This is a genomic window from Phenylobacterium sp. (assembly GCF_004299445.1).
GTDB lineage: Bacteria > Pseudomonadota > Alphaproteobacteria > Caulobacterales > Caulobacteraceae > Phenylobacterium.
Window position 1 is genome coordinate 1 of sequence record NZ_SCTC01000003.1, and the last position, 113,379, is coordinate 113,379.

At 69.0% G+C, this 113,379-nt stretch carries 103 protein-coding genes, 1 other RNA gene and 1 pseudogene; 37 read left to right on the forward strand and 68 right to left on the reverse strand.

Annotated elements, in window-relative coordinates:
- Positions 1-421 precede the first annotated feature (421 nt).
- The 5 genes from EPN98_RS00235 to EPN98_RS00255 all read left to right on the forward strand — a co-directional run bounded on the left by EPN98_RS00235 (position 422) and on the right by EPN98_RS00255 (position 5,900).
- Complete coding sequence (locus tag EPN98_RS00235; protein WP_293358627.1) at positions 422-2,833, forward strand: ATP-dependent helicase; 2,412 nt, start codon at positions 422-424, stop codon at positions 2,831-2,833.
- Positions 2,834-3,036: 203 nt separating this feature from the next.
- Positions 3,037-4,005, forward strand: coding sequence for a magnesium and cobalt transport protein CorA (locus EPN98_RS00240; RefSeq protein ID WP_293358631.1), 969 nt, complete (start codon positions 3,037-3,039; stop codon positions 4,003-4,005).
- 37 nt (positions 4,006-4,042) lie between these two features.
- Positions 4,043-4,507 (forward strand): hypothetical protein, encoded by a 465-nt coding sequence (locus EPN98_RS00245; RefSeq protein ID WP_293358634.1) that lies wholly within the window; start codon positions 4,043-4,045, stop codon positions 4,505-4,507.
- Positions 4,508-4,571: 64 nt separating this feature from the next.
- The gene (locus EPN98_RS00250) at positions 4,572-5,438 is read left to right on the forward strand and encodes a 50S ribosomal protein L11 methyltransferase (protein ID WP_293358636.1); all 867 of its coding nucleotides are present in this window, start codon (positions 4,572-4,574) and stop codon (positions 5,436-5,438) included.
- A gap of 69 nt (positions 5,439-5,507) precedes the next feature.
- Entirely contained in the window at positions 5,508-5,900 is a 393-nt protein-coding gene (locus EPN98_RS00255; RefSeq protein ID WP_293358638.1) for a hypothetical protein, read from the forward strand.
- Here EPN98_RS00255 and EPN98_RS00260 read toward each other — a convergent pair.
- Both EPN98_RS00260 and EPN98_RS00265 read right to left on the reverse strand, forming a co-directional pair.
- Positions 5,897-6,241, reverse strand: coding sequence for a GIY-YIG nuclease family protein (locus tag EPN98_RS00260; RefSeq protein WP_293358640.1), 345 nt, complete (start codon positions 6,239-6,241; stop codon positions 5,897-5,899). The two genes, EPN98_RS00255 and EPN98_RS00260, sit on opposite strands and share 4 nt — an antisense overlap.
- Positions 6,241-6,672 (reverse strand): ABA4-like family protein, encoded by a 432-nt coding sequence (locus EPN98_RS00265; RefSeq protein WP_293358643.1) that lies wholly within the window; start codon positions 6,670-6,672, stop codon positions 6,241-6,243. The genes EPN98_RS00260 and EPN98_RS00265 overlap by 1 nt, the downstream gene beginning before the upstream one ends.
- Positions 6,673-6,796: 124 nt before the next feature.
- Between EPN98_RS00265 and EPN98_RS00270 the strand changes: the two genes are divergently transcribed.
- Together EPN98_RS00270 and EPN98_RS00275 are read left to right on the forward strand one after the other, a co-directional pair.
- Positions 6,797-8,611 carry an aminopeptidase P family protein gene (locus tag EPN98_RS00270; protein ID WP_293358646.1) on the forward strand — a complete coding sequence of 605 codons (1,815 nt, stop codon included), beginning with the start codon at positions 6,797-6,799 and terminating at the stop codon, positions 8,609-8,611.
- The gene (locus EPN98_RS00275) at positions 8,611-9,453 is read left to right on the forward strand and encodes a class I SAM-dependent methyltransferase (RefSeq protein WP_293358649.1); all 843 of its coding nucleotides are present in this window, start codon (positions 8,611-8,613) and stop codon (positions 9,451-9,453) included. The genes EPN98_RS00270 and EPN98_RS00275 overlap by 1 nt, the downstream gene beginning before the upstream one ends.
- Before the next feature lie 10 nt (positions 9,454-9,463).
- Here the strand turns inward: EPN98_RS00275 and EPN98_RS00280 are convergent, their stop codons facing one another.
- The 11 genes from EPN98_RS00280 to EPN98_RS00330 form a co-directional block, all read right to left on the reverse strand.
- Complete coding sequence (locus tag EPN98_RS00280; protein WP_293358652.1) at positions 9,464-10,321, reverse strand: crotonase/enoyl-CoA hydratase family protein; 858 nt, start codon at positions 10,319-10,321, stop codon at positions 9,464-9,466.
- Between the two features lie 82 nt (positions 10,322-10,403).
- A complete protein-coding gene (locus tag EPN98_RS00285; protein WP_293358655.1) occupies positions 10,404-11,579 on the reverse strand; it encodes a class I SAM-dependent methyltransferase in 1,176 nt (391 codons plus the stop codon).
- Positions 11,579-13,903, reverse strand: coding sequence for an NAD-dependent DNA ligase LigA (ligA, locus tag EPN98_RS00290; protein ID WP_293358658.1), 2,325 nt, complete (start codon positions 13,901-13,903; stop codon positions 11,579-11,581). The genes EPN98_RS00285 and ligA overlap by 1 nt, the downstream gene beginning before the upstream one ends.
- 149 nt (positions 13,904-14,052) lie before the next feature.
- A complete protein-coding gene (recN, locus tag EPN98_RS00295; RefSeq protein ID WP_293358661.1) occupies positions 14,053-15,750 on the reverse strand; it encodes a DNA repair protein RecN in 1,698 nt (565 codons plus the stop codon).
- Positions 15,751-15,815: 65 nt separating this feature from the next.
- Complete coding sequence (locus EPN98_RS00300) at positions 15,816-16,811, reverse strand: outer membrane protein assembly factor BamD (protein ID WP_293358664.1); 996 nt, start codon at positions 16,809-16,811, stop codon at positions 15,816-15,818.
- Between the two features lie 116 nt (positions 16,812-16,927).
- Positions 16,928-17,539, reverse strand: a complete 612-nt coding sequence (locus tag EPN98_RS00305; RefSeq protein ID WP_293358667.1) for an MSMEG_1061 family FMN-dependent PPOX-type flavoprotein — start codon at positions 17,537-17,539, stop codon at positions 16,928-16,930.
- Positions 17,540-17,593: 54 nt separating this feature from the next.
- Positions 17,594-18,475 (reverse strand): UDP-3-O-acyl-N-acetylglucosamine deacetylase, encoded by an 882-nt coding sequence (gene lpxC / locus EPN98_RS00310; protein WP_293358670.1) that lies wholly within the window; start codon positions 18,473-18,475, stop codon positions 17,594-17,596.
- A 209-nt stretch (positions 18,476-18,684) separates the two neighbouring features.
- Complete coding sequence (locus tag EPN98_RS00315) at positions 18,685-18,903, reverse strand: hypothetical protein (protein ID WP_293358673.1); 219 nt, start codon at positions 18,901-18,903, stop codon at positions 18,685-18,687.
- Between the two features lie 80 nt (positions 18,904-18,983).
- The gene (gene ftsZ, locus EPN98_RS00320; protein ID WP_293358676.1) at positions 18,984-20,492 is read right to left on the reverse strand and encodes a cell division protein FtsZ; all 1,509 of its coding nucleotides are present in this window, start codon (positions 20,490-20,492) and stop codon (positions 18,984-18,986) included.
- Between the two features lie 367 nt (positions 20,493-20,859).
- Positions 20,860-21,228: a BlaI/MecI/CopY family transcriptional regulator gene (locus tag EPN98_RS00325; protein WP_293358679.1), complete on the reverse strand. Its 369-nt coding sequence runs from the start codon at positions 21,226-21,228 to the stop codon at positions 20,860-20,862.
- A gap of 89 nt (positions 21,229-21,317) precedes the next feature.
- Positions 21,318-22,394, reverse strand: a complete 1,077-nt coding sequence (locus EPN98_RS00330) for a phytase (RefSeq protein ID WP_293358682.1) — start codon at positions 22,392-22,394, stop codon at positions 21,318-21,320.
- 430 nt (positions 22,395-22,824) lie between these two features.
- Here EPN98_RS00330 and EPN98_RS00335 point away from each other — a divergent pair, with 430 nt between their 5' ends.
- A complete protein-coding gene (locus EPN98_RS00335; protein WP_293358685.1) occupies positions 22,825-25,605 on the forward strand; it encodes a TonB-dependent receptor in 2,781 nt (926 codons plus the stop codon).
- An 11-nt stretch (positions 25,606-25,616) separates the two neighbouring features.
- A complete protein-coding gene (locus EPN98_RS00340; RefSeq protein ID WP_293358688.1) occupies positions 25,617-27,125 on the forward strand; it encodes a phosphoesterase in 1,509 nt (502 codons plus the stop codon).
- Between the two features lie 42 nt (positions 27,126-27,167).
- Here EPN98_RS00340 and ftsA read toward each other — a convergent pair whose 3' ends face one another.
- The 4 genes from ftsA to EPN98_RS00360 all read right to left on the reverse strand — a co-directional run bounded on the left by ftsA (position 27,168) and on the right by EPN98_RS00360 (position 32,022).
- Positions 27,168-28,523 (reverse strand): cell division protein FtsA, encoded by a 1,356-nt coding sequence (ftsA, locus tag EPN98_RS00345; RefSeq protein ID WP_293359419.1) that lies wholly within the window; start codon positions 28,521-28,523, stop codon positions 27,168-27,170.
- 19 nt (positions 28,524-28,542) lie between these two features.
- Complete coding sequence (locus tag EPN98_RS00350; protein ID WP_293359422.1) at positions 28,543-29,445, reverse strand: cell division protein FtsQ/DivIB; 903 nt, start codon at positions 29,443-29,445, stop codon at positions 28,543-28,545.
- Complete coding sequence (locus tag EPN98_RS00355) at positions 29,381-30,358, reverse strand: D-alanine--D-alanine ligase (protein WP_293358690.1); 978 nt, start codon at positions 30,356-30,358, stop codon at positions 29,381-29,383. Before EPN98_RS00355 ends, EPN98_RS00350 begins: the two co-directional genes overlap by 65 nt.
- Before the next feature lie 287 nt (positions 30,359-30,645).
- Positions 30,646-32,022 carry a M20/M25/M40 family metallo-hydrolase gene (locus EPN98_RS00360; protein ID WP_293358693.1) on the reverse strand — a complete coding sequence of 459 codons (1,377 nt, stop codon included), beginning with the start codon at positions 32,020-32,022 and terminating at the stop codon, positions 30,646-30,648.
- 135 nt (positions 32,023-32,157) lie between these two features.
- Here EPN98_RS00360 and EPN98_RS00365 point away from each other — a divergent pair, with 135 nt between their 5' ends.
- Entirely contained in the window at positions 32,158-32,583 is a 426-nt protein-coding gene (locus EPN98_RS00365) for a PaaI family thioesterase (protein ID WP_293358696.1), read from the forward strand.
- A 20-nt stretch (positions 32,584-32,603) separates the two neighbouring features.
- Here the strand turns inward: EPN98_RS00365 and EPN98_RS00370 are convergent, their stop codons facing one another.
- From EPN98_RS00370 to EPN98_RS00485, 24 genes and pseudogenes are all read right to left on the reverse strand, one after another.
- The gene (locus EPN98_RS00370; protein ID WP_293358698.1) at positions 32,604-33,158 is read right to left on the reverse strand and encodes a histidine phosphatase family protein; all 555 of its coding nucleotides are present in this window, start codon (positions 33,156-33,158) and stop codon (positions 32,604-32,606) included.
- Position 33,159: 1 nt separating this feature from the next.
- Positions 33,160-34,059, reverse strand: a complete 900-nt coding sequence (gene murB, locus EPN98_RS00375; RefSeq protein ID WP_293358700.1) for a UDP-N-acetylmuramate dehydrogenase — start codon at positions 34,057-34,059, stop codon at positions 33,160-33,162.
- Positions 34,056-34,340, reverse strand: a complete 285-nt coding sequence (locus tag EPN98_RS00380) for a DUF3144 domain-containing protein (protein ID WP_293358702.1) — start codon at positions 34,338-34,340, stop codon at positions 34,056-34,058. The genes murB and EPN98_RS00380 overlap by 4 nt, the downstream gene beginning before the upstream one ends.
- Complete coding sequence (gene murC / locus EPN98_RS00385) at positions 34,337-35,749, reverse strand: UDP-N-acetylmuramate--L-alanine ligase (RefSeq protein WP_293358705.1); 1,413 nt, start codon at positions 35,747-35,749, stop codon at positions 34,337-34,339. Before murC ends, EPN98_RS00380 begins: the two co-directional genes overlap by 4 nt.
- Positions 35,750-35,806: 57 nt before the next feature.
- Positions 35,807-36,901, reverse strand: coding sequence for an undecaprenyldiphospho-muramoylpentapeptide beta-N-acetylglucosaminyltransferase (gene murG, locus EPN98_RS00390; RefSeq protein ID WP_293358708.1), 1,095 nt, complete (start codon positions 36,899-36,901; stop codon positions 35,807-35,809).
- A gap of 27 nt (positions 36,902-36,928) precedes the next feature.
- Positions 36,929-38,116 carry a putative lipid II flippase FtsW gene (gene ftsW, locus EPN98_RS00395; protein WP_293358711.1) on the reverse strand — a complete coding sequence of 396 codons (1,188 nt, stop codon included), beginning with the start codon at positions 38,114-38,116 and terminating at the stop codon, positions 36,929-36,931.
- A 37-nt stretch (positions 38,117-38,153) separates the two neighbouring features.
- Positions 38,154-39,557: a UDP-N-acetylmuramoyl-L-alanine--D-glutamate ligase gene (murD, locus tag EPN98_RS00400; RefSeq protein WP_293358714.1), complete on the reverse strand. Its 1,404-nt coding sequence runs from the start codon at positions 39,555-39,557 to the stop codon at positions 38,154-38,156.
- 18 nt (positions 39,558-39,575) lie between these two features.
- On the reverse strand, positions 39,576-40,685 hold the full coding sequence (mraY, locus tag EPN98_RS00405; protein WP_293358717.1) for a phospho-N-acetylmuramoyl-pentapeptide-transferase: 1,110 nt from the start codon (positions 40,683-40,685) through the stop codon (positions 39,576-39,578).
- Positions 40,685-42,094 (reverse strand): UDP-N-acetylmuramoyl-tripeptide--D-alanyl-D-alanine ligase, encoded by a 1,410-nt coding sequence (gene murF / locus EPN98_RS00410; protein WP_293358720.1) that lies wholly within the window; start codon positions 42,092-42,094, stop codon positions 40,685-40,687. The genes mraY and murF overlap by 1 nt, the downstream gene beginning before the upstream one ends.
- Entirely contained in the window at positions 42,087-43,541 is a 1,455-nt protein-coding gene (locus tag EPN98_RS00415; RefSeq protein ID WP_293358723.1) for a UDP-N-acetylmuramoyl-L-alanyl-D-glutamate--2,6-diaminopimelate ligase, read from the reverse strand. The genes murF and EPN98_RS00415 overlap by 8 nt, the downstream gene beginning before the upstream one ends.
- Positions 43,538-45,292, reverse strand: a complete 1,755-nt coding sequence (locus EPN98_RS00420) for a penicillin-binding protein 2 (protein ID WP_293358726.1) — start codon at positions 45,290-45,292, stop codon at positions 43,538-43,540. The genes EPN98_RS00415 and EPN98_RS00420 overlap by 4 nt, the downstream gene beginning before the upstream one ends.
- The gene (locus EPN98_RS00425) at positions 45,289-45,762 is read right to left on the reverse strand and encodes a cell division protein (protein ID WP_293358729.1); all 474 of its coding nucleotides are present in this window, start codon (positions 45,760-45,762) and stop codon (positions 45,289-45,291) included. The genes EPN98_RS00420 and EPN98_RS00425 overlap by 4 nt, the downstream gene beginning before the upstream one ends.
- Entirely contained in the window at positions 45,759-46,694 is a 936-nt protein-coding gene (gene rsmH, locus EPN98_RS00430) for a 16S rRNA (cytosine(1402)-N(4))-methyltransferase RsmH (RefSeq protein ID WP_293358732.1), read from the reverse strand. Before rsmH ends, EPN98_RS00425 begins: the two co-directional genes overlap by 4 nt.
- Positions 46,691-47,176: a division/cell wall cluster transcriptional repressor MraZ gene (locus EPN98_RS00435; RefSeq protein WP_293358734.1), complete on the reverse strand. Its 486-nt coding sequence runs from the start codon at positions 47,174-47,176 to the stop codon at positions 46,691-46,693. Before EPN98_RS00435 ends, rsmH begins: the two co-directional genes overlap by 4 nt.
- A 457-nt stretch (positions 47,177-47,633) precedes the next feature.
- An RNA gene (rnpB, locus tag EPN98_RS00440) (RNase P RNA component class A) lies at positions 47,634-48,012 on the reverse strand.
- A gap of 30 nt (positions 48,013-48,042) precedes the next feature.
- Entirely contained in the window at positions 48,043-48,765 is a 723-nt protein-coding gene (locus tag EPN98_RS00445) for an N-acetylmuramoyl-L-alanine amidase (protein ID WP_293358736.1), read from the reverse strand.
- Positions 48,762-49,655, reverse strand: a complete 894-nt coding sequence (locus EPN98_RS00450; RefSeq protein WP_293358738.1) for a DMT family transporter — start codon at positions 49,653-49,655, stop codon at positions 48,762-48,764. Before EPN98_RS00450 ends, EPN98_RS00445 begins: the two co-directional genes overlap by 4 nt.
- A gap of 81 nt (positions 49,656-49,736) precedes the next feature.
- Complete coding sequence (locus EPN98_RS00455) at positions 49,737-50,636, reverse strand: alpha/beta hydrolase (RefSeq protein WP_293358740.1); 900 nt, start codon at positions 50,634-50,636, stop codon at positions 49,737-49,739.
- A 115-nt stretch (positions 50,637-50,751) separates the two neighbouring features.
- Positions 50,752-51,363 (reverse strand): DUF3052 domain-containing protein, encoded by a 612-nt coding sequence (locus tag EPN98_RS00460; protein ID WP_293358743.1) that lies wholly within the window; start codon positions 51,361-51,363, stop codon positions 50,752-50,754.
- Positions 51,364-51,597: 234 nt separating this feature from the next.
- Entirely contained in the window at positions 51,598-52,740 is a 1,143-nt protein-coding gene (locus tag EPN98_RS00465) for an acyl-CoA dehydrogenase family protein (protein WP_293358745.1), read from the reverse strand.
- A gap of 3 nt (positions 52,741-52,743) precedes the next feature.
- Positions 52,744-53,103: an endonuclease domain-containing protein gene (locus EPN98_RS00470; protein ID WP_293358748.1), complete on the reverse strand. Its 360-nt coding sequence runs from the start codon at positions 53,101-53,103 to the stop codon at positions 52,744-52,746.
- 120 nt (positions 53,104-53,223) lie between these two features.
- Positions 53,224-54,429, reverse strand: a complete 1,206-nt coding sequence (locus EPN98_RS00475) for an acyl-CoA dehydrogenase family protein (RefSeq protein WP_293358751.1) — start codon at positions 54,427-54,429, stop codon at positions 53,224-53,226.
- Between the two features lie 302 nt (positions 54,430-54,731).
- On the reverse strand, positions 54,732-57,206 hold the full coding sequence (locus tag EPN98_RS00480) for a TonB-dependent receptor (protein WP_293358754.1): 2,475 nt from the start codon (positions 57,204-57,206) through the stop codon (positions 54,732-54,734).
- A 344-nt stretch (positions 57,207-57,550) separates the two neighbouring features.
- Positions 57,551-59,376 (reverse strand): annotated as a pseudogene (locus EPN98_RS00485) (methyl-accepting chemotaxis protein); the annotation flags it as partial.
- Positions 59,377-59,755: 379 nt separating this feature from the next.
- Here EPN98_RS00485 and EPN98_RS00490 point away from each other — a divergent pair.
- Both EPN98_RS00490 and EPN98_RS00495 read left to right on the forward strand, forming a co-directional pair.
- Entirely contained in the window at positions 59,756-60,811 is a 1,056-nt protein-coding gene (locus EPN98_RS00490; protein ID WP_293358757.1) for a DUF2332 family protein, read from the forward strand.
- 229 nt (positions 60,812-61,040) lie between these two features.
- Positions 61,041-61,652 carry a hypothetical protein gene (locus EPN98_RS00495; RefSeq protein ID WP_293358759.1) on the forward strand — a complete coding sequence of 204 codons (612 nt, stop codon included), beginning with the start codon at positions 61,041-61,043 and terminating at the stop codon, positions 61,650-61,652.
- A 187-nt stretch (positions 61,653-61,839) separates the two neighbouring features.
- Here EPN98_RS00495 and EPN98_RS00500 read toward each other — a convergent pair whose 3' ends face one another.
- Positions 61,840-62,217, reverse strand: coding sequence for a TonB family protein (locus EPN98_RS00500; protein ID WP_293358762.1), 378 nt, complete (start codon positions 62,215-62,217; stop codon positions 61,840-61,842).
- A gap of 83 nt (positions 62,218-62,300) precedes the next feature.
- Positions 62,301-62,906, reverse strand: a complete 606-nt coding sequence (locus EPN98_RS00505; RefSeq protein ID WP_293358765.1) for a hypothetical protein — start codon at positions 62,904-62,906, stop codon at positions 62,301-62,303.
- A 110-nt stretch (positions 62,907-63,016) separates the two neighbouring features.
- Here EPN98_RS00505 and EPN98_RS00510 point away from each other — a divergent pair, with 110 nt between their 5' ends.
- Positions 63,017-63,748 carry an endonuclease/exonuclease/phosphatase family protein gene (locus tag EPN98_RS00510; protein ID WP_293358768.1) on the forward strand — a complete coding sequence of 244 codons (732 nt, stop codon included), beginning with the start codon at positions 63,017-63,019 and terminating at the stop codon, positions 63,746-63,748.
- 9 nt (positions 63,749-63,757) lie between these two features.
- Here the strand turns inward: EPN98_RS00510 and EPN98_RS00515 are convergent, their stop codons facing one another.
- Positions 63,758-65,227 (reverse strand): phospholipase D-like domain-containing protein, encoded by a 1,470-nt coding sequence (locus EPN98_RS00515; protein WP_293358771.1) that lies wholly within the window; start codon positions 65,225-65,227, stop codon positions 63,758-63,760.
- Positions 65,228-65,372: 145 nt separating this feature from the next.
- Positions 65,373-65,726, reverse strand: a complete 354-nt coding sequence (locus EPN98_RS00520) for a hypothetical protein (protein WP_293358774.1) — start codon at positions 65,724-65,726, stop codon at positions 65,373-65,375.
- Positions 65,727-65,897: 171 nt separating this feature from the next.
- On the opposite strand from EPN98_RS00520, the gene EPN98_RS00525 reads away from it, so the two are divergent.
- Both EPN98_RS00525 and EPN98_RS00530 read left to right on the forward strand, forming a co-directional pair.
- Complete coding sequence (locus EPN98_RS00525; RefSeq protein ID WP_293358777.1) at positions 65,898-66,326, forward strand: PaaI family thioesterase; 429 nt, start codon at positions 65,898-65,900, stop codon at positions 66,324-66,326.
- A 57-nt stretch (positions 66,327-66,383) separates the two neighbouring features.
- Positions 66,384-66,590: a DUF1289 domain-containing protein gene (locus tag EPN98_RS00530; RefSeq protein WP_293358780.1), complete on the forward strand. Its 207-nt coding sequence runs from the start codon at positions 66,384-66,386 to the stop codon at positions 66,588-66,590.
- 7 nt (positions 66,591-66,597) lie between these two features.
- Here EPN98_RS00530 and EPN98_RS00535 read toward each other — a convergent pair whose 3' ends face one another.
- Complete coding sequence (locus EPN98_RS00535) at positions 66,598-66,819, reverse strand: hypothetical protein (RefSeq protein WP_293358783.1); 222 nt, start codon at positions 66,817-66,819, stop codon at positions 66,598-66,600.
- A 170-nt stretch (positions 66,820-66,989) separates the two neighbouring features.
- Between EPN98_RS00535 and EPN98_RS00540 the strand changes: the two genes are divergently transcribed.
- Complete coding sequence (locus EPN98_RS00540) at positions 66,990-67,520, forward strand: TIGR02281 family clan AA aspartic protease (protein WP_366558442.1); 531 nt, start codon at positions 66,990-66,992, stop codon at positions 67,518-67,520.
- Here EPN98_RS00540 and dusA read toward each other — a convergent pair.
- The 4 genes from dusA to EPN98_RS00560 all read right to left on the reverse strand — a co-directional run bounded on the left by dusA (position 67,464) and on the right by EPN98_RS00560 (position 73,376).
- Positions 67,464-68,489: a tRNA dihydrouridine(20/20a) synthase DusA gene (dusA, locus tag EPN98_RS00545; RefSeq protein WP_293358785.1), complete on the reverse strand. Its 1,026-nt coding sequence runs from the start codon at positions 68,487-68,489 to the stop codon at positions 67,464-67,466. The genes EPN98_RS00540 and dusA overlap by 57 nt on opposite strands.
- A gap of 72 nt (positions 68,490-68,561) precedes the next feature.
- Complete coding sequence (locus EPN98_RS00550; RefSeq protein ID WP_293358788.1) at positions 68,562-70,442, reverse strand: acetyl/propionyl/methylcrotonyl-CoA carboxylase subunit alpha; 1,881 nt, start codon at positions 70,440-70,442, stop codon at positions 68,562-68,564.
- A 178-nt stretch (positions 70,443-70,620) separates the two neighbouring features.
- A complete protein-coding gene (locus EPN98_RS00555) occupies positions 70,621-72,213 on the reverse strand; it encodes a carboxyl transferase domain-containing protein (RefSeq protein WP_293358790.1) in 1,593 nt (530 codons plus the stop codon).
- Complete coding sequence (locus EPN98_RS00560) at positions 72,210-73,376, reverse strand: isovaleryl-CoA dehydrogenase (RefSeq protein WP_293358792.1); 1,167 nt, start codon at positions 73,374-73,376, stop codon at positions 72,210-72,212. Before EPN98_RS00560 ends, EPN98_RS00555 begins: the two co-directional genes overlap by 4 nt.
- A 90-nt stretch (positions 73,377-73,466) precedes the next feature.
- Here EPN98_RS00560 and EPN98_RS00565 point away from each other — a divergent pair, with 90 nt between their 5' ends.
- The 3 genes from EPN98_RS00565 (at position 73,467) to EPN98_RS00575 (ending at position 75,618) form a co-directional block, all read left to right on the forward strand.
- Positions 73,467-74,327 (forward strand): LysR family transcriptional regulator, encoded by an 861-nt coding sequence (locus EPN98_RS00565; RefSeq protein WP_293358794.1) that lies wholly within the window; start codon positions 73,467-73,469, stop codon positions 74,325-74,327.
- Positions 74,328-74,391: 64 nt separating this feature from the next.
- Positions 74,392-74,580 carry a hypothetical protein gene (locus EPN98_RS00570; RefSeq protein ID WP_293358797.1) on the forward strand — a complete coding sequence of 63 codons (189 nt, stop codon included), beginning with the start codon at positions 74,392-74,394 and terminating at the stop codon, positions 74,578-74,580.
- Between the two features lie 51 nt (positions 74,581-74,631).
- Complete coding sequence (locus EPN98_RS00575; protein ID WP_293358800.1) at positions 74,632-75,618, forward strand: CPBP family intramembrane glutamic endopeptidase; 987 nt, start codon at positions 74,632-74,634, stop codon at positions 75,616-75,618.
- A 19-nt stretch (positions 75,619-75,637) separates the two neighbouring features.
- On the opposite strand, the gene EPN98_RS00580 is transcribed toward EPN98_RS00575, so the two are convergent.
- Positions 75,638-76,489, reverse strand: coding sequence for an aldose 1-epimerase (locus tag EPN98_RS00580; protein WP_293358803.1), 852 nt, complete (start codon positions 76,487-76,489; stop codon positions 75,638-75,640).
- Between the two features lie 125 nt (positions 76,490-76,614).
- Here EPN98_RS00580 and EPN98_RS00585 point away from each other — a divergent pair, with 125 nt between their 5' ends.
- The 5 genes from EPN98_RS00585 to EPN98_RS00605 all read left to right on the forward strand — a co-directional run bounded on the left by EPN98_RS00585 (position 76,615) and on the right by EPN98_RS00605 (position 82,101).
- Positions 76,615-77,664 carry an AraC family transcriptional regulator gene (locus EPN98_RS00585; RefSeq protein ID WP_293358806.1) on the forward strand — a complete coding sequence of 350 codons (1,050 nt, stop codon included), beginning with the start codon at positions 76,615-76,617 and terminating at the stop codon, positions 77,662-77,664.
- A gap of 204 nt (positions 77,665-77,868) precedes the next feature.
- Positions 77,869-78,447 (forward strand): sigma-70 family RNA polymerase sigma factor, encoded by a 579-nt coding sequence (locus EPN98_RS00590; RefSeq protein WP_293358809.1) that lies wholly within the window; start codon positions 77,869-77,871, stop codon positions 78,445-78,447.
- On the forward strand, positions 78,440-79,378 hold the full coding sequence (locus EPN98_RS00595; protein ID WP_293358812.1) for an ankyrin repeat domain-containing protein: 939 nt from the start codon (positions 78,440-78,442) through the stop codon (positions 79,376-79,378). The genes EPN98_RS00590 and EPN98_RS00595 overlap by 8 nt, the downstream gene beginning before the upstream one ends.
- Positions 79,379-79,437: 59 nt before the next feature.
- Positions 79,438-80,253 (forward strand): helix-turn-helix domain-containing protein, encoded by an 816-nt coding sequence (locus EPN98_RS00600; protein WP_293358815.1) that lies wholly within the window; start codon positions 79,438-79,440, stop codon positions 80,251-80,253.
- Positions 80,254-80,283: 30 nt separating this feature from the next.
- The gene (locus EPN98_RS00605) at positions 80,284-82,101 is read left to right on the forward strand and encodes an aspartyl protease family protein (RefSeq protein ID WP_293358818.1); all 1,818 of its coding nucleotides are present in this window, start codon (positions 80,284-80,286) and stop codon (positions 82,099-82,101) included.
- 21 nt (positions 82,102-82,122) lie between these two features.
- Here EPN98_RS00605 and EPN98_RS00610 read toward each other — a convergent pair whose 3' ends face one another.
- From EPN98_RS00610 to EPN98_RS00620, 3 genes are all read right to left on the reverse strand, one after another.
- A complete protein-coding gene (locus tag EPN98_RS00610; RefSeq protein WP_293358821.1) occupies positions 82,123-84,078 on the reverse strand; it encodes a hypothetical protein in 1,956 nt (651 codons plus the stop codon).
- A gap of 78 nt (positions 84,079-84,156) precedes the next feature.
- A complete protein-coding gene (locus tag EPN98_RS00615; RefSeq protein ID WP_293358824.1) occupies positions 84,157-84,429 on the reverse strand; it encodes a hypothetical protein in 273 nt (90 codons plus the stop codon).
- Positions 84,430-84,744: 315 nt separating this feature from the next.
- Positions 84,745-85,545: a potassium channel family protein gene (locus tag EPN98_RS00620; protein ID WP_293358827.1), complete on the reverse strand. Its 801-nt coding sequence runs from the start codon at positions 85,543-85,545 to the stop codon at positions 84,745-84,747.
- Between the two features lie 84 nt (positions 85,546-85,629).
- On the opposite strand from EPN98_RS00620, the gene EPN98_RS00625 reads away from it, so the two are divergent.
- Positions 85,630-85,812: a DUF3008 family protein gene (locus EPN98_RS00625; protein WP_293358830.1), complete on the forward strand. Its 183-nt coding sequence runs from the start codon at positions 85,630-85,632 to the stop codon at positions 85,810-85,812.
- Positions 85,813-85,818: 6 nt separating this feature from the next.
- Here EPN98_RS00625 and EPN98_RS00630 read toward each other — a convergent pair whose 3' ends face one another.
- Together EPN98_RS00630 and EPN98_RS00635 are read right to left on the reverse strand one after the other, a co-directional pair.
- Positions 85,819-86,892, reverse strand: coding sequence for an acyl-CoA dehydrogenase family protein (locus tag EPN98_RS00630; protein ID WP_293358833.1), 1,074 nt, complete (start codon positions 86,890-86,892; stop codon positions 85,819-85,821).
- The gene (locus EPN98_RS00635) at positions 86,893-88,059 is read right to left on the reverse strand and encodes an acyl-CoA dehydrogenase family protein (protein ID WP_293358835.1); all 1,167 of its coding nucleotides are present in this window, start codon (positions 88,057-88,059) and stop codon (positions 86,893-86,895) included.
- Positions 88,060-88,157: 98 nt separating this feature from the next.
- On the opposite strand from EPN98_RS00635, the gene EPN98_RS00640 reads away from it, so the two are divergent.
- The gene (locus EPN98_RS00640; RefSeq protein ID WP_293358837.1) at positions 88,158-89,468 is read left to right on the forward strand and encodes a sorbosone dehydrogenase family protein; all 1,311 of its coding nucleotides are present in this window, start codon (positions 88,158-88,160) and stop codon (positions 89,466-89,468) included.
- Here the strand turns inward: EPN98_RS00640 and EPN98_RS00645 are convergent.
- Genes EPN98_RS00645 through EPN98_RS00655 form a run of 3 tightly spaced genes read right to left on the reverse strand, consistent with a single transcriptional unit; the run spans position 89,465 to position 90,773 of the window.
- Complete coding sequence (locus EPN98_RS00645; RefSeq protein ID WP_293358838.1) at positions 89,465-90,028, reverse strand: GNAT family N-acetyltransferase; 564 nt, start codon at positions 90,026-90,028, stop codon at positions 89,465-89,467. The two genes, EPN98_RS00640 and EPN98_RS00645, sit on opposite strands and share 4 nt — an antisense overlap.
- 1 nt (position 90,029) lies before the next feature.
- Entirely contained in the window at positions 90,030-90,398 is a 369-nt protein-coding gene (locus EPN98_RS00650; protein WP_293358839.1) for a VOC family protein, read from the reverse strand.
- A gap of 3 nt (positions 90,399-90,401) precedes the next feature.
- Positions 90,402-90,773, reverse strand: a complete 372-nt coding sequence (locus tag EPN98_RS00655) for a VOC family protein (protein WP_293358840.1) — start codon at positions 90,771-90,773, stop codon at positions 90,402-90,404.
- A 155-nt stretch (positions 90,774-90,928) separates the two neighbouring features.
- On the opposite strand from EPN98_RS00655, the gene EPN98_RS00660 reads away from it, so the two are divergent.
- Positions 90,929-93,301: a penicillin acylase family protein gene (locus EPN98_RS00660; protein ID WP_293358842.1), complete on the forward strand. Its 2,373-nt coding sequence runs from the start codon at positions 90,929-90,931 to the stop codon at positions 93,299-93,301.
- An 8-nt stretch (positions 93,302-93,309) separates the two neighbouring features.
- On the forward strand, positions 93,310-93,654 hold the full coding sequence (locus tag EPN98_RS00665) for a gamma-glutamyltransferase (RefSeq protein ID WP_293358843.1): 345 nt from the start codon (positions 93,310-93,312) through the stop codon (positions 93,652-93,654).
- Between the two features lie 179 nt (positions 93,655-93,833).
- Here the strand turns inward: EPN98_RS00665 and EPN98_RS00670 are convergent, their stop codons facing one another.
- The 5 genes from EPN98_RS00670 to EPN98_RS00690 all read right to left on the reverse strand — a co-directional run bounded on the left by EPN98_RS00670 (position 93,834) and on the right by EPN98_RS00690 (position 99,299).
- Positions 93,834-94,556, reverse strand: coding sequence for an FkbM family methyltransferase (locus EPN98_RS00670; RefSeq protein ID WP_293358845.1), 723 nt, complete (start codon positions 94,554-94,556; stop codon positions 93,834-93,836).
- Positions 94,557-94,573: 17 nt separating this feature from the next.
- Positions 94,574-96,622 (reverse strand): TonB-dependent receptor, encoded by a 2,049-nt coding sequence (locus EPN98_RS00675; protein WP_293358847.1) that lies wholly within the window; start codon positions 96,620-96,622, stop codon positions 94,574-94,576.
- Between the two features lie 137 nt (positions 96,623-96,759).
- Positions 96,760-97,452, reverse strand: a complete 693-nt coding sequence (locus EPN98_RS00680; RefSeq protein WP_293358849.1) for an SDR family NAD(P)-dependent oxidoreductase — start codon at positions 97,450-97,452, stop codon at positions 96,760-96,762.
- A gap of 74 nt (positions 97,453-97,526) precedes the next feature.
- A complete protein-coding gene (locus tag EPN98_RS00685) occupies positions 97,527-98,699 on the reverse strand; it encodes an acetyl-CoA C-acetyltransferase (RefSeq protein WP_293358851.1) in 1,173 nt (390 codons plus the stop codon).
- Positions 98,700-98,798: 99 nt separating this feature from the next.
- Entirely contained in the window at positions 98,799-99,299 is a 501-nt protein-coding gene (locus EPN98_RS00690) for a GAF domain-containing protein (protein WP_293358853.1), read from the reverse strand.
- A gap of 104 nt (positions 99,300-99,403) precedes the next feature.
- Between EPN98_RS00690 and EPN98_RS00695 the strand changes: the two genes are divergently transcribed.
- Positions 99,404-99,811, forward strand: coding sequence for a VOC family protein (locus EPN98_RS00695; RefSeq protein ID WP_293358855.1), 408 nt, complete (start codon positions 99,404-99,406; stop codon positions 99,809-99,811).
- A 15-nt stretch (positions 99,812-99,826) separates the two neighbouring features.
- Here EPN98_RS00695 and EPN98_RS00700 read toward each other — a convergent pair whose 3' ends face one another.
- Together EPN98_RS00700 and EPN98_RS00705 are read right to left on the reverse strand one after the other, a co-directional pair.
- The gene (locus EPN98_RS00700) at positions 99,827-100,999 is read right to left on the reverse strand and encodes a hypothetical protein (RefSeq protein WP_293358857.1); all 1,173 of its coding nucleotides are present in this window, start codon (positions 100,997-100,999) and stop codon (positions 99,827-99,829) included.
- A gap of 80 nt (positions 101,000-101,079) precedes the next feature.
- A complete protein-coding gene (locus tag EPN98_RS00705) occupies positions 101,080-101,466 on the reverse strand; it encodes a DUF1801 domain-containing protein (protein WP_293358858.1) in 387 nt (128 codons plus the stop codon).
- 290 nt (positions 101,467-101,756) lie between these two features.
- On the opposite strand from EPN98_RS00705, the gene EPN98_RS00710 reads away from it, so the two are divergent.
- The 6 genes from EPN98_RS00710 (at position 101,757) to EPN98_RS00735 (ending at position 108,562) form a co-directional block, all read left to right on the forward strand.
- A complete protein-coding gene (locus EPN98_RS00710; RefSeq protein WP_293358860.1) occupies positions 101,757-103,037 on the forward strand; it encodes a serine hydrolase domain-containing protein in 1,281 nt (426 codons plus the stop codon).
- 139 nt (positions 103,038-103,176) lie between these two features.
- Positions 103,177-105,216 (forward strand): S9 family peptidase, encoded by a 2,040-nt coding sequence (locus EPN98_RS00715; protein ID WP_293358862.1) that lies wholly within the window; start codon positions 103,177-103,179, stop codon positions 105,214-105,216.
- An 85-nt stretch (positions 105,217-105,301) separates the two neighbouring features.
- The gene (locus EPN98_RS00720; protein WP_293358864.1) at positions 105,302-106,264 is read left to right on the forward strand and encodes a hypothetical protein; all 963 of its coding nucleotides are present in this window, start codon (positions 105,302-105,304) and stop codon (positions 106,262-106,264) included.
- A gap of 197 nt (positions 106,265-106,461) precedes the next feature.
- Positions 106,462-106,863: a helix-turn-helix transcriptional regulator gene (locus EPN98_RS00725; protein WP_293359428.1), complete on the forward strand. Its 402-nt coding sequence runs from the start codon at positions 106,462-106,464 to the stop codon at positions 106,861-106,863.
- Positions 106,864-107,096: 233 nt separating this feature from the next.
- Complete coding sequence (locus EPN98_RS00730; protein WP_293358866.1) at positions 107,097-107,786, forward strand: YceI family protein; 690 nt, start codon at positions 107,097-107,099, stop codon at positions 107,784-107,786.
- Between the two features lie 65 nt (positions 107,787-107,851).
- Complete coding sequence (locus EPN98_RS00735) at positions 107,852-108,562, forward strand: methyltransferase domain-containing protein (RefSeq protein ID WP_293358868.1); 711 nt, start codon at positions 107,852-107,854, stop codon at positions 108,560-108,562.
- Here the strand turns inward: EPN98_RS00735 and EPN98_RS00740 are convergent.
- Positions 108,559-109,062, reverse strand: a complete 504-nt coding sequence (locus tag EPN98_RS00740; RefSeq protein ID WP_293358871.1) for a helix-turn-helix domain-containing protein — start codon at positions 109,060-109,062, stop codon at positions 108,559-108,561. The genes EPN98_RS00735 and EPN98_RS00740 overlap by 4 nt on opposite strands.
- Before the next feature lie 133 nt (positions 109,063-109,195).
- Here EPN98_RS00740 and EPN98_RS00745 point away from each other — a divergent pair, with 133 nt between their 5' ends.
- Positions 109,196-111,253 (forward strand): alkaline phosphatase D family protein, encoded by a 2,058-nt coding sequence (locus EPN98_RS00745; RefSeq protein ID WP_293358873.1) that lies wholly within the window; start codon positions 109,196-109,198, stop codon positions 111,251-111,253.
- An 8-nt stretch (positions 111,254-111,261) separates the two neighbouring features.
- On the forward strand, positions 111,262-111,969 hold the full coding sequence (locus EPN98_RS00750) for a GNAT family N-acetyltransferase (RefSeq protein ID WP_293358875.1): 708 nt from the start codon (positions 111,262-111,264) through the stop codon (positions 111,967-111,969).
- Between the two features lie 54 nt (positions 111,970-112,023).
- On the opposite strand, the gene EPN98_RS00755 is transcribed toward EPN98_RS00750, so the two are convergent.
- Positions 112,024-113,292, reverse strand: coding sequence for a TetR/AcrR family transcriptional regulator (locus tag EPN98_RS00755; protein ID WP_293358878.1), 1,269 nt, complete (start codon positions 113,290-113,292; stop codon positions 112,024-112,026).
- Positions 113,293-113,379 lie beyond the last annotated feature (87 nt).

Consider the following 113,379-nt stretch of genomic DNA (forward strand, 5'->3'; position numbering starts at 1 on the left):
CCTGCCGGCGCCCACCTTCTTCCCCGACCCCGAACCCGCCACACCCGAAGACGTCGCCGCCGCCAACGCCGCCGCCCGCGCCTTCACCGCCGGCCTGCACGCGACGGCACCGCATCACACCCCGGCGCGTCCCTCGAAACCGCCCTGGCGCCCCTCCGGCTGACGCCCCACCCGCGCGAAGCGCCCTCTATTTCGAACCACGAACCACACGAACCACACGAACGCTCCCAGGCCACCGCTCGGAGCGCGCGACCGCATGTTCGTGTGGTTCGTGTGGTTCGTGGTTGAATCCAAACAGCGCCTGCGGCGCGCACAGCGTCCGAGGCCCAGCCCTTTCCGCGCCTTCCGCAATTTCGGGAGTTCAAACCACAGGACGTTCCGCCCCTTAAGCCGGCGGCCCTTTGTGCTACATATGTTCCAAATGTCCCTGTTCGACTCGACTCCCACCCCCCGCATCTCCGACCTGGCCCGCGTCGACGCGCGGCCGGACGACTATCTTGCGGGCCTCAATCCCGAACAGCGTGAGGCCGTCGAGACCGTGGACGGCCCGGTGCTGGTGCTCGCGGGCGCAGGGACGGGCAAGACCAAGGTGCTGACCACCCGACTGGCCCACATCCTCGCCACCGGCCGGGCCCGACCGTGGGAACTGCTGGCCGTCACCTTCACCAACAAGGCCGCGCGCGAGATGCGCGAGCGGATCGCCCATATCATCGGCCCGTCGGCCGAGGGCCTGCGCTGGCTGGGCACCTTCCACTCGGTGGCCGCCCAGATCCTGCGCCGTCACGCCGAGCTGGTCGGCCTGAAGTCGAACTACACGATCCTCGACACCGACGATCAGGAACGCCTGATCAAGCAGATCCTCGAGGCCGAGAACATCGACGCCAAGCGCTGGTCGCCCAAGATGCTGGCGGGCCTGATCGACCAGTGGAAGAACCGCGGCTGGCGTCCCGACCAGCTGCCGCCCTCCGAGGCCCAGGCCTTCGCCAACGGCAAGGGCCAGGCGATGTACCGCCTCTACCAGGAGCGGCTGCGCATCCTGAACGCCTGCGACTTCGGCGACCTCCTGCTGCACAACCTGACCATCTTCACCAGCCAGCCGGACGTGCTGGCCGAGTATCACAACCGCTTCCGCTACCTCTTGGTCGACGAGTACCAGGACACCAACGTCGCCCAGTACCTGTGGCTGCGCCTCCTGGCCCAGAAGAGCCAGAACCTCTGCTGCGTGGGCGACGACGATCAGTCGATCTACGGCTGGCGCGGCGCCGAGGTGGACAACATCCTGCGCTTCGAGCGCGACTTCCCGGGCGCGAAGGTGGTCCGGCTGGAGCGCAACTACCGCTCGACCAGCCACATCCTGGCCGCCGCCTCGGGCCTGATCGCCACCAACAAGAGCCGCCTGGGCAAGACCCTGTGGACCGAGGCCAACGACGGCGAAAAGGTCGTGGTGCGCGGCATCTGGGACGGCGAGGCCGAGAGCCGGCTGATCGCCGAGGAGATCGAGCGGGCCAAGCGCAAGGGCCGCAAGTACTCCGACATCTCGATCCTGGTCCGCGCCTCGTTCCAGATGCGGGCCTTCGAAGAGCGGTTCGTCCTGCTCCAGATCCCCTATGTGGTCATCGGCGGCCCGCGCTTCTTCGAGCGCGCCGAGATCCGCGACGCCATTGCCTACCTGCGGCTGATCCAGTCGCCGGCCGACGACCTGGCCTTCGAGCGGATCGTCAACGTTCCCAAGCGGGGCATCGGCGACACCACCGTCCAGCGCCTGCACGCCCTGGCCGGCATGCGCCCCACCCGGCTGCATGACGACGCTCCGCTGTTCGACGGCCGCACCGGCGAGGTGGTGAACGAGGCCGAGATCTCGGGCGCGACCCGCTTCCGCACCCTGACCCAGGCCGCCGAGGAGATCGTCCGCACCGACGAACTGGCCGCCCGCACCCGCACGTCGCTGGCCAACTTCCTGCGCGATCTCGACCGCTGGCGCAGCCAGGCCGGCCAGGTCCACCACGCGCGCCTGATGGAGGCGGTGCTGGAGGAGAGCGGCTACACCGACGCGCTCAAGCTCGACAAATCGCCCCAGGCCCAGGGCCGGCTCGAGAACCTGAAGGAACTGGTCCAGTCGATGGGCAGCTACGAGACGCTGGAGGCCTATCTCGAGCATGTCTCGCTGGTGATGGAGCTCGAGCGCGGGCCCCAGGCCGACAGCGTCCAGGTCATGACCCTGCACCAGGCCAAGGGGCTGGAGTGGCCGCTGGTCTTCCTGCCCGGCTGGGAGGAAGGCGTCTTCCCGTCCCAGCGCTCGATGGACGAGAGCGGCGAAAAGGGCCTCGAGGAGGAGCGCCGACTGGCCTACGTCGGCATCACCCGCGCCCGCGAAGAGGCCCGCATCAGCTTCGCCGCCAACCGCCAGGTCTACGGCCGCTGGACCAGCCAGCTGCCCAGCCGCTTCGTCGACGAACTGCCGCTGGCCAACGTCGAGGCCAGCTCCGAGACTGGCTACTACGGCGGCGGCCCCGGCATGCAGCAGCACGGCAGCCGCTGGGACGAGGACCCCAAGTTCGGCAACGGCTACGATTCACCGGGCTGGCGCCGCGCCCAGGCCAACCAGTACCGCGGCAGCCACCCGGGCCGGCAGGCTGTCATCGAAGGCGACGGCCGCCTCGTCGCCACCTCCGCCAGCTCGGCCGCCTCGGACTTCAAGCGCGGCGACCGCGTCTTCCACATCAAGTTCGGCTACGGCTCGGTGAAGGGCGTCGAAGGCAACAAGCTCACCGTCGCCTTCGACAAGGCCGGCGAAAAGAAGGTCATCGACAGCTTCGTGGAGAAGCAGGGATAGATGCAGCGCCCCCTCCACCGCTTCGCGGTCCCCCTCCCCCATTGGCATGGGGGAGGAACTGAAGTGGTTCGATTGCCCCCAGTTCCTCACCCGCTTGCGGGGGAGGGGGACCACGAAGTGGTGGAGGGGGCGCTGGCGCCGCGCCAAGGCGTTGCCATCCCTACCCCTTTGCTCTCTCATCCCCCCGGGGATCGGGACATCGCATGCCAATAGCGGCCGCCAGGGTCTATTCGGAGGGACATCGTCTGCGGCACCTGCGGGTGCATGACGCGGACGACCGGCCGGTGCAGGCGCACCAGTTCGCCTGGATCGGGCTGGTGGATCCCGAACCCGCAGAACTCGGCCCGCTCCAGGCCAAGTTCGGCCTGCACCCGCTGGCGGTCGAGGACGCGCTCTGCGAGCACCCGCTGCCCAAGGTCAGCGTCTACGGCGACCAGATCTTCGTGGCCGCCCGCACGGCCCGGCTCGAGGGCGAGACCATCGTCTATGGCGAGACCTGCGCCTTCCTCTGCAAGAACACGATCATCACGATCCGGCGGGGCGGCGCGCATGCCTACACCGAGGTGCGCCGCCACCTGGAGGATGCGCCCTCCCTGCTCAGCCACGGCGTGGCCTATGTGCTCTACGCGCTGCTCGACTTCATCGTCGACACCTACCAGCCCATCGTCGACGAGATCGAGGAGGAGGTTCTCGCCATCGAGCGCCGCTGCCTCGACGCCTTCCTCAGCCGCGACGACGTCACCCACCTGTTCAACCTGCGCCAGGAGCTGACGCGCTTCCGGCGCATGCTGGGCCCGATGGAGGAGGTCTGCGCCAAGCTGGAGCACCTCCATCTGCCCTTCATGAACGCCGCGATCCGCCCCTACTTCCGCGACGTGGGCGACCACGTGCGCCGCGTATCCTCGGCTATCGAAGGTCTGCGCGAGGTGCTGTCGTCGGTGTTCGAGGTGGCCAACCTGTTCGAACAGCAGCGCCAGAACGACGTCAGTCGCCGCCTGACCGCCGGCGCCGCGATCCTCGCGGTGCCCACCATGATCTTCGGCCTCTACGGCATGAACTTCGACGTGATGCCCGAACTGCGCTGGCAATACGGCTATCTGGTCGTGGTCGCGGTCGTGGTCGTCATCTGCGTCGGCCTCTATCTCGCGTTCCGCCGCGCCAAGTGGCTGTGAAGCTGCAACCAACTCGCGGCCCGCGCGTATGTGCGGCATGGGGAAATTCATCCGCAGCGACGATCTCAAGCGAATCTTCACCGGCGCGAGCCTCGCCGTCCTGGCCGGCCTGATGCTGGGGGGCGCCGTCCAGCCCCCGCTGAGCGACGGCATCCTCGCGCCGCAGCAGACGTGGGCCGGCGGCGGCGCCCGCAACTACGCCGCGGGCGCTGAGCGCGGACTGAGCGCCTACGCCGCCCAGGTCCCCGACTACGTCACCGGGACGAACTACACCCAGGCGCCGCCCGTGGCCGACCGGGTCCTGGCCTACGAAGAGCGCGCCGAACCCGCCGCCTACGACATCGCCGAGCACGCCCAGACCGCCGAGGCCACCGCGCCGACCCGCTGGGAGGACGAGCCCCGAGAGGCGCCGCTCTACCCCTCGCAGAGCGGCAACGCCTACAACCCATCCGACCTTCCGCAGCCGCCCGAGCCGCCGGTCGAGCTTTTCGACCCCGCCTGAGACGAGAGAGCTGAGCGTATCGCCCCTCGCCTTTCGTCACCTCTGCCTATAGAGCCTCCCGCCCATGAGCGACGAGGCCATCCAGATCATCGCCCGCGGCCCCCGCGCGGTCGCCGAAGCCGCAGCGGCCGCCCTTGAGGCGGACCCCGCGACCGAGGCCCTCACCTTCTCCATCCTGGAGGAGGACGAGGACCATGACGTCTGGCGCATCGACGCCTTCCCCACCGAGGCCGACGAACAGGCCGCGATCGTCGAGGTTCTGAAGGGCTACCCCGGCCTGCGCGTCCTGGTCGAGAAGCTGGCCGACGCGGACTGGCTGGCCATGGCGCTGTCCGGCCTGCCGCCCGTGCGCGCAGGCCGCTTCTTCGTCTACGGCGCCCACGACAAGGGCCTCGCTCCGGCCAGCACGGTGAACCTGCGCATCGAGGCGGGCGCCGCCTTCGGCACCGGCCACCACGGCACGACGATGGGCTGCCTCCAGGCGTTCCACGACCTGCTGAAGGCCAAGCGATTCAAGCGCGTTCTCGACGTGGGCTGCGGCACCGGCGTGCTCGCCATCGCCGCGGCGCGCACCGGCACGCCGATCGCCGTCGGCACCGACATCGACGCCCCGTCGGTGCGGATCGCCAATGAGAACGCCCGGCTGAACCAGTCGACCGCCCGCTTCGTCCACGCCTTCGGCCTGAACGACGCCCTCGTGCGCAAGGATGGCCCCTACGACCTGGTGTTCGCCAACATCCTGGCCCCGCCGCTGGTGGCGCTGTCGCAGGACATCAAGCGGGCGCTGAAGCCGGGCGGCCTGACGATCCTGTCGGGCCTACTGCGCACCCAGGAGCGTCGGGTGACGGCGGCCTACACCTCCAAGGGCTTCCGGCTCGTGCGCCGGCTCCACCGGGACGCCTGGGCTACGCTGGTCCTGCAACGCCCCTAGGAACCGACGTCGCCCCGCCACGTTCTTCCTGCCCGTCCAAGCGGGGCCGTGAAGCGAAGGACGATGACGATGCCGGACTACGAACGGGTCACCACCACGACGACCGAACCCGAGCGGGTCGTGATCCGCCGCGGGGGCAACGCCACCGGCTGGTGGATCGCGGCCCTCGTCGCCATCGTGGCGCTGGTGGCGGTGTTCTTCATGGTCAGCGCCACAGGCCCCAGCGCCGACGACCTGCAGGCCGCGCGTGACCAGGGTGTCGCCGAGGCCAATCTCGCCAACGCCGCGGCCAGCGCACAGCTCGCCGCCGCCAACGCCGCCCAGGCCGCTCAGGACGCGGCGACGGGCGCCGCCTCGGCCACAGAGAGCGCCGCCAAGGCTGCGGCCGATCGCACGGAACAGGCCGCCGCGGTGGCCGCCGACACGGCCGAGGACGCTGTCAGCGTCGAGCCGCCCCGCTAGCCCACCGCCTTCTTCGCTCCGAGCGTCGCCAGCCAGTGACGCTCGCGGGTCTTGATCAGGTCGGCGCGGCCCAACGGCGTCAGGTCCTCATCGTCGATGCGCTCCAGCGGCTCGAAGCTGAAGGCCTCCGCGCCATGGGCGTTCCAGGCCGTCTGCAGGTCGCGGTTGCCATGGCCGCCGGTGCGCAGGCTGAACCACAGGGAGTTCTGCTGGGCGTCGAGATTGCGCGATCCCGCGACCCAGACCTCACCGGTCGGCGCGCAACGGATCGCATAGACGCCGACCGCCACCTTCCGTTCCTTCCAGTCTCGGACGGCCTCACGGCGGGATTGCTTGTCCATCAGGCGCGCTCCGCACTGCGCAGGCGCCAACCTGCGCACAGGCCGAGGAAGCCCACGAGGCCCACTGGTCCGACGAGGAACGTCAGCGCCAGGCAGGGCAGCACCAGCAGGTAGGGCAGCCGCCGTCGCGCCGCCTCCTCGACCGCCCACGTCCCCACCCAGAGATCGAAGGCCAGATAGTGGGTCCAACCCAACACAGCGTGCTCCGGCTGCGCGAAGAGCGCGCTGACCCCGGCGAGCGTCGTGAAGTCGGGCGCGCCGCCCTCGGACAGGCCGCGCGCCAGCAGCACCACGTAGACCACAGACAGGGCCGCCGCGAACCCACGGGCCGCGAGCACGATCGGCTCGCGGCGTAACGGGTAACAGACAAGCACGACCCAGGCCGCCAGGGCGGCGATGTTGGTCACGCTGAACACAAGCTCGGGATTCATGGCGTCGCTCCGCAGTCGGACGGGCTCCATATAGGCTATAGACGGAAAGTCAATTTTACCCGGACACAATAAGCACGTCGCCGGCCCTTTGCCGAGCCCGCGGGAAGGGCTTACATCCCTGTCCATGCGTCAGACCTTCGATGAGACCACCGACCGCTCGTTTGGGCCCCGCCATGTGCCGCTGATCCGGGAAGCCATGGCGCAGCAGGGCCTGGACGGGTTCCTCGTCCCGCATGAGGACGAGCATCAGAACGAATACCTCCCGGCCGCCAACGACCGCCTGGCCTGGGCCACCGGCTTCACCGGCTCGGCCGGCGCCGCCGTGATCCTGAGGGACAAGGCTGCAGTCTTCGTGGACGGCCGCTATACGCTGCAGGTTCGCGACCAGGTGGACGCCCAGTTGTTCGAGATCCGCGACCTGGTCGAAGGCGGCGTGCCCGCCTATCTGGAAACCGCGACCGCGCGCGGCCAGAGGATCGGCTACGACCCGCGCCTGCACAGCCCCGACGCCCTGGCCCGCCTGAAGGAAGCCGCCGCCAAGACCGGGGCCGCCCTCGTCGCGGTCAATGACAACCCTCTGGACCGCGCGTGGGGCCAGGCTCGTCCGGCCCAGCCGACCGCCCCTGTCGTCCCCCATCCGGCCGAGTTCTCGGGCGAGGACTCCAATGCCAAGCGCGCCCGGGTCGGCAAGGCGGTGGCCGCGCGCGGCGGCGACGCGGCCGTGCTGACGGCGCCCTCGACCATCGCCTGGTTGTTCAACGTGCGCGGCGGCGACGTCATCCGCTCGCCCCTGCCCCTCGGCCAGGCCATCCTGAACAAGGACGGCGCGGCGCGCCTGTTCCTGGATCCGGCCAAGGTGACGCCGGACCTGCGCGCGTGGCTGGGCAATCAGGTGCGGCTGGAGACGCCCGATGACCTGCCCGCCGCGCTGGCCGAGTTGAAGGGCCAGAGCGTGGTGGTGGACCCGGCTCAGTCCTCGGCCTGGTACTTTGACACCCTGGCCGAAGCCGGCGCGACGGTGATCCGCGCCGAAGACCCCTGCGCCCTGCCTCGCGCATGCAAGAACGCCGTGGAGATCCAGGGCTCGCGCAACGCCCACATTCGCGACGGCGCCGCCCTGACCCGCTTCCTGCACTGGGTCGCGACCGAGGGGCAGGTGAACCCGCCCGACGAGATCACCGCCGTCACCAAACTCGAGAGCTTCCGTGAGGCCACCGGCGCGCTGAAGGACCTGTCGTTCGACACCATCGCCGGCGCCGCCTCCAACGGGGCGATCGTCCACTACCGTCCGACCGAGCGCCTGAACAAGCGGGCTGAGACCGGCTCGCTGCTGTTGATCGACTCCGGCGCCCAGTACCTGGACGGCACCACCGACGTCACTCGCACGGTCGCCATCGGCGAGCCGGCCGCCGAGATGCGCCAGCGCTTCACCCTGGTGCTGAAGGGTCACCTGGCGCTGGCGGGTATTCGCTTCCCGGCCGGGACCACCGGTTCGGCCCTCGACATCCTGGCGCGTCACGCGCTGTGGATGCATGGCCTGGACTACGACCATGGCACCGGCCACGGCGTCGGCAGCTATCTCGGCGTCCACGAGGGCCCACAGCGTATCGCCAAGGCGCCCAACGCGGTAGCGCTGCGCCCCGGAATGATCCTCTCGAACGAGCCGGGCTACTACAAGGAAGGCGGCTACGGCATCCGCATCGAGAATCTGCAGGTCGTCACCGAGGCAGCGCAGATTCCGGGCGGCGAGCGGCCGATGCTGGGCTTCGAAACCCTGACCCTCGCGCCGATCGACCGCCGCCTGATCGACCGCGACCTGCTGAGCGCCGACGAGCGGGCCCAACTCGACGCCTATCACGCCAAGGTGCGAGACGTGATCGGACCCCTGGTGGAACCGGAGGTCCGAAGCTGGCTCCTCGACGTCACGGCGGCGATCTGATGAGCCAGCCCCCCAACGCCCAACAGGCCGCCTACTGGAACGAGCAGGCCGGTCCCACCTGGGTCGACATGGTCGATCCGCTGGACCGGCAACTGGCGCCCCTCGGCCGCGCGGCGATGCGGGCGCTGGCCCTTCGGCCTGGTGAATCCGTTCTGGACGTGGGCTGCGGCGCCGGCGCCACGACGCTGCAATTGGCTGAACAGGTCGGCCCCACCGGACGCGCCACCGGCGTCGATATCTCGCGGCCACTGCTGGAGACGGCGCGCCGACGGGCCGAGCGGCTGGCGAACGTCGAGTTCCTAGAGGCGGACGGCCAGTCCCACCCGTTTCCCGTGGCCGGCTACGACGCGCTCTTCTCTCGCTTCGGCGTGATGTTCTTCTCCGAACCGACGGCGGCCTTCGCCAATCTTCGTCGCGCCCTGAAGCCGGGCGGACGGATGGCGTTCGTTTGCTGGCAGGCGCCGGCCGCGAACCCGATCATGACCCTGCCCATGCAGGCGGCGCTGGCGCACGTGCCCGCACCCCCACCGGCGGCCGATCCCACCGCTCCAGGACCCTTCGCGTTCGCCGACGCGGACCGACTGCGAGGCATTCTGGACGCTGCCGGCTTCAGCGGCGTGGCGGTCAGACCGCACCAGGAGAAGATCGGCAGCGGCGATCTTGAGACGGCCCTGACGGTCTCGTTGAAAGTGGGCCCGCTGGGAGCCCTCCTCAGGGAGAACCCCGATCAACGCGACGCGGTGATCGCCGCTGTCCGCGCGACGCTGTCAGCCCACGACGGCCCAGACGGCGTGAAGCTCGACTCGGCGACCTGGATCGTGACCGCCAACAATCCGGGCTGAGATCCCTCGGTCACATGCCGCGATGGATCGGCACAAGATCGGGGAAGTCGGGCTCGCGGCCCTCTTGCTTGGCCTTGAACGCCTCGGCCATGTGAGGGCCTGCGAACATGCCGGCCTGCCAGGCGCCCAGGTAGTCCAGCGACGCGGCAGTCCCGTGCTCGCGGGCATGGTTGATCATGACCTTGGACCCGGCCACCGCCAGCGGCGCCTTCGTGGCGATCTCGGCCGCCGCGGCGAGCGCATGGGCCACGACGGCCTCGTGGTCGGGCAGCACGGCATTGACGAGGCCGATCTGCAGCGCCTGCGCGGCCGGCATCCGCCGCCCGGTATAGGCCAGCTCCCGCACCCAGCCCTGTGGGATCAGCTTGCAAAGCCTCGGGAACGTGCCCGCGTCGGCGGTCATGCCGATGTTGATTTCCTGGACGCAGAAAAACGCATCAGCGCTGGCGTAACGGATGTCGCAGGCGCTGGTCAGGTCGACGCCGCCGCCGATGCAACCGCCCTGGATGGCGGCGATGACGGGGACGCGCGCCTCGTCCAGGCACGAGAAGGTGTCCTGCAGCGACCGCAAGTGATGGCGCGAAGCTTCAGCCTGCACCCAACGGTCTCCCGGCCGCGCGCCAGCCTCGCCCACCCCGGCGAAATTCTGCAGATCCATCCCAGCGGAGAAGTGCTTGCCGGTCGAGGAAATGACGATGGCGCGGGCGCGCGCATTGTCGTCGATGTCACGCACGATGGCGGGCAGCTCGTTCCAGAACGCCCGGTTCATGGCGTTGTACGCGTCCGGGCGGTTGAGCCGGATGTGGGCGACCCGGCCCTCCAGGGTGACGGAGAAGCAGCTCCAGGCCGTCTCGAACGCGTTGCTCATGTTGTCTCCTCCGGGCGGGACGCCAGTGGTTCGCGCAGACCACCACCTTCACGAAGCGGAAGGGAAGCCCTCGGAGGGCGGATCAGCCCTTTACCTGCATCCAGAACGACGCGCCGTAGAGGTCCACGCTCTCCAGCGGCCCATGGCAGACCGCCTCTCGCGCTTGGCGTCTCAGCGCGGGATCGCGGCCGACCCACCAGCATGGGAATAGGATCTCGAACCGGTCGGGCCCGAACAGCAGCGCCACGGCCAGCAGGTACTGCTCGTTCCACAGCTGGCGCAGGTGGCCGGAGATGTAGTCGTCGGGCAGGTAGATGTCGTGGACCTGGACGATCACGCCGGGCTTCAGCCGCGGCAGGATCTCGGTGAAGAAGACCGTGACGTCCGAGCCCTGAAAGGCGCGGTGCGAACTGTCGAGGAACAGGATGTCGCCGGGGTCCAACGCTTGGAACATCGCCGGGTCGCACTGTTCCAACGGCCGACGGATGACCTCGTCGCAAAGCTGGTCCACGGCGTTGCGCGGCTCGGGATCGATCGAGGTCAGCCGCGTTTGCAGGCCAAGGCGGCTCACGGCGCGACGCGCGAACTTGGTGGATACGCCTGAGCCGATCTCCAGGAAGCGCTTCGGATTGCGCCGCTTCAGCATGGTCGTCAGCGCCATGCCGTCCAGCGCGGGGAACCAGACGTTGAACCAGAACGGGTCCGTGGACTCGTAGCTGCCGCCCAACGCAACCTGCGCGAAGTCGGCCTGCAGCGCGCCCATCTCACCGATGAAGGCGGCGTAGCGGTCGCGGCCGCGTTCCAGAATCGCCGAGAGCTCAGGGTGCGACGTCCGGCCCGCGCCGTGCCGCAACGTGGCGGTGTAGCGATAGTCGGCCAGCTCGAAGGCGTGAACCGCACGCTCGGTCGCAAACACCAGGCCCGTCAGCGGAGCAAGAGGCGCGGCTGCGGGATCGCGCAGCGCCACGGCCCGAGCCCGGGCGGCTTCGGCGCCCGGCTCGCCCGCATCCCGCAGCGCCACGGCCAGGTCGTTCCAGACAACCTCCAGGCTCGGCGCGCGTTCGGCGGCTTCGCGCAGAAGTCTCACACCTTCACCGCCGCGACCCAGCTTGCAGCGAACGACCCCGAGCAGCCGTAGCGCCGCGGGGTTGTCGGGCTCGCCAGCCAGGACCTCGACGAAAATCAACTCGGCCAGGTTCAGCAGGTTGCAGCGCAGTCGGTCGAAGCCGATCAGCAGCATCTCTTCGGTGGCGGCCACTAGGCGCCCACCAGGGCGATCCACTCGTCCTCGGTCAGCACCTGCACGCCGTGCTTTTCGGCGTCCTTCAGCTTCGATCCGGCGCCGGGGCCGGCGACCACCAGGTCGGTCTTCTTCGAGACCGAGCCCGAGACCTTGGCGCCCAACCTTTCGGCCTGCGCCTTGGCCTCGTCGCGGGTCATGCGCTCCAGGCTGCCGGTGAAGACCACGGTCTTTCCGGCGACGGCCGTGTCGGTCTTGGGACGCTCGGCGTCCTTGACCTCGAGCTCGGCCAGCAGATCTTCCACCAGAGCGCGATTGTGATCCTCGGCGAAGAACTCGGCGATCATGCGGGCCGCCACGACGCCGACCGCGTCCACCGAGGCCACTTCGAGGAAGGCGTCACCGGGGATCTCGGACGCCGCCTGCCGGGCGCCGGCCTCGAAACTGGCCCAGTCGCCGAAGCGAGCCTCCAGCGCCGCGCGCGCCTTGGTGTTCAGCTTGGGGATCGCCAGCCGCAGGCGGGCTTCCAGCGAGAGGTCGGGCGGGACCAGCAGCCCCTGCCCCGAGCGCGCGAACTCCAGCACCGCCGACACGGCCGTCGGGCCCAGGCCGTCGAGATCCGACAGCTCGGCATAGAGCGGGCCTGCCATCTGCTCGGCCGCCAGCTTCGAGGTCTCGACGAACCGCGCCACGGTCTCGAAGTGACGCGCCAGCGCCGTCGAGGTGGTCTCGCCGACGTGGCGGATGCCCAGGCCGTAGATGAACCGGTCCAGCTCGATGTTCCGGCGCTCCTCGATGCTGGCCAGAAGGTTGCCGACGCTGGTCTCGCCGAAACGATCGAGCGTGAGGATCTCGTCGCGGCGGTCTTTCAGCCGGAAGATGTCGGCGGGCGAGTTCAGCCAGCCCTTTTCCGAGAAGGTGGTCAGTTGCTTCTCGCCAAGGCCCTCGATGTCGAAGGCGCGCCGGCTCACGAAGTGTCGCAGGTGGGCCAGCTTCTGGAACGGGCAGGCGAACTCACCGGAACAGCGCCGCACCACCGTCTCGGCGCCCGCCGCGGTGGTCTCACGCACCAGCTCGGTGTGAAGCGGGCACGGACAATGGGTGGGGAACTCGAACGGCTCGGGCCCGCGTGGCTCGTCCTCGACGACGCTGACGATCTGGGGGATCACGTCGCCGGCCCGCTGCAGGATCACCGTGTCACCGACGCGCAGACCCTTGCGGGCGATTTCGTCGGCATTGTGCAGCGTGGCGTTGACGACCACGACGCCGCCCACCGTCACGGGGTGCAGCCGCGCGACCGGGGTGATCGCGCCCGTGCGTCCCACCTGGATGTCGATGGCCTCGAGGATCGTGCGGGCCTGCTGGGCCGGGAACTTCCGCGCGATGCCCCACCGGGGCGCGCGGCTGACGAAACCCAGACGCTGCTGCCAGTCGAGCCGGTCCACCTTGTAGACGACGCCGTCGATGTCATAGGCCAGGTGCGGGCGCACCTGCTCCATCGTGGCGTAAGCGGCCAGCAGGCCAGCCGCGTTCTCAACGCGAACGCTTTGCGGGGTGGTCTGGAACCCCCAGTCTTTGAGCTTCTGCAGCGCCTCCCACTGGGTTTGGGCGAACGGCTGCGAGTGGGCGCCCCACGCATAGGCGAAGAAGCGCAGCGGACGGGCCGCCGTAATGGCAGAGTCGATCTGGCGAAGGGAGCCCGCTGCGGCGTTGCGCGGGTTGGCATAGGTCTTCTGCCCGGCCTCGGCGGCGGCGGCGTTGAGCGCCGCGAACTCCTCGTGGCCCAGATAGATTTCGCCCCGCACCTCGATCTCGTCGGGCCAACCCGAGCCCGCCAGCTTGTGCGGGATCTCGCGGATGGTGCGGACGTTGGCGGTGACATCCTCGCCGACCCGCCCGTCGCCGCGGGTGGCCGCCTGGACGAGTTCGCCTTTCACATAGCGGATCGAGCACGACAGCCCATCGATCTTCGGCTCGGCCGTGTAGCCGACGGTCTCGGTCGGCGAGAGCCGCAGGAAGCGGCGGATGCGGGCGTCGAACTCGGCCGCCTCGTCGTCGGCGAAGGCGTTGTCGAGGCTGAGCATCGGCACGCCATGCTCGACGGCGCCGAACTTCTCGGACCGGGCCGCGCCCACCTTCAGCGACGGCGAATTCTCGCGGACCAGATGGGGAAAACGCGCCTCGATCTCGGTGTTGCGCCGCTTGAGCGCATCGTAGTCGGCGTCTGAGATCTCGGGTTCGTCGTGCTGGTGGTAGGCGATGTCGTGCCGCGAGATCTCGTCAGCGAGCCGCGTGAGCTCCTGGACGGCTTCGGCTTCGGTGAGGTCTGCGACGGGGATCATGGGCGAAGGTCTAGCGCGCTCCACGCACCTTGCGCAAAACAGAACAAACAAGCAACTATACTTCCTTTCCCACGGAACGCGCGAGAGGGGGACCGCTCGCCGAAGAGCGGGCGGTCCCCCTCTCCCACTTCGTGGGAAAGGAAGGCGCCTTAAGCGTCCATCAGCGCCCGGGCGGCGGCTCGCGCGGCGTCGGTGATCTGGGCGCCCGCGAGCATTCTGGCGATCTCCTCCTCGCGGTCGGCGGGCGAGAGCACCTCCACGGCCGTGCGGACGTGGTCGGCGCCGCCGGCCTTGGCGATGCGCCAGTGGGCCTCGGCGCGGGCGGCGACCTGCGGGCTGTGGGTGACGACCAGAACCTGGGCGGCAGATGCGAGGCGCTTGAGGCGCAGGCCCACCGCATCGGCGACGGCGCCGCCCACGCCCTGGTCCACCTCGTCGAAGATCATCAGCGGCTGGGGACCGGTCCCCCGGCCGGCCAGGGCCGCCTTCAGCGCCAGGGCGAAGCGGGCCAGCTCGCCGCCCGAGGCGATGGCGCCCAGGTCGCCGAACGGCGCCCCAGGGTTGGTGGCGATCTCGAAGGCCACGCGATCGAGACCCGTGGGGCCGGCGCGGTCCTCGGCCAGGATTTCAACCGCGACCCGGAAGCGGGCCTTCTCCAGCTTGAGCGGCGCGAGTTCGGCCATGACGGCGGACGTCAGGGCGTCACCGGCGACGCGGCGGTCAGCCGAAAGGGCCTTGGCGGCGTCGAGGTAGGCGGCGCGGGCGGCGGCGGCCTGGGCCTCGGCGGCCTTCAGGGTCTCGTCGGCGCTCTCCACGGCCCGCAGGCGCTCGGCGAACTGCAGGCGCAGGCTCGGGAGCTGCTCGACGGCGACGTTCAGCTTGCGAGCGAGGCCCCGCAGGTCGAACAGCCGCTCCTCGGTCTTCTCCAGGCGGTCGGGCTCGAAGTCGAAGGCCGCGGCGGCGTTGTCGATCGCAGCTTCGGCCTCGGCCGCCTCGACCAGCACCCGGTCCAAAGCCTCGGCGGCGGCGGCCAGGCGGCTGGTGGCTGGCCCCTCGGCGGCGGCGCCGGCGGTCAGCGCGCGCTCCCGCGCGCGCTCCAGGGCGCGGATGGCCTGGGCGACCTTGCCGCTCAGCCCGTCGAAGGTCTCCCGCGCCACCGCGATATCGGCCAGCGCCTTCTCGGCGGCGCCCAGCAAGGCGCGCTCCTCGGCCAGGGCGGTCTCCTCGCCGTCGCGCGGATCCAGCCGGTCCAGCTCGGACAGGCGGAAGGTCAGGTCCTCGATCTCGGCCGCCGAACGGGCGGCGTCGGCGCGCAGGGTCTCGACCCGCTCGCGCGCCTCGCGCCAACCGGCCCAGGCGCCGGCGACGGCCTGGCGACGGCGGTCGAGGTCGCCGTAGGCGTCCAGCAGCGGGCGATGCGTGCGCGCGTCGAGCAGGCCCACGGTCTCGTGCTGCCCGTGGACTTCCAGCAGGGCTTCGCCCAGTTCCTTGAGCACGCCGACGCCCGTGGCCTGATCGTTGACGAAGGCCCGGCTTCGCCCGTCGGCGCTGAGCGAGCGGCGCAGGACCAGGTCCTCGTCCTTGGCGTAGGCCAGGCCCTTGTCTTCCAGAATGTCCCAGACCGGATGCGTGGGCGCCGGTGCGAAGACGGCGGTCGCCACTGCCTGGGCGGCGCCCCGACGCACGAGGCCGGCGTCGCCGCGCGCGCCGGTGGCCAGGCCCAGGGCGTCCAGGATGATCGACTTGCCCGCGCCGGTCTCGCCGGTAAGCGCAGTGAGGCCGGGCCCGATGGACAGGTCCAGGGCCTCGATCAACACCACATCGCGGATCTGCAGACCGATCAGCATCGCCGCGGAGGATCGCTTGGAATCAGATGGGTTAGAAGGGGCGCGACGCTATTCCGACGCCAGGTTCAGGACGGAGGGGTCTCGGGCGCAGGGGCCGGGAGCGGTTTGTCTTCCTTCTTGCCGAACGGCAGCCGGAAGATGGTCTTCTTATCGGCCTGCTTGCTGGCCTGGACCGCGACGTTCGTCTCCTTGGCCTCGGGCGGAGCCACCGTCTTGCCCTTGTCGCGCGTGAACGGCAGCCGGAACATGCCGCCGCCGCCCGACTTGGGCTCGACCGCCGGGCGCAGGCCCTTCGACGTCAGCAGCTTGTAGGCGTCGTTGTACCAGGGATCGCCCGGATAATTGTAGCCCAGCACCGCGCCGTTGCGCTTGGCCTCGTCCAGCAGGCCCAGGGTCAGATAGCTCTCGACCAGCCGGTACAGCGCCTCGGGCGTGTGGCTGGTGGTCTGGTAGCGGTCGACCACGGTGCGGAAGCGGTTCGTGGCGGCCAGCGTGTCGCCCTGGCGCAGGTACCAGCGGCCGATGGTCATTTCCTTGCCGGCCAGCTGGTCGTTGACCATGTCGATCTTCAGGCGAGCGTCAGAAGCGTACTCGGTGCGCGGATAGCGCTGAACCACATCGCGCAGCGCCGCCAGCGCCTGGCCCGTGGCCGCCTGGTCGCGGTTCACGTCGACGATCTGCTCGAAGTAGCAGATGGCCTTGATGTAGTGGGCATAGGCCGCGGTCGGGTTGCCCGGATACAGCTGGATGAAGCGGTCGGCGTCGGCCACAGCCTCGGCGTAGTCGTTGCCCTGATAGTGGGCGTAGGCCTGCATCAGGATCGAACGACGCGACCATTCCGAATACGGATGCTGGCGTTCCACTTCCTGGAAGTAGTTGACCGCCTGATTCCACTGCCGCCGGTCCAGCCGGTCGGCGCCCGTGGAATACAGCAGCTCCACCGGGCGCTCCTCATAGGCCAGACGCGGCTTCTTCTTGCTGTTTCCGGCGCAGGCGGAGAGGGCGAGTGCGCAGGCGGCGGTGACAAGAACCACCTTGGCGGACGTTCGGACCGAAGACACCTTCACCTCAAGACAGACGCGCGCCCCCACGCGGGAGTCGCTTCTACACTACCACTTGTGGCGAGCAAACGGCGGTGGGGCCGCTGCCGTCCTTTCCCGGGACGGGCCTCGGCAGATCAGAGCGTCTGCTTCAGGCTCGCGACCTGTTCGGCGTGGGTGGTCTTCGGGCGGTCCACCCCCAGCTGGTCGGTGATCATGTCCGACAGCGACGGCAGGGTCGCCCGGTCGATCCTGTGGCTGTCGCCCCAGAGATCGGCGCGCATCAGCGCCTTGGGGCAGTGCAGGTAGGCCTCGCGCACCTCGATCTTCAGCAGGGTCTTCGGAACCTTGCCGAACTCCTCGAAGGTCCTGGCCAGGTCGTCGTCGACGACGAGGCTCGCCGGGCCGTTGACGCGGTAGATGTCGTCCACGCCGGGGATCATGAACATGAGGCCGACTTCACCCGAGCCCTCGGCGACGTTGCGCAGCGAATCCAGGCGGTTGTTGCCCGGCCGATCCGGCATCAGCAGGGTCTTCCCATCCTCGGACACTCTGATGAAGCCGGGCCCGCCGCCGCGGGGCGACACGTCGACCGTCCCGTTGGGCCCCACGGTCGCCAACGCGACGAAAGGCGAGAGCTCGATGAAGCGGCGGCCGTGCTTATCGACGACGCCGATGTCCTTGGCCACGGTCAGCTTGTGGGGCGGGGCGTAGAGGGCGTCGAGCTTGGCGCTGGCGTCGTCGGGCATGGGGGCCTCCTGCCGGAGCATTAGGCCTCAGTTGCGAACAATTCGCAACATCTCCTAGACGGCCTCGCGCAGTTCCTCGGCAAGGGTGCAGACGCGCCAGGCGTCAGGGCGGGCCAGCAGCGCGCGCACCAGGGCGTTATTCAGACCGTGACCGGCCAGAACGCCTTCGAAGCGGCCGATCACCGGGCCGCCCAGCACGTAAAGGTCGCCGATGGCGTCCAGCGCCTTGTGGCGCACGAACTCGTCGGGCCGACGCAGGCCCTCCGGATTCAGCACCCGGTCGTCATCGATCACGACGCAGTTTTCCATCGAACCGCCGCGGGCCAGTCCCATGGCGCGCAGAGCCTCGACGTCGCTGAGGAAGCCGAACGTGCGGCAGTCGGCGAGTTCGTCCCGGAACGCTTGTTCGTCCATCGCCATGTCGATGGCCTGTCGGCCAATGGCGGCGGTGGGGAACTCGATCGTAAAGGCCACCTCAAAGCCATCGGCGGGCTTCAGCGTCGCGCGCTTGTCGCCGTCGATCACTTCGACGGTGTCGAGGATCTCGATGTAGTTGCGGGCCGCTTCCTGCGGGCGCAGGCCGGCGCGGTCCAGGATGCGGACGAAGGGCAGCGACGAGCCGTCCATGATCGGCATCTCAGGCCCGTCCACCTCGACGATGGCGTTGTCGACGCCCAGCATGGCGAAGGCGGCCATCAGGTGCTCGATGGTCGAGACGGTGACCCCGGCGGCGTTGCCGATGACGGTGCCCAGCTGGGTCTTGCAGACCGCTTCGCCGGTGGCGGGGATAAGGTTGTCACGGTCGCGCACGTCAGTGCGGACGAAGACGATGCCGGCGCCGACCGCAGCAGGGCGCACGTTCACGCGGGTGTAGGCGCCCGTGTGGACGCCGACGCCGGCGAACAGCGCCGGGGCCCGGACAGTGTGCTGGAACATGGACGACGCCAAAGTGGACCTTCCTGCGATACGCGGCGCGACAGCGACGACTCCAAGTCCCCCAACGTCCGGCTAAGGCGATTGATGCACCGCAGCAAAACACTTGGTGTTTCGCAATGTTTCTCTTTACCGTCCGTTAAGGGCGATCTTCATCAAGCGACTGATATCATGGAATATTTTGCGCTCGCAGCGGCCATCGCACCGGCGGCTCACGTCGCCGGATAGAGCTGGGCTCCGACAAGGTTTCGCGACCGGTCCAGGATGCGCACCTGCACCGCGCGGCCCAGTTGAGCCAGGCACGCGGCGAGCCGTCTGGCCTGGGCCTCGGCGCGCCCGCCCGACTGGAACACGAGGGGCTCGAGACCGGCGCACAGCACGGCCCAGCCGTTGGCCAGGGGCGAGACCAGGATCACGCGGTGACCGCTCATGAAAAGTCCTCCCGGATGGGCTCCGGGAGGACTTCTAGCAACGCGCGCCAGGGCGCGGTGTGACGATTTCGTGGAGTTTTCTAGTTGGCCAGTCGGCGCAGGAACGAGGGGATCTCGAGATCCTCGTTCTGGTCGGCTTCCTCAGGCGCGGCAGCCTCCAGCGGCTGGGCGCCGCCGCGGACCGGGGCCGGTTGTGTCGCGCGAGCCGCCGGGGCCGGCGCGGGCGCCGGCTGGGGCGCTTCGAAGCGCGGGCGACCGCCGAAGATCGACAGGAACCCGCCGCGCGGCTTGCGGGGCTCGAAGGCGCTGTCGGCGAACAGGGGCTCATCGCCCGGCTCGGCCGCTTCCGGATCGACGATCCGGGTGACCGGCGCCGGAGCGGGCGCCTCGTACGACGCCGCGGCCGCGGCGATCTGCGCGCCGATGTCGTCGGCGGCAGGCTGGGCGAAGATGTCGGGCTGCTCTTCCTCGGCCGCCGCGAAGCTGGGCTCCTCGGCCGCAACCGAGGCGGCGACCGGCTCGGCCTCGACCGGGGCCGGCTCGGGCCGTGGCGTCACGGTGGCCCGCAGGGGCTCGGCCATGAGCGAGCGGCGCTCGATCTTGGGCTCGATCGCGGCGATGGACGCGCCGTCCATGCCGGTGGCCACCACCGAAACCCGGATCATCCCCTCCAGCGACGGATCGAACGCGGCGCCGAAGATGATGTTGGCCTCGGGGTCGACCTGTTCCGAGATGGCGTTGGCCGCCTCGTCGACTTCCAGCAGCGTCATGTCCAGGCCGCCGGTGACGTTCACCAGCACGGCCTTTGCGCCCTTCAGCGAGACTTCGTCCAGCAGCGGATTCTGGATGGCGTTCTGGGCGGCCATCAGGGCGCGATCCTCGCCCGTGGCCTCGCCCGTGCCCATCATGGCCTTGCCCATCTCGGTCATGACCGTGCGGACGTCGGCGAAGTCGAGGTTAATCAGTCCGGGCAGGACCATCAGGTCGGTGATCGAGCGCACGCCCGAGTGCAGGACCTGGTCGGCCATGCCGAAGGCTTCGGCGAACGTGGTCCGCTCGTTGGCGACGCGGAACAGGTTCTGGTTCGGGATGACGATCAGCGTGTCGACATAGCGCTGCAGCTCGGTGATCCCGGCGTCGGCCAGGCGCATCCGGTGGCGGCCTTCGAAGTGGAAGGGCTTGGTGACCACGCCCACCGTCAGGATGCCCCGCTCGCGAGCGCACTTGGCGATGATGGGCGCCGCGCCGGTGCCGGTGCCGCCGCCCATGCCGGCGGTGATGAACACCATGTGGGCGCCGTCCAGGTGCTCGCCGATCTCGGGAATGCTCTCCTCGGCGGCGCTCATGCCCACCTCGGGGTGGGCGCCGGCGCCGAGCCCTTGCGTCACCTGCACGCCCAGCTGGATGCGGCGCTCGGTCTTGGCGAACTGGAGCTGCTGGGCGTCGGTGTTGCCGACGACGAACTCCACGCCTTCGAGGCCGGCTTCGATCATGTTGTTGACCGCGTTGCCGCCCGCCCCGCCGATCCCGAACACGACGATCCGGGGCTTGAGTTCTGTCGCGCGCGGCGCGGAAAGCGAGATGGCCATTGGGACGTCGTCCTTCCGAATTTTGCGGTCTGCGCGCCTGACACCGCCGCGTCCGACGCACCCTGGTAACGATGCGTTAAGTACGCGCCGACACCCTTAATCGAGTGTTAACCGCATACTGTGAGTCGGAACTTGGTCGAGCTTTGCCGAACAGGTTTTTCAGCACTGTCCCCAAGGAAACCCGACCCGAATCGACAGTAACGCCGTGACACCGTGACTCAGGGAGTCGGCCGGCCGGGTCAAGGCCGCCGCAACGTCAGGTTTCGACATCGGATCGGGCGCCCCGAAAGCGACCTGGCGTCGGCCTCCATGGGCGTGTGCCAGGGTCCCCTGGTCTCGCGGATGGGCGCGCACGCGATCGCCGCCCTCACCTCTCGTCATCGAGCTCCGCGATGAGGCGCTTCAGGTCGGCGATGTCCTGTGCGGTGAGCTTCTGGCGTTCTGAGAAGTGGCTGACCAGCGGGGCGAGGCGACCGTCGAACAGGCGGTCCAGCAACCCCTGGCTCTCGGACTCCACATATTCGTCGCGGGCGACCAGCGGACGGTAGAGATAGCGGCGGCCGTCCTTCTGGGCCGACACCGCGTTCTTGTTGAGCAGGCGGTTCAGCAGGGTCTTGAGCGTCGCCTCGGCCCAGCCCTGGGCCTCGCCCACCTCGGCGAAGATCTCCTCGGCCGTGAGCGGCTCGCGCCGCCACAGGGCCTCCATCACCAGACTCTCCGCGCCGCTGATCCGCACTGTCCAAGCCCGCCATCTTCGGCGTACGTTCACGTACGTAATCGCTGGCGTCAACCTGCCCGCGCTGGAACCGCTCGCAAGGTCGAGGGTCAGAGCCCCAGCGCGGCCTTCACGCGGTCCCAGTCGACCAGCTTGAAGTTCTGGCGCGCGCCGGCAGGACCCGTGTCGACGTCGTCCTGCACGACGATCAGACCGTTCGGGAAGCCGCCCACCAGCCGGCCGGCCGCGGCCACGCCGTCGGTGCCGGTCACCGCATCGACGCCGTTGCCCTCCACGACGCTGAAGCGGCCATAGTACAGCGCCTCGTCGGCATCGGTGACCTTCCAGACGGCGAAGGCCGAGTCGCCCTGGCTGGAGGCGATCAGCCAGGTGGCCGCGCCGTCTTCCAGCAGCGCCAGGCCCTCGACATCGGGCATCAGCATCTGCGACGGCGCCTCGGCGATCAGCACGCCGGGCGTGGCCGTGACGCCCAGGTCGTAGCGCCACACGCCGCGGCCTTCTTCGCCCAGGTAGAGGCGGCCCCGGGCGTCATCGGCGACGCAGCCTTCGGGCTGGGTGGCCACAGCGAAGCGGCGCTCTTCGGTAAGCTGCGGCTTGCCGTCGGGGCCGGCGGCGACGCGCAGCTGGCGAACCTGGCCGTCCGTGCCGTTGACGATCATCAGGAACGCATCGCCCCGCCGGGCCAGGCACAGACCATAGGGCTCGGTCAGATCGATCGGGACAGCGGCCCAGAAGCTGAGCTTCAGCGTCGCGGGGTCCAGGAAGAACAGCGCCGCCCCGGCGCCGCGCCGCCCGCGGTCGGACGTCGCCACCAGCACCTTCGGCCCCGAGGCGGTGGGGAAGCCCTCGCGCACGTCGACGTTGTTCGGCTTGCCGCCGGGCAGGAACTGCAGCTGCTTGCCGGCCAGGTCGTAGACATAGAGACCGGCCTGCTTGTCGGTGCCGATGATCACGCCGCGCGTGCGGTCCGCGGGGTCGACCCAGATGGCCGGGTCGTCAGCGGCGTCGCGTGCGGCCGTGCCCACCGGCGGAGTCTCGGCCGAGGCCAGCACGGGCTTGCCCGCGCCCACGGTCATGCCGCCGGAGTCGGAGACGTTCTCCGGACCCAGAGTCGCGCACGCGCTCAGCATCAGGCCGAGCGCCGAAACCAGCACCGTCATACGCATGAAAGACATCAACCCCGACCCGATCGCCCACGTGCCGGAGCGTCGCGCGCCCTATGCACCGGCGCCGGCGACAGTTTGATGACGTGGCGATGACAGCGGCGGCGACCGGATCTGGCGGGACCGAGGCCGTAGGCCCGCGCGGAGTGTGCGCCAAACCCGGGAGGCGTCGCGCAAGTCGAGCGAGGAATTCACGCCCGATCCCCACAATCGAAGCCTGCAACAAAGAGTAGTTATTGGGCGCCCCGGGTCCCCGGCCCCACCGCGTACGGAGACGTCCAGGCAACCTGTAATCTTCAGGCGAGCGGGTGCGGCGGAACAACTGTGTTCGCTCGGCAACAGTCAGTCAGAGTGTCGTGAGTCTGTCCTAATACTGTCGCCGCGCCGTCGTGGTCCCTGACTAAAGCCCGAGCCCGGCTAAGGGGGCCACGACATGCAACAGATCAAGAACATCACCCGCACGTCTCTCATGACCGGTGTCGCGCTGGTCGCCGTGCTCAGCGCCGGCTCGGCGTTCGCTGCTGACGACGCCGCGGCGCCGTCGGTCGAGGAAGTCGTGGTCACCGGGCGGCCGATCGCCGAGTCCCAGGCCGCCGCGCTGCAGATCCAGAAGGAGTCGCCCTCGCTGGTCAGCGTCATCGCCGCCGATGCGGTGGGCCGCCTGCCCGACCAGAACATCGCCTTCGCCATCGGCCGCCTGCCCGGCGTCGCCGTCGAGCGCGACCAGGGCCAGGCCCGCTACGTCAACCTGCGTGGCGCCAAGCCCAACTGGACGACCGTGTCGTTCGATGGCCTGACCATCGTCAGCCCCGAGGGCCGTCAGTCGCGCTTCGACAACATCCCCTCGGCGCTGGCCAGCCAGATCGTGGTCACCAAGGCCGTCACGCCTGACATGCCGGGCGAGACCATCGCCGGCAACGTCGACATCCGCACCCGCAGCGCCTTTGACCGTTCGGGCCTGTTCATCGCCGGCAAGGCCGCGCTGGGCTATGTGGAACTGGGCGGCGGCGAGGAGTCGGACGTATCGCTCGTCGTCTCCGACCGCTTTCTGGACGACCGGCTGGGCGTGCTGGCGCTGGGTTCGTTCTACCACCGCAACATGGTCACCGATAACTGGGAGACCGACCCCTACCAGACCGCCGGCAACGGACGCGACGCGCGCCCCGGCAACCAGGATCGCCGCTGGGCGCGGGAGTTCGAGAACAAGGCCTATCGCCTGACCCGCGAGAACATCGGCGGCGTCTTCAAGGTCGAGTACGAGTTCGACGACAACAACAAGGTCGAGTTCAGCTCGATCTACACGTCCTACATCGATGAGGAATTGCGCTCGAACTACATCTTCCGCATGGACAACGGCGCGACCACCACGCCCGCCGTCGCCTGCCCGGCGGTCGTGGCGCCGCAAACCACCAGCGGCTTCGCCGACATCTGCAACGGCAACACGCCGCAGAAAGGCACCGTTTACGGCGCCCAGATCACCGCCAACTTCAACTCGCTGGAATCCGAAGAGTACACCTGGACCAACACCGTGGGCGGCGAGCACCGGTGGAACGACTGGGACGTGAAGTGGAAGCTCAACTACACCCAGGCCGAGGACGGCCTGGACGCCCCGGCGCGGACCAACTTCGCCAGCCCCACCGCGATCACCGATCGCCCCACGGTCGACTATGACTTCACCGATCGCGACAACAATACCGTCAGCCTGTTCCGCACGGTGGTGACCGGGACCGGCGCCACGGCGGTTCGGTCGAAGGGTGCGGCGGTGCGGTCCATCGACGGCTTCCTGCTGCCGCCGGTGACAGGGACCGCGAACACCATCTCGACCACGGACGGCGGCGATCCGACCTTCGCCTACACGGCCAAGTTCGACGTCGAGCGCGAGTTCGAAATGTTCGGCTCGCCCTTCAAGCTGAAGTTCGGCGGCCTCTACGGTTCGCGCACCAAGAAGCACGAAGAGAAGGTCTACGCCGCGACCATCTCCCAGATCACCGCCGCCGGGCAGACCTTCAATTTCGATCAGATCCGCAATTTCAAGCCCTATCAGGCCGAACTGAAGCTGGGCTACGATTTCAACTATTTCTCGAAGGACGCCGTCGACAAGCGCGCCAGCGACCTGCTCAAGGCCGGCGTGCTCGTCCGCCAGAACACCAACGCCAACTACTTCCGCGTCCAGGAAGAGGTTCTCGCCGGCTACGCCATGGGGACCTGGACCCAGGACTGGGGCAACATCGTCGCCGGCGCCCGCATCGAGCGGGTCAAGAACACCGGCAGCGCCTTCGGCGGCGTGGGCGCGACGACCGTGTTGGTATCGGCGAGCAACGACCAAGTGCTGGTGTTCCCCAGCGCCCACATCAACTGGGACCTCAACGACGAGATGAAGGTCCGCATCGGCTTCACGTCAGGCGCCGCGCGGCCCGATTTCGATGAGCTGCGCCCGAACCTGGTGGCCAATGACTCCACCCAAAGCATCTCCGGCGGCAACCCCGACGCCAAGCCCGAGCGCGCCTACGGCGTCGATGCCTACTATGAGTGGTATATGGCCTCGGGCGGGTATCTGTCGGCTGGCGTCTATTACAAGAACATCAAGGACGCGCTGTTCAGCCAGTCGGGCGTCTTCGGCCGGGACATCCTGAACTTCGGCGGCGTGGACCGTTCGGGCTATACGCTCAACACCCTGCGCAACGGCGGCACCGGCCATATCCTGGGCGCCGAGGCCGCGATCGCACAGTCGATCGAGCCGTTCCTGGAAGACACCAGCGCGCCCGACTGGGTGAAGGGCTTCGGCATTCAAGCCAACCTCACCCTCAACGACAGCGAGTTCAACGTCCCCAGCGTGGGCGGCGTGCCGAAGCGCAAGATCCCGGTGATCGGCGCCTCGGACGTGGCCTACAACATCTCGCTCTACTACGAGCGCTATGGCCTTTCGGCGCGGCTGGCCTACCAGTTCCGGACGGAGTGGGGCCAGTCGGTGGGCGACTACCAGGTCCTCAATGGCAAGACCGTGCCGGTGACCAACGGCGACATCTACTGGAACGACGACGAAGAGCTCGACCTGTCGATCCGCTACCGGATCAACGACAATTTCGAGTTGACCTTCGACGCGGCCAACCTGACCAACGATCCCGGTCGGCGGTACGGCGACAGCGCGGCCTATCCCATCGAGTGGGAACGGTTCGGTCGCCGGTTCATCGCGGGCGTGAACTTCACCTTCTGAGAAACCCGAACATGTCGCGCCGCCTGGGCCTTCCGCTTCTCGCCGCCGCCGCCCTGACGGGCGGCGGTTCCGCCCCGGCCCTCGCCCATCCGGGCCCTCACGTCGAGCCGGTGGCCCCGGCCTCGGCGAAGGCGGCCAAGGCGGATCCGGCATCGCGCCGCTGGCTGGCGGGCGATCACCACGTCCACAGCTGGTACAGCGCCAGCTGGAAGCCGGCGGCCGATGGCAAGTCGGCGCCGACGCCTGTGAAGGCGGGCGACGCCAGCAACCCGATCACGACCAATGTCCGCAAGGCCGCGGGCTTTGGCCTTTCGTGGATGGTCTCCACCGACCACGGCGGTCCGAACCATTCGCAGTTCAACCGCGAGCAGGCCTATCCCGAGGTGCTGCAGGCGCGGCGGGAGAACCCGAAGGTCCTGGTGTTCTACGGCATGGAGCTGAACACGCCCGCCGCCGAACACTCCAGCATCATCATCCCGCACACCCCGGCCGAGCGCGACGCGCTGTTCGGGATCGAGAAGGGCTACGACCGCGCCGAGCCGTGGCCGTCGGATCCCACGCGCAACACCGAACCCCACATGATCGCGGCGCTGAAGCACATGGACGGCCTGGCTGATCCCCCGGTGGTCATCGCCAACCATCCGGCGCGAACCGCCAAAGGCGAAGGCCAGTACGGCCTCCTCTCGCCGCATGAGCTGCGCAACTGGAACGACGCCGCGCCGCAGGTGGCCGTCGGCATGGAAGGCGCGCCGGGGCACCAGGCCGAGGCCCTGCAGCGCGACGGCTCGCGAAAGGCCGACGGCGCGCGCGGCGGCTATGACAACGGCTTCCCGACGATGGGCGGCTTCGACCAGATGACCGCCCGCCTCGGAGGCTTCTGGGATTCCATGCTGGGCGAGGGCCGGCGCTGGTGGGTGACCTCCACCTCTGACTCGCACCGCCACTATAGCGACGGCGGCCACGACTTCTGGCCGGGCGAATACTCCAAGACCTACGTGAAGGCGGCTCGGACCTACGACGACGTGCTGGACGGCCTGCGCAACGGCCGCGTGTTCACAACGCTGGGGGACCTGGTCTCGGAACTCGACGTAATCGTCCAGACTTCGGACGGCCGGCGCCGCGCCGGCATCGGCGAACGGCTCAAGGTGGCGAAGGGCTCGGACGTCACCGTCGTGATCCGCCTGCGTGATCCCGCGGGCGTCAACTTCGGCGGCCAGACCCCCGAGGTGGCGCGCGTCGACCTGATCCGCAGCGAGATCGGCCCTCGCGTCGCCGACCGCACGACCGACAGCAACCCCCGCGCCCGGGTCGAGAAACGCTTCACGTCCCGCGACTGGTCCCGCGACGGTGAACGGATCTCCATCGCCTGGACGATCCGGAACGTCACCGAGCCCACGTACCTGCGCCTGCGCGGCACGAACCGCGCCGACGAGCTGGAGCCCCAGCCCGATCCGCTGGGCGAAGACCCGTGGTCTGATCTCTGGTTCTACGCCAACCCCGTCTTTATCGACGTGGAGTGAGGCGCGGCTGCCTCTCCCACCGCGTGGGAAAGGAAGAGCCTCCTACAGGTTATCCCGCAGCCAGACCGCGGCCTTGGCGAAGGGGTTGGCCGTGGGGTCGAGAGGCTCGCGGCGCAGCTTCGAGGACGAGAGCTGCTTGGTCGAGACCGCCTCGCGCGGGCCGAACGCCGAGCGGTGGAGGATGCCGGCGGCGGCCGTGAAGGCCGGGCCCGAAGCGGCGTCGGCCAGGTGCGGCACGCGGCGCGGGCGGCCCAGACGGACCGGACGGTCGAACACGCGCACAGCCACTTCACGCACGCCGGCCAGCTGGCTGGCTCCGCCCGTCAGCACCAGGCCCGCGCCCGGCTCGATCGGCGCGCCGGCCGACTTCAGGCGGTCGCGGAGCAGTTCCAGGGTCTCTTCGACACGCGGGGCGATGATGCCCTTCAGCAGGCTGCGGGGCGCCACGACCGGGCCCGCGCCAGGGTCGTCGCCGCGCGGCGGGGCCTCGATCATCTCGCGGTCCTCGTTGGCCGAGGCGATGGCGCTGCCGTGCAGGGTCTTGATGCGCTCGGCGCCGGCGATGGAGGTGGACAGGCCGCGGGCGATGTCCTGGGTCACATGCTGGCCGCCCACCGGCACCGTCTCGACGTGAACCAGTGAGCCGCCGCGGAACACCGAAGCCGAGGTCGAGCCGCCGCCCATGTCGATGCAGACGCTGCCCAGGTCGAGCTCGTCCTCCTCCAGCGCGGCCAGGGCCGAGACGAACGGCGCGGCGACCACGCCCTCCAGCTGCAGGTGGGCACGCTCGACGCAGGCGCCCAGGGTGTTGAAGACGGTCTCGGCGACCGAGACGACCAGCAACTCGACGCCCAGGGTCTTGCCGAACATGGCGCGCGGGTCACGCACCCCGCCCTGCCCGTCCACGGCCCAGGCGATGGGCAGGATGTGGATGGCGCGGCGGCCCGGCAGCTTGATCTGGGCCAGCGCGTTCTGGATCGCGCGCACGAGGTCGTTGTCGCTGATAGGGCGGGCGCCGATGGACACCCGGCCGTGGACCCGCGACGAGCTGAGCAGCCCGCCGGCCGTGGAAATCGTCACGCCCTGGACGTTCACGCCGGCCACGTTCTCGGCCCGCTCCACGGCCTGGGCGATCGCGTCCGAGGCCTCGTCGAGATTGACGATCGCGCCGCCGCGCACGCCGCGCGACTGGACGTAGCCGACGCCGCAGGTGGTCAACGTGCGGTCCCCGCGGCGAACGCCGTCGGGCTTCATGATGAAGCAGGCCACCTTGGACGCGCCCAGGTCGACCGCAGCCACCACCTTGGGCGGCGCCAGCGCGGCCTTCAGGCCGTCCCGGTTGTCCTTCTTCGCCAACTTGGCGGCGGGCTTGTCTTTCGGCGGGCGTTCGGCGGTCATCGACATGCGTTCGGTCTCGTTACGCGCCCTCCGCCGGGGGCGGAGCAGGCGCGGTGGCGACGGTGGGCGGTGCGGGCGCGCGCGGCCGGACGGCCACGACATCGGGATTGCGCAGGTCGATGCGCTCGAAGCCGAGTTCGAGGATTCGCGAGCGCAGGTCCAGCTGCTCCAGCTGCATCAGCGCCTGTTCCTCCTCGACGGCGGGAAGCTGGATCAGCGCGCCATCCTTCAGGCGCAGGTCCCAGCGGCGGTCGTCGACCCGCACCAGGGCCTCGAGGCGCGCCATCAGCTTCGGGCGCTGGACCAGGGTGGGCAGGATTTCGCCGGCATGCTGGGCGCCGCCCGCGCCCACCACCAGCGGCAGCGTGGCGAACCGGGCGGGATCGGCTTCGCGGATCACCTGGCCGTGGTCGTCGATCACGACGCTCTTGCCGTTGTGCTGCCACACGGCCAGCTGGCGGCGCTCTTCCACGGCGATGACCAGGGTGTCGGGCAGAAGGCGGACCACGCGGGCTTCCTTCACCCAGCCCACGGCCTGCACGCGCTGGCGCAGCGCTTCCAGATCCATGCCCATCAGCGGGTCGTCCTTGTGGACGCCGGCGGCGGCGATGATGTCGGGGGTGGCCATCGCCGAGGCGCCCTGCACGTGCACGGCGGCAAGGCGGAAGCCGGCGTCGCCGAACCTGCCGTCGATCCCGCGGCCCACGGCGTCGGCGATGTGCTGGCCCCGCCCGCCGGTGGCCAGAGTGACGCCCAGCGCGGCGGTCAGCACGCCGGCGGCGATCATCAGGATGTGCCGGGGCGCCAGGCGCGGCGCAGTGGCGGGCTCGGCCTTCGCAGGGGCGCGTTTGGCCGTGCTAGCGGGCGTCTTTACTCGGGGCTTCGCTGCGACTCGCGACTCCCCCCGCACCGCCGCGGGCATACGCATCCTCCGTGATCCAAAGCACCAGCCGGTCGAAGTCCACCCCGCCCGCGGCCGCCTGCTCCGGAACGAGGGAGGTGGGCGTCATTCCCGGCTGGGTGTTCACCTCCAAGAGGACCAAAACATCGTTAACGTCGTCATAACGAAGGTCCGACCTGGTAACCCCTCGGCAACCCAGGGCGGCATGCGCCATCTCGGATAGTTTCTTCGCCTTTTCAATTGCATGCGACGGCATTCTGGCGGGCACGATGTGCTCCGAACCACCGTCGCCGTACTTCGCCTCGTAGTCATAGAAGCCGGTTTTCGGCACGATCTCGGTAACGGTCATGGCCTTGCCGTCCATGACGCCCACGGCCAGCTCCATGCCGGCGATGTAGGGCTCGACCATCACCTCCTCGCCGAAGGTCCAAGACGGAGCCACGACCTCCTGCGGCGGGCGATTCGCACCGTCGAAAACCAGGAAGACCCCCACCGACGAGCCCTCGGCGTTCGGCTTCACAACGTAGGGCGGCGGCATGACGTGGTCGCGGGCGACGTCGAAGCGGTTGAAGAGCCCGCCGCCCGGCACCACGACCCCCGCCGCCGCCAGCACGGCCTTGGCCTTGGCCTTGTCCATCGCCAGCGCCGAAGCCAGCACGCCGCAGTGGGTGTAGGGCAACCCCAGCGTTTCGAGCACCCCCTGGACGCAGCCGTCCTCGCCCCACTCGCCGTGCAGAGCGTTGAAGCAGACGTCGGGCCTCAGGTTGGTCAGCACCTGGGCGAGGTCCCGCCCAGCGTCCACGCGGCTCACCCTCGCCCCCAGGCGCTCCAGCGCGTCGGCGCACTCTCGGCCGGAGACCAGGCTGACCTCGCGCTCGGAGGACAGCCCGCCCATGAGGACGGCGACGTGGTGGCCTGAAAGGGGCAGCGACATGGGCGACTCGTAGCGGCTGGAAGCAGTCGTCTGCCCGTGACGGACGGGCGGCCACGGGTCAAGCCAAGAGCCGGCGCCGGTTCCGTGAAGACCGGCGGCAGGGCCGTCTTGCTGTCGAGCTCCGCGCGCCGCAGGCGCGGTTTTATGGAACCACGAACCACACGAACCACACGAACGCGACCAATCTTCCGAAGCCTGCGAGTGGCCCACTCCGTTCGTGTGGTTCGTGTGGTTCGTGGTCAAACTGAGCGGCGCTGACGCGCCACCGCAGCCAACAGCTCGAACGCCTACTTCGCGGCCCCCGCGACCGGCTTGGCCCGGAAGTCCACGTCCGAGTTGGCCACCGTGTAGAGGAAGGCCGCCCAGACCGCGGTGTTCTGCGCCAGCTCCTTCGGGTCGATCTTGTCCAGCGTGTCGTCAGCCGCGTGGTGCAGGTCGAAGTAGCGGCTCATGTCCTGGTTGAAGTCGACGAAGGGCACGCCGGCCGAGATCAGGCCCGAGATGTCCGCCCCGCCGCTGACGGGCGGCGCACGGCTCACCATCACGTTCATCTTCGGCAGCGCCGCGCGGAAGGCGGTCATGGCCGGATGGCCGGCGGCGGCCGGCGGGGTGCTGACGCTCCAGATGCGCCCGGCGCCGCTGTCGCTCTCGCCCGCCACGATCATCTGGCCCACCTCGGCCTTGTGGGCCGCGAGATAGGCGCCGGACGAACCGCCCTGCTCTTCCGAGCCCCACATGACCACACGGATCGTCCGCTTCGGCTTGCCCGCCTGGGCCACCAGCTTGGCGGCGGCGGTGGTGATGCCGATGCCCGCCGCGTCGTCGACAGCGCCCGTGCCCGGATCCCAGCTGTCGAGGTGGCCGCCCAGGACGATCACCTCGTCGGGCTTGTCCTTGCCGCGGATCTCGCCCGAGATGTTCCAGGCGGGTGACGCCGGGTTGGACGACGAGGTCATGTCCAGCTTCACCATCACCGGCTCGCCGCGCGCGGCCAGCCGCTCCAGCAGTTCGGCGTCGGGCGGAGAAAGAGCCGCCGCGGGTATGCCGCCCGGGGCGCCGCCGCCGGTGTGCGGCAGGCGCGTGTCGTCGGTCGACAGCGAGCGGATCAGATAGCCCACGGCCCCGCGCTTGGCCGCTTCCGGCGCGCCGGCCCGGCGCTGGACGCCGACCGCGCCGTAGCTCGAACCATCCTGCGTGCGGCCCATGGACTGGGTCACCACGGCGATCTTGCCGCTCAGCGACCCCACCGGCTGGTCCAGCATGGCCTGGTAGGTCTTGAACACCACGATGGGCGCGGTGATGCCGCCCGCCGGCGTCGACGACGAGCCGCCCAGGCCCAGGATCGCCAGCTTGTGCGGCCACGGCCCCACCACTTCGGCGGACTCGGCGCCGCGCGACCACGTCGGGGTCGTAAAGGCCTCGACCTTGATGTTCTCGAAGCCCAGTTCCTTGAACTTGGCCACCGCCCAGTCACGGGCGCGTTCCATGGCGGGCGAGCCGGTCATCCGGGCGCCGACCTCGCTGGTCAGGCTCTCGGTGATGTCCCAGGCCAGGGTGTCGGTCAGGGCCTTGTCGCGGACGGCGATAGCGCCGGCGGTCAGGTCCTGGGCCGAGGCGGAGGTGGCGGCCAGCAGGCCGGCGACGATCAGAGGGAGGATGCGCATGTGCGCCGGTCCCATCGCGCGGGATTCTCGTCAAGAGCCACTCACCGCATCACCGGCAGACCACGTCCGCATGCCGCTGCAGCCACCACGTTGTCAGCATCCTGGCGGCAGAGTGCGCCGATAAAAGGAGATCCCATGCCCGTTCCGACCGCCTTGGACGGCCTGCCCCGCCCGCCCTGCGCCGAGCTGCTGGGCTGGGAGGTGGTGGAGGCGCGCCCCGCCGACGGCTGGATCCGCATCCGCTTCGAGGCGCGCCCCGAGTTCGTGAATCCGGCGGGCCACATCCAGGGCGGGTTCCTGGCGGCCATGCTGGACGACACCATGGGCCCGGCGATGTTCATCTACGCCGAGGGCCGGATGTTCACCCCCACCATCCAGTTGCACGTCAGCTACCTCGCGCCCGCCCGCCCCGGCCCGCTGTACGGCGAGGGCCTGGTGGTCCAGGCGGGCAAGACCATCGCCTTCCTGGAGGGCCGGCTTATGGACCTGTCCGGCACTGTGGTGGCCAAGGCGACGGCGACCGCCCGCCTGGTGCCATCGAGCAAGTCGGTGGCGGCGTAGGAGCGCCCTTTCCCTCCCCATTAAGGGAGGGAAATCCGCTCCACCAGCCCGCCCTGCGCGTCCAGTACGAAGGCGTCGGGCGTATGCAGGTTGCGCCAGAGGTCGTGGGCGTCGAGGCCCAGCAGCTTGGCGACATAGAGGCTCATCACCGTGCCGTGGGTCACCGCCACCAGCGGCCGGCCCTTGTGCTGGGCCAGCGCCCGGGCCAGCCGCTCGCCGGCCTCGTCCGCCGTCTCGATGCCGCCCACCGCCTCCCCGGGCGAGGCGAAGATGCTGGCGATCCTCTCGCGGAACGCCGCCTCCGTCCCGAACGACAGGTGCTGGCGCTTGTGCTCGTGCAGGCCGGGATCGATGTCGATCGTCAGGCCGAGGCGGCCGGCGATGATCTCGGCGGTCTCGCGGGCCTTTGGCTCGGGGCTGGTGGCGACAGCCACCGGCCGGTAGCCCGCGATCTTCCCGGCCAACGCTTCGACGGCGGCGCGCCCCTCGGGGCACAGCGGCCAGGTGGTGGGCGGCGTGTCCGGGTCGATCGCCGGGCGGCCGTGCCGCACCAGGATGAGGGACGCGCCCGTCACCTTACGCCGTCCCGATCCGCTTGATCTCCCAGTGGAGATCGATGCCGGTCTTGGCCTTCACGTCGGCGCGCACGGCCTCGCCCAGCCCCTCCAGATCGGCGGCGGTCGCCGTCCCGGTGTTGATCATGAAGTTGGAGTGCAGCTCCGAGAACATGGCCCCACCGTACAGCTTTCCGCGCCAGCCCGCCTCATCGACGAGCTTCCACGAGGAATGCCCCGGCGGGTTCTTGAACGTGGAGCCCCCGGTCTTCTCGCGGATCGGCTGGGTGGTCTCGCGCCGCGCGGTGATCTCGTCGATCCGCGCCTGGACCGCCGCAGGGTCGTCAGGCCGGCCTTCGTAGGTCGCCTCGACCCAGGTGATGTCGGCCGGCGCCTGCGAGTGCCGGTAGGTGTAGCCGAAGTCGGCCAACTGCAGCTCCCGCCGGGTCCCGGAGCGATCGTAGCCCCACGCCGACTGAAGCACGTCCTTGGTTTCGGATCCGTAGCAACCGGCGTTCATGGTCAGCGCGCCGCCGATCGTGCCGGGGATGCCGGCGTAGAACTCCAGCCCCGCGATCCCCGCCTTGGCCGCCGCCCGCGCCACCGCCGCGTCCAGCGCCGCCGATCCCGCCGTGATCCGCGTCCCCTCGGCCGAGACGCCGGCGAACGAACGCCCCGCCAGCCGGATCACCACGCCCGGCACGCCGCCATCGCGGATGATCACGTTCGAGCCCACGCCTAGGACCGTCACCGGCACGTCGGCTGGCAGCGCCTTCAGGAAATCCCGCAGATCCTCATGGTCGGCCGGCAGGAACAGCACCTCGGCCGCCCCGCCCACCCGGAACCAGGTGAACGGCCCCAGCGGTTCGTCCCGCAGCAGCTTGCCGCGGACGGTCGGCAGGGCGTCGCGCCAGTCGCTCATTTGGCGCCCATGAAGCTGTCGAAGTTGTCCGCGTACTCATCGAGATGGTGCTCGAGCATCGCGCGATACTGGTCGCAAAAGTAGGAGACCAGATCCTCGCGCGCCTCCTGCATCTGGTCGCCGCTCTCGAAGCCCTTGGCGCTCAGCCAAGCATTGAAGCGGGCTGCGGCGAACATCATCGACGCGCTGACTTTGCCAGGATCAATCTTGTTCGCCTGCTCGTTGGACAGATGGATGTGAGCATCCGCCCGATCATAGAATTCCGGGTCGAGCTCGCTCACTTCGCCAGCGCTTCCAGTTCGCCGGGCAGCGCGTAGGCCCAGCTGGTGATGTCGCCGGCGCCCAGCAGCACCACGAGGTCGCCCGGCGCGGTCTCTTCCTTGACCAGCGCGGCCAGCTCGGCGGGACTGCCCAGCGGCAGCACGCGGCGGTGGCCGTAGCGGCGAAGGCCTGCCACCAGCCCGTCCTTGCTGGCCCCCTCGATCGGCTGTTCGCCGGCCGCGTAGACATCGGCCACGATCACCGTGTCGGCGTCGGCGAAGCAGGCGCAGAAGTCGTCGAACAGATCGCGCAGGCGGCTGTAGCGGTGCGGCTGCACCACGGCGATCACCTTGCCCTGGCTGACCGCGCGCGCGGCCTTCAGCACCGAGGAAATCTCCACCGGGTGGTGGCCATAGTCGTCGACCACCCGCACGCCGTTCGCCACGCCGGTGGTCGTGAAGCGCCGCCGCACGCCGCCGAAGTCGGCCAGCCCTTTGCGGATCGCCGCCTCGCCCAGGCCCAGCTCGCGCGCCACCGCCACGGCGGCCAGCGAGTTCAACACGTTGTGGTGCCCGGCCATCGGCAGGTGCAGGTCCGCATACCGGATCGGCTCGCCGACCAGGGGCCGGATCACCGCGTCATAGCGGGCGCCGTCGGGGCCCATGGTGATGTTCTCGGCCCGCACCTCGGCCTGCGGATTGACGCCGTAGGTGACGAGGCGCCGGTTCTCGACCCGAGCCGCCATCGCCTGGACCTCGGCGTGGTCGGTGCAGACGGCGGCGAAGCCGTAGAACGGGATGTTCTCCACGAAGTCGCGGAAGGCCTTCTTGACCGCTTCGAAATCGCCGTAGTGGTCCAGGTGCTCGGGGTCGATGTTGGTGACCACGGCGGCCGTCGACTTCAGCTTCAGGAACGTGCCGTCGCTCTCGTCAGCCTCGACCACGATCCATTCGCCGGTCCCCACCTTGGCGTTGGTGCCATAGGTGTTGATGATCCCGCCGTTCACCACCGTCGGATCCAGTCCGCCGGCGTCCAGCAGCGAGGCGATCATCGACGTGGTGGTGGTCTTGCCGTGGGTGCCGCCCACAGCCACCGAGAACTGCAGCCGCATCAGCTCGGCCAGCATCTCGGCGCGCCGAACGAGGGGCAGCCGCTTCTCGCGCGCGGCCACCATCTCGGGATTGTCGGCCTTCACCGCGGTCGAATAGACGACCGCATAGGCGCCCTCGACGTTCGCCGGGTCCTGGCCGATGAAGATCTTCGCGCCCAGCTTCTCCAGCCGCTCGGTGTTGGCGCTGGCCTTGGCGTCCGAGCCCTGCACCGTATAGCCGGTGCGCATCATGATCTCGGCGATGCCGCTCATGCCGATGCCCCCGATGCCGATGAAGTGCACGGGACCGATTTCGAAGGGGACGGGGCGTCGGGTCATGTCGCAGTCCTAGGACGCTTCCCGGCGATGGGAAAGTAGCCCTCCTGTCTGAACGTCCTACTGAGACGCCGTCTTCTCCACCACGTCGGCCAGCCGCTCCGCCGCATCGGGGATCGCCACAGAGCGGGACGCCGCCGCCATGCGGGCCAGGCGATCGGGATTGCTGAGCAGGACGGTCAGCGCCTTGGCCAGGCTCTCGACGGTGAGCTGGCTCTCGCGGGCGATCTCGGCGCCGCCGACGTCGGCCAGCAGCTTGGCGTTCTGGCCCTGGTCGTCGTCGATGGCGATGGCCAGCGGGACCAGGATCGCCGGCTTGCCCGCGACCGCGAACTCGCAGACCGACCCAGAGCCCGAGCGGCCGATCACCAGGTGGGCATCGCGCAGCCGGCTGGCCATGTCGCGGAAGAAGGGCGCGATCTCGGCGTCGACCAGGGCGTCCTGATAGGCGCGGCGCGCAGTGTTCATGCTCTCGGCGCGGGTCTGCTGCTGGACGGTCAGACGCCGGCGCAGGTCTTCAGGCAGGGCTTTCACGGCCTCGGGCACCAGTTCGGACAGCAGGCGCGCGCCCTGGCTGCCGCCGGTTACCAGCAGGCGCAGCGGGCCGTTCGGTTCCGGCGGGATGTAGGCGACCTCGGCCAGCGCCCGGATTGGGGGGCGCACCGGGTTGCCCACCACGATGGCGCGGGCGGCCACCTTCGGCGGGGCCTTCTGCAGGGTGGGAAAGGCGCAGGCCACGGTCTTCACATGGCTGGCCAGCATCCGGTTGGCCCGGCCCATCACCGCGTTCTGCTCGTGGATCACGGTCGGCAGGCCGCCCAGCACCGCAGCCACCAGCGACGGCGCCGACGGATAGCCGCCGAAGCCCACCACCACCTTGGGCGCGATGTCGCGGAACGCGGCGCGCGCCTGCAGGACGCCGCGGGTGATCGCGAAGCCCGCGCGCATCATGCCGATCGGGTCGCCGCGTCTGAAGGTGGCGGCCGACAGGCCGATGCGCCGCTCGGCCGGGAAGTCCTGCGCCAGCCCCGCCACGCGCTCGTCCGACGCCAGCACCACGCCCCAGCCGCGCGCGATCAGCGCCTCGGCCAGCGCCTGAGCCGGAAACAGATGGCCGCCGGTGCCCCCGGCGGCGACGACCGCAATCCTACGCATGGCGGCCCCTATACACGGCGGCGCCGCTCAACTGTACGCTCCGGCCTTGGCGAGGCCTTCGTTCGGCGCGTAGGCGCCGGGGCGGCGACGGGTGAGCGCCAGGGCCAGGCCCATGGTCAGCCCCATGGCCAGCATCGACGAGCCGCCATAGCTGATGAACGGCAGCGTCATGCCCTTTGTCGGCATCATGTTGAGGTTGACGGCCACGTTGATGATCGCCTGCTGGCCCACCAGCACGAACAGCCCCGCCGCGGCGATCTGTTCGAAGGGATCGGACAGCTTCATCGCCCGCATCAGGCCGCGGACCACCACGAAGGCGAACAGCGAAACCAGCAGCAGCTGGAACACCAGCCCGAATTCCTCGGCCCCCACCGAATAGGCGAAGTCGGTGTGCAGGTCGGGCACCTTGCGCTTCATCACGCCCTCGCCAGGACCCCGGCCGAACACGCCCCCGGCCGCCTGGGCGATGGCCGCGGCGTCGACCTGATGGGTGTCGGCCTTCTCCGGCGAGAAGAAGCGGTCCACGCGGCTCTGCACATGCGGGAACAGGAAGTAGGTCGAACTGAGCCCCGCGACGGCCGTAGCGCCCAGCAGCATCACCCAGCTCATCGGCACGCCGGCCATCCAGAAGGCGGCGCCGAACGCCACCGTGATCAGCACAGTCTGGCCCACGTCGGGCTGGATCAGCAGCAGGGCCACCGAGACCGCGAACAGGCCGAACGCTATGGAGACCCCGGGCACCCCCTGCCCCTTCTGGCCCTCGGCGAACATCCAGGCGACCAGGATCACCAGGGCCGGCTTCATGTACTCCGACGGCTGGAAGGTGAAGCCGCCGAACTCGATCCAGCGGGTCGCCCCCTTGGCGTTGTGGCCGATGAACGGCAGGGCGATCATCACCGCGATGGCCGCCAGCCAGATGACGAAGGCGGCCCGCCTGACCCCCTTCACGTCCAGCATCGAGATGCTGACCAGCACCGCCATCGCCGCGACCGCGAACACGCACTGGCGCACCGCGAAATGGAAGGGATCGCCGATGTTCATCCGCGCCGCGGCCGCCGGACTGGCGGCGAAGGCGATGACCACGCCGATGGCGATCAGGATCGTGACGACGCCCAGCATCCAGCGGTCGACCGTCCACCACCAGACGCCCAGCGGCGTGCGGTCGGAGCGGGCGAAGGCGTGGGCGTTGGAGTGCGGGTTCGGAACGGTGGTCATGGCGCGCTCCTGTCGAGGCGTCGGCCGTGCGGGATCATCAGGACACCCCTTCCCGCGCCAGAGCGTGGACGGCAGCGCGGAAGGCCTCGCCCCGCTGCTCGAAGTCGGCGAACTGGTCGAACGAGGCGCAGGCCGGCGACAGCAGGACGATCGCATCCTGGCCGCTGGCGGCGGCGTCCTTGAAGGCTGCGGCGGCCGCGGCGGGGATCGTCCCGCAGGCCACGGCGTCGGCCTTGCCTTGCAGGGTCTCGGCGAAGGCCTCGGTCGCCTCGCCCACGAGGTAGGCCCGGATCACCCGCGGAAACAGGTCGGCGAGATCCGCGATGCCGTCGGTCTTGGCGCGACCGCCGGCGATCCAGTAGACTTTGGGATAGCTCGACAGCGCCTGGCGCGCGGCGTCGGCGTTGGTGGCCTTGCTGTCGTTGATGAAGCGCACCTTGCCGATCACGCCCACCGTCTCCATCCGGTGCGCGAGGCCCGGGAAGGTCATCAGCGCGCGCGCCGCCTGTTCGGACGAGACGCCCAGGCCGCGGGCCGCCGCATAGGCCGCCGCCGCATTCTGCCAGTTGTGCCGGCCGGGCAGCGAGCGGGCTCGCTTCAGGTCGGCGGCCTCCACGGCGCGCTCGCCCGAGGCGTCGTAGAGGAGGCCGTCCAGCGCATAGACGCCCCGGCTCATCGCCTTGCTGGCCGAGATCGGCACGATGGTGCGGCGGTTGGCGGCCGTGATCTCGGTGCAGATCCGCTGGCCCCACGCGTCGTCGACCCCGATCACCGCGGTGTCGCCCTTGCCCTGGTTCCGCAGGATCCTGCGCTTTGCCGCGACATAGTTCTCCATGTCGCCGTGCCGTTCCAGATGATCGGGCGAGATGTTGAGGATGATGCTGACGTCGGCCTTGAGGCTCGAGGTCAGGTCCAGCTGGTAGGACGACAGTTCCAGCACGTAGACCGCGCCGCCGTGCATGTCGTCCAGCGCCAGCACGCCGGTGCCGATGTTGCCGCCCACGCGCACGTCGCGGCCCGCCTCGGCGAAGATGTGGCCGATCAGCGCCGTGGTCGTGGACTTCCCGTTCGTGCCCGTGATCGCCACCACCTTCGGCCGCTTGTGCTCGGGCGCGGCGTTCACGGTGCGGGCGAAGAGCTCGACGTCGCCCAGGATCTCGACGCCCTCGGCCTTGGCCTTGTCGACCGTCCAGTGTGGCTTGGGATGTGTCAGCGGCACGCCCGGCGACAGCATCAGGGCGGCGAACGGCGACCAGTCGGCGACCGTCAGGTCCGTGAGGGTGAAGCCCTCGGCCTCGGCGGCCTCGCGGGTCTTGGAGTTGTCATCCCAGAGCGCCACCTTGGCGCCGCCGGCCACCAGGGCGCGCGCCGCCGCCAGGCCCGTGCGGGCCAGGCCGAACACGGCGACCGTCTTCCCTTCGAAGCCACGGACCGGGATCATGACGGCGGGACGGCCTCCCTAGCGCAGCTTGAGGGTGGCGAGGCCCAGCAGGGCCAGCATGATCGAGACGATCCAGAAGCGGATGACCACGGTCGACTCCGACCAGCCCAGCTTCTCGAAGTGGTGGTGGATCGGCGCCATCAGGAAGATCCGCCGGCCGGTCCGCTTGAACCACGCCACCTGGATCACAACGCTGAGCAGCTCGGCCACGAACAGGCCGCCGATGATGGCCAGCACGATCTCGTGGCGGGTCGCCACCGCGATCGTCCCGACCGCGCCGCCCAGGGCCAGCGAGCCCGTGTCGCCCATGAAGATCTTGGCCGGCGGCGCGTTGTACCAGAGGAAGCCCAGACCGGCGCCCAGCAGCGCCCCGCAGAACACCGCCAGCTCGCCCACGCCCGGAACGAAGTGGAGCTGCAGGTAGGTGGAGAAGACGTAGTTGCCGACCAGGTAGGCGATCAGGCCGTAGGCCGCCGCGGCGATCATCACCGGCACGGTCGCCAGCCCGTCCAGGCCGTCAGTGAAGTTCACGGCGTTGGCCGCGCCCACGATCACAAAGGCGCCGAACAGCAGGTAGCCCCACGACAGGTCGACGAAGTACTGCTTGAAGATCGGGAACGTGACCGAGGTCAGCAGTTCGGGGCTCTCGGGCGGCTTGGCGGCGAACAGGATGATCAGGGCGATCGCGGCCATGGCGATCGCGGCTTCCAGCACCAGCCGCACCCGGCCGGAAATCCCGGCCGTCGATTGCTTCGTGACCTTGGCGTAGTCGTCCATGAATCCGAGGATCCCGTAGCCCGCGGTCACCAGCAGGACGGCCCAGACGTAGACGTTGGTGAGGTCGGCCCAGAGCAGGACGCCCGAGAACAGGCCGGCCAGGATCATCACGCCGCCCATGGTGGGCGTGCCCGACTTTTCCAGCACATGCCGCTCGATGCCGTCGGTGCGGATCGGCTGGCCCTTGCCCTGTTTGGCCTTCATCCAGCGGATGAACCGCGAGCCCAGCGCCACGACGACGAACTGCGCCGTCACGATGGCGAGGCCGGTGCGCGTGGTCTGGTACTTGAGCAGGTTCAGGACCGGCACGTACTCCGTCGACGCGAACGTCAGATAGAGCCAGTAGAACATCAGCCGATCTCCCCGGAGCCCGAACCGGTCGCGCCGAGCGCGAGAAGAGCCTGGGCGATCTGCCCGGCCTTCGATCCGTTGGACCCCTTCACCATCACCACGTCGCCGGCCTCTACGGCCTGTGCGAGCTGCGGCGCGAGGCCAGCAGCCGTTTCGGCGTACCCGCCGCGACGAGTCGGAGGAAGGGCGTCCCAGAGTGATTTCATCAGAGGGCCGGCGCAGAAGACGAGGTCGATTGACGCAGCCTCCAGCGGACCGGCCAGACCGGCGTGGAACGCCTGGGCCTCGGGGCCCAGTTCCAGCATGTCGGTGAGCGCGACGATGCGGCGGCCCGAGGTGGCCCGCGCGCCCAGGGTCTTGATCGCCGAGGCCATCGAGACCGGGTTGGCGTTGTAGCTCTCGTCGATCAGCGTGAAGGCGCCGCCGGCGTGCGCGACCGTGCTCTCGGCCCCTCGGCCGGCCAGCGGCTCGAAGCTCTCCAGCGCCGCCAGGCCAGGCTCCAGGCTGACGTCCAGGGCTTCCAGCATCAGCAGCACGGCCATGCTGTTCAGGCCCCAGTGGAAGCCGGTCTGCAGGATCGGGAAGTCCAGCGCCCGGCCATGCAGTCGCGCCTGGATCACGGCGCGACCGCCGGACACCTGGAAGTCGATCAGGCGGGCGTCACAGCCCTCGCCGGTCCCGAACGTCCTGATGACGGCGCCCGCTTTCAGCGCCTCGGCCTTCAGAAAATCGAACCAGTGATTGTCGGCGTTCAGCAGCGCAACGCCGCCGGGCTCGAGGCCTTCGAGAATCTCGGCCTTGGCGCGCGCGACGCCGGCCTCGCCGTCGGCGAAGTTCTCGGTGTGCACCGGGCCGACCGTCGTGATCAGCGCCACATGCGGACGCACGAAGCGGGTCAAGGGGCGGATCTCGTCGGCATGGTTCATGCCGATCTCGAAGACGGCGCGCTCGGTGTCGCGCGGCATGCGCGCCAGGGTCAGCGGCACGCCGATGTGATTATTGTAGCTCTTCACCGACGAGTGCGCGCGCCCGGCGCGCATCAGCCCGGCCATGATCGCCTGGGTCACCGAGGTCTTGCCGACCGATCCGGTCACCGCGCCGCGCTTCGCCTGCCGGGCCCGCTCGCGCGCGGCGACGCCCAGCTTCTCCAGCGCCGCCAGCGTGTCCCCGGCGACTTTCACCGAAGGCCCGTCCACATCCTGGTTCACCAGCGCGCCCGCGGCCCCGCTCGCCAGCGCCTGGGCCACGAACTCATGGCCATCGCGCACGCCGGCCAGGGCCACGAACAGGTCGCCGGGCTCTATCGAGCGGCTGTCGATGGACACGCCGGTGGCGGCAAACCCGCCGCCGCTCGCAGTCCCGCCCGTCGCCCTCGCGATGTCATCCGAGGTCCAGAGCGGGTCAGCCATGGACCAGCTCCAGCGCCTGGGAGGTCTCGACCACGTCGTCGAAGGGGTGGGTCACCCCGGCGATGGTCTGGCCCTGCTCGTGGCCCTTGCCGGCCACCACCAGGACATCGCCGTCCTGCAGCATCGCCGCCGCCGCGCGGATCGCCTCGCGCCGGTCGCCGATCTCCTTCGCACCTTTCGCGCCGGCCAGCACCTCGGCGCGGATGGTCGCCGGGACCTCCGATCGCGGATTGTCGTCGGTGACGATGGCGACGTCGGCCAGGGCCGCGGCCACCTGGCCCATCAGGGGGCGCTTGGTCTTGTCGCGGTCGCCGCCGGCGCCGAACACCACGATCAGCCGGCCGCGCACGTGCGGGCGCAGCGCGCGCAGCACGGTCTCAAGTCCGTCGGGCGTGTGAGCGTAGTCGACATAGGCCTCGCCGCCCCGCGGGCCCGCGCCCACGCGTTGGAGCCGGCCGGGCGCGCCGATCAGCTTTTCGAGGCCGCCGAAGGTCTGCTCCCACGACAGTCCCGCCGCCCGGCAGAGCCCCGCCGCCACCAGGGCGTTCGAGGCCTGGAACCCGCCCGCCAGCGGCAGGCGCACGTCGAATAGGTAGCCGTCGGCGCGCACCTTGAGGCGTTGGCCGTCCGGCAGCAGCGTGCGCTCCACCATCTTCAGCGCCTGGCCGCCCTCGCCCACGCTCATCACCCGCTGGCCCGAGACCACAGAGGCCGCCGCGAAGAACGGGAAGGCGTCGGAATCGGCGTTCAGCACGGCGGTCGCGCCCCGCGGCATCAGCTGTTCGAACAGGCGCAGCTTGGCCTTCAGGTAGGCGTCCATGGTGATGTGATAGTCGAGGTGGTCCTGGGTCAGGTTCAGGAACCCCGACGCCGCCAGCCGCACGCCGTCCAGCCGGCGTTGGTCGATCCCGTGGCTCGAGGCTTCCATGGCGAAGTGCGTCACGCCCTGCTCGGCCACCTGGGCCAGCAGCTGGGCCACGTCGCCGGCGTCGGGCGTCGTCAGGCCCGGCGGCGTCACCTGGACATCCTCGCCCTTCGGCTTCGAGATGGTCACGCCCAGGGTGCCCATGCTGGCCGACATGTGGCCGGCGTTGCTGAACACCTGTCGGCAGAAGTTGGCGACCGAGGTCTTGCCGTTGGTGCCGGTGACCGCCACGCAGGTCTGCGGCTGCCTGCCCCAGAAGTTGGCCGAAGCCAGCGCGTAGCCCCGCCGCGGGTCGCGACAGACGATCGTCGGAACCGAAAGCCCCAGGTCCTGGTCGGCGATGATCGCCGCGGCGCCGGCCTCGATCGCCTTCTGAGCAAACGTCGCGCCGTCCACCTTCGCGCCCGGCAGGGCGGCGAACAGGAAGCCCGGCTGGACCTTGCGGCTGTCGGCGGTCACGCCCGTGATCTCGGGATCGCTGCCCAGGTCGCGCTTCACCAGTTTGGTCAGACGAACGCTCATCGGCCGTCGCCCACGTCTTCCGGTTTCGGCGGCTCGACCGGGATCGCCTGGCCGACGTCGTTGCGGCGCTGCACGCCCAGGAACGGGGCGATACGCTCGATCACCCGGCCCGCGGCCGGCGCGGCCACCCAGCCGCCCGTGGAGTAGCCGGCGCTGTTCGCCGAGGCGTGAGGCTCGTCCAGCAGAACCAGCACGAAGTAGCGCTTGGCGTTCACGTCGCCCGTGGTCGGGAACACCGCGGCGAACGATGAGACCTGCTTGTCGTGGTTGTAGTTGCGGATCGCCGGGTCGTACTTCTCGCCGGTGCCGGTCTTGCCGCCCACAGACAGGCCCGTGATGTTGGCCGAGGTGCCGCTGCCGCCCGTCACGTTGGCGCGCATGATCGACAGCATCTGCAGCGAGGTCTTCTCGGACATGACCCGAGTACCCTCGACCTTGGCGCCGGGTTCCAGCTTGCGGATGGTCAGCGGGATCAACTTGCCGCCATTCAGCACCGCGCCATAAGCCCGCGCCAGGGCCAGCGGGGTCACGTTGATGCCGTGCCCGAACGAGGTGGAGGCCACCGCGTCCTCGTTCCACACCTTGGGCGTCAGCGGCCGGGCGTTCTCGATCAGCTCCACCTTGGCCGAACGGGTCAGGCCCAGGCCGTCGAAGTACTTGCCCATCCGCTCGGGACCGATACCGACGGCCAGCTTGGCGGTGCCGATGTTCGACGAATGCTGGAACACCTCGACCAGCGTCAGCACCTTCCGGGCCGCGTGGTAGTCGTGGATGGTCCGGTAGCCCAACTTGAACGGCTGGGTGGCGTCGAAGGTGGTCTCGGGGTTGGCGACGCCGGTGTCGAGGCCGATGGCGACCGTGAAGCCTTTGAAGGTCGACCCCATCTCGTAGACGGTGGCCGCGGCGCGGTTGGTCTGGGCGTAGACGCCCGCCTTGCCCGGCTTGTTCGGATCGAATACCGGCCAGCTGGACAGCCCCAGGATCTCGCCGGTGTGCACGTCGGTCACCAGCGCCACGGCGCCCTTGGGCTTGAACTCGCTGACGGCCTTCCAGAGCTCGTCCTCCAGCGCCCCCTGGACGCGCAGGTCGATCGACAGCGGCACCGACTGGCCGCTGCGGGCCAGACTGCGGATGTCCTCGTTGAACGCAGCCTCGGCGCCCGACAGGCCCTCGCCGCCGGCGTCCGAGAATCCGATGATGTGCGCCGCCGAGGGGCCCAGCGGATAGACGCGCCGCTGCTCGGGCTCGAACGTCACGCCGGGCAGGCCCAGGTCGTGGACGCGGTTGCGCTCCTGCGGGGTCATGGCGCCCAGCACGAAGATCCGGCGATTGCCGCGCAGCGCGCGCTCCAGCCGCTCGGGCTCCAGGTTCGGCAGCGCGGCCAGCAGGCTGCGGCGGGTCTCGGCCTGGTCCCAGATCTCGCGCGGGTCGATGTAGAGGCCATAGTGCAGCAGGTCGGCCGCCAGCAGCATGCCGTTGCGGTCGACCAGGTCGGCCCGCGATGCGCCGATGTAGGCGCCCGCGCCGGTGGCCCGCGCGTCCGAGAACAGCGCCGCGCGCGTGGCGCCGATCGCCAGGGTCATGAAGCCCAGCGAGAACAGCACCATCACAAAGAAGATGCGCAGACGGGTGTCGTCCTCGACCCGGCCCGAGGCGCGGGCGCGCTCGAAGGCGTGCTCCAGGCCCCACAGGCGCTCGGTCAGCCAGCGCGGCAGGCCGGTGCGGCCGAAGGCTTGCTGGCCCAGGCTCATCGGCGAACCTCGGGCGCGACCGGAGCCGGCTGAGCCTCGGCCACGCGCATGACCGGATAGGCCTCGGGCGGCGGCGGCGGCGGCACGCCCGGAATGGCGTCTGCGCCATTGACCATCGCGGCCACGGCCGACGGGGCCTTGGCTTTCTTTGGCGGCCCGGCGCGCGCCACGTCGACGATCTGGTCCACGGTGGCTTCGCGGTGCGCGCCGACCGTCTCCATCTTGAGGTAGGTCACCGCCAGGCGCTCGATCCGGCCCGGCTGTTCCAGGTGGGCCACCTCGGCCTGCAGAAGGCGGATACGGGCTTTCTCGGCCTTGATCTGGCGCTCGATTGTCGCGATTTCGGCCCGCTCGCGGCCGGCGATGGTCTTGGCCAGGTAGACCCCCAGAATCACGGCCACCAGCAGGCCCAGGCCGATCAGGTCGACCAGGCGGAACCCGCGAACCTTCCGCGTGAACAGGCCCATCATGCCGCATCCCTCCAGACCGGCGCATCGGTGCGCACGGCCGCCCTCAGCTTCGCCGAGCGGGCGCGGGGATTGGCCTTCGTTTCCGCCTCCGACGGACCCTGGGCGCCGTTGAAGAGAAGTCGGAAGCTGGGATCGGCCCCCTTCGCCAGCGGAGGCGCATGACGCGATCCCGCCGGCGTCCGGCCCGCCCGCACGCTGAGGAAACTCTTCACGATTCTGTCCTCGAGCGAATGGAACGTTACGACGCACAGCCGCCCGCCCACCTTCAACGCCCGCTCGGCGGCCACGAGGCCCGCCTCCAGCTCCGAAAGCTCCTCGTTCACCGCGATGCGAAGGCCCTGAAAGGTCCGCGTTGCCGGGTGGATCTTGGCGCCCCGCCGACCGCCCAGCGACTTCTCGACGAACTCGGCCAGCTCCAACGTCCGGGTGAAGGGCTGCTCCTCGCGCCGGCGCACGATGGCGCGCGCGATGCGGCGGCTCTCCCGCTCCTCACCATAGACGAAGATGATCCGGGCCAGCTCGGCCGCCTCGGCGGTGTTCACCAGGTCGGCTGCGGTCGGGCCGTCACCACCCATCCGCATGTCGAGCGGCCCGTCCTGCATGAACGAGAAGCCGCGCTCGGCCTCGTCGATCTGCATGGATGACACGCCGAGGTCGAGGGCTACGCCATCGACGCAGCCCTCGCCCAGCACCGCGTCCATTTCCGAGAATCGCGCTTCCACCAGCTGGAAGCGGTCTTCCGGAAATCCCGCGGCAAAGCGACGGACCGTAGGGTCGCGGTCAAACGCCACGACCTTCGCGCCTGTCGCCAGGATGGCGCGGGAATAGCCCCCCGCGCCGAAGGTGCCGTCGACGATGGTGTCGCCGGGCTTTGGAGCCAGGTTCTCGATCACCTCGTCGAGCAGAACGGAAACGTGCGGGGATTCGCTCACTTTGCGCCCCCGCCCAGACGTGCGGCGCGTTGCTGCACCCGCATCTCGGCCAGGCCCGCCCGGGCCTTCTCGCGGTCGGCCGCCCGCTGGGCCCGATACGCGTCGCGCTCCCAGATCTCGAAGCGGTCGCGCAGGCCGACCACGGCCACCCAGTCGGTGATGCCGTACTGTTCGCACAGCGTTTCCGGCAGGGTGATGCGGCCGGCCGTGTCGAAGCTCAGCTTCTGCATCTCGCCGAAGACGTTGCGCTCGATCGAGTCCCGCAGCTCGTCGCCGAACTCCAGCTCGTCGGCCATCGCGCCATAGCGGTCGAACAGCTGCTGGCCGCCGCCTTCGATGCAATCGGAACGGATCGAGGGAAAGACGAAGACGCCGTCGGCCATCATCGCGCCTGAGGGACCCGAGAGCGCGGCGCGGTACTCCTGCGGCACAACGATGCGCCGCTTCGCGTCCAGCTGCTTCTCAAAGGTCGAGAGGAACATCCTCGGCCCCAAGCCCCCTCCCTTCGCCAGCCCCTGAACCCGCGCCCGACCCGCTGTTCGACTGCCGAATTACATTTGGGTTAACATGGGACCCAGTGGGTTTCAATGACACTCACTGACTATTTCAGCCAATTCAGTGGGACAAACTGCCTCTATGGTTAATCGCCGTCAGTTATCCACAGAACATACTCAGAACTGTTAGTTAACGCAGAGACGTCTTCCTTTCCCACGCAGTGGGAGAGGGGGACCGCACGCCGAGGTCGGCGCATGCCGGCCGTAGAGCGGGTGGTGGAGAGGGCGAGCCTCAAGCGTTGCGCTTGGTTCTGATCTGCTGAGCCATTCGGGCGAACGATCCGCACCGCCGGCCGCACGCCCTCTCCACCAATCGCTCTTCGCTGCGCTCGGCGATTGGTCCCCCTCTCCCACTGCGTGGGAAAGGAAGAACACTGGGAAAGAAAAGATCAGACGGCCTGTAAGCCGGGTTCTGTGCCGCCCTGCTCGCGCAGGACGCGGCGGCCATTCCTCTGGACCGATCGTTGCCGACCGGTTCTCGCGACCTACCCGGAGCCCTCAGGCCGGCGACGGCCCTACCAGCAAGCTGGCGCGGGATCCCTATTCGGTCTTGCTCCTGGCGGGGCTTGCCATGCGATCCCTGTCACCAGGGACCCGGTGCGCTCTTACCGCACCCTTTCACCCTTACCTTCTCCAAGGAGAAGGCGGTCTGCTCTCTGTGGCGCTATCCCTGGGGTCACCCCCGGTGGGCGTTACCCACCGCCATGTCGTCGTGGAGCCCGGACTTTCCTCGAGCTTGCGCCCGCGACCGCCCGGCCGTCTGATCCGCGAGCGCCATACCACTTCCCTCCCCATCAAGGGAGCGAAACCCGCAACAGCGCGATCAGCCGCGCCCGGGTCTCGCCGTCGGCGACGCCGTCTACCTTGTCGGGCCGCCAGTGCCGCTGGAAGGCGCGCACCACGGCGGTCGTGTCGGCGTCGAATTTGCCTGACGGCGGCAGGTCGTAGCCCAGGCGCGTGAAGCCGGCCTGCAGCGCGAACACCGCCGCCCCCTCCTCGCCCTCGCCGATCGGATCTCCGGGGGCCGCCGGCCATTCGGCCCACAGGCCGTGGCCCGCTTCCGACAGCCGCTTCCAGGGGAACAGCTCGCCGGGGTCGTCCTTTCTCGCAGGAGCCACATCGGAGTGCCCCACGATGTCGCGATCCTCGATGGCCCAGCGCGTGCGGATGTCCGTGATCAGATCCGTCACCGCCACGATCTGCGCCTCGGGGAACGGGCGATAGCCCCACTCGTGGCCCGGATTGACGATCTCGATGCCGATGGAGTCGCCGTTGACGTTGCGCCGGCCCCGCCAGAACGAGACGCCCGCGTGCCACGCCCGCCGCTCCTCGGGCACCAGGCGGAAGATGCGACCGTCCTCCTCGACCACATAGTGCGCGCTGACCTTGGCCGCCGGGTCGCGCAGGCGATCGATCGCCTCCTGCCCGGTCTGCATGCCGGTGTAGTGCAGCACCAGAATGCTGGGCGGGACCGTGCGCGGGTCGAAATTGGGCGACGGGGCCTCGATCACATTCATTCGGCGCGGTTCCGCATGGCCAGCAACATGGACATCACCTGACTTCCCCGCAGCGCGATGATCAGGACGCCAGCCAGCGCCAGCGCGCTGCCGATGATGAGGCGCGGCCCGAGCGGGTCGCCCAGCACCACCACGCCCAGGACGATTGTGGCCAGCGGCGTCACCAGGATCAACGCCGAGATCAGGTTGGCCTCGTACTTCTGCAGCATGGTCACGTAGACCGTGTGCGCCACCAGCGACACGATCAGCGCCGAGAAGGCCAGCGCGGCCCAGAAGCGCCAGCCCGCCGCCACCGCCGTGTCCAGCGCATGCGGCTCCAGCCACAGCGACAGGGCGGCCATGGGGAACAGCGACGAGACGCCCACCCAGGCCTGGAAGGCGATCGGGCGGATGCCCTCGATCTGCTTGGTCATGACGGTGCCGGCGGCCGACAGCACCGTCGAGGCGGCGATCAGCAGCAACCCGTTCGACAGGGTCAGCCCGTGCGGGTTCCACATCACCGTCAGCACGCCCGCGAACGTCAGCGCGATCCCCAGGCCGCGGCGCCAGCGCACCCGCTCGCCCAGGAACAGCATCGACAGGATCAGCGTCGCCGGCATGCCCATCTGCAGCACCACCGCCGCCGACGACGGCGTGGCGTCCCGCAGGCCCACGAACATCAGGCCAAAGCTGCCCGCCCCCATCAGGAAGGCGGTGACGATCAGCTTCCACAACGGCTTGGGCGCCGGAAGCAGGAACGGGAACAGACACGCCGCCACGATCAGGAACCGCCCGGCCGCGTAGAACAGCGGCGGCACGTCCAGGATGCTCACCACATACTTCGAGATGATGTTGTTCACCGCCCAGATCAGGCACATGGCCATGAGCAGGGCAAAGTCGCGGACGGCCATTCGCCCGACCTAGGACGCGTCAGGCAAAAGTGGAAGCCGCTTTCGGCGCCCGACGCGCCCTCTGACCCAATCCTTGCTTCGTCACGCTTTGAAGAAGGTCTCCAGGTCGCGGTTCAGCTGTCGCATGTGGGTCACGAACAGGCCGTGGGGGGCGCCGGGATAGACTTTCAGCTCCGAGCCCCGAATTCCCGCCGCCAGCCTCTGTCCGGTGATCGCGAGCGGGGCCGAAGCGTCCTTGTCGCCGTGAACGATCAGGGTCGGGCGGTCGATCTTCGGCAGGTCGGGCCGCAGATCCTTGCCGATCAACGCCTTGAACGCGGCGATCGCCACCGGAACCGGCGTCTCCAGCAGTTGCTCGGTCAGCCAGGCCTTCATCGCAGGCGAGGTTTCGGGCGTGAAGAAGGGCGCCTGATTGTCCATGACCCACTTGGGGAAGTCGCTGGCGTACTGCCCGAGCGTGTTCTGGTGAAAGGCCATCGGCGCCCCGTACGGATTGTCGGGCGTCTGGACGATGTAGGGCGCGACTGTCGCGACCAAGGCCGCCTTCTTCACCTTCGCCGTCCCGTGCCGGCCGATGTAGCGCGCCACCTCGGCGCCGCCCATCGAGTGGCCGACGAGGATGGCGTCCTTCAGGTCTAGGGTGTCGATCACCGCGGCCAGGTCGTCGGCCAGGGTGTCCATCTCATAGCCCTTGCCCGGAACGTCCGAGCGGCCGTGGCCGCGCCGGTCGAAGGCGATGCAGCGGAAACCGCGCTCGGACAGGTCGGCCACTTGGTAGGCCCACATCTCGCTCGACAGGGCCCAGCTGGAGACGAACACCACCGGTTGGCCCTCGCCCCAGTCGCGGTGGAACAGCCGCACCCCATCCTTGGCCTGAATGACGGTGGCCCCCTTCGGCCGTGCGGCGGCGGGCCCGGCCTGGGCCAACGCAGCCACCGACCCGGCGGCCAGGCCCGAGGTGAGAATGTCGCGACGGTTCATCAGGTGGCTCCCTTGCTGGGAGGAGATGACCGCAGACCCACCGGCCGGTCGATTACGCGCCGGGTAAAGGGAGCAGCGCGACATCCTTCCTTTCCCGCGAAGTGGGAGAGGAAGATCAGGTCTTGCGCCGCGTGAACCGCAGCGCCGTCAGGGTGTCGGAGAACCCGACTACCTTGTTGTCCACCAGGCCGAAGGACTTGGCCGCCGCCATCACCTCCACGTCCTTCACCTTGGCGGACTTGCCCTTGCGCGAGACCACCCACAGCGCGCCCTTGTCGGCCAGGGTGGGGACGAGGTCGCCGATCCGCGCCAGCTCGGCGGCGCTGTCGGCGGCGTAGAACAGGATGTCGAGGGCCTCTAGGTCGTTGACCAGCGTCGCGCCGCGGCCGGCGAGTTCGCCGGCGATGGCGTCGTCGGCGACGCCCAGGACCGCCACGCGCATGCCCGCCTTCACGCCCAGCTTGTCGAGGCGGCCCTTGGGATTGTTGATCGCCTCGGCCCAGCGCGGCGCCTGGACCTCGCCAAGCGCGAACCTGCTGCCGTCGGCCAGCACCAGGTCCCCGCCCTCGGACCGCACGCCCTTCAGCGCCGCGGCGTCCCAGACCCTGCGCTGGGCGCCGCGGAACAGCAGCTTCGGCGCCTCGTACTGCAGGCGGCCCTCGTCGGCCCCTTCGGCGAACCGCGCCGCCACATGTGCGTCCTTGCCCATGGCGAAGGTGTCGCCCACGAAGGTCGTTCGGACAACCCGAAGCGCTCCGTTCCCTCCCTTAATGGGGAGGGACAGACCGCGCAGCGGTCAGGGTGGGGAAGTGTGGGCCAGAACTCGGAGGTGGGGGAAGGATCGACACTTCCCCACCCTGGCGGCTCCGCCGCCTGGCCCTCCCCATTAAGGGAGGGAAACGAAAACGGCCGCCCTGGAGGACGGCCGTCTCGAAGTCTCACACTAGACTAGAATGCCGCCCTAGGCGGCCTTGCCCAGGCTCAGGAGCTCGTACCGCGCCAGGTGGTGATCCACCGAGCCGAAGGCGCTCTCGATCATCGTCGCGCGCTTGAAGTAGTGGCCGATGGCCATTTCGTCGGTCATGCCCATGCCGCCGTGCAGCTGGATGGCGTTCTGGCCGACGAACTTGCAGGCCTTGCCGATCTGCACCTTGGCGGCCGAGGCGGCCTTGGCGCGTTCAGCGTCGTCGCCCACCTTGATGTTGGCCATGTAGGTCATCGACACCGCCTGCTCGACGTTGATGAACATGTCGACCATGCGGTGCTGCAGCACCTGGAACGAGCTGATCGGCACGCCGAACTGCTTGCGCTGCTTGGTGTACTCCAGCGTGCCCTCATGCAGCTTGCGCAGCACGCCGCAGGCTTCGGCGCAGGTGGCGGCGATGGCCTCGTCAACCACCTTCTCCACCAGCGGCAGGCCGCCGTCGGCCGGGCCCACCAGGGCGTCGGCGCCCAGGCTGACGTTCTCGAAGTAGACTTCCGAGGCGCGGTTGCCGTCGACCGTGGGGTAGTCGCGGGTGGTGACGCCCTTGGCGCCCTTCTCCACGATGAACACCGACACGCCGCCGGCGTCGCGCACGCCGCCCGAGGTGCGGGCGGTGACGATCAGGTGGGTGGCGAACGGCGCGCCCAGCACCACGGCCTTGTGGCCGTTCAGGGTCCAGCCCGCGCCGTCCTTCTTGGCCGTGGTCTCCAGCGCCGCGAGATTGTAGCGGCCCTTGGGCTCGGCGTAGGCGAAGGCGAAGATGGTCTTGCCCTCGATGATGCCGCCGATCATGTCGGCCGCGCCGGCATGGCCCGAGTGCTTCAGGAACCCGCCGCCGATGACCACCGTGCCGAGGTAGGGCTCGACGACCAGCGCCTTCCCGAACTCCTCCATCACGACCATGTTCTCGATGGCGCCGCCGCCCAGGCCGCCCAGCTCTTCCGAGAACGGCGCGCCCAGGATGCCCAGCTCCTCGGCGAAGGCCTTCCAGACATCAGGCCGCCAGCCCGGCTCCTTGGAGACCGCGGCCCGACGCTTGTCGAAGTCGTAGTGGTCCGCCAGGTACGCCGCGACCGTGTCGCGCAGCATCGACTGTTCTTCGGTGAAGCTGAAATCCATCGCCTAAGAGCTCCAATACGTCTCCCCTCCCCCTTGCGGGGAGGGGCCGGGGGTGGGGGTGTCCGCGCTGATCCTGGCGAGGATCATCTGAAGCACCCCATCGAAATCCGCGATCGCCTGACCGTTGGCGAACCGCATAACTCTGTAACCACGGCCTGTCAGCCAAGCGTCACGCTCTGCATCGCGCGCCGCTACGGAAGGCAACCCGTGGATTCCGCCGTCCAGCTCGACGATCAGTCGGCGACGGTGGCAGACGAAATCCACGATGTAGGGGCCGAGAGGGGCCTGACGCCGGAAGTGAAGACCCAGGTCACGCAGCGCCTTCCAGAGGCGCCGCTCGGCGTCGGTGGGCGTACGCCGCATCCGACGCGCTGCGGCAGCTGCGCGGTCTGACTTGTGGATCGCCCCAGGCGTTCGTTCAGGCACCCCCACCCCCGACCCCTCCCCGCAGGGGGGAGGGGAGTTCTCATCCTTATCGTGAACCTAGAGGCCCAGGACCATCTTGGCGATGATGTTGCGCTGGATCTCGTTCGAGCCGCCGTAGATCGAGGTCTTGCGGCCGTTGAACATCTCGCCCGCCAGGCCCTCGGCATAGTCGGGACCAACGCCCGCGGCGTTGCCGCCCAGGTCGCGCAGGAACGGGGCGCCGTAGTGGCCCACCGCCTCCAGCGCCAGCTCCTGGAGGCGCTGCTGGATTTCGGTGCCCTTGATCTTGAGGATCGAGCTTTCCGGGCCAGGGCCCTTCCCGCTCGACTCGCCGGCCAGGGTGCGCAGCTCGGTGAACTCCAGCGCCGTCAGGTCGATCTCCAGCTCGGCCACCTTGCGGCGGAAGAAGGCGTCCGACAGCAGGCTCGAGCCCGTGTCCGAACGCTCGGTCGACGAGATGGTGCGCAGCTTTTCCAGGTTGCGCTTCGAGCGCGCCACGCCGGCGATGCCCGAGCGCTCGTGCGCCAGCAGCGCCTTGGCGCAGGTCCAGCCCTGGTTCTCGTGGAAGATGCGGTTCTCGACCGGCACCTTCACGTTGTCGAGGAACACGTCGTTGACCTCGTGGCCGCCTTCCAGCGTCGTGATCCGGCGGACCTCGATGCCCGGCGTCTTCATGTCGATCAGCAGGAACGAGATGCCAGACTGCGGCTTGGCGTCGGGGTCTGTGCGCACCAGGAAGAAGCCCCAGTCGGCGTGCTGACCCAGCGTCGTCCACGTCTTCTGGCCGTTGACGATGTAGTATTCCTTGCCGTCGTCGGCGGTGATCCGCTCGGCCTTGGTCTTCAGGCTGGCAAGGTCCGACCCGGCGCCCGGCTCGGAGTAGCCCTGGCACCACCAGACGTCGCCGTTGTAGATGCCGGGCAGGAACTTCTTCTTCTGCTCGTCGGTGCCGAACGTGTAGAGCACCGGCGCCAGCATCGACAGGCCGAAGGGCAGCAGGCCAAGGCAGTCGGCGCGCGCGGTCTCTTCCGACCAGATGTACTTCTGGGTGGGCGTCCAGCCCGTGCCGCCCAGCTCCTTCGGCCAGCCCGGCGCCACCCAGCCCTTCTTCGCCAGCACCTTGTGCCACAGGAGGTACTCCTCCTTGGTCAGCGCCCGGCCCTCGTCCTGCGCCTTGCGCAGCTCGGCCGGATAGTTCTCCGCGATGAACGCCCGGACCTCGTCGCGGAACGCATTTTCTTCGGGGGTGAAGTCGAGGTTCATGGCCGTCCTCCGGAAGCGCGCGTGGGCTTACGCCGTATGGGTTTCGCGAACCCTATACGCACGGACGCGAAGGGAAGAAAAGATGACGCTAACGTCAACGTAAGCCATCAAGGGTCGCCGGCCGGCTGGCAGGCCTGTGGTGTGAAGCCATGAGACGACAAAGCCCCGCCAGCCTGTCGGCTGACGGGGGCAGTTGCCGCTGGGGGGCAGCTCCGTCCGAGGTCGCCCTGGCTTGCGCAGGGCGACCTCTCGCGGTGGGGGGGGGCCGGGAACTGGGAGGGGGGTGTCCCGGCCGCCTCCGATCAGAACGTATAGCGCAGCGTCGCCGAGGCGGTCCGGCCGTTGTAGGCGCGGCCGAGCACCACGCCGCTGGCCGGGATCGCGGCCTGCTCGACGTCGGACAGAGCCAGCTCGTTGAACAGGTTGTTGACGTTCAGCATCAGCTGCACCTGCTCGGTCGGGCGAACCTGAACGAAGGCGTTGACCAGGGTGTAGCTCGGGAGCTTCAGCTGGTTGGTGTCCTGCGCATAGCTGCTCGTGGTGCCGATCACGTTCACGCCGACGGTCGCGTACTTCAGCTCGACCTGTGGGGTCACCGAGTAGATCAGGTCGGCCTGATGGCGCGGCTTGTTCCCGATGAACTCGGGGTGGAGCACGTCCTTGGAGATCTTCGCGTCGGTGTAGGTGGCGCCGGCGGTCACGCTGAACGGCCCGCGGCGAACCGCCGCCTCCAGCTCCACGCCCTTGGCCTTGTAGCCGCGGACGATGTTCTCGACCTGGATATCGCCGGCGGCGTTGCTGTTCACCTGCACGTTGCGCTCGCCGGTCCGCGCCGAGAAGGCGGTGACGTTGAACGTCAGGTCGGCGATCCGGTACTTCAGACCCAGTTCGGCCTGCTTGACCGTGTCGTAGGCGCTCTCGCTGTCGACCAGCTTGCCGGTGTTGTAGTTGACGGCCGGCGTGAACAGGATCTTGTCGGCCGAGGCGCGGCCGCCGCGGCTGTAGCGGCCGAAGACCGCCAGCTGCTCGGCGATGCGGTAGTTCACGCCCGCCGAATAGCTGAGGTAGTCGTAGTTGTAGTCCACGCGCCCAGGCTGGCCGAGCGGCAGGGTGGCGACCTTGGTCTCGGCCAGCGAGATCCGCCCGTCGCCGTTCATGTCGACCGACGTCACGCCGAGCCGTCCGCCGCCGAGTTCGGCGCCGTACAGCGTGCCCTTCACGTCGCCCATGTCGTAGCGCAGGCTGCCGCCGACGGCGATCTTGCCCACGTGGTAGTTGATCGAGGCGTAGGGCGCATCGACGCCGTAGTTCATGTCGTAGGTGCGGTGGTACAGCGCGCCGCCGATGCCGTAGGCGATGTAGCCGTTCTGGGTCGTCGGCACGCCGGCGGCCGTCCGGACGTCGATCAGCGAGGCGTCGCCGTCGCCACGGACATCGCTCAGCACGTTGAGGAACGACAGGTCCGTGCCGTAGTCCTGCGACGACTTGTAGAAGCCGACCGTCGTCGTCAGGTTGCCGCCGCCCACCTTCCAGACGCGGCTGGCGCGGATGTCGTTGGTCACGTTATCCAGGCTGTTGACCTTGGTGTAGAGCAGCAGCGACGAGGTCAGCAGGCCGTTGCCGTTGAGCGCCGTGGGATTGGGGATCGCCTGACCGGTCTGCGGGCCGGTGGCGAAGCTGAGCGCGCCGCCGGGGCCGCCGTAGACGAACGCCAGCGCCGCCGCCGGGGCCACCGCGATCGGCCGGAAGCTCATGTTGCTGCCGGAGATGTCGGCGACGCGGAACTTCTCGGTGATCGTCCAGCCGCCGATGTCGAGCTGCGAGTCGAGGCCGATCGACTTGCTCACGGCGTGCTGCCCGCCGCGGACGTCGTCACGCAGGATGTTGTTGTCCCCGTCGAGCGTCAGGATGTTGCCGTTGTGGGGCGACATCAGAGAGTCGGTCTTCAGGTTGAAATTGGTCGGGCCCGCGAACGTCGGGTCGGCGTTCGTGCCCGTCACCCGGATCGGAACGAACTGGTAGGCCGGCGTGCGGTCGTCCAGGTACTTGCCGTAGACGCGCACGTAGCCGTTCTCGAGCGTCTTGGTGATGTTGGCCTTGATCTGGCCGCCCTTGTAGGCCGTGAAGCCCACGTCACGCGGGCCTTCGCCCTCGCGATAGAAGCCGCCGATGTGCATGCGCACGGTGTCGCTGATCTTGTAGCCGTAGTCGCCGTCGACGCGCTTCTCGCCGTAGTTCAGGCCGTAGGTCGCTTCGACCGCGCCGCCTTCGGCGTCCCCCGTCTTCGAGATCAGGTTGATCACGCCGCCCGGCGAGTTCGAGGCGAAGGTCGACGCCGAGCCGCCCCGGATCGTCTCGATCGCCGAGAGGTTCAGGTCCGAGCGCATGAACATGTCGGAGGTGAACTGCGACAGGTCGCCGAACTCCAGGACGGGCAGGCCGTCCTCCTGCAGCTGCACGTACTTCGAGCCGGTGCCCGACAGCGGCAGGCCGCGGATCGAGTAGTTGGCGTTGCCCTCGCCGATGCCGTACTCGGCGCGAATGCCCGGGATGTTGCGCAGCACCTCGCCCAGCGAGCGGGCGCCCAGCACCTTGATCTCCGACTCCCGCAGGGCGCTGGTCGAGGTGGCGCTGTCGAGGCGGTCGCGACCCTTGGCCACGCCGGTCGAGAAGACCGCTTCGCGGTTTGCCGGCTTGACCGCATCCGCCGCCTGCGCGACCGCAGGCGCGATCATCAGCAAGGGCGCGATCGCCGCGGACACGTACAGATACTTCATCGGATGATTTCCCACTTCCAGGTCTAGAGTCGTTGTCTTTCGCGTAGCGTAGTGCCGCTCAAAGTCTAACTTGTGCGTAAATTCCTGAGTCCTTGGCGCGACTAAAGCCTGCGACATTTTGTACTTTATCACGCGACGTTTATGCGGATCACGTCAGATCACGGAGCTTCGGAAACCAACCAATACTTCAAGGTATCGGTGGCGCTCGACCCGTTCGCGGATCGCATTTCCAAGGGTGCAGAAGGGTGGCGACCGACGCCGTCGGCGGCGCCCGAAGATGCCCATCGGCTGGCGCGCCCGGATCGCTCCGCCGGCGCGCGCGCGTCGCCGGCCGGAGCTACCTTGCGGCCACCCGCAGAGGCGCGTCGTACGTCACGTATTCGTCCTGGCGCCGATCCGCCGCCGACAGCGAGCGAAGGCGGAACCGGGCGACCAGCTTCGAGAGCTCGTCGGCCTGGGTGGCCAGGTTCCGGGCCGCCGCCGTCGCCTCGTTGACCATCGCCGCGTTCTGCTGCGTCATCCGGTCCATGCTGGTGACGGCGCTGCTCACCTGCTTCAGGTTCTCGGCCTGGGTCTCGGTGTTCAGCGCGATCTCGTTGATGAGGTCGTTGGTGTCGCCGATCTTGGCGCCGATGAGCGTCAGCATCTCGCCGGTGTGTCCGACGCGGCCCACGCCGCTGGCCACCTGTTCCGACGACGTGTGGATCAGGGCCTTGATGTCCCGCGCCGCGTCGGCCGAGCGCTGAGCCAGAGCCCGGACTTCCGAGGCCACGACCGCGAAGCCCTTGCCCGCGTCGCCGGCTCGCGCCGCCTCGACCCCGGCGTTCAGCGCCAGCAGGTTGGTCTGGAACGTGATGCTGTCGATCAGGTTGATGATCTGGCTGATCTCTTCCGAGCTGGTCTTGATCGCGTCCATCGCCGAGATCGCCTCGTTCACGATGGCGCCGCCGTCCGCCGCGTTGCCGTTCGCGACCTCGATCGCGGTCCTGGCCTCGGCGGCGCGTTGCGCGGTTTCGCCGACCATGACGGTGACCTGCTGGGTCGCGGCCGTGGTCTCCTCCAGGCTCGCGGCCTGCTGCTCGGTCCGCCGCGAAAGATCCTCGGAGGCGGCATAGATCTCGGCCGCGCCCGAATGCACGCTCTGCGCCGAGCGCACGACGCCCGAAATGCTCTGTTCGAGCCCTTCCACGGCGCTGTTGAACGACTGGCGCAGGCGCTCGTATTCCGGTTCGAACGGGCTGGTGATCACATGGGTCAGGTCGCCCGACGCCAGGGCCGCCAGGGCCGTGTCCAGCGTCTCCACGACCCGGCGCTGGGCCGCCTCGGCGCCGATCTTGGCGCGATCGGCCTCTTCCTTCGCCCGCTCGGCCGCCGCCTTGGCCTTGTCGGCTTCGGCCTTCGCCAGCGCGGCGTCACGGAACACCAGGACGGCGCGGGCCATATCGCCCAGTTCGTCGGCGCGCTCGGCGTCGACCGCGATGTTGTTGTCGCCCTCGGCCAGCTGGGTCATCGCCTCGGTCAGCACCGTGATGGGGCGCGCGATCGTGCGGCTCAGCATGCGCGACAGGGTCATGGCGATCGCGATCAGGGCGATGCCGCCGATGACCAGGGCGGTGATCGCCGTCACGATAGCCATCTGCTGACGCTTGCCGTTCTCCTCGATGTTCTTGGCCTCGGCGCTGCGCACGTCGCGCAGCGGCAGCACCGCGGCGCTCACCAGCACCTTGCTGCCCGCATCGCGGACTTCCTGCTGCGCCTCGTCGCGTCGGCCGGCCTTCACCACCTCGATCAGCCGGTCGCCCCAGTTCTTCCGCCAGGCCAGCGTCGCCGCGCGGGACTGCTCGACCGCCTTCAGCATGGCCGGCTCGGTGAGGGTGGACGTGAGCTTCTGCGAGACCTGATCGTACTCGTCGCGGCCCTCGTAGTACGACTTGAGGTAGCTCTTGTCGCCCGTGACAAGATAGCCGCGAAGCTGGCTGTTCTGCCGAAGAATGGCCGTCTCGAGGGCCAGCGCATCGGCGTGGATCGCCTGGCTGCGATTGCTGCTCTCCGTCGACGCCCGGATCATCAGGATGGTCGCCAGGAAGACAACCATCATGACGGCTGCGGAAACGCAGATGAATACGAACGACAAGCTGAGTTTCTTGGGGATGCTCATTTCGATCTTCATCAATCCAATACTTACAGAGTCGCCGTCTCCACAGCGCACCGGAAACAACTTGCCGTAACGGCACACATACCCAACGGCGACCTGAGACCGCCCCCGGAAGTTGCGGGAACACCTAGGTCGACAGGGATTGCCCGCCCGTTAATGACGATTTGGCCGCGTCGCTTTGGGCCTGCGACATAAAGTCTCCGCCAAGACCGGTGGCGGATTCAGAGCCCTTTAAGGGGCGCCGTTGCTCACTGCCCTCTGCCGGGAGCGAGACAAAACTAAAAGGCGAAAACGCCTGCTCTAGACTAAACCACGGGGCGACTTGCGGGCCATACCGGCGCGCATCGGCGTCCATCAGTTGTCCCGAGTATGTGGGACGCGTAACTCGTTTGGATTGCATTTTATGACCATGCTCGCGACGACCGGCGCCCGGCACTCGTTTGTGCGTCAGGCCGAAAGCTGCCGCTCGTCGGGTTCGGCCTTCGTTGCGGCCGTGCTCGAGGCTGTCGATCGCCAGCTCTCCCTCGCCCCCCTTAGCAGCCGCATGGTCCAGGACTGGACGGGCGACCCGGCCGCCGCCGCCGTCGCCCTGCGCGTCAACGGGGCGCTCCACGCCCTCGCCCGGCGCGGCAGCCCGCAGTACCTCGCGGATCTCTACCGCGGCGAGCACGACGACTTCGACGGCGCCGTCGCCGAGGCCCTGCTGCGGGAGGACCAGTTCATCGCGGACTGGATCCGCGATCCGACCCAGACCAACGAGGTCGCCCGCGGGGCGGCGATCATGTCGGCCCTGATGACCGTCGCCGCCGAGCGGCCGATGCCGTTCCAGATCCTGGAGCTGGGCTCCAGCTGTGGCCTCAACCTCAATCTCGCGCGGTACGACTATCGCCTGGGCGGCGTCGTCGCGGGCGATCCCGCCTCATCCGTCCACATCGAGCCCCGGTGGATTGGCGCCGATCCGCCCGCCGTCCCCGTGTCGATCCTGTCGGCGCAGGGCGTCGATCTCAATCCGCTCAGCGCCCGGGACCCCGCCCACCGCGAACGGCTGCTGTCGTTCACCTGGGCCGATCAGCCCGCCCGCTCGCGGCGCCTCGAAGCGGCCCTCCAGGTCGCCATGGCCCATCCGCCCCAGGTGCATCGCGGCGACGCCAAGCTGTGGCTCACCCAGCGCCTGGCCCAGCGTCAGCCGGACGGGGTCTGCCGCGCCGTCGTCCACACCATGTTCCTGCAGTATCTGAGCGACCGCGACCGGCGCGAGATCGCCGCGATGCTGGCCGCCGCCGGCGCCGGCGCGACGGCCGACCGCCCCCTCATCGAGATCGGCTTCGAATGGACTTCCGATCGCCGCGAAGTCCAGCTCCGCTTCACCCGCTGGCCCAACGGCCAAAGCACCGTCCTGGCCACCTGCCACCCCTACGGCGACTGGGTGGACTGGCGCGGCGGGGAGTGAGTGGGCGCGGGGAGAACGAAGCTCATCTTCGAGCGCAACTTCATCAGCGCCTTTCCGAAGTCCTGCCCGGCGGGCGTCTCGGAATGGACCACGCATTTCGTCGCCATGCCCATGTCGTTGATCCGGCACTTCAGCGTGGCCGAGCCCGACACCCCGCGCGCGGCGGCGTGGTCGGGACAGGCCAGCGCGCGGGTTGACGCCCGCCGCGGAATGTTCTACTTTTGTTCGCGTGAATGCAGAGATCCGCCAGCTCGACGAGATGCGCCAGGCCGCCTTCGGCCTGGGCATGGCGTTCGCCCAGGCGGCGATGGCCGAGGATGATCTCGACCGGAAGCTCCGGCTGTTCGACGCCTATCATCGCAGCTTCGCCTCGGTGCGGCTTTCGATCGCGCTGGCGATGCGCCTGCGGCAGGAGGCGCGGCTGGCGCTGCGGGCCGACGCCCCCCAGGCCGGGCGGGAGATCGAGCGCGAGGTCGAGCGGGACGAGGCGCCCGAACCCTCGGATCACGCCGAGGGTTCCGACCGCTATGACGAGCGCGATCGCGACCGGGAGACCGAGCGCCCCAGCCTGCCGCGGCTGCTGCGCACCCTGGAACAGGTCGCCGACGACGCGCACGCGCTGACGCCGCAGGCCGCCGAACTTCCCACCCTGCGTGAACTTCTCGACCGGGTGCGTGCCCAACCCGCGCCGGCGAAGCCCGCCGCGGCGCCGGCGCAGGCGGCGAACGCCCTGCGCGCCCGCCTCTCGGGCGGAACCGCCGCCCTCACCCTCGCGGCGCCGGTCATCCGACCCTCAGGCCTGCCCGGTCTCCCCCTCCGCCGATCCACCGGCCCGCCGTAGCCGAGCATTCCAGCTCCAGGCCCGAGGCGTCCTGTTCGATTGTCCACGAACCACACGAACCACACGAACGACCGGGGCCGCTCATCGCCGCCCGGGACGTCGGCCCATGTTCGTGTGGTTCGTGTGGTTCGTGGACAAATCTTCGGCGCTCACGCGCCCACGGCGAGCCGGCGAAGATTGCCCCCGCTCAGTCGCCCGTGGTCACGATCGAGAACATGATCGGGATGCGCACGGTGCGCCCGGCGACCAGGCTGCCGTCGGGGGCCTTGTCGGCCATCTTGAACAGCGGGGCCAGCTCCAGGGCGGCCAGCCCGAACTCCAGGCCCACCGGATCCTCGATCTGCACGCGGCAGGCTTCCAGCGAACCCGCCTGCGCCACCTTGCACTCCAGCAGCACCGCGCCGCCCTTGCCCGCCTGCACCGCGCTGGGCGGATAGACGTTGGCGATGTCCTGGCCGTTGGGGGTGGCGACCCAGTTCACCTCCAGGAGGTCCGGACCCGGCGCCGCGTTGATCGCAGCTGCAGACGAGACGGCCGCCGTGGCCAGCGCGATCCATTGGAGCATTTCGGTCCCTAACGCATTGGTTACCGAACCGTTAAAGCAAGTCCGGCGCCAAAGGCCAAGGCGAGCGGCGCGCGGCGCCCCTGTCACCGGCCCTGCGGTTTGACCTCGACCACGACCATCATGCGCGACCCGGGCCGGGCGGACGCCGCCGCCCGGGCGCGCTGCACCGCCTCGCCCGCCACGGAGAACAGGGTGGTCCCGCGCGGCTTCACATCCACGACCACGCAGTTGTCGAAGGTCCGCTCGTCGCGCACCCGGCAGTTGAAGCCGACCGAGCCAGACCGGCCGGCCTCGTCGTAGACCACGAGGAGCTGCGGCTGGCCCTGGACGGGCCGGATCCACTGGATCGGGAAGCGCACGGTCCGCCCGACCGTCGAGGCCCCAGACGGCGCCTGGGTGGGCATCTGGAACTTGCCCGCGACGGCCAGGGACGCCGCGCCGAACCCCGAGCCGACCGGGATCTCGTCGGCGGCGACGCAGGCGGTGAGCTCGCCCGCCGGCCCCACGGTGCATTCCAGCGTCGCCGATCCGGCCAGGTTGGCGCGCCCGGGCTCCAGCGGGTAGGCGCGCATCATGTCCTCGGGCCGGGGCGCCTTGGACCAGCCCGGCATGTCGGTCATGGATGGGGGCGGCCGCTGCGGCGGCGACGCGGCCTGGAACAGCAGGGCCAGGGCGATTGCGACGCTCATCTTCCCCTCCTCCGAGGCGTGCTCGGCGTTGGCGGCAGGCAACGGAACGCGGCGGTTACGAGTTGCGCACCTTGCCACTGCGGCGGCCAGCCGCCAAACGTCGGCCTCACATGCCCCGCATCGTCACCTACAACGTCCATCGCTGCGTCGGAAACGACCGCCGTCTCGACGTGGCCCGGGTGGCCGCGGTGCTGGCCGAACTGCAGCCCGACATCGTCGCGCTCCAGGAGCTGGACGTCGGCCGCCGGCGCACCAACCACGTCGACCAGGCCCACGAGATCGCCCGGCGCCTGTCGATGACCCACCATTTCCACGCCGCCATGCAGGTCGAGGAGGAGCGCTATGGCGACGCCATCCTCACGATTTACCCCGAGCGGCTGGTGAAGGCCGGTCCCCTGCCCGGCCTGCCCCGCGTCCGCGGGCTCGAGCCGCGCGGCGCGCTGTGGGTCGAGGTCGAGATCGACGGGCGGCCCGTGCAGATCGTCAACACCCACCTGGGGCTGGTGCCGCGCGAGCAGCAGCTGCAGGCCGCGCATCTGGCCGGGTCCGCCTGGCTGGATCACCCCGACTGCCGCGCGCCGGCCATCCTGCTGGGCGACTTCAACGCCACCGCCAGCTCGGTGGTCTACCGCACCCTGGTCAAGCGGCTGCAGCCGGCCCGCCAGCTCGCGCCGCGCAAGTCGCCGACCTCGACCTTCCCCTCGCAGCTGCCGGTGCTGCGCATCGACCATCTGTTCGTGAGCGCGGGCGTCGAGGTGCACGACGTCACCGCGCCGTTCACGCCCCTGACCCGGGTGGCGTCCGACCACCTGCCGCTGGTCATGGACTTCGCGCTGGCCTGAGGCCGAAGGCTAGGTCGTCGTAGGCGGCCGGGCGTGCAGCGTGCGCGCCTCCTCGAACAGCCGCTGACGCCGCCGCCAGGGCCGCATCGAGTCCGCCGGGCTGGCGGGATCGCCCAGGTGATAGGCGGCCACGAACTCGGACAGCGGCGTCTGCCGCGCGGGGTCGATCTCGCGCAGGCGGCCCTCGCGGTTGAGGGCGTCGATGGCCCGCACGAGGCTCCCGCCATGCTCGGCCCGCGCCTTCGCCACGGCGTCGCCCGTATAACCCAGGAAGTGGCCGACCAGGCGGTCGCGCATGGCCCCAAGGATGATGCGGTGCTCGTCGCTATGGGCTTCCACCGCCAGCTCGATCTCGCTGTCGAAGCCGAACGAGCGGTTGTTCAGGTTGGCCGAGCCCACCCGCGCCAGCCGGTCGTCGAAGAAGCTGGTCTTGGAATGGACGATGATCGTCGAGCCGGCCGGCGTCCGCGGATAGAGCGCCCGGAAGCGGTGGAACACGTCGGCCACCCGCAGCCGCCAGACCATCGCCCCGCGCGCGTTGTCCATGGCCAGCTTGTCGAACCAGCTGGGCGAGAACCCGGTCGAGATCAGCACCACCTCGGGACCGTCGGGCTCATGCAGCCGTCGCGCCAGGGCTTCGGTGATGACCGGCGAGGTGAAGTACTGGTTCTCGAGATAGATCGTCTCTTTCGCGCCGGCGATGGCCGCCAGCGCCAGGCGCAGCAGTTCGTCCGCCTCGGGCTGCCCGCGCCACGCCGGCCGGGTGCGCGCGACGCCGACGTCCAGCTGCGTCAGGTGGGCCGGCACGTGATCGGGCCAGGGGTCTCCGCCGGCGTCCTCGGGCGGCGTCATGACCTCTCCGTCGCAGCCCACCTGCCAGCGCTCCCGGAAGTGATCGCCCAGGGCGCGCGCCGCCGCGCCGTCGACCATCATCATCACCTCGTGGCGCGGGTCATGGTACTCTTGGTCGGGCATGATCCGGCGCAGGTCGATGTCCAGGTGGCCGGGTGTGTCCCAGCGGTCGACCGAGATGTCGCCGCCGCCGCAGAACGCGAGCCGATCATCGACGACGACGACCTTCTGGTGGTGGCTCGCGCCGAACGGGACCTGGTCGTCGAGGCGGAACCGCACCCGGCTGCCCTCGAACCATTTGCGCGCCTTGTGCGGGAAGAACTCCTGGGTCGCGGCGATCGGCAGCGACGACTTCCAGATCAGGATCCGGATATCCAGGTCCGGCCGCTCGCGCGCCAGCCGCAGCAGCACATGGCCCACCTCGTCCGGATCGTCGGGGCCGTCGTAGCCGTCGGGGAACATCCGGGTGCGGGGATCGAACGACCACCCCAGGATCAGGATCGAGCGCCGCGCCTTCTGAAACGCTTCGTACAGCGCCGTGAAGTAGGCCTCGTTGTCGATCAGGAACGCGCAGCGATCCGCCGGCTCACGGCGCCAGCAGGTCTCGCCCGGTATCAGTACGCTCATCGGGCTGGCCCTCACCACAGGGGCCACAACCCTATGGCCAAGCTCGGGTTCCCGCGAGAGTCTGAAATTGGCTGACGACTCTAAAAAAAAGGCGCGCCGACCGGGGCCGGCGCGCTGGCGGGGAGCCAGTTGGGCTTGGGTTGGGTTACGGGTTGGCGACGTCCTTGCCTTGCTTGGCGACGCTGGTCGCTCCACCCAGGTAGGCTTGGCAGGCGCCGGTCAGTTCGGCGGTCAGGCGTTCCTTGCGATCCTGGCTCTTGGCCTCCTTGCGGGCCCGGTTGAACTCTTCCTCGCCGCGGTCGACGATGTAGGTGGCCCGCGCGCGGCGCTCAGCCTTGATCACGCTCGTCAGGGCCGCGGGGTCGACCACGCCTTCGATGCTGGTGGCCAAACCCTTGCAGCGGTTCGCCCGCAGGTAGTCGACGTCCGTCATCTTACCGGCGGCGACGGCCGGAGCAGCGAAAGCGGCGATGGCAACAGCGATGAGCGCGTACTTCATGGGGTGTCTCCCTAAAACCTGCACGAATGCTGACGGCCGAGGGCGGTAAACTCAAATGAACAAGCCGCAATGATCAGTAGTTGCGGATTAATATTAGGTCAGAAATCGTAACTGTTACATGGATACATAAACGGCTTGTAATGTTCCTGTAACACAGGCCAGAACAGCGGGATGGCCAAGCTCGAACCCGTCCTGGATGCCGAAGGCGTCAACGCCCTGCTCCGCCGCGCCTTCCCGCAGTCGCCGCAACAGGGCTTTCCGCAGGTGACGTCCGTGACCCCGGGGCGGGTCCGGCTGGTGTCGCCCTACCGGCCCGACATGCTGCGACCGGGCGGCGTGATCGCGGGGCCCACCCTGATGTCGCTGGCCGACACGGCGGCCTACGCCCTCGTCCTGGCCCATATCGGCGATCAGCTCATGACCGTCACGTCCCAGCTCAACATGAGCTTCCTGCGCGGGGCCCAGCCCGGCGAGTTGCACGCCGAGGCCGAGATGCTGCGCCTGGGTCGCCGGCTGGCGGTGATGGACGTGCGCCTGTGGACCGAGGGGCCGGACCGGCTGGCGGCCCAGGCTGGCGTCACCTACGCCATTCCAGGGTAGCCGCCCCTTCCGCTGGGTCGGCTGGCGGCGCGGGCGAACCTCACCTAACTTGTGGGCATGAGCGGCCCCCCTCCCCCCATCAAGACGCCTTGCATCAAGGTCTGTGTGGTCGACGGCGAGAGCGGGCTATGCATGGGGTGCTACCGCCGCCTCAACGAGGTGGCAGGCTGGGCCAGGCTCAGCGACGCTGAGCGGGACGCGATCCTGGCCGAACTCCCCGACCGCCGGAGCCTGATCCGCCCCGAAAAGCTGGGGATGTTCTAGGACACGGCTAACCCGTTGGCTTTGCGCCGAAGAACGAGGTGACAGCCGGTTGCGGCATGAAGTGGGCCGCAGCGGCGTTCATCGCGTCGGTCACGGCCAGAAGCACCAGGTAGTCGGCGCTGGACGGCCTGCACTTCATCATCATCCGCACCGTCACATTGTAGGCCGGCCGCAGGGCTTCGAACTCGCGCGCCGGGTCGATAAGGCCTGTGTACGTCACCTTGGTCATGGATCACTCCTCGACCGAACAAAACCAGAACATCGTAGGTTGCGCGAGTCATATCCGCGTGCGGTCAGCGCGCATGGTTTAAAACCGGAAACCGTGTCGATTCACGGGATGCGAACCCCGTCTGCCTTAGACTGCCGGCAACGAGACAGGCCAGAAGGCCGCTTTCTTTGGTGATTGAGGTGTCTTCACTCGGCAAGCTTGCCGCCGTGGCGGTGGTGTCGGCGCTGTGCAGCGCCTGCGCCGTCCAGGCGATGGCCCCGGAGCCGATGCGCATCGCGCGGCTCGAGGCTGAAGGGTTCGCGACGGGCCCCAAGGCGCCGGGCACGGGCGCCGTGACCAAGGCGGCGGACGGCCACTTCTGGGCCGACGCCGACGTAGCGGGCCAGGAAGGCGGCGCCGGCAAGGTGCGCTTCCTCGTCGACACCGGCGCCACCGCCGTGGCGCTCACGCCCGCCGACGCGGCCAAGCTGGGCTTCAAGGCCACCGATCTCAAGTACGGATACAACGTCACCACCGCCGGCGGCTCGTCGCGCGCCGCCGCGATCACTCTGGAGTCGGTGTCGATCAACGGCGCCCGGCTCGAGAACGTGCAGGCCCTGGTGGTCGCAGACGGCCTCGACGTCTCGCTGCTGGGGATGAGCTACCTAGGCCGCCTCACCCGCTTCGAGGCCACGCGCGAGACGCTGCGCCTCCAGCCCTGAGATCACAGCCAGGGCCTCGTCGATCACGTCGAGGCCCGCCCCGGCCTTCACGCCCTCGACCGTCAGTATCCGCCGCCACGTCCGGGCCCCCGGCCGGCCGTGGAACAGGCCCAGCATGTGCCGCGTCATGCCCGCCAGGTGCGCGCCCTTGGCCAGTTCGCCCGCCACATAGGCCTTGTAGCACTCGACCGCCGCATACGGATCGACCGGTGTTCCTTCACCAAAGATCCGAGCATCGACATCGGCCAGGATCGCCGGCGTGTGATAGGCCGCGCGTCCCAGCATGACGCCGTCCACGTATCGGAGATGCTCTTCCGCCTCGTCCAGCGAGCCGATGCCGCCGTTGATGACGATGGTCAGGTCGGGCCGCTCACGCTTCAGCCGCCAGACCAGCGGATAGTTCAGCGGCGGGACGTCGCGGTTCTCCTTCGGCGACAGGCCCTTCAGCAGCGCCTTGCGAGCATGCACCACGAACAGCTTCACCCCCGCCTGCGAGCACAGCTCGACCAGCCGGAACAAGCTTTCCTCAGGGTCCTGGTCGTCGACGCCGATCCGGCACTTCACCGTCACCGGAACCCTCACCGCCGCGCCCATGGCCGCCATGCATTCGGCCACCAGCTCGGGCTCGCGCATCAGGCAGGCGCCGAAGCGGCCCGACTGCACCCGGTCGGACGGGCAACCGACGTTCAGGTTGATCTCGTCATAGCCCTCGGCCTCGCCGATCCGCGCCGCTGCGGCGAGATCGGCCGGATCGGACCCGCCCAACTGCAGCGCCACCGGATGCTCCTGCGGGCTGAACGCCAGCAGCCTGTCCCGATCGCCGTGCAGCACAGCGCCCGTGGTCAGCATCTCGGTATACAGCAGCGCGCGCGACGACAGCGTCCGATGCAGGACCCGGCAGTGCCGGTCGGTCCAATCCATCATGGGCGCGACGCTGAAGCGGTGCGGCGGGTGGGCGATCTTGGTCACGAAACCGGCTTGTCGAAATCCACGGCCGACCCAGTCCAGTCGACGCCTTCGCGCTGCAACATAGGGCCTGCGTCAGGCCGCATCCAGCTTCACCAGCACCGTGCCCTCGCTGACCTGGGCGCCCAGCTCGGCGGCGAGGTCGGCGACAACGCCGTCAAAGGGCGCCGTCAGGGCGTGCTCCATCTTCATGGCCTCTAGGGTCAAAAGGGGCTGGCCCTTGCTCACCCTGTCGCCGGCCTTGACCGACAGGCCCGTGACCTTGCCGGGCATCGGCGCGCGGATGGCCCCGTCGCCGGCCGTGCCGCCCTCGCCGTCGGCTGCCGGCGGGTGGTCGCGGAAGGTGAAGGCCTCGCCGCCTTCGAACACCACGATCGCCTCGTCGCTTTCGACATGGATGAAGCGGCTGGGCTCGGCCGGCATCTCGACTTCGAGGGCCTTGTCGCCGTGGAACAGTCGTGTGGTCGTGACCGGGTCGGCGTTGAGGCGGAAGCCCTTGAGCTCCACCCAGGGTATGGCCTCGCCCGCACGGCGTTCGACAGCCTCGCGGAACGCCCAGCCGGCGGTGGCAAGCGCCTCTGCCGAAGGCTCGGCGGGGGCCGTGAGGGTCTCCATGTCGCGACCGATCAGGCCGGTGTCGATCGAGCCCGCGATGAAGGCGGGAGTCTCCAGGCAGCGGACCAGGAAGCCGGCGTTGGTCTTGACCGGCCAGACCTCGACGTCGGCGCAAGCCTCCGCCAGGTCGGCGATCGCCTGGTCGCGGGTGGGCGCGTGCGCGATCAGCTTGGCGATCATGGGGTCGTAGAAGGGCGTGATGTGGTCGCCCTCGTCGACGCCCGAGTCCGCGCGGACGTTGGTGGGCAGGCTGAAGCTGGCCAACCGGCCGATGGACGGCAGGAAGCCGGTGGCCGGGTTCTCGGCATAGAGCCGCGCCTCGACGGCATGGCCGTTCAGGGTGATCTCGTCCTGGGCCAGCGGCAGCGGCTCCCCCGCGGCGACGCGGAACTGCCACTCGACCAGATCCAGCCCGGTGACCATTTCGGTGACGGGGTGTTCCACCTGCAGGCGGGTGTTCATCTCCATGAACCAGATGCGGTCGCCCTTCAGGCCGTCCGAAGCGTCGGCGATGAACTCGACGGTGCCGGCGCCCACATAGCCCACGGCCTTGGCGGCCTTCACGGCCGCGTCGGTGACGGCGGCGCGGGTGGCGTCGCTCATCCCTGGGGCCGGAGCCTCCTCGATAACCTTCTGGTGGCGGCGCTGTAGCGAGCAGTCGCGCTCGAACAGGTGAACGACGTTGCCCTGGCTGTCGCCAAACACCTGCACCTCGATATGGCGCGGGCGGGTGACGTAGGTCTCCAGCAGCACCCGGTCATCGCCAAAGCTGGCGGCGGCCTCGCGCTGGCATGAGGCGAGCGCCGCGTCAAAGGCCTCCGCGCTTTCGACCAGCCGCATGCCCTTGCCGCCGCCGCCGGCCACGGCCTTGATCAGCACCGGGAAGCCGATGGCCTCGGCCTCCTTCTTCAGCCGCGCGGGCGACTGGTCCTCGCCCAGATAGCCGGGCGTGACCGGCACGCCGGCCTTCTGCATCAGATCCTTGGCGGCGTCCTTCAGGCCCATGGCGCGGATGGCGCTGGGCGGCGGCCCGATCCAGATCAGCCCCGCTGCCATCACCGCCTCGGCGAACTCGGCGTTCTCGGACAGGAACCCATAGCCCGGATGGATGGCCTCGGCGCCGGCGGCCTTGGCCGCGGCGATCACGCGATCGCCCTTGAGATAGCTGTCCCGCGCCGCGGCCGGCCCGATCAGCACGGCCTTGTCCGCATCGCGCACGTGGGCGGCGTCGCGGTCGGCTTCGGAGAAGACGGCGACGGTCTCGATATCGAGCCGCCGCGCCGTGGCGAACACCCGCCGGGCGATCTCGCCCCTGTTGGCGACCAGGACAGAGCGGAACATCAGGCGACTCCGCGGCGCGTCAGCGCCGCAATTGATTGACCACGAACCACACGAACCGCATGAACCCGCAATTCTCGGAGAGGGCGGGCCGCTGGCAGGGTGTGTTCGTGTCGTTCGTGTGGTTCGTGGTTGAATCGAGCTGCGCCTACGGCGTGCACGGCGATGGTCATATCGCGCCTCACATCCTGAACACGCCGAAGCGCGTCTCGGGGATCGGCGCGTTCAGCGAGGCGGAGATGGAGAGGCCCAGGACGTCGCGGGTCTGGGCTGGGTCGATGATGCCGTCGTCCCACAGCCGCGCGGTGGCGAAGTAGGGATTGCCCTCGTCCTCGTAGCGCTGGCGAACGGGCGCCTTGAAGGCCTCTTCCTCGTCCTTCGTCCACTTGTCGGCGTCGCGGTGGACGGTGGCCAGCACCGAGGCGGCCTGCTCCCCGCCCATCACGCTGATGCGGCTGTTGGGCCAGGTCCACAGGAACCGCGGGGAGTAGGCCCGGCCGCACATGCCGTAGTTGCCGGCGCCGAACGAGCCACCGATCAGGACGGTGAACTTGGGCACCTCGGCCGAGGCCACGGCGGTCACCAGCTTGGCGCCGTCCTTGGCGATGCCGCCGGCCTCGTAGCGGCCGCCGACCATGAAGCCCGAGATGTTCTGCAGGAACACTAGCGGGATCTTCCGCTTGCAGGCCAGCTCGATGAAGTGGGCGCCCTTCAGCGCGCTCTCGGAGAACAGCACGCCGTTGTTGGCCAGGATCGCCACCGGATATCCCCAGATGCGTGCGAAGCCGCAGGCCAGGGTCGTGCCGTACAGCGCCTTGAACTCGTCGAACCGGCTGCCGTCCACGACCCGGGCGATCACCTCGCGAACGTCGTAGGGCGCGCGCACGTCCTGGGGCACGACGCCGTACAGTTCCTGCGGGTCGTAGGCCGGGGGCTCGGGGGCCTCCAGGTACTGGTCGTGGACCTTGGTGGTGTTCAGGTTGGCCACGATGCGGCGCACGATGGTCAGCGCGTGCTCGTCATTCTCGGCCACGTGGTCGACCACGCCCGAGCGGCGGCCATGAGTGTCGGCGCCGCCCAGTTCCTCGGCCGAGATGATCTCGCCCGTGGCGGCCTTCACCAGCGGAGGGCCGCCCAGGAAGATCGTCCCCTGCCCGCGCACGATTACCGTCTCGTCCGACATGGCGGGCACGTAGGCGCCGCCGGCGGTGCACGAGCCCATGACGCAGGCGATCTGGGCGATGCCCTCGGCGCTCATCCGGGCCTGATTGTAGAAGATCCGCCCGAAGTGCTCGCGGTCGGGGAACACCTCGGCCTGGTGGGGCAGGTTCGCGCCGCCCGAGTCCACGAGGTAGACGCACGGCAGGCGGTTCTGCAGCGCGATCTCCTGCGCCCGCAGGTGCTTCTTCACCGTCATCGGGAAGTAGGCGCCGCCCTTCACCGTCGCGTCGTTGGCGATGATCAGGACTTCCCGGCCCGAGACGCGGCCGATGCCGGTGATCACGCCCGCGGCCGGGGCCTCGTCGTCGTAGAGGCCGTTGGCCGCCAGCCCGCCCACTTCCAGGAACGGCGCACCGGGATCCAGCAGCCGCATCACCCGGTCGCGCGGCAGCAGCTTGCCGCGGCTGGTGTGCCGCTCACGGCTCTGCGCGGGGCCGCCCAAGGCCGCTTGGCCCGACTTCGCCCGAAGTTCATCAACAAGGGCGCGGTTCAGCTCGGCGTTGGCCGCGAAGGCCGCCGAGCTGGTGTCGATGCGGGAGTCCAGCTTCCTCATCCGCCGACCAGCTCCCGTCCGATGAGGAACCGCCGGATCTCGTTGGTGCCGGCGCCGATGTCATACAGCTTGGCGTCGCGCAGCAGGCGCTCCACCGGATAGTCCTTGGTGTAGCCCGCGCCGCCCAGCGCCTGGATGGCCTCCAGGCTGACCTTCACCGCGTTCTCGCTGGCCATCAGGATCGCGCCCGCCGCGTCGAACCGGGTGGTCATCCCCGCGTCGCAGGCTCTGGCCACCGCGTAGACGTAGGCGCGGGCCGAATTCAGGGCCACGTACATGTCGGCGATCTTGCCCTGCATCAGCTGGAACGACCCGATCGGCTTTCCGAACTGCTTGCGCTCGCGCACGTACGGCAGGGTCACGTCCAGGCAGGCCTGCATGATGCCCAGCGGTCCCGCCGCCAGCACCGTGCGCTCATAGTCCAGGCCGCTCATGAGGATGCCGGCGCCGCCGCCGACCGGGCCCATGACGTTCTCCTCCGGAACCTCGCAGTCCTCGAACACCAGCTCGGCGGTGTCGGAGCCGCGCATGCCCATCTTGTCCAGCTTCTGGCTGACGCTGAAGCCCTTGAAGCCCTTCTCGATCAGGAACGTGGTGATGCCGCGCGAGGCGCCATCGGGATCGGTCTTGGCGTAGACCACCAGGGTGTCGGCGTGCGGCGCGTTGGTGATCCAGAACTTCGTGCCGTTCAGGATGTAGCGGTCGCCACGCTTTTCCGCCCGCAGGCGCATCGACACCACGTCCGAGCCCGAGCCGGCCTCGCTCATGGCCAGCGACCCCACATGCTCGCCGCTGATGAGCTTGGGCAGGTAGCGCCGCTTCTGATCGGGGGTGCCCCAGCGCCGCAACTGGTTCACGCAGAGGTTCGAGTGAGCTCCGTAGCTCAGGCCCACCGCCGCCGAGGCGCGCGAGACCTCCTCCATGGCCACCACGTGTTCGAGATAGCCCAGGCCCAGGCCGCCGAACTCTTCCTCCACCGTGATTCCGTGCAGGCCCAGCTCGCCCATCTGGGGCCACAGCTCGCGGGGGAAGGTGTTGGTCGCGTCGATCTCGGCCGCCAGCGGAGCGATCCGGTCGGACGCGAACCGCGCCGTGGTGTCGCGGATCATGTCCGCGCTCTCGCCGAGGCCAAACTCCAGCGTCGGTCCGTGGTTCGGGATCATGGGCGTCCTGCCTTGTGGGGCAGCCAGTCTAGGCTGCGCCGTACATTCGGAAAAATTGTATTGTCGAAACGCAGTGAATAGACATGGCCTATGATAGACCGACATCACCTCCGCTATTTCCTGGCCGTGGTCGACGCCGGCAACTTCTCCAAGGCCGCCCGCCAGGTGAATGTGACCCAGCCGACGCTTTCGGTGGGCATCGCCAAGCTGGAGGCCAGCCTCGGGACGCGACTGTTCCTCCGGAACAACCAGCGTGTCCAGCTTACCGCCGACGGGGTCGCGTTGCTGGCCCACGCGCGCACCATCGAGGGCGAGTTCAACGCGCTGGAGACCCGGCTCGCCGATGCACGGCCCGCGCCGCTGCTACGGATCGGCGTCCTGTCCACCCTGCCCGGCCGCATCGCCGGCCTGCTGGTGGAGGCCATCCGCGCCTCGGACGCGCCCGAGCCCATCGAGCTGGTGGAAGGCGCCGAACGCGATCTGGTCGCCCGGCTGCAGCGTGACCGTATCGACGTAGCCCTGACGATCGTGCGCGACGGCGAGACCCGCTTCGCCACCGAGGTGCTGTTCGAGGAGGGCTATGGCGTCGCGCTGCCGACCTGGCACGAGCTGGCCGGACGCGCCGAGATCCGCGGCGAGATGCTGGCCGGGGAGACGATGATGGTGCGGCGGCAGTGCGAAGTGCTGGCCGAGACCAGCCGCTACTTCACCGAGCGCGGCGTGCGCCCGCGCTTCGCCTTCCGATCCACGAACGACGAGCGGGTGATGGCCCTGGTCCGCGCCGGCCTGGGGATCACCGTGGCGGCCGAGAGCTACGCCGACGACGGCGTGGCCATTGTCGCTTTGGCCGGCTTCGGCCCCCGGCGCCGGATCGGGCTGGCTTTCCGTTCGCCGGAGGTCGCCGGCCGCGCTTCGACCGCCCTGACCGCGCTCAGAGCGGTGACCGGCTAGACCGCCCGCGCAGGCCCTTATCTTGCAGGCGCTTGGGTCAGTTGCGTCGAATGGAGACAGGGCCTTGGTCCGCTGGAAACGATTAGCGCCCTTCTTCCTGTTGGGACCGATCTCCGGCCCGCTCACCGCGGGCGTCGTGTTCAACCTGCGCGAAGGCCGTCCGGTGCTGGCGGCGATGTACGCGGTGGCGCTGGTCGAGTTGACCCTGCTCCTGCCTGTGATCGTAGCAACGCTGGGCCTGAAACTGATCTGACGCCTCGTCAGTAAGGAAACTTGCAGGAAGCCTGCGCTATGGTGGCGCGACATGGCTGACGCGCTCCCCAGGCCCAAGGGCTTTGCATTCCTGGAAACGACCAGCGCGGTCGAGCGCGGCCTGCCTCACGCCGTCGTGACGCTGGCGCTGGGCGGGCTGGCCGGCCTGGCCGCCGCCTTCGTCGTCGCCTTACTGGTGACGCTGGTCGGCGCGGGGGTCGCCTCGGGCTCCGGCGACCTCGGCTACGCCACCGCCGTCGACCTCCTGGCCAAGGGCGAGTGGCCGGCGCGAACCCTGGGCACCTACGCCTACGAACTCGCCATGGTGGGCGGGGCTTCGATCGCCGCGGCCGCCGCCTTCATCGGCGTCGCCGCGCGGCGGGCCGGACGGCCGATCCGCACCTTCCTCACCACCGCGCCCCGCTTCCGCTGGCGGCACGCACTCGTGGGCCTCGCCATCTTTCTCCCGGTCGTCGCGGCCGAAATCTGGCTGTCCGGCCTGGTCAATCCCTCCGACGACACGGCGCCGCTGGCGGCCCCGGGCGCGTCGTTCCAGGACAGGCTGGTCTACATTGGCGCCGCCGTGGGGTTCCTGTGGTGCGCGGCGCTGGCGGAAGAGATCCTGTTCCGCGGCTGGCTGATGCAGCAGACTCGGGCGCTGACCCGCAGCCTGATCGCGGTGCTCGTGATCAACGCCGTCGCCTTCTCCCTGGCGCATGGCGACCTGACCTTGGGCGGCTTCGTGACCCGTCTGGCCCTGGGCGCCGGCTGGGCCTGGATCGTGCTGCGGCTGGGCGGCGTGGAGTTCACGGCGGGGGCCCATCTGGCCAACAACCTGGGCATCGCGCTCCTGGCCCAGCCCGTGCTGTTGACCGTCTCTGAGCCGGAACCCTTCGACCCGCTGTCGGTGGCCCTCCAGATCGGCACCACGGGCGCGCTGGTCCTGGGGGTGGAGTGGTGGGTCCGGCGCAAGTCCACGTCTGGCGTCGACCTCGGCGACTGCGGCGCGGCATCTTCGCCGCCGCCCGCGCGAACCTGAGCCTCCCGGACCGCACGACCTACGCCAAGTCCAGCCGCATCCACGCAACCGCGGTCTGGTTCGGACCCAGGCTCCAAACGCCGTTGTTCTCGGGAGCAGCCATATTCAGCGCGTTAGGCGCGTGGCTGACGGGCTCCACACAGAAGTAGGCTTCGCTCGGCGGGGCGTACACATGTAGCCACCGTAGAGACTTCGAGGCCGAGAGGCGCAGCATGGGCTTACCGGGCCCCAGATCAATCGCAGCCTCGCGGCTCCAGCCGGTATGGCAGTGGTCGAGCGGCGCGCCCGAGCGCACCGGCCGGTTCGTCCAGGCGGGCGCTTGGACCTCGTGCGTCGGAAGCAGATCGTCCGAGGTTTCCCAGAGTCCCGAGACGCCCGTGGTCATCCGCGCTGTGGCGCTATCGGGGAAGTAGGGGTGGAAGCCAAGACCGAACGGCCCCGGCGCGTCGTCCAGGTTGGTCACCGACAACGTCAGGCTCAGACCACCAGGACTCAGATGGACGTGCTGCGCGGCGCGATATCGCCACGGCCATGCGCTGGCCTGTGGAGAGAACGCCAGCATCGCCGAGGACTCATCGGTTGCGTCGATCATCCAGGCCCCGCACCAGCCCTCGCCGTGCAGGGGGTGCCGCTGGTCCTCCCGGCTGAGGGGCAGGTCGCCCGTGCGTCCGCCCCATGTGAACCGACCCTCCGCGATGCGGTTGGCGAACGGGACCAGGGGGAAGCAGGCCGCTTGCAGCACGTCCGACGAGCCTGCCGGCGCCGGCCGCAGAAGGTCGATGTCTCCGAACCTGAGGCTCAGCAGGGCGCCACCCAGACCCGGCGCGAGCGTGGCGCGGAGTGCGCCGTGACGGAGCTCCAAGATGGCCATGTCGCCAATCTTCCCCAGCGCTGAGGAGAACGCCAGCGAGGTTACAAACGATTAATGCAAGCTACCTTGCGTCATACCATAGCTGTGGCTTACCCATTGTCGTGAGGGACCCTGCAGGCGCCGCCATGCTGATCACCAACATCAAGAACGACGACGCCGTCAGCCGAACGACCGTCGGAGCCGGCTATGCCAGGGGCCTCCTCAACCTCGCCGTCGCCAAGGGCGCCAACCGCGCGCAGTTGCTGGCCCGGGCCGGCATCCGCGCCGACGACCTTGAAGACCAGGACAATCGCATCCCCATGGGCAACTACGTGGCCCTGATGCGCAGCGGCCAAGCGCTTGCCGCCGACCCGGCCCTGGCCCTGCACTATGGCGAGGCGATGGATCTGTCCGAGCTGTCCGTTGTGGGCCTGATCGCACGGGCCTCCGACAACATGACCGAGGCCCTCGCCCAGCTGAACCGCTATGGCCGATTGGTCGTCGAGGTCGAAGGCATCGGGTTCGAGAACCGCTTCCAGATGCGCAAGGACGCCGAGGGCCTCTGGCTGGTCGACACCCGCAAGAACGCCAACGAGTTCCCGGAACTCACTGAAAGCACCTTCGCGCGCATGATCTGCGGCAGCCGCGAGTTCGGCGACGGCTCGCGGCCCTTCGTGAAGGCGGTCCGCGTCACCCACCCGCGACCGGCGCATGTCGACGCCTACGAGCGCGTCCTGCGGGCGCCCGTGACCTTCGACGCGCACGAGAACAGCATGCTGGTCGACGAGGTGTGGCAGGACTTCAAGGTCGCCCGCGCCAGCCGCTATGTATTCGGCATCTTCAGCGAGCACGCCGAGCGGCTGCTGGCCGAACTGGAGACGGCCCGGACGGTGCGCGGCCAGGTCGAGGCCCACGCCATCCCCATGCTGCACACCGGCGAACTGGGCGTCGATGTCATCGCCGGGAAGATGGGGCTGTCGCGCCAGACCCTCTATCGCAAGCTCAAGGCCGAAGGCGTCACCTTCGAAGGTCTGCTGGACGACCTGCGCCACCGCATGGCGCTCCACTACCTCGACGGTCAGAAGGTGTCCGTGAACGAGACCGCCTACCTGGTGGGCTTCTCCGAACCCAGCGCCTTCTCGCGCGCCTTCAAACGCTGGACCGGCCGCAGCCCACGCCATCGCGCCGCCGCCTGATCGCAGAAAAAAATCGCGCCGCTCAACCCTGTTCGTCGCGCGGCGGCGTAGTTCGTCATGTGAGGCCCAGGAGCCGTGCATGATGAAGAGAGAAAGCCCGGTCGCGCCCGGCCGACCGCGAATGCTCCCCACGGACGGTCGCGCGACCGATCCGCCGCGTGGGTCCTAGGACGACAGGCGGTGGGGCAGGTAGGCTCGGCCTTGATGGATCTGGACGAACCGGACGACGGCGCCCTGCTCCGCGCGCACCGCGCGGGGGATGCGCAGGCGTTCGGTCGCCTCTACGACCGACATGATCGCGCCGGCTTCCATTTCATCCGACGCCTGCTGGGCGCAGCCCATGTTGACGCCGCCGAGGACCTGCACCAGGAGACCTGGATCGCGGTGGCGCGGAATGCGGCGTCCTTCGACGCCGCCCGATCCGCATTTCCAGCCTGGCTCTACACGATCGCCCGCAACAAGGTCTGGGACCACTTCCGCCGCCAGAAGGTGGCTGTCCTGTCTTCTGCGCAGGAGGACGCGGCCATGATGGTCCCCGATCCCGGCCAGTCGCCGCTGGAACAGGTGCAGTCACGGGAGCTCGCCCAGGAGATCGTCTCCGCCGTCGACGCTTTGCCCCTGGAGCAGCGCGGCGTTTTCATCCTGTTCGCCCAGTCGGGGCTGTCGCTGGAGGAGATCGCCCAGGTGACGGGCGCCACGTTCGAGACCGTGAAGAGCCGCCTGCGCTACGCCCGATCGAAGCTTCGCGAATCCCTGGCGGGAGAGAGGTCGGCCCATGTCTGAGCGCGACACCGACCCGATGGACACGGCCTACGTCCAGGCCGAGAGCGTGCTTGAGGACGACGCCGCCCGCGCCGCGCGCCGCGCCAGGGTGCTGGCCGCCGTGGCCGAGACCGCTGTCACGCCAACGGCCGAGCCAGCTCCGTCCCGTACGGGGTGGCGTCATGGCGGCTGGCTGGTCGCCGCGAGCGTGGCGGCGGTGAGCGTGTTCGTCGCCGTGCAGATCAACCCGCCTCCAGTCTTCGAGCGGCCGATCACGCCGACGCCCGCGCCGCCAACCGCCCAGCAGCCTCCGCGGGAGTCGCCGCCGCCTGCGGTCGACCCTACGCCGCAGAGGCTCGCATCGGGGCCGCCCGCGGTCGTCGCCCCGAAACCTGTGCCCAAGCCGAGCGGACCGTCGCTCAGCACCGCACCCGTGGCCGCGCCCGTTGAAGCTCGCGAGCCCGAAATCGCGGCTCTGCCGGCGCCCGCGCCGCCGCCGCCTCCCCCGTTGGCCGCTGCGATGGAACGTCGGATGCCCCCAGCCCGGGAGCCTAGGCAGGTCTCGGCGCCCGCCCGCGCCCGGGGCGGGACACAAGCGTCGGACATGGCAAGCAAGTCAGTGATCGAAGAACTCGTGGTCACGGGAGCCCGGATCGAGTCCGCGAGTTCGCCGGCCGCGCTGGCCCAGCAACTCCGCGACGCCGCAGCTGCCGGTCAGTCGCGGCAGCTTGCGATCCTGCTGGCTCGCGACGTGCCGATCGACGGCGTGGACGACGACGGCGAAACGGCGCTGATGAAGGCCGTCCAGGCCCGTCAGCTCGACGCCGTGGCGTTCCTGCGCCGCCGCGGCGCCGATCTGGACCTCAAGAACAACGAGGGCCGATCCGTCCGTGACATGGCCGCCAAGCTGGCCGACCCAGCGTTGGACAAGGCGCTCGGCCTGAACCGCTAGCCGCCACATTACGACAGCTTAACTGGCCGGCGGCGAAAAGCCGATTCATAGTAGTAGTCATGACTACTATTACACCTGCCGCGGCACTTCTGGACCTTGGCTTCACCGAAATCGAGGCGCTTGTGTTCTGCGAGCTCACGCGCCTGGGGCCGTCTACCGGCTACCGTTTGGCCAAGGCGGTGGGCAAGGCGGCGGCCAACACCTACCAGGCCCTCGACGCGCTTTCCCAGAAGGGCGCCGTGTTGGTCGACGAGGGCGAGTCCAAGGTGTGGCGGGCCGTACCGGCCGCCGAACTGATCGCCGCGCTGCAGGCCCGCTTCGAGCATCGGAGCCAGACGGCGCTGTCGGCGCTGCAGTCCCTCAAAGCCCCTGAGGCCGAGGCGCGGCTCTATGCGCTGAAGACCCCCGACCAGGTGCTGGCCCGCGCCCGCGCCATGATCGCCGCGGCCCGCGAGGTGATCCTGTTCGACCTGTTCCCCCAACCCTTCGCGGCGCTTGAGCCGGACCTCGCCCGCGCCGCGACCCAGGGCGTGCGCGTGGTGGGCCAGATCTATGAGCCCCAGGCGACCACCGTCGCGGCGGTGCTCCAGAAGACGGCGCCCTCGCAACTGGCCGCCTGGCCCGGCCTGCAGGTGACGATTGTCGCCGACGCACGCGAGCATCTGACGGCCCTCATCTCCCGCGACGGCGAGCGATGTCGCCACGGCGCCTGGAGCGACAGCGTCTACCTGGCCTGCATCCAGCATTCGGGCCTGGCGGCCGAGATCGTCCTGGGCGCCCAGGGACTGGGCCAGCCCCTGCCCTTCGACCCCACGTTGTTCGGATCGCGGCCGCCGGGCCTGGACGACCTGACCGGCCCCGTGTTCGCCGACTGAACCTCCCCCCAGCCTCCCCCGGGATACGCCATGAAGACCCTGCTTCTCTCCGCGGCCGCGGCCCTGACACTCTCCGCCACCACGGCCTGCGCCGATCCGGCCGGCGACGCCGCCGCTCGCTACGTCGCCTGGCGCGGCGGACCTGCCTTCGAGAACGCGCGCGGCCTGCTCGTCCGCGGAACGACGGACAACGGTCGCTTCCAGGGCGCCATCGAGCGCCGCATCGAGCCCGGCCGGACACTGGAACGCTTCAACATGGGCTCGGCGGCGACACACCGCGCCCTGATCGGCGAGGCGGGCTGGACGGTCAGCCTGAGCGGCCAGGTCGAGACCGCTGACACCGTCACTGCCAAGGCCGCCGCCCGCCGCCGCCTGACCACCTTCGACGACGCACTGAAGGGTCAGGGCGGAGCGACGGTCAGCCTGCAACCCGACGAGACCTTCGACGGCCAATCCGTTCAGGTGCTGCGCATCACCTTTGACGAGCGCAACGGCCAGGATCTGCTGCTCGACCGCGAGACCGGGGCGCTGATCGCCGACCGGACCAAGGAGGATGGCAGCGTCACCACCACCCGCTATGCGGACTGGCGCACGGTCGAGGGCGTAAGGGTCGCCTTCAAGGAGGTGCAGCGGATCGCGCAGGACCCGATCGAGACCTCCATCACGCTGACCTCGGTCGACATCGACCCCCGGCCCGACGCGAAGGCCTTCGCACGACCGGCGTCGCGCAGGATCTACGCCTTCACCGACGGCAAAGCCACCACCGCGCCACTCCCCTTCGAGCTGTACCTCGGCTCGCGGATCTACATACCGGCCACGCTCAACGGCCACGAGACGCACGTCCTGCTGGACAGCGGGGCCGAGGCCACGGTTCTGGACAAGGCCTACGCCGAGAGCATCGGGATCAAGCCCACCGCCATCGTGCCGGCTGTCGGCACCGGCGGCCGAGACGTGGCTGAACTGGCCAGCGGCGTGACCATCCGGCTGGGCGCGGTGGAACTGCGCGACGTTACCGTCGCCCTGATCGACCTGAAGCCAATCAGCGCGATGATCGGCAAGCCGCTGCCCGTGATCCTGGGAAAGGAGGTGTTCAACGCCCTGACCGTCGATCTCGACTTCGCCGGCAAGACCATCGCTTTCCAGGATCCGGCCCGTTTCAGGCCGACGCCCGGCGCCGTGCCCGTGCCGGTCACCAGCGTCGGCGGCATCCACGCCATCCCGGCCGCCATCGAGGGCGGCAAGACCGTGCTGATGGACTTCGACCTGGGCAACGGCTCGCCGCTGCTGGTCTTCCCGGGCCACTGGAAGGCCCGGCGCATGCTGGAGGGGCGCCCCTCGTCCAAGAGCCTGTCGGGCGCCGTCGGCGGCCTGAAGACCCGCGACGTGGCGACGGTGAGGTCGCTGACCCTGGCGGGCGTCACCTTCCGCGACATCCCTGCCGTCTTCGGCGAGGACGACGGGTCTGCGTTCGGCAATACCCGCACCGCCGGCAATATCGGCATGCCCATCCTCAGCCGCTTCCGCCTGACCACCGACTACGCCAACCACCGGCTGCTGCTGACCCCCCGGGCGGATATGGTCGGCCTGCCGTTTCCCAAGGACCGCTCGGGCCTGATGACGCGCTTCAACGGCAGCGGCTTCACCCTGGGCCTCGTCGCGCCTGGCTCCCCCGCCGAAGCGGCGGGGCTGAAGGCCGGTCAGGTGATCACTGCGGTGAACGGCAAGGCGGCCAGCGAGCTGGGGGTTGCCGGCATGACGGCGCTGCGCACCGCCGCGGCCGGCGCGACCATGGCGCTGACGCTGCAGTCCGGTGAGACGGTTAGCCTGGTCCTGCGGGACTACTACTGAGGCGACCCGCGCCGAGCGAGCCTACAGGTCCGGGACCTCGACCTGATCGCGCATGGCCCGGCGGCCGCCCATGGCGAGCAGTTCGCCGTTGTCGAGGCCGCCGTTCTTGTCACGGTCCAACTCGGCGAAGCGGGCCTTCAGCATCGCGACCATCCTGCCGCGCAGCTCGCTGGCCTGGACGAGACCGTCGACGTTGTCGTCCAGCGCGCCCACCATCAGCGAACCCATCAGCTTCTGCTGCAGATCGTTGCGCAGGTTGGTCACCGTCTCGTCGGCCCAGCGATAGTTCACGCGGAAATACATCATCTCCTCGTGGCTCTGCTCGCCCCAGGTGACGTTGCGCGTCGGGTCCGGATTGGCGGTGTTGTGGACCGAATTGTCGTAGACCCAGGTCGCCACCAGCTTCGTGCCGGCCTTCACAAGGATCGGTTTCACCGGGTCGTAGTCGCGCTGCCAGTTGAAGTCGTACTTCGGCAGCGACAGCAGCATCGTCTCCTTGCCGTCCGGCAGGATGGCCTTCAGCTCGACGTGATAGCCGCGATAGTGCGAGTGCGGGTACAGCGTGTAGAGGTAGGCGTCGGCCGGGAAGGTCAGGTACGCCGTCTCTCTATGCCGCGCCGCGCCGGCCGGAATCATCAGCGCAAAGTCGCCGATCACCGCCGATCGTTTCACGTACTTGGGCTGCTCTTTCAGGACGTAGAAGCCCACCTGGCTCCGGTCGGTCGTCTCGGCGCCCATGGTCGTGTAGTGCATCTGGAAGTTCAGCTCGCCGCCCGCCGGCACCGGGGCGCCCGAGTTGTCGCCCATGATCTGGGGCTGGGCGCCCGGGGTGTATGAGCCCACCGATCCGCCCGGAATCGTCGGCCGCGAGCCCGGCGCAGGCCGGTGGTTGGAGACGACGTGGTGCAGCACGCGGCGGTCACCGGGCTTCATCGCGATGGCGCGCAGCCAGGTGTTCTCGCTGAACGGGTTGGCCACCCGCATGTTCTGGTAGTCGACGATGCCGCTGGCCGGCACCTTGAAGGCCGGCAGGTCGACGATCACGTCGGGCTTGCCCAGGTTCTCGGGCCACTCGGACGCTACGCGGGTCTTGTTGACCACGAGGGGGTCGGCCCCCTCGCCCCGCGGCGCGCCGGCCTCGATCCAATGAACCAGCAGCTTGGTCTGCTGGGCCGTCAGGCCCTGGTCGTTCTTGAACGCGCCGATGTGGGGGTCGGCGAAATAGGGCGGCATCCGGCGCGTGCGCACCGTCTCGCGGATCATCGGGGCGAAGCCCTTCACCACGTCGTAGCTGTCCATCGCGAACGGGCCGATGCCGCCGTTCAGGTGGCAGGTGACGCACTTGTCCTGGAGGATCGGCGCGATCTCCCTGGCGTACGAAATTCTGGCGAACGCCGCAGCGCGCTCGCGCTCTGGGAAGGCGATGGTGCGGCCCGTTGTCATCGCCACCCGTGACTGCGGCGCCGGCTGGCCCGCGGCCACCGCCGCGATGGCCGCTCCGGCGCCCGAGATCGGGCCGCGATAGGCCACGGTCCACGTCTTGGGATTGATCACGAAGACCTCGCCCTCGCGGCTCACACCCAGCTGTTCGCCCACCAGCTGCTGCTCGTCCATCAGGATCGGGATGCTGATCCCCTGCGCCTTGGCCTCCTCGGCGGCGGCGTCGCGGCTGTCGCCCAGCTTGGAGTCCAGCAGGTAGAACAGGACGCCCTTGCCGCCATGCTGGTCGGCCAGCTTCTGCAGTTCCACCGCGCCGGTCCTGGAGGCGGTCGAGCCATTCTCACGGGTCATCAGCACGATCGCGGGCGCATAACCGAAGTAGTAGAGCCGGTGCGCCAGTCGCGTGTGATCGGTGAGCTGGAAGTCGTCGACGATCTGGGGCGCCGGGTCGGCGGCCTGCAGCGCGCCACCGCCAAAGCCAGCCAGGGCCATGCCGCCCACCGCGAGTGCGAACGCCGTCGCCACGATCCGCCGCATACCGTCTCTCCCCATCCCCGACGCACAGATAACAAGGGTTCTGTTCGCGAATATTGCAGCCCCGCCGCCGCAAGGGCCTCAGACGCGACGGTCGGCCAACCAGCGTCCGACCGAGAAGATGATCGCCAGGTTCAGCGTCATGGCCGCGGCGCCCAACACCACCTCGCCGACCGCCCCCGGGTCCGACATCTGCGCCACCAGCAGGCTCCAAGGCATGCTCAGAAGGTCCGCGACGGTGGCCGCCCAGCCTTGCGACAGGCTCAGCCACCCCAAGGCGCCGGCGCCGATCGAAAGCAGGACGGCAAGGCAGGTCGCGGCATAGGCGACGCAGACGACGCGCGTCACCCTCACGCGGTCACATCCCTGGCTGAGGCGCCGATCCGGGGCTTGAACTCTCGGGCGAGACACATGAGAGAAACTCCCACAGGTTGTGCCCCCAAGGTGCACCTGCGGCGTAACATTCGCCAGCATTTGTTGCATCAGGCAGAGATCCACGCCGCTCCATAGCGCGCCCGCACGACACAGCCCGTCCAGCACACGGTCGTCGGCGATGTGCCCGTGCTCCGGCGCCCCAGCGCCTGCGGCCCAGCATCAGCGGTCGCGGGACGGATATCAGACCGCAGTCAGCCTCATGTGGCGCGTAGCCGCGCGGCTCTGATGCCAGCGTCATTCTTCATTCGGTATGTTCAGAAGAAGCCCGCACGCCTTGCAGTGAACGGCATCGGGGTCGTGCCGCAGCAATCCACAGTCAGGGCATATGAACCTGACCTTGTAGGGACGGATCAGGGTCTGCGCGAAGCGAACGAAGAGGGTGATCCCGCTGATCATGATCACGATCGTCAGTAGCTTGCCGTAGGTCCCGGGCAGCGTGATGTCGCCGAATCCCGTGGTCGTGAGTGTGGTGACCGTGAAGTAGAGCGCGTCCACATAGCCGCCCAGGCCGGGATGCGAACGGGCGAAGCTGGCGTAGACGAACCCGGTCGCGATGAAGACGAAGGTGATGAGGGTCGCCAGCGACTTGGAGACATCCTCCACGCGCGTGTCGTCATAGCGCCGTCCGATCGTGGCCCAGAAGATCTCGCTGTGGAACAGCGACCACAGCCGCAGCACCCGCAGGAACGCCAGGTTGAACAGGGTCAGCGGGAACAGCAGCGTCACCAGCACGAACAGGTCGATCCAGACGCTGAACCGCCGGAAGAACGCTTTGAGGCTCGTGTCGGCCAACGCACGCGCGCCCAGCTCGGTGGCCAGCACCAGCGCCACCGCGTAGTCGACAACCAGATAGGCCGGATAGTCGCGCAGGAACGGCGCGGCCACGAAGAAGGCGATCAACAGCAGGTCTATGGCGATCACCCACAGGCGGAACCGCACCGCGCCCGGGCTGTCGCCATGATAGAGCTCGCGCAGACGCACCCGCAGCCGCGCGATCTGCGCCCGCTTGCCTGCCGTATCCGCCGGATCGGCCAATCTCGTCTCCCCGCAGCCTGCGCCATGAACCCGCGCGCCAGTGTGGGGGTTCATCGGGCGTCCCCACAATCAAGGAATGCTCCGATGCCCGCCAAATCCGCCGCCCAGCAGAAGGCCGCCGGCGCCGCGCTCTCAGCCAAGCGCGGCGACACGCCCAAGCGCCGGCTGAAGGGCGCGTCGAGGTCGATGATGTCGATGTCCGAGAAGGAACTCGAGGAAATGGCTTCGACCAAGCACAGGGGTAAGCCTGAGCACGTGAAGCCGTAGTTCGCGCTACGCCGCCAGCCCCTGCATCCGCGCCGCCAGTTCACGCACGCGTTCTGGGCCGCCCAGCAACTGGCGGTTCTGACCGATGCGCTTGAACCAGTAGTGCAGGCCCAAGAGGTCGGTCATGCCGATGCCGCCATGCACCTCGGTGGCCGTGCGCGCGATGAAGCGGCCGATCTCCGAGGTATGGGCCTTGGCGTGGGCCGCCATCAGCGAGGCCTCCTCCGGGGCATTGTCGAAGGCGTAGGCGGCGTACCAGACCAGCGCGCGGGCGGGCTCGAGTTCGGCGGCCATCTCGGCGCAAAGGTGCTTCACGGCCTGGAAGCTGCCGATCGTGCGGCCGAACTGCTTGCGCTCCTTCGCGTACTCGACGGCCCTGTCGAGCATCGTCTGGCAGGCGCCCAGTGTATCGGCGGCGATCATCACCCAAGCCGCGTCACGCAGGCGGTCCAGCGCCTGGTTGGACGACAGCGCCTCGGCCGGCGCCCCTCTGAACGTGAGTTCGGTGAGCCGCCGCGTGGCGTCGATGCTGGGCAGGATCTCGCTCGCGTCGGCCTTCGCCGCCAGGTGCAGCACGCCCGAGCGGTCCGCCACGACCAGCAGGTCGGCCGCCATCGCGTCCAAGGCAAATAGCGCCTTGCCAGTCAGCTTCCCGCCTTCCGCCGTCACGCCCGCGCCGTCGCGAGCGCCGGCGATGGGTTCGGAGATCGCGGCGCCCGCCGTCGCCCCGCCGTCCGCCAGCTTTGGCAACCAGGCGCGCTTCTGCTCATCGCTCCCGCCCAGCCGCAGCGCCAGCGGCGCCAGGACGGCCGAGCCCAGGAAGGGCGTCGGCGCAACGACGCGACCCAGCGCCTCGGCCGCCAGCGCGGCCTCCAGCAGCCCCAGGCCCAGCCCCCCATGCTCCTCGGGAACCAACAGGCCCGGCAGCCCCAGCTCGGAGAGGCCCGCCCAGATGTCGGGCGCGGTCGCTTCGCCGCCGTCGGCGAACCTGCGCACGCGATCCAGGGACGACAGGTCGGCCAGGGCCTTGGTCAGGCTGTCCTGCAGCAGGGTCTGATCTTCCGACAGCGCAAACCGCATCTACGCCCCCACCGTCTTGGGTTCGCGCGGCATGCCCAGCCCACGTTCCGAAATGATGTTCTTCTGGATCTGCGCCGTCCCGCCGCCAATGATCAGGCCCAGGTCGAACATGTAGTTCCGCTGCCAGCCGCCCTTCGCACGCAGGTGGGGTCCGTCATGGTAGAGGATCCCCAGCTCGCCCAGGGCGTCGATCGCCAGCGCCGCCACCTGGTGGTTCAGCTCGCAGCCCTGCAGCTTCACAACCAGCCGGGCCAGGCCCGCCGTATCATCGGTCAGCGTGCGCAGGCCGTTGAACTTCATCGAGAATACACGCGCCTGCAGCTGCATCAGCCGGTCGCGGAAGATCGGATTGTCGATGATCCGATGACCATCCACCGTCTCGGATTTCATCAGTTCAATCAGGGCCTTGAGCCGAGCTTCTGTAGCGTTCGGATCGCCCAGCATCCCGCGCTCATGCTTGAGCGTCGTATTCGCGACGAACCAACCTCGCCCGCGACCGCCGACGACGTTCTTCTGCGGCACCCGCACGTCGGTGAAGAACACCTCGTTGAATTCGGCGTGCCCGGTCATGGTCTTGAGCGGCCGGACGTCGATCCCCGGCGTGTTCATCGGGAACAGGATGTAGCTGATCCCCTCGTGCTTGGCGGCGTCAGGCTCCGTGCGCACCAGGCAGAAGATCATGTCGGCCTGAGCAGCCGTACTTGTCCATATTTTTTGGCCACTTATGAGAAAATCCTCACCATCCTCGACCGCCTTGGTCTGCAGGTTGGCAAGGTCCGAGCCGGCGCCCGGTTCGGAGTAGCCCTGGCACCAGATCACCTCTCCGCGCAGGGTGGGGCCGATCCACTGCCGCTTCTGGTCCTCGGACCCCACCTCCAGCAGCGTCGGCACCAGCATCGATATGCCTTGCCCGGCCATGCCTCGGGGCGCGCCAGCGGCGATGAACTCTTCGGCGATGATGCGGCCCTTCAGGATGTCGGGCTCGGCGCCGTAGCCGCCGTATTCCTTCGGGATGGTGCGGGCCGCATATCCGGCCTCGATCAGCGTCCGCTGCCAGGCTTTAGGATCGTTGGGCGCGCCGTCCTTGTGGTGGTCCTTGTGCGCCTCCAGGAAGGCCCGCACCTCGTCGCGGAAGGCCGCCAGTTCTGGCGTCAGCGTCAGGTCCATGTCACTCCCCTTTCCGCCCACTGCACCACCCTTTCGCCGCGTGAGGCAACGGCGCCGTGGCGTAAGCGTTTGCCCCTGACCGATTCCTGGAGACGCCGATGCAAAACCCCTGGCCGGCCGCGGCCCTGGCGCTGAGCCTGACCGCCTGCACCGCCCCCGGATCGGATGACCCGTTTGTCGGATTCGGCCCGAATCCCAAGCTGCCCCCGCCAAAGACCAGCCTGATCCCGTCCATCGGCGTTCCCGACGTGGTGCGCTGGCCCGCGGGCGCGGCGCCCAAGGCGCCGGACGGATTCACGGTCACCCGCTATGCCGAAGGGCTGGATCATCCCCGCTGGCTGCTGGTCCTGCCCAATGGCGACGTGCTGGCCGCCGAAGCCGCGGCGCCGCCGAAGCCGCCCGGGACCGAAGAGAAGGGTGTCCGCGCCTTCTTCCAGAAGATGCTGATGAAGAAGGTGGGCTCGATCGTCCCCAGCGCTGACCGCATCACCCTGCTGCGTGACGCCGACGGGGATGGAGTCGCGGAGACAGAGTCGGTTTTCGCCACCGGCCTGAAGAGTCCGTTCGGGATGACCGTGGTGGGCGCAACACTCTATGTCGCCAATGCCGACGGCGTCGTGAGCTTCCCCTACCGGCCAGGCCAGACCTCGGTGGCCGGCCCGGGAACCGCCGTCTTCGCCCTGCCGGCCGGGATCAATCACCACTGGACCAAGAACGTCGTGGCCAGCCCCGACGGCTCGACGCTGTTCGCCACCGTCGGTTCCAACTCCAACATCGCCGAGAAGGGAATGGCCATCGAGGAAGGCCGCGCCGCGATCTGGGCCTATGACATCGCAAGCCGCACCACCCGCGTCTTCGCCAGCGGCCTCCGCAACCCCAACGGTCTCGATTTCGACCCGGCCACCGGCGTCATGTGGACCGTCTCCAACGAGCGCGATGAGATCGGCCCGGACGTGCCGCCCGATTACCTCACCAGCGTGAAGGATGGCGGCTTCTACGGCTGGCCCTGGAGCTATTGGGGCCGGAATGTCGACAAGCGTGTTCAGCCGCAGCGGCCCGAGATGGTGGCGCGTGCGATCCAGCCCGACTATGCGCTGGGCCCGCACACAGCCTCTCTGGGCCTGGCATTCTATCGCGGCGACACATTCCCGGCGGCCTATCGCGGGGGCGCCTTCATCGGTCAGCACGGTTCGTGGAACCGCCAGCCGTTGAACGGGTATCGCGTCGTCTTCGTACCGTTCGCGGGCGGCCGGCCTCAGATGCCGGCGCAGGCCTTCCTGACCAGCTTCCTCAACGCCGACAACAAGATCCAGGGTCGCCCCGTCGGCGTGGCTGTCGATGGGCGCGGCGCCCTTCTGGTGGCGGACGACGTGGGCGGGATCGTCTGGCGAGTGGCGGCCGCGCGCTAGAGCGCGATCCGATAGCGCAGCTTCTGGCCTTCGCCATAGGCCTTCGGCATCTCGAAGGCCTCGACCAACGCGCCCCCGTTGTTGCGGATCACCCTCTGCGACGGGATGTTGTCAGGGTCGGTGGTCAGCTCCACATAAGTCAGGCCCTGGGCTCGGCACTCCGGCAGCAATTGCCGCACCGCCTCGGATGCGTAACCGCGCCCCCGCTTCCAGGGCACGACTGCGTAGCCCACATGTCCGAACACGTGCTCGGGCAGCAGGGACGTGCCGGGTTCCCAGCGCAATCCGATCGAACCACAGAATTCGCCGTCCCATAGCCAGCGGTTGTAGCCCGGCAGGCGCCTGGCCATCGTCCCGTCCGGCAACTCGATGGGCGCGCCCCGGGCCTCGACGTCATCCAGCGAGGCCACGAACGCCGCCGCATCCTCGTCGATGCGCCGCAGGTCCGAGGCGATCGTCTTCTCCAGGCCCACATTGTCCCGCGACCATCCCCGCCGCAGAGCCTCCACAAACCCGGGCAACAGCTCAAGCGACGGGGGCTTCAGCTCCAGCGCGGCCATGTCACCCCATCTTGAAGACGCAGAGCTTGTTGCCGTCGAGATCGCGGAAGTAGGCCCCGTAGAAGCCGCCGCCCCGGTCGCCGGGCGGCCCTTCACAGATCGCTCCCGCCGCCATCGCCGCGGCGTGGGTGGCGTGGATCTGCTCAGGCGTGTCGGCGGACAGCGCCACCATCACGCCGTTGCCGACGCTCTGCGGCGCGCCGTCGAACGGCAGGGTGATCCCCAGCATCGCGCCCCGACCCGGGCCGCCGTAGTACTGGGAGCGCTCGTACGTGAGTGTCCTGCGTCCCCCGAGCGGGGCCAGCACGGCGTCGTAGAACGCCCGCGCCCGCTCGAGGTCCGAGACACCGAGAGTGGTGTAGCCGATCACGCGTCAGCCCATCTTGAAGACGCAGATCTTGTTTCCGTCCGGGTCGCGGAAGTACGCGCCGTAGAACGTCGGCAGCCGCTGCCCGGGCGGGCCATCGCACGTGCCGCCGGCCGCGAGCGCGGCGGCGTGGGCCGCATCAACCTGCTCCTTCGAGGCCGCCGGCAGGCCGAACATCGAGCCGTTGCCCGCCGTCGCCGGCTTCTCGTCGTAAGGCTTGCTCACGGCGATCATGCCGGGCGTGTCCTTGCTGCCGTAGAATTGCATGCGGTCGCCGTTGGCGAAGGTGCGGGCGCCGCCCAGTGTGGCGAGCACCGCGTCGTAGAACTTGGTCGCCCGTTCCAGGTCGTTCGTGCCGATAGTGGCGTAGCCGATCATGGGTATTCCTTCCTGATGAGGCGGGAACCCTAGCGGATGACCCGCGCGGCAACGCAAGGGCCAGCTTGAGCATCAGGGCCTTTCGACGCGAGACCCATTGGACGGATGCGCCCGGCCCGGTCCACAATCGCGGCAACGAACAGGGGAGTTTGGGGATGTTGAAGGGTCTGGTCGCGGGTGCGGCCGTGTTGCTGGGCGCCAGCGCGGCGCATGCCGAGGTCACCACCGCTGTCCGCCAGGAAGCCGCGCCGGTCCGCGGTCTCTCCCAGCCCGCCGAGATCATCGTCGACCGCTGGGGCGTGCCGCACATCTATGCGGCGAACACCCGCGACGCCTTCTTCCTGCAAGGCTGGAACGCCGCACGCGACCGGCTCTGGCAGATCGACTTGTGGCGCAAGCGCGGACTGGGCCGTCTTTCCGCCAGCCTGGGCCCCGCCTACGTCGCTCAGGACCGCGCGGCGCGCCTCTTCCTGTATCGCGGCGACATGGCGGCTGAATGGGCGTCGTACGATCCGATCGGCCGCGAGGCGGTCGAGGCCTTCGCCGCCGGCGTGAATGCTTATGTGGGCGAGGTCCGCGCCGGCCAGCGGCCGCTGCCCGTCGAGTTCAAGCTGACCAAGAGCCAGCCCGAGGACTGGAACCCGGAAGACATTCTGCGCATCCGCAGCCACGCGCTGGTCAGCAACGTCACCTCCGAGGTCGCCCGGGCCCTGACCGTCTGCGCCGGCGGTCCCGAGGCCGACGCCTTGCGCCGCAAGCTGGAGCCCGCGCGCAAGCTTGTCATGCCAAAAGGCCTCGACCCGTGCTCGGTCCCGGCCAACGTGCTGAACGACTACGTCCTGGCCACCGACCCCGTCAGCTTCGGCCCGCTCATCAAGAGCGCCGAGACAGAGGCGCCCAAGCCGCTGGCGCAGGTCATCGACGAGCGCGCCGCCGAGGGCTCTAACAACTGGACGATCGCCGCGTCGCGCAGCGCCACCGGCCGCCCGATCCTGGCCAACGATCCACACCGCCCGGTGGGCGCGCCGGCTCTGCGCTACATCGCCCACCTGGACGCGCCGGGCCTGTCGATCATAGGCGCCGGCGAGCCCGCGCTGCCGGGCGTTTCGTTCGGCCACAACGGGACCACTGCGTTCGGCATCACCATCAACTACGTCGACCAGGAGGACCTGTACGCCTACGAGGTCCGCGGGAACGCCTACCGCTACAAGGGCGGCTTCGAGCCCATGAGGACGGTCAGCGAGACCATCGAAGTCAAGGGCGGCGCACCTCAGACGGTCGAACTCCGCTTCACCCGCCATGGCCCCGTGATCTGGCAGGACGCCACGCGCGCCTTCGCGATCCGCACCGTCTGGAACGAGCCTGGTCTGGCCGGCTACTTCGGCTCGTCGCGGATGTGGCGGGCCAAGGACTGGAACGATTTCCAGACCGCCCGCGACAAGTGGGGCGCCCCGCCGCTGAACCTGGTCTATGCCGACACGAAGGGCGACATCGGGTGGGCCGTCGCGGCCCGCACGCCGGTCCGGCCCAACTGGGATGGCCTGACGCCCGTGCCCGGTGACGGACGCTACGAGTGGGCCGGTTTCCGCAAGGACGGCGAATTGCCCGTCGTGAAGAACCCCGCCGCGGGCTTCTTCGCCACCGCCAACGCCATGAACATCCCGGCCGAGCCCGAGTACCCCCGCGCCGAGCGCAAACTGGGCTTCGAATGGGCCGACCCCAGCCGTTCGATCCGAATCCATGAGGTGCTGAACGGCCTGCCGAAGATCAGCCTGGGCGACTCCATGGCGTTGCAGACCGACAGCGTCAGTCCGCAGGCCCGCCGCGGCGTGGCGCTGCTACAGTCGTTGACGTCCACCGATCCCGACGTGGCGAAGGCGCTGACCTATCTCAAGTCCTGGAACGGCGACGAAGCCACCGACAGTGTCGCGGCCAGCCTCTACGAGACCTGGGCGGTGAAGCACCTGGGCGCCGCGGTCTCGGCCGTCGCCGCGAAGGAGGCCGCCCGGCCGCTGATCGGCGCCAGCTCGCCCGACCCGTTGCTCACCTGGCTGGAAGGCCAGTCGCCGGATGCACGCACGCCCGTTCTGCAGGCGAGCCTGAAGGCCGCAATCGTTGAGCTGAAGGGGCGCCTCGGGCCCGACATGTCCACGTGGACCTGGGGCCGCCTGCACCACGCCCGGTTCGTTCCCGCCGCGGCCGGTCTGGCCGATCCCCAGCTGGCGGCCCAGATGAGCGTGGGGCCGCAACAGGTTCCCGGCTCATCCTCGACACCGCGAGCGGCCACCTGGAACCCGAGCGATTTCCGCCAGACATCTGGCGCCTCGGTGCGGCTGGTGCTGGACGTCGGAGCCTGGGACAACTCGATGGCCATCAACACCCCCGGCCAGTCGGGCGACCCGATGAGCGTCCACTACCGCGACCTGTTCCCGCTCTGGGCTTCCGGCGCCTACGTGCCGCTGCGCTTCAGCCGTGGGGCCGTCGAGGGTGACGCGGGTGTCGTGATGAAGCTGACGCCGGCGCCCTAGGAACCTCCATGCGATCCCTGGTCCCCCAAGCGTCTTCGCTCCGCCGATGGGCGGCGACCCTGGTCGCGTCGATCGGCGCTCTGCTCGCCGGCGTCGCGCACGCCGCCTCCCCCGCCGCTCCCATCGCCGGCAGCGGCGGCATGGTGGTGAGCGCCCAGCACCTCGCCTCGGATGTCGGCGCCGACATTCTGAGGCGTGGCCGCAACCCCGTCGACGCCGCCGTCGCCGTGGGCTACGCCCTGGCGGTGGTCTACCCGCAGGCCGGCAACATCGGCGGCGGCGGTTTCATGACGCTGCGCCTCGCCGACGGCCCGACACGCGTCGCCTCCTGGAAGCCCGTGGCCACCGGCTGAGCGACGAGGGGCCGTGGGGAATCGCGGAAGGCATTGTCACCGGCGCGCCAACGCAGGCGCCGGGTCAGACGCGCGATCGGGTGCTGTCGCTGGGCGGAAGCCCCCTGGCGGGGGCGACGATGTTCGGAGGCCACGACGCCCGCCAGACCGGCGGATCGGCCGCGCCGGTGCGATAGCGGCTAACGCACGTACCAGTCGTCGGCGCGCGACAGCGCCGCGAACTTGCGCCGGAAGCCGTGGCCCGTCAGCAGTTCATGCAGCGCGTCGCGGCGGGCGGTGTAGTTGTGCTCCACGGTGATCAGCCGCACGTCCCACGCGGCAAAGTCGAAGGCGCTCAGGATGTCGAACTCGGAGCCCTCGGTATCGACCGACAGGTAGTCGATGCGGCGCGGCGCCTGCCAGTGGCGCAGCAGATCGTCCAGCGACACCGTCTCGACCTCGTAACGCGTTCCGCCGCGGCGGCTGTCGGCGTGCAGGTCGCCGTCCGAGTAGCTGTCGATGGTGGAATGATCCACCGGTCGACACTCGTTGAACAACAGCCGCTGGCCGCTCTCCACCCAGACGCATCGCTGATCCACATGGGCGGACCGGCGCGCCAGATACGGGTGCGCCGCCCGCGCCGGCTCTGCCAGGATGCCGGACCATCCCAGCGCCTCTTCGAGGTAGAGCGTGTTGGACGAGGTCCTCCCGTCCAGCGCCCCGAACTCCACGAAGTACCCGTCGCGCTGCTCGGCAAGCTCCCAGGCGACCCAGAGATCCTGCAGCAGCTGGCTGTGGCTGCCCGTCAGGCGCTCCAGGCAGAACCGCACGAACCGCATCTGCTCGTCGGCGTCCGGCGACGCCGACAGCTCGCGCAGCAGCACCAGGACGTCCAGGGCTTCGGCGAAGGTCAGGCGGGCCATGCGAGAGGCTTAGCGCCTCAGCGCCCGAACGTCTTGCGCAGCCGCACCATCAGGTTGCCGCCCCACTCCAGGTCCCGATAGTCGGTGTAGGTCAGGCGGCCCAGGCTGCGAGGTCCGGCGTAGACTTCGCGGATGCGCTTGGCGGCGCGCATGTTGATGCCGTTGGCCTCGACGCGCAGCGTCAGGTCCGGCGCCAGACGATGCTCGGTGAACAGGATCAGATAGGGCGAAACCTTCTTCGTCTCGATCTCGGTCAACCGGAACACCCGCTCGCGGAACCCGCCCAGCAAATCCAGGCCCCAAGTCATCTTCCAGTCCGGCAGCGCCTGGCTGAAGTGGAGCTCCCAGTCCACCGGGTGCAGCGTCGAAATCTGCCGGTTCGACGAGGTCAGCGGGTCCAGCACCTTGGTGTCGCGCCAGGTCACCTGGCCCTTCAGTTGAGCGGCCCCGATGCCCAGGCGGTCCAGCGGCGCGGTCAGGCCGATGGCGATCTCGTTCTTCGTCCCGGAGTCGATGTTGCCCGGCGCGTCGGCCAAGACGACGCCGGCAGAGTTCACGATGGGCAGGCGATCCACCACGTCCGACAAGTCGAACCGGCGATATGTCAGGACGATCGAACCGTCCTTCCAGAAGCGCCGCTCGAGCGTCGCTTCATAGACCCACGCCTGCTGCGGCGTCAGGTCGGGATTTCCAGCCACGACCACGCCCGTCGAAGCCACGTTCGGGGAGGCGACGAAGTCGTCGAAGTTGAGCTGGCCCACCTCGCGCTCGACGCGCATGCGCACTTGCATCAGCGCATTCGGGTTCCAGGTCACGGCCGCCCGAGGCTTCAGGAAATGCAGCGACTTCTCCAGGGTCACGTCGCCCTCGGACGTCACACGCGAGACCTCCTGACGCCCACCGGCCTCCAGGGTCAGCTGCGGCGTCGCCTGCCAGGTTCCCCGCAGGATCGCGTTGGCGCGCAGTTCCTCGACCAAGACGTCGCCCGCGGGCAGCGCCACCGCCCGGCCGTTGATGCTGAGCCGTGTCTGGCTGTCCAGCCGGTTGTAGGCGCCTTCGCTGCCGACCTCGATCTTCATGCCCGGCCGGGGCGTGACGTTGAACTGGACCCGCCCGACCGTCTCGTAGTTCTTGCGGTCGAGGGCGAAGTCGCGCGTCAGGGTCGGCGCTTCGAAGTGCGAACGCTGGTCCTGGATGAACACCTGCTGGAAGAGGACGGCCTCCAGTCCGACGGTGTCGCTCAGCCGGCGGCTGAAACGCATGCCCGCCTCGTGCTGGCCCCGCTTGTTAGGTGACTTCTCGTACTCCACGCCGCCCGAGATCCGGTCGGTGTCGTAGAGCTCGAGCGCGCCATAGTTGAACTGGAGCGCGCCGTTGAGACTGAGGAGCCCGCCCAGGAAGGGCGTCGTGAAGGCGCCCGTGGTCTGGACGCGGTGGCCGTGCTGGTCGGCGTCGACTTCGGAATCGATCAGCCGGGTCCGACCGTCGGGCGCATAGCGGATGCGGTCGCCGTCGCCGTTCTCGTCGTTCGGGAAATGGCCGGTGCTGAAAGTCTGGCTGAGTTCCGCCGTCCGCCCGCCCGGAAGGGTCCACTGTCCCTCAAAGCGGACGCCGGGCAGGAACCGGCCATCGTAGACCGCGTCGAAGTAGGGCTGCACCGAGCCCCGGAAGCCGGCCACCTGCTTGCGCACCACGTTGGCCAGCACCGAGCGGCCTTCCATGTCGATGCCCGGCGCGCCGCCGCGGATCACCTCCACGCGCGCGACCGAGTCGGCCGGAATGCGGCGCAGGATGTCCTCCAGCGGGTCGTTCTTGGCCAACGGCGGGCGACCGTCGATCAGCACGTTGCCACCGGAGCCTTCCAGGCCGCGCACCGTCGAGCCCTTGTCGAAGGTGAAGCCAGGCAGGCGAATGACCATGTCGTAGGCTGTGACCGGTCGGATGTCGGCGAAGAAGGCCGGCGGATAGGCGATCACGCCTCGCTCGGGCGGCGCAGCCACCGGCGCAGATTGAGCTTCGGCCGCCTGCGGCGCGGCCGCGGCGACGATCATAAGCCAAGCACCCATCTTCGGGGTCGCCTCCCTGAGCGACACTTTTTCAGGGTTCGCAGGCTCAAGCTACCGGCGTTCACTTACGCGCGGGATTTCGAAACTCGGGTGCGGCTTTCGCGTAACAGGCTCTCCCTGCGTGACGTCAGCGCGCCTCAGACCCGCCCCGTCACCGGCACCAGCGCACCGGTCACCGCCACCGCCGCCTCGCTGGCCAGGAACAGCATCACAGAGGCCAGATCGTCGGGGGCGACCCAGGCGGCGAAGTCGGCGGCGGGCATGTCGGCGCGGTTCGTGGGCGTGTCGATGATCGAGGGCAGCACGGCGTTGACGGTGACCCCGTCGCCCTTCAGTTCCTCGGCCAGGGCCTGCGTCAGGCTGTGGACGCCCGCCTTGGCGGCGGCATAGGCGCCCATGCCCATCGCCGCCTTCAGCGCCGCCGCCGAGCCCACGTTGACGATCCGCCCCGCGGCGCTGCGCTTCAGGTGCGGGACGGCGGCGCGACAGGCGTTGGCCGCGGTCAGCACGTTCAGCCGGTACATCGCCGGCCAGCTTGCGATCGAGCCGTCCTGCAGGGTCTCCCAGGTGAACCCGCCGGCGATGTTGAGCAGCGCGTCGACCCCGCCAAACCGATCGGCCACGGCGTCCATCGCGGCGCCAGATTGCACAGCGTCGGTCAGGTCAACGCCGCCGAGCACCAGCACGTCCGGGCCGCTCGGCAAGCCCACCGGCGCATCCTTGGCGAAGTCGATCAGCGCCAGCCTGGCGCCCTGCCCGGCCGCGGCTTTCGCCGCCGCCTGACCCAACACCCCGAAGGCGCCTGTGATCGCGATCACCCGTCCGGCCATATCCAACCCCTGAAAACGGAAACGGCCGGGGTCTCCCCCGGCCGCTCCTCAGAACCGCAATTCCGCGCGGAACGCTAGAGGCGCTCGACGATCGTGACGTTGGCCATGCCGCCGCCTTCGCACATGGTCTGCAGGCCATACTTCTTGCCGCGGGCCTTCAGGGCGTAGAGCAGCGTGGTCATCAGCTTGGTGCCCGACGCGCCCAGCGGGTGGCCCAGCGCGATCGCGCCGCCGTTGACGTTGACCCGCTCGGGGTCGGCGCCCAGCTTCTGGATGAAGGCCACCGGCACCGAGGCGAAGGCCTCGTTCACTTCGAACAGGTCGATGTCGTCGATCGACATGCCGGCCTTCTTCAGCGCCCGCTCGGTCGCAGGGATCGGCGCTTCCAGCATGATCACCGGGTCGTGGCCCAGCAGCGACAGGTGGTGGATGCGGGCCAGCGGCGTCAGGTTGTGTTCCTTAAGCGCCTTTTCCGACACGACCATCACGCCCGAAGCGCCGTCGCAGATCTGTGAAGAGGTGGCCGCCGTGATCCGGCCACCCTCACGCAGCAGCTTCACGCCGCGCATGCCCTCCAGGCTGACGTCATAGCGGATGCCCTCGTCGCTATCGTGACGGATGGTGTTGCCCTCGGCGTCCAGGCCGTCGATGGCCAGGATCTCATCCTTGAAGGCGCCGCCCTGGGTGGCCGCGATGGCGCGCTGGTGGCTGGTGTAGCCGTACTCGTCCAGCTGGTCCTTGGTCAGGCCATACTTCTCGGCGACCATCTCGGCGCCCATGAACTGGCTGAACTGGATGTTCGGATAGCGCTCTTCCTGGCGCGGGCTCTTCGGAATGCCGAAGCCTTCCTTGGCCGGCAGCGAAACCGACAGGCCCATCGGCACGCGGGTCATGCTCTCGACGCCCGAGGCGATCACCACGTCCATCGTGCCGCTCATGACCGCCTGGGCGGCGAAGTGCAGCGCCTGCTGCGACGAGCCACACTGGCGGTCCACCGAGGTGCCGGGCACGCTTTCCGGCAGGCGCGAGCTCAGCACCGAGTTGCGCGCGACGTTGGTCGACTGCTCGCCCACCTGCATCACGCAGCCCATGACCACGTCCTCGATCACGTTCGGGTCGATGCCCGTGCGGTCCAGCAGGTCGTTCAGGACGACGCCGCCGAGGTCAGAGGGGTGCCAGCCACGAACGCGGCCGCCCTTGCGGCCACCGGCGGTGCGGGTTGCGGCGACGATATAAGCCTCGGCCATTTTGAAACTCCCAATCAGACTTGCGCCGTCCCGGCGCTTCGCCGGGAGTTGTAAGAGGGGCGCCGCTGCGGAAGACAACGTGGGTGACGCGGGCGTCACCTAACCTTGGGAGAAGGTCGCCGCCATGATGCGCTCCAGCCACGCCTGGTCGGTCTCGTCGAACGCCGCCGGACGGTCGGAGTCGACATCGAACACAGCGATCAGCTTGCCCCCCGCATCGAAGACCGGGACCACGATCTCGCTGGCCGATCGGCCGTCGCAGGCGATGTGGCCGGGGAAGGCGTGAACATCGGGCACCAACTGGGTCTGCCGCGTCGCCGCCGCCGTCCCGCAGACGCCCCGCCCAAAGGCGATTCGCATGCAGCCCAGGGTTCCCTGGTAGGGACCGACCACCAACTCGGCCTCCTTCGTGGGGTCGACCACGTAGAAGCCGGTCCAGAAATAGCTGTCGAAGCTGTTGGCAAGCATGGAGCTGACCGTGGCCATTCGCGCCGTCAGGTTCGGCTCCCCGTCCAGAACGGACGCGATCTCCTCGGCCACGGCGGCATAGCGCTGAGCCTTGTCGGCGGGCAGGACGACATCGTTGAAGGCTTCGGCCATGGCGCTGATGTAGCGATGCCCCGACCTGCGGGCCAGTCCTGGCCGCTTGATCTCGGCGCCGACGGCGTAGAAGGTGCCCCCAGACTTCGAAAGGGGAGTATGCCATGAGCGTCGCCGCCACCGACCGTCCCGCCAAGGCGGCCGAAGTCCTAGCCGCCGTCGGCATCGGCGTCGCCGACCTGGCGCGCGCAGAGGACTTCTACGTCCGCGTCCTGGGCATGTCGGTGCAACAGCGCATCAAGCTGCCGCACATGGACGAGGTCATCGTGGGCCATCCCGGCCGCACGTCGGTGGTGCTGATGCACTGGACCGACGGCTCGGACCGGAACTACCGAGCGAACCCGGTGAAGATCGTCTTCTACGTGCCGGACGCGAAGGGCGTGATGGACAAGATCCGCGCCGAGGGCCTGCCGATCAGCCGCGACGCGGTCGCCTCGCCCGATTTCGGCGACCGCATCATCGGCCTGGCCGAAGACCCCGACGGCTACGTCATCGAGCTGATCCAACGCTAGGCGGACCCGGCGCCGCTAGTCGGCGCCGGACTTCGCCTTGCCCTTGGCGGTCGGCTGGGCCTTCTCCGCAGCGGCGGCCGCGTCGGCGGCGGCCTTGGCCTTGGCTTCGGCCTCTTCCTTTTCCTTCTGCCGCGCGCCGGCCAGGATGCCCGGCAGGGCGTAGTTGCCCTCGTGGCAGGCGTACTCATAGACGCGGCCGTTCAGGGTGCTGAAGGTGTACTCGCCGCCCCAGGGCTTGTCCCACATCTCGGGATCTTCCAGCTGGAACCGGTAGAGGATCTTGGTCGGCGACAGCCGGGTGAACCACTCGGTGACCTTGAGGTTCTTCCACGAGCCCATGAACTGCTGGCTCTCGGGCAGATTGGTGGTCTCGACCACAAGAGTGTCACCCTCGTATCGACCGATGGAGTCCCCCATCGTCGGCCGCAGCCCGTCGGTGCGATGCGTCCCGTTCAGCCGGATGATGCGGGCGTCGTGGATCATCTCCACCTCGATCACCACGGCGTCCGGCGTCTGCACGATCTGATAGTTGTTGTTGTAATAGCCGTTTGGCAGCATGGGCGGGCCCGTGTTGCGGCCGAAGCCCGAGATGCAGCGCTCGCCCAGCGAGCGGTTCTCATAGCTGTCGTAGATGTCGCGGAATCCGCCGCCCCGCGGCGCAGGCGCGCCGGCCTTGCGCGGGGGCGGCAGGCCGTTTTCGGTCGTGAGGATCGAGGTCCGGTAGACGCCGTTGATCTCGACCATGTGCATGCCCGGATCGATCCAGAAGGTGTTGTAGCCTCCCGTGTCGCCACCGGCGGCGATGAAGTCGGGCCGAATCTCCACCAGCTTCGAGCTGCTCAGCTTGGCCTGCACCTCGGCGGTGGACTCGCTCTGGTCGGTCGGCGCATCGGACTCGGCCAGCGCCTGGGCCCAGATCTTCTCGAACGCCCTGGCCTCTTCGGCGGTGAGCGTCGCCTTGTCCGAGATGCGGCGGTTGCGCGTGAGCGGCGTCAATGTGGCGTTTGACCAATAGCCGGACAGGTCGGGCTGGCCCATGGCGTTCCTGGGCCGCTTCCAGCCGGCCGGCGGGATTGAGGAGTCGGCGGCGGCCGAAACAGGCGGGCCCTTGGTCTGGGCGGCCGCGGTGAATCCCATGCCGGTGGTGACGAGCGCGGTTCCTAACGCGAGGACGAGGGCATAGCGCATGGTGAAGCTCCGGAGCGTTTCCACATACTTGTTTTCGGAATCATACACCGGCCGTCCGCGAACGCACGGGAAAGTCGACCTCAGCGCTTGCGCGCCGCCGCATTGGCGGTCGCGGCGGCCCGGACCAGGTCCTGTAACGCGCCCGCATCGATCGCGGCGCCCTCGGGCACGTCGATGGCGCGGCGGACATTCCCATCCAGGCTGGCGTTGAACAAACCCTTTGGGTCGTCCAGCGACGCGCCCTTCGCGAAGGTGAGCTTCACCGCCTTCTTGTAGACCTCGCCCGTGCAGATGATGCCATCCTTCGACCAGACCGGCACGCCCCACTTCCATTCCTCAAGGATTCCCGGGTCCGCCGCGCGGATCAGTTCGCGCAGTTCCGCCAGGGTCTCGCCGCGCCAGTCGCCAAGCTCTGCGATACGTCCGTCGAGCTGGTTGGGCCTGTTCGCTCTCGTTCCCCTGATCATGCTGCTGGTGAGCGGGCTCTACCTGTTCGCCCTGCCCTATTTGTTGAAGGCGTCGAGACCCGGTTCAAAGCATAGGTAACGCTGGCAGCTTCGATCATGAGCGAGCGGACGTGCGCCCGGCCCTGGACGACGCCTCCGCCGTCCACGTCGGCGGGGGTCTGCCCGAGGATGTCGCCGGCGACCCGTCGAAGATCACGTCGCTCCGGCGGGGAAGTCGCCGTCCCTTCGGTTGACCCTGGTCCAGCCCCCCTCCATCGTCGCCATGACGGCTCTGGAGGGGGACCAACGCCATGAGAAGAACGCTCGCGCTCATCCTGTCGGGCGCGCTCGTCGCGACCCCGCTCGCCGCGCCCAGCGTCGCCGCAGCCCAGGCGACGTCCACCGCCAAGTCCGCCATCTCGGCGCAGCGCATCGCCCGGGTCGGGGCCATGCTGCAGAGCTACGTCGACCAGGGTCGCATCGCCGGCGCCGTCATCGACATCCGCCAGGACGGCCGGGACGTCTACTCCGAGGCGTTCGGCTGGCGCGACAAGGAAGCCCGCGCCCCGATGCGCGAGGACACCATCTTTCGCATCGCCTCGCAGACCAAGGCGCTGACCAGCGTGGCGGTCATGATGCTGATGGAGGACGGTCGGCTGCTGCTGGACGATCCGATCGGCAAGCACCTGCCCGAGTGGTCCAAGACCACCGTCGCGGTCCCCAGGACGGGCGGCGGCTACGACGTGGTGCCAGTGAAGCGGCCGATCACGATCCGAGACCTCCTTACCCACACGGCCGGAATTTCCTACGGCCCAGGCCCGGCCGAGCAGGCGTGGCGTGATGCCGGGATCACAGGCTGGTACTTCGCGGACCGCACCGAGCCCGTCTCGGCCGTGGTGGCGCGCATGCCCGCCCTGCCGATGGCGGCCCAGCCCGGCGAGCGGTTCGTCTACGGCTACAACACCGACATCCTGGGCGTGCTGGTCGAGAAAATCAGCGGCCAGACCCTCGGCGCCTTCCTGGACGAGCGCCTGATCAAGCCCCTGGGCATGAAGGACACTTCCTTCTTCCTGCCACCCGAGAAGGCCGACCGCCTGGCCGTGGTCTATTCGGCCGACGGCGCCGGCATCAAGCGCGCCCCGGATCCCGGCGGGTGGCAGGGCTCGGCTCACGTGGGCCAGGGCCATTACCTGAACGGGCCTCGCATCGCCCAGGCCGGCGGCGCGGGCCTGCTCTCCACCGCCGCCGACTACAGCCGCTTCCTCGAGATGCTCCGCCGCGGCGGCGAGATCGGCGGCAAACGCTATTTGAGTCGCAAGTCGGTCGAGCTGATGACCGCGAACCACCTGGTCGAGGCGCCCTACCCGCCCGGCACCGGGTTCGGCCTCGGCTTCCGCATCCGCACCGACCTCGGCAAGAACGGGCTGCCGGGCACGGTCGGCGAGTACGGCTGGGGCGGCGCCTACCACAGTCAGTACTGGGTCGATCCCGTCGAACGCCTGACGGTCTCATACATGATCCAGCTTATTCCCGCCGGCGACATCGACGACGTGGGCAAGCTGCGCGCCCTGATCTACCAGGCGCTGGAGTAGCCGCTCGCCGCGCCTAGGCGGCGGCTCCCATCCGGAGTTCGCCTGCCGCGCGCACAGCATCACCCGTTCGTCGCACTGGCTGGACAAACCCACCCCCAGCCCTTCAAGTCTCGCGCCTGATCTTCCGGGGAGTTTCTGCATGCGTCTGGCTGTTCTGGCGGCGGCGATCGTGTTGTCCGCGGCAGGTGGGGCGCTGGCGCAAGGCGGCGACGGCCCTTCACGCACCTTCAGCGCCCGCGATCTGTTCGGCCTGCAGCAGGCCGGCGACCCGCAGGTGCGGCCCGATGGCGGGGCCATCGCCTACGTCCGCGCCGCCAACGACATCATGACAGACCGCGCCCGGCGCTCGATCTGGCTGGCGGACTCGAACACCGGCGCGCAGACACCGCTGGTCGTCGACGACAATACGAACCTGGCGCCGCGCTGGTCACCCGACGGATCGCGGCTGGCCTATGTCTCGGCCGGTCCCAACGGCGCGCAGATCTACGTCCGCTGGATCGCGTCTGGCCGCTCGGCGCGGGTCGCGAACCTGGAGCAGGCGCCCAACGACATCGCCTGGTCGCCCGACGGCAAGACGCTCGCCTTTACGATGCTGACCTTGGACGAGGGCCGCTCGCTGGCCCCGCCGATCAAGCGCCCCGAAGGCGCCAAGTGGGCGGAGCCGCTGAAGGTCATCGACAAGATCACCTACCGCGCTGACGGCGAGGGCTTCCTGAAGCCCGGCTACCGGCACCTCTTCATCGTGTCGGCCGACGGCGGCCAGCCGCGCCAGATCACGTTCGGGAAATTCGACGACGCCGGCCCGATCGAGTTCACCCGCGACGGCAAAGCGGTCCTGTTCGCGACCAACCGCGCCGACAATTGGGAGCGCGACCCGCAAGAGTCCGAAATCTACGCTGTCGACATCGCCACGGGCGGGTTGACCCGGCTCACCAATCGCGTGGGCCCGGACGCAGGCGCCACCGTCTCGCCCGACGGCTCGCGGATCGCCTACGTCGGCTACGACGACGCGCGCCGCCGCGGCTACGAGAACGTGCGCCTTTACGTCATGGACCGCGACGGCAAGAACGTCCGCGCGCTGACCGCCGACCTCGACCGCAGCGTCAGCGCACCCCAGTGGGGCCCAGACGGAAAGAGCCTCTACGTCTCGTACGATGACCAGGGCGTCGTCCAGCTGGCCCGTATCAGCCTGGACGGAAAGCGTCAGGTCCTGTTCTCGGGCCTTGGCGGCGGCGGCCTGGACCGACCCTACACCGGCGGCCAGTTCTCGGTGGGCAAGGGTGGCCTGGTGGCCTTCACCGACGCCAATCCCGAGCGACCTTCCGACCTCGCGATCTGGCGCGGCGGCAAGACCCAGCGGCTGACCGACCTCAACGCCGATCTGCTGGCCGGCAAGCAGATGGCCAGGGTCGAAGCGCTGCCCGTCGTGTCCAGCTACGACAAGAAGCCGATCGGCGCCTGGATCGCATACCCGCCGGGCTTCGACCCGTCGAAGAAATACCCGCTGATCCTGGAGATCCACGGCGGCCCGTTCAGCGCCTACGGCCCCAGCTTCGCGACCGACATCCAGCTCTACGCCGCGGCCGGCTACATCGTGGTCTACTCGAACCCGCGGGGCTCTACATCGTACGGCGAGGCTTTCGCCAACGAGATCGACCGCAATTATCCCAGCCACGACTACGACGACCTGATGAGCGTGGTGGACGCCGCCATCGCCAAGGGGGTGATCGACGACAAGCGCCTCTATGTGACCGGCGGCTCCGGCGGCGGGGCGCTGACCGCCTGGATCGTCGGCAAGACCGATCGCTTCCGCGCGGCGGCCACACAGAAGCCAGTGATCAACTGGACCAGCCAGGTGCTGACCACCGACGCCTACACCTTCATGGCCAGCTACTGGTTCGGGAAAATGCCGTGGGAGGACCCGCAAGGATACTGGGCCCGCTCGCCGCTCTCGCTGGTGGGCAACGTGAAGACCCCGACCCTGGTGGTGGTGGGCGAGAACGACGACCGCACGCCGCCGTCCGAGGCGGACCAGTATTTCGCCGCCTTGCAGTTGCGAGGGGTGCCGACGGCCCTGGTTCGGGTTCCTGGCGCCAGCCACGGCGGCATCGCCGCGCGGCCGTCGCAATCGGCGTCCAAGGCCGGCGCGATCCTCGCCTGGTTCGAACGGCACCGGTAGCTGAACCGCCGCCGCCACGGCGGTAGTGGCTTTGTTTACAGAACGTGTTCTAGTTTCGAGCATAGAGCAGCCGCTGGGAGTCGGCATGTTGCGCGACGCTCCGCCTTCAAGACTTCGGGTCGCCGCCCGGCTCGCGAACGGCTTCGCCCTGGATCTCGTCAAGCTGGGCGGCTTTGGCCGCGACGTCATCGACGCCCTGCTCCTGTGCGCCATCAGTCAGGCCAACGTGGCCCAGATCACGCGCAATCCCGAATTCCAAACCCGCTACGCCACCCTGGACCAGCCGCCGCCTGACGACCTGCGCCGGCCGGTCAGCATCAGCGCCACCGCCAACTCTCTGCGCATTCCATTCGAGACCGCGCGACGCCGGATCGCCGCTATGGCCGAGCTGGGGATCGTCATCATCCACCCGCGCGGCGTGACCATCCCGACGGCGCCCATGAATTCCCCCTTCTACAGAATGGCGTCAGCCGCCCACTACGAACTGGTCCGCAAGCTGTACCTGCGCCTGCGTGGGATCGGTCTGCTCGACGATCTGGCCCGCCCGCAGACCTCGATCTACGACCCCGAAAACCCGCCGGTGAGACTGGTGACCCGGCTGTCGGCCGACTACGTCCTGCGGCTGGCCGAGCCGATCAACCAGCATATCGGCGACCTGGTGACGGGCATCGTCCTCATGGCGGTCATTCAGGCCAACACCGAGCATCTGCCGGACCACGAGGGCGAGGCGGCCGACGAAGATCCGGCCGCTGCGGCCCTGGCGATAGACGCGCTGCGCCGGCCCGTACGCGCGTCGGCGGTCGCCGAGCGGCTGGGCATGCCCCATGAAACCATTCGCCGTCACCTGGTCCGGTTGCACGACGCCGACCGATGTGAACGAAACGGGGACGGATACGTGGTCACGAGCCGGATTCTGGCGCGCGAGCCGTTCTTCCGGCACATGGTGGACAATCAGTCGCACCTGCATCGGCTTTACGCTCAACTCTCGGATTATGGCGTTCTTTTCGAGTGGGAGCGTGAGGTCCAGGCGTTCCGCGGCGCGGCCTGACCGAAACGAGAACACGTCCCGCCCCCAAAATGGGTAGGCATCGATTTTCAAACCGTGCCACGCTGCCTCAACTTATGGACGTACCTCGGGGGAGGTACAGGCGCGGGGGCCGCTCCATCGGGGGGTGGCGTGGCTCCCGCCTCACCTGGTCGGGGGCAATGGCGAACATTCTGGAACGAGAGACCGAAGGCGCACCGATGGTGGCCGCCGAAATAGGTCGGGGCGACGGCCCTCACCCGGTCGACCGCCACGTCGGCGTGCGGATTCGCATGCGCCGCAAGGAGATGGGCGTCAGCCAGGAGCGACTGGCCGAAGCCCTGGGCATCACCTTCCAGCAGGTCCAGAAGTACGAGCGTGGCGCCAACCGCGTGAGCGCGTCCAAGCTGTGGGAAATCGCCGCGGCGCTGAAGACGCCCGTGGCCTACTTCTACGATGGTCTGGGAGACCAGGAAGCGCTGGCCGCACAACGCGACGCCGCGCAGGAATTCATGCTGTCGGCCGAAGGCATCGAGCTGATGTCGGCGTTCCCGCGCATCAGCGAACCGGCCGTGCGCCGCAAGATCGTGGAACTGGTCCGCGTGGTCGCAGACGAGATCTAAACCCCAGTCCCTCCCGGCCCGGGAGGGCGGCTGTCGCAGCCGGCTGGATGGGGAAGACCGGCCACTTTGCACCCGTGGCTACGCTTTCTCATCCAGCTCGCGGCACCCTCCCCTCCTGCAACGCTGCTGGAAGGCCGTGTTCCACTACGAGCTACGCGTGCTTGTTCTCCGAACCTGTGTCGGATCACAAACACCCGGTGCGTCCTCCGGATCTCGAAGCTCCGGAGCGCCTCATGTCCCGCGTCCTGCCCCTTGTCCTCGTCCTCGCCGCGCTGAGCGCATGTTCGCCGCCGCCCCGGGGCATCGCCAAGACCGGGTCCGCCGCGGCGCCTGCCAATTCGACGGCAATGGGCGCCCAGGCTCCGTCCGACGCACCCGCGGGCCAGTACAAGATGGACCTCAGCCACACGAGCGTGAACTTCCGCATTTCCCACATGGGCCTGTCGTTCTACACGGCGCGCTTCACGCGGATGGATGGCGTGCTGCACTTCAATCCGGCGAACCCGGCGGCGCAGAGCGTCTCGGCGACGATCGACGTCCGCTCGTTCCAGACCAACTACCCTGACCCCCAGCAGCTCGACTTCGACACCAAGATCGAGAACGACTTCCTGGGCGCGACCGCCCATCCGCAGATCACCTTCAAGTCCACCAAGGTCGAACCCACGGGTCCGCGCACGGCCCGCGTGACCGGCGACCTTACCCTCAAGGGTGTCACCAAGCCCGTGGTGCTCGAGACCACCTACAATGGCGGCTACAAGCCCAGCGCGATGGATCCGGGCTCGCGGGTCGGCTTCTCGGCGCACGGCAGGTTCAAGCGCTCGGACTTCGGGCTCACGGCCGGACTGCCCGCGCCAGGCACGACGCTGGGCGTCGGCGACGAGATCGAGGTGATCATCGAAACCGAGTTCACCAGGGCGCCCTGACGCCGTCCCTGGTCTGGACGCGCGCGGTCGCTACTCTGCCCCGGCAGAATCGAGGGACCGACGCGATGTCACGGATCAAGCGCAGGCTGGCGCTGGCGCATGCGGCGCTGATCGACCTGCTGCATGCCCCGCTATGGCGACGTCGGCCCGACCCTTACGACGCGGTCTTCCCACAGTTCATTCAGCAGGTGGCCGCGATGTCGGCGCCCACGGTCGTCGAGTTGGGATCGCGCAACGTGACCGGCGTCACCCGCCGTGGTCTCTTTCCCGGCGCGGGGCGCTATGTCGGATGCGACGTCCATCCGGGCGAAGGCGTGGATCAGGTCCTCGACGTCCACCGTCTCTCGGAGGCCTTCGCGCCGAACTCGGTGGACGCGATCTTCTCGATCTCGGTCTTCGAGCACCTGGTCTTCCCGTGGAAGGTTGCGCTGGAGATCAACAAGGTGCTGAAGCCCGGCGGCCTGGTGTTCGTCGGCACCCATCCCGCCTGGCCGCCGCACGAGCTGCCTTGGGATTTCTGGCGCTTCCCCGAGGCGGGCCTGGCCCACCTCTTCGCGCCGATCGCGGGCTTCGAGGTGCTGTCGGTCAGCGAGGGCGCACCGGCCAAGATGTATGCGCTGAAAGCGGATGCGCGGACCCGCGAGATCCGGCGGTTCCACGCCAACCTGGGCGTCGGCCTGCTGGCGCGGAAGACCCACGACTACGACGCCGACAAGCTGCGCTGGGACGTGGACATGGACCAGGCCGTGCGGACCGAATACCCGCGCCCGCTTTAGGCTTCGCGGTTGCGCGCGCAGACCTCCTCATAGGCGGCCTGCAGCTCGGCCAGCACCGATCGGCCCTCACCCGGCAGACCCAGGTGGCGACGGCGCAGCTCGTCCATGAAGGCGTCCCACATGGCCGGCCCACCCTCCTCCAACAGCTGGGCGCGGATCGAAAGCTCCTCGGTGACCGCCAGGTGCCGCCGCCCCCAGCCGCCCACCATGGCCATGATCGGGACCAGCTGGATGGCCTTCTCGGTCAGGCTGTAGATGGCCTTCTGCTTGTGACTGGGATCGTCGGCCCGGGTGATCATCCCCTGGACCTGCAGCTTCTTCAGCCGGTCGGCCAGGATGTTGGAGGCGATCCCTTCCTCGGACTTCCCCAGCAGCTCGCGGAAATGGCGGCGATCGCCGAACATCATGTCGCGCAGCACAAGGAGGCTCCACCGGTCGCCGAGGATCTCGAGCGTCAGGTTGATCGGGCACCCGGAACGGAAGGCATGTGACTCGGCCATGACTGATTGCATGGTCGCACCGGCTCGCCTGAATACAAGTCACCGGACCCATGGCCCCCGCCCGGCGGCGCTCGCGGGCCGCTCGCCGCAAGATCGCTGACCTGGGCGCGGATTCGGATCAGTCTGCCGCCCCATGACACGCACCGACCGCCGCCGATTCATCCTCTCCGCCGCCGCCATGGGCGCGTCCGCCGCCTGGAGCGCGAAGGCCGCGCCGTCAAAGGTCGCCTGGACCGAGCGGCGAGACCTCTACCCGCAGGGCGTGGCGTCCGGCGATCCCGGGCCCGATAGCGTGATCCTCTGGACGCGCCGCCCGGCCGAGGGCTCTTCGATCCCGCTCACCCTCGAGGTGGCCGAGGACCGTGACTTCCAGCGCGTGGTGGCCACGACCCAAACCGAGGCGAACGCGGCGCTGGGCTGGACCACGCGGGTGCTGGCGGGCGGTCTCAAGCCATCCACCGAATACTGGTACCGCTTTACGGACCCTCAAGGCGCCGGCAGCCGGATCGGCCGAACGCTGACTGCGCCCGCAGCGAACGATCCGCGCCCGGTCCGGTTCACCTTCGTATCCTGCCAGAACGTCCAGCAGGGCGCCCAGAACGCCTATCGCCGGATGACCTGGGAGGACGAGCGCGCGCCGGCGGGCGAGCGCCTCGACTTCGTCCTGCACCTCGGGGACTACATCTACGAGCTGGTCTTCGATCCGGCGATCTCGCCCACCAACTACGACCGCACCAACAAGGACCTCGTCCGCTACAAGACCGGCCGAAAGATCGCGAACTTCACCATCCCGGTGACCGTCGAGGACTATCGCCAGGTCTACGAGGCCTACCTGCTCGACCCGGACCTGCAGGACGCCCGCGCCCGCTGGCCTTTCGTCACGATGGGCGACAACCACGAGTTCAGCTGGCAAGGCTGGCAGAGCATCGCGGTCTTCGGGGGCGAGAGCATGCCGGCGCAAACGATCCGCGCCGCCGCCAACCAGGCCTGGTTCGAGTTCCAGCCCGCCCGCGTGACCAAGCCCGGCGCGGGCCTTAACGCCTTCGATGCGCCGAAGGTGACGGACACGCCGGTCACCGCCTTCGACGACCACGGACTGGGGACCGAGCCCAACAACCTGACGGCGCTGGCCACCCTCACCGCCTATCGGAGCCTACGCTTCGGCCGCCACCTCGACCTGATCCTCACCGACCTGCACAGCTATCGCTCGGAGGAGCCGACGGGCCGCAAGGGGACCGAGCCCTTCTCGCCACGGCCCTACCAGCAGTTCATGCCCGAGAACGTGCAGAAGGTGTTGGACGCCGGACGCACCGCCAACGGCGGCAAGCCCCCCGCCACCCTCCGCTTTGGCGATCAGGACGTGCCCAATGTCTGCAAGGACGCCCCGCCCCAGACGATCCTCGGCGCGACCCAGAAGGCGTGGTTCCTGAAGCGGCTCAAGGCCTCGACCGCCACCTGGAAGGTCTGGGGGGCCACCCAGGGCGTGCTCGACCGGCGGGCCGATCTGCAGAACCTCCCGGCCTCGTTCCCGAAATGGCCAGGCGCCGGCTACGCGGGCTTCGGCGGCGGCGACCATGGCGCGGCCTATGTCGAACGCGGCGAGATCTACGACTTCGTGCGCGACCACAAGATCACGGGCTTCGCGGCCGTCTCGGGCGACCGCCACAGCTTCTGGGCCGGGCGCGCGGCCAAGGCCCTGCCGCCCGAACGGTTCGAGCCCGTGGGCGTGGCCTTCATCACCGGCTCGATCTCGGCCCCCGGCATGGCTGAAGCGCTGCAATACAACATGAAGAAGGACGACCCGCTCCGCCCCCTGTTCCTCGTCGATCGTCCCGACGGCGGACGGCCCGACGTGACGGCGAACATGCTGATGCGGCACGGGGTGGCGTCCTGCCTGGAGTACGCCAAGAGCCGCGACGTTCAGAAGGCCCGCGCCGTCCGCAACCCCGACAACGCCCCGCACCTCGACTTCCTGGACGTGGGCGGCCACGGCTACGCCCACGTCACGGTGACCAACAAGGCGATGACCTGCGACTTCGTCTGCATTCCGCGCCCCGTGACCCGTAGCGCCACGCCCGACGGTGGCCCGCTGCGCTACCGCGTCCGCCACGAGGCGACGCTGTGGGCCCCCGGCGCTGAGCCCACGCTGAGGCAGACGGTGCTGGAGGGCGATCCGGAGCTCTCGATTTGAGAGAGGGCTTGGCCGCGTTCGCTTTGCAGGCCGAAACCATCTTCCGCCTCGACGCCCGGCTGCGGATCGTGGGCGAGAACGATCCCGATAGCTCACGGGGGCCCCTGGCCTTCGTCGGCGGCTGCCCAGGCGGCGTTCTTGTCCGGCTGCACGTGGACGTGTCGGCCGCCGACGCGGCCGAAGCCGAACGGCTCGCCGGATCGACGCCATGGTCTGACACCGCAGCCGATCCCCCCTGGCTAGACCCGTTGATGGCCGGCTTGCGCGCCACCGCCGTGGAACGCTCGCAAACCTATGCCCTCGACCAGCGCGCCATGCCCGTGGCGGCTGGCCTGATCCGCAGCGACGCCCCCGAGGGCGCGGCTCTCGTTCGAAAGCTCGAACGCGACGGTATGCCCACCCATCTCGTCGAAGCCGGGTTCGTCAGCGTCGGCGACTTCTGGGCGCCGTGGTGCGCGATGGAGGAGGACGGCGAGATCGCCGCGATCGCGTTCGCCGCCCGACAGACGGTGTCCGGCGCCGAGGTGGGCGTCTACACCTTCCCGCCGTGGCGCGGGCGGGGCCTGGCGGCGACCGTCACCGCCGCATGGTCGGCCCTGCCCGAGCTAGCGGACCGGACGCTGTTCTACAGCACCACCATCGACAACCTGGCGTCCCAGCGGGTCGCAGCGCGGCTGGGGCTCACGCAGATCGGCGCGAGCCTTCGGCTCACATAGCCCACACCGGACACGCCACTTGGGTCCTGACGCGAACGCGCCCTGGGTTCCCGATCAGCGCGCCGCGGGCGAGGCCAGGCCTTCGAACACTGGCCGCACATAGTGCTGCACCACCGTTTCGGGCGACATGCCGGGGGTCCAGTAGTGCAGCTCAGCCGCGGCGTTGATCGCCGCCGAGATCATCTGGGACGCCACGTTCACATCCACCGGCGCGCAGCTGCCATCGGCCACGCCATCGCACAGGATCGAGGCGAAGCGGTACGAGATCCGGTTGAACCGCTGCATCAGTCCGGCCCGCAACGCCTCGGGCACCGCCGTGAGCGCGGAGGTGCGCAACAGGGGCGCCTCGCCGCTCATCTGGTGCTCGATCAGGGCCGAGACCGTCGAGACCAGCACCTCCAGCCCCGTGCCACCGGCCTGCTCGGCCGCGTGGATCGCCCGCCACATGGTCTCGAATGTGCGCTCGAAGCAGGCCACCACCAGCTCATCCTTGGTCTGGTTGTGGTGGTAGAAGGCGCCCTTGCTGACATTGAGCCGCGCAGAAATCCGCTCGACGGAGGCGCCGTGATAGCCCTCCTCGTTGATCAGACAGGTGGCCGCCCGCAGGAACAGCTCAGACGATGAGACGGCGCCTTCGCAGCGGCGGGCCAGGTCCAGCGGCCGGGGCTCGGGCCAGGGCGATCCCTTGCGGACGACGCCGTGGGTCAGGATCACGGCCATGCGCTCGGCTGTCCGGGCATAGTCCCCCGGCTCGACCTGATAGTGCCAGGCCGCGATCCAGAACACCTGGCTGAGCAGCAGGTGGGCGCGCGCGTTGCCATGCGGCCGGGGCAGCGCGTCCGGCCCCGCCAGCAGGCCCCGGAAGCGCCGGAACATGTCGACGTAGGCGGTGTTCACCACCGCGCTGTTCAGCGCGCGCACATCATTGAACACCGGCAGCGGATCGGCGCCGCCCTCGGCCACCCGGCGGGCGTGCTCGAAGTAGGCATGGATAAACGCCGTGAGCCGCGCCACGTCGGTCGGAGCGTCGGCATGGGCCGCGATCATCGCGTGATAGGCGTCTAGACCTTTCAGGAAGGCGGCGGCGGCCAGCTCTTCCTTGTTCTTGAAGTAGTAGATCACCGCGGTCGGCACGAGATCGAGGCGGGCGGCCACATCGCCCAGGGTCATGCCCCGCACGCCCTTGCGGTTCATCTCCTCGACGGCGGAGCGGACGATCGCGTTGCGCTTGGCTTCGTAGCGGCGCGTCGGCGGCCGCCGCGCGGCGTCCGCATCCTCCGCTTGGCTTCCCGACGAAGCCCCATCGCCGACGGCCATTGTCATGCAATCGTCTTAGCGCGGTTCGCTGTCTGCCTCCATGGCCCCTTCCGTTGGGTCAGTTGTGGCGAGCCCAGTGGGCGGCTAGGTGTC

Coding starts and splice junctions, on each gene's coding strand:
- EPN98_RS00235 (WP_293358627.1), top strand. CDS start 422: ATGTCCCTGTTCGACTCGACTCCCACCCCCCGCATCTCCGACCTGGCC.
- EPN98_RS00240 (WP_293358631.1), top strand. CDS start 3,037: ATGCCAATAGCGGCCGCCAGGGTCTATTCGGAGGGACATCGTCTGCGG.
- EPN98_RS00245 (WP_293358634.1), top strand. CDS start 4,043: ATGGGGAAATTCATCCGCAGCGACGATCTCAAGCGAATCTTCACCGGC.
- EPN98_RS00250 (WP_293358636.1), top strand. CDS start 4,572: ATGAGCGACGAGGCCATCCAGATCATCGCCCGCGGCCCCCGCGCGGTC.
- EPN98_RS00255 (WP_293358638.1), top strand. CDS start 5,508: ATGCCGGACTACGAACGGGTCACCACCACGACGACCGAACCCGAGCGG.
- EPN98_RS00260 (WP_293358640.1), bottom strand. CDS start 6,241: ATGGACAAGCAATCCCGCCGTGAGGCCGTCCGAGACTGGAAGGAACGG.
- EPN98_RS00265 (WP_293358643.1), bottom strand. CDS start 6,672: ATGAATCCCGAGCTTGTGTTCAGCGTGACCAACATCGCCGCCCTGGCG.
- EPN98_RS00270 (WP_293358646.1), top strand. CDS start 6,797: ATGCGTCAGACCTTCGATGAGACCACCGACCGCTCGTTTGGGCCCCGC.
- EPN98_RS00275 (WP_293358649.1), top strand. CDS start 8,611: ATGAGCCAGCCCCCCAACGCCCAACAGGCCGCCTACTGGAACGAGCAG.
- EPN98_RS00280 (WP_293358652.1), bottom strand. CDS start 10,321: ATGAGCAACGCGTTCGAGACGGCCTGGAGCTGCTTCTCCGTCACCCTG.
- ligA (WP_293358658.1), bottom strand. CDS start 13,903: ATGATCCCCGTCGCAGACCTCACCGAAGCCGAAGCCGTCCAGGAGCTC.
- recN (WP_293358661.1), bottom strand. CDS start 15,750: ATGCTGATCGGTCTGCAGATCCGCGATGTGGTGTTGATCGAGGCCCTG.
- EPN98_RS00305 (WP_293358667.1), bottom strand. CDS start 17,539: ATGCCCGACGACGCCAGCGCCAAGCTCGACGCCCTCTACGCCCCGCCC.
- lpxC (WP_293358670.1), bottom strand. CDS start 18,475: ATGTTCCAGCACACTGTCCGGGCCCCGGCGCTGTTCGCCGGCGTCGGC.
- EPN98_RS00315 (WP_293358673.1), bottom strand. CDS start 18,903: ATGAGCGGTCACCGCGTGATCCTGGTCTCGCCCCTGGCCAACGGCTGG.
- ftsZ (WP_293358676.1), bottom strand. CDS start 20,492: ATGGCCATCTCGCTTTCCGCGCCGCGCGCGACAGAACTCAAGCCCCGG.
- EPN98_RS00330 (WP_293358682.1), bottom strand. CDS start 22,394: ATGCGTATGACGGTGCTGGTTTCGGCGCTCGGCCTGATGCTGAGCGCG.
- EPN98_RS00335 (WP_293358685.1), top strand. CDS start 22,825: ATGCAACAGATCAAGAACATCACCCGCACGTCTCTCATGACCGGTGTC.
- EPN98_RS00340 (WP_293358688.1), top strand. CDS start 25,617: ATGTCGCGCCGCCTGGGCCTTCCGCTTCTCGCCGCCGCCGCCCTGACG.
- ftsA (WP_293359419.1), bottom strand. CDS start 28,523: ATGACCGCCGAACGCCCGCCGAAAGACAAGCCCGCCGCCAAGTTGGCG.
- EPN98_RS00350 (WP_293359422.1), bottom strand. CDS start 29,445: ATGCCCGCGGCGGTGCGGGGGGAGTCGCGAGTCGCAGCGAAGCCCCGA.
- EPN98_RS00355 (WP_293358690.1), bottom strand. CDS start 30,358: ATGTCGCTGCCCCTTTCAGGCCACCACGTCGCCGTCCTCATGGGCGGG.
- EPN98_RS00360 (WP_293358693.1), bottom strand. CDS start 32,022: ATGCGCATCCTCCCTCTGATCGTCGCCGGCCTGCTGGCCGCCACCTCC.
- EPN98_RS00365 (WP_293358696.1), top strand. CDS start 32,158: ATGCCCGTTCCGACCGCCTTGGACGGCCTGCCCCGCCCGCCCTGCGCC.
- murB (WP_293358700.1), bottom strand. CDS start 34,059: ATGAGCGACTGGCGCGACGCCCTGCCGACCGTCCGCGGCAAGCTGCTG.
- murC (WP_293358705.1), bottom strand. CDS start 35,749: ATGACCCGACGCCCCGTCCCCTTCGAAATCGGTCCCGTGCACTTCATC.
- murG (WP_293358708.1), bottom strand. CDS start 36,901: ATGCGTAGGATTGCGGTCGTCGCCGCCGGGGGCACCGGCGGCCATCTG.
- ftsW (WP_293358711.1), bottom strand. CDS start 38,116: ATGACCACCGTTCCGAACCCGCACTCCAACGCCCACGCCTTCGCCCGC.
- murD (WP_293358714.1), bottom strand. CDS start 39,557: ATGATCCCGGTCCGTGGCTTCGAAGGGAAGACGGTCGCCGTGTTCGGC.
- mraY (WP_293358717.1), bottom strand. CDS start 40,685: ATGTTCTACTGGCTCTATCTGACGTTCGCGTCGACGGAGTACGTGCCG.
- murF (WP_293358720.1), bottom strand. CDS start 42,094: ATGGCTGACCCGCTCTGGACCTCGGATGACATCGCGAGGGCGACGGGC.
- EPN98_RS00415 (WP_293358723.1), bottom strand. CDS start 43,541: ATGAGCGTTCGTCTGACCAAACTGGTGAAGCGCGACCTGGGCAGCGAT.
- EPN98_RS00420 (WP_293358726.1), bottom strand. CDS start 45,292: ATGAGCCTGGGCCAGCAAGCCTTCGGCCGCACCGGCCTGCCGCGCTGG.
- EPN98_RS00425 (WP_293358729.1), bottom strand. CDS start 45,762: ATGATGGGCCTGTTCACGCGGAAGGTTCGCGGGTTCCGCCTGGTCGAC.
- EPN98_RS00435 (WP_293358734.1), bottom strand. CDS start 47,176: ATGTTCCTCTCGACCTTTGAGAAGCAGCTGGACGCGAAGCGGCGCATC.
- EPN98_RS00445 (WP_293358736.1), bottom strand. CDS start 48,765: ATGAATGTGATCGAGGCCCCGTCGCCCAATTTCGACCCGCGCACGGTC.
- EPN98_RS00450 (WP_293358738.1), bottom strand. CDS start 49,655: ATGGCCGTCCGCGACTTTGCCCTGCTCATGGCCATGTGCCTGATCTGG.
- EPN98_RS00455 (WP_293358740.1), bottom strand. CDS start 50,636: ATGAACCGTCGCGACATTCTCACCTCGGGCCTGGCCGCCGGGTCGGTG.
- EPN98_RS00465 (WP_293358745.1), bottom strand. CDS start 52,740: ATGGATTTCAGCTTCACCGAAGAACAGTCGATGCTGCGCGACACGGTC.
- EPN98_RS00470 (WP_293358748.1), bottom strand. CDS start 53,103: ATGCGGCGTACGCCCACCGACGCCGAGCGGCGCCTCTGGAAGGCGCTG.
- EPN98_RS00475 (WP_293358751.1), bottom strand. CDS start 54,429: ATGAACCTCGACTTCACCCCCGAAGAAAATGCGTTCCGCGACGAGGTC.
- EPN98_RS00480 (WP_293358754.1), bottom strand. CDS start 57,206: ATGAAGTATCTGTACGTGTCCGCGGCGATCGCGCCCTTGCTGATGATC.
- EPN98_RS00500 (WP_293358762.1), bottom strand. CDS start 62,217: ATGCTCCAATGGATCGCGCTGGCCACGGCGGCCGTCTCGTCTGCAGCT.
- EPN98_RS00505 (WP_293358765.1), bottom strand. CDS start 62,906: ATGAGCGTCGCAATCGCCCTGGCCCTGCTGTTCCAGGCCGCGTCGCCG.
- EPN98_RS00510 (WP_293358768.1), top strand. CDS start 63,017: ATGCCCCGCATCGTCACCTACAACGTCCATCGCTGCGTCGGAAACGAC.
- EPN98_RS00515 (WP_293358771.1), bottom strand. CDS start 65,227: ATGAGCGTACTGATACCGGGCGAGACCTGCTGGCGCCGTGAGCCGGCG.
- EPN98_RS00520 (WP_293358774.1), bottom strand. CDS start 65,726: ATGAAGTACGCGCTCATCGCTGTTGCCATCGCCGCTTTCGCTGCTCCG.
- EPN98_RS00525 (WP_293358777.1), top strand. CDS start 65,898: ATGGCCAAGCTCGAACCCGTCCTGGATGCCGAAGGCGTCAACGCCCTG.
- EPN98_RS00530 (WP_293358780.1), top strand. CDS start 66,384: ATGAGCGGCCCCCCTCCCCCCATCAAGACGCCTTGCATCAAGGTCTGT.
- EPN98_RS00535 (WP_293358783.1), bottom strand. CDS start 66,819: ATGACCAAGGTGACGTACACAGGCCTTATCGACCCGGCGCGCGAGTTC.
- EPN98_RS00550 (WP_293358788.1), bottom strand. CDS start 70,442: ATGTTCCGCTCTGTCCTGGTCGCCAACAGGGGCGAGATCGCCCGGCGG.
- EPN98_RS00555 (WP_293358790.1), bottom strand. CDS start 72,213: ATGAGGAAGCTGGACTCCCGCATCGACACCAGCTCGGCGGCCTTCGCG.
- EPN98_RS00560 (WP_293358792.1), bottom strand. CDS start 73,376: ATGATCCCGAACCACGGACCGACGCTGGAGTTTGGCCTCGGCGAGAGC.
- EPN98_RS00565 (WP_293358794.1), top strand. CDS start 73,467: ATGATAGACCGACATCACCTCCGCTATTTCCTGGCCGTGGTCGACGCC.
- EPN98_RS00575 (WP_293358800.1), top strand. CDS start 74,632: ATGGCTGACGCGCTCCCCAGGCCCAAGGGCTTTGCATTCCTGGAAACG.
- EPN98_RS00580 (WP_293358803.1), bottom strand. CDS start 76,489: ATGGCCATCTTGGAGCTCCGTCACGGCGCACTCCGCGCCACGCTCGCG.
- EPN98_RS00585 (WP_293358806.1), top strand. CDS start 76,615: ATGCTGATCACCAACATCAAGAACGACGACGCCGTCAGCCGAACGACC.
- EPN98_RS00590 (WP_293358809.1), top strand. CDS start 77,869: ATGGATCTGGACGAACCGGACGACGGCGCCCTGCTCCGCGCGCACCGC.
- EPN98_RS00595 (WP_293358812.1), top strand. CDS start 78,440: ATGTCTGAGCGCGACACCGACCCGATGGACACGGCCTACGTCCAGGCC.
- EPN98_RS00600 (WP_293358815.1), top strand. CDS start 79,438: ATGACTACTATTACACCTGCCGCGGCACTTCTGGACCTTGGCTTCACC.
- EPN98_RS00605 (WP_293358818.1), top strand. CDS start 80,284: ATGAAGACCCTGCTTCTCTCCGCGGCCGCGGCCCTGACACTCTCCGCC.
- EPN98_RS00610 (WP_293358821.1), bottom strand. CDS start 84,078: ATGCGGCGGATCGTGGCGACGGCGTTCGCACTCGCGGTGGGCGGCATG.
- EPN98_RS00625 (WP_293358830.1), top strand. CDS start 85,630: ATGCCCGCCAAATCCGCCGCCCAGCAGAAGGCCGCCGGCGCCGCGCTC.
- EPN98_RS00630 (WP_293358833.1), bottom strand. CDS start 86,892: ATGCGGTTTGCGCTGTCGGAAGATCAGACCCTGCTGCAGGACAGCCTG.
- EPN98_RS00635 (WP_293358835.1), bottom strand. CDS start 88,059: ATGGACCTGACGCTGACGCCAGAACTGGCGGCCTTCCGCGACGAGGTG.
- EPN98_RS00640 (WP_293358837.1), top strand. CDS start 88,158: ATGCAAAACCCCTGGCCGGCCGCGGCCCTGGCGCTGAGCCTGACCGCC.
- EPN98_RS00645 (WP_293358838.1), bottom strand. CDS start 90,028: ATGGCCGCGCTGGAGCTGAAGCCCCCGTCGCTTGAGCTGTTGCCCGGG.
- EPN98_RS00655 (WP_293358840.1), bottom strand. CDS start 90,773: ATGATCGGCTACGCCACTATCGGCACGAACGACCTGGAACGGGCGACC.
- EPN98_RS00660 (WP_293358842.1), top strand. CDS start 90,929: ATGTTGAAGGGTCTGGTCGCGGGTGCGGCCGTGTTGCTGGGCGCCAGC.
- EPN98_RS00665 (WP_293358843.1), top strand. CDS start 93,310: ATGCGATCCCTGGTCCCCCAAGCGTCTTCGCTCCGCCGATGGGCGGCG.
- EPN98_RS00670 (WP_293358845.1), bottom strand. CDS start 94,556: ATGGCCCGCCTGACCTTCGCCGAAGCCCTGGACGTCCTGGTGCTGCTG.
- EPN98_RS00675 (WP_293358847.1), bottom strand. CDS start 96,622: ATGGGTGCTTGGCTTATGATCGTCGCCGCGGCCGCGCCGCAGGCGGCC.
- EPN98_RS00680 (WP_293358849.1), bottom strand. CDS start 97,452: ATGGCCGGACGGGTGATCGCGATCACAGGCGCCTTCGGGGTGTTGGGT.
- EPN98_RS00685 (WP_293358851.1), bottom strand. CDS start 98,699: ATGGCCGAGGCTTATATCGTCGCCGCAACCCGCACCGCCGGTGGCCGC.
- EPN98_RS00690 (WP_293358853.1), bottom strand. CDS start 99,299: ATGGCCGAAGCCTTCAACGATGTCGTCCTGCCCGCCGACAAGGCTCAG.
- EPN98_RS00695 (WP_293358855.1), top strand. CDS start 99,404: ATGAGCGTCGCCGCCACCGACCGTCCCGCCAAGGCGGCCGAAGTCCTA.
- EPN98_RS00700 (WP_293358857.1), bottom strand. CDS start 100,999: ATGCGCTATGCCCTCGTCCTCGCGTTAGGAACCGCGCTCGTCACCACC.
- EPN98_RS00705 (WP_293358858.1), bottom strand. CDS start 101,466: ATGATCAGGGGAACGAGAGCGAACAGGCCCAACCAGCTCGACGGACGT.
- EPN98_RS00710 (WP_293358860.1), top strand. CDS start 101,757: ATGAGAAGAACGCTCGCGCTCATCCTGTCGGGCGCGCTCGTCGCGACC.
- EPN98_RS00715 (WP_293358862.1), top strand. CDS start 103,177: ATGCGTCTGGCTGTTCTGGCGGCGGCGATCGTGTTGTCCGCGGCAGGT.
- EPN98_RS00720 (WP_293358864.1), top strand. CDS start 105,302: ATGTTGCGCGACGCTCCGCCTTCAAGACTTCGGGTCGCCGCCCGGCTC.
- EPN98_RS00725 (WP_293359428.1), top strand. CDS start 106,462: ATGGTGGCCGCCGAAATAGGTCGGGGCGACGGCCCTCACCCGGTCGAC.
- EPN98_RS00730 (WP_293358866.1), top strand. CDS start 107,097: ATGTCCCGCGTCCTGCCCCTTGTCCTCGTCCTCGCCGCGCTGAGCGCA.
- EPN98_RS00735 (WP_293358868.1), top strand. CDS start 107,852: ATGTCACGGATCAAGCGCAGGCTGGCGCTGGCGCATGCGGCGCTGATC.
- EPN98_RS00740 (WP_293358871.1), bottom strand. CDS start 109,062: ATGGCCGAGTCACATGCCTTCCGTTCCGGGTGCCCGATCAACCTGACG.
- EPN98_RS00745 (WP_293358873.1), top strand. CDS start 109,196: ATGACACGCACCGACCGCCGCCGATTCATCCTCTCCGCCGCCGCCATG.
- EPN98_RS00755 (WP_293358878.1), bottom strand. CDS start 113,292: ATGACAATGGCCGTCGGCGATGGGGCTTCGTCGGGAAGCCAAGCGGAG.